Raw genomic sequence first — 114,118 nt, 5'->3', positions numbered from 1 at the left:
CTCGTATCGAACCCTCCTGTGCTTTCAGAGGACGAGCCAGAGCCCCGGCGTAGTGGAGTTTTGTCCTGTTTCCGGATCACGCGAGGTTGAGGACGGCGAGAGCGCGGGTGGCGTCGCGGGAGGTGTAGCGGATGGCTTGGGCGATGTTGCCGGCGCCGTTCAGGCGTAGGGCGCCTATGGCCAGGTTGCGCAGGGTGGCCATGGCGCGGGGTGCGTTGCCGGTGCGGACCTGGCTGTGGTCTTCGGCGTAGGTGACGTCGCGGACGTAATGCAGTCGGTTCTCGATGCTCCAGTGGCCGCGGATCCAGGCGGCCAGGTCGGCGGGAGGGGCCTGCCAGGCGGGTAGATCGGTGATCGCGTAGACGGTCACGGTCCGCCATCTGCCCGCGCTGCTGTCCCTGACCTGTCGCTTGATCTGCATCGCCTGGACGGCGTGGGGGAACAGCAGGCCGACCTTGACGGTGACGACTTTGAGGGTGCGGCGTTCTTCGCGTCCGTGCCCGCGGTCACGTTCGCGGTGCTGGATGGGGATCTGTTTCCATGACAGCCGTTTGACCTGCGCGTACAGGCTGGGCTGGTTCTTCTTGACGATCAGTACGTAGTGCGCCCGTTTCTGCTCGATGAGGAAGGTGGCGTGCTCGCGCTGGGTGTGCAGGGCATCGGCGGTGACCACGCAATCGTGCAGGTCGAGACGCTCCAGCAAGGGCTGGAAACGGGTGATCTCGTTGGTCTTTCTGCCCACGTCGGTCTGCGCGAACACCAGGCCGCTGCCGTGGCCGAGGGCGGCCAGCAGATGTACCGGCTCACCATCACGGTTGCGTGCGCCGCGCAGGGCCTTGCCGTCGACGGCCACAGCTCGGCGACGCGCACGAGCCGGGCTCTCCGCAGCGGTGCCGGCAGTGGTGGCCCGGCTAGCCAGCCAGGAGTACACCGCCTCATCCAGGGCGTCAGTATCGAGCTGCTCGAACAGGCGCCGCACGGTGGACTCGTCCGGTGGCTGCCATGCTCGGCTCAGCGGATCCCGCCGGACGCCGAGGACGGCCATCACCTGGGCAGGGGCATCAGCGATCCACTCACCGATCGCGGTGAACGAGCGCGCGCCGGCCAACACGGCAGCCGCAGCACCGGCCAGTAACGATGCCAGCGCATGGCGGACGCCACGCGGATCGCGGGGATCGGGCAGGCGTTGGAAGCATTCCAGCAGGCTGAGGCAGTCGGCGGCGGAGGCGGTCACCGGCCCGTGTTCGGCCAGTTGACCAAGGGCAGCGCTGATCGGCGATGATGAGGGGACAGGCACGGCCTTCTCTGGTGATCATTAGGCGTCGAGAACCTCATGATCTCGAAGGTCGTGCCTGTTCTCGTCCTCAGACGAGTCTCCAGACCCTCTTGCAGCTCCCGAACAGTCACGCCATGAAACGGACACTCAGGCCGTTATCGATACCTCGCCGTGGCCCTGGTTCGACCCCCGACTTGCTGTGGACATACCACTGCTATACCGCCGGTGTTTAGCATTCTTCGCGGTGCTCTGATCACAGGCGGAGCACCGCGAAGTTTTCGTTAACTGACAAGGATCGAATCTCATGCGAAAACTCTCCCCCTCGAAGATGCTCGCCACTGTTGTCGGGGTCTCTGCGGCCTTCGCCGTACTGACGCCGGCCACGACCGCCATGGCCTCCACCACCACCGCCTCCTCGAGCGTCTCTTCGGCCAGCTGCAAGGACAAGTGGAGCAAGCTGAACACGAAGGACGGCTTCGTCAGCTACGTCCTGAAGCTCTGCAGCAACGGCTACGGCGAGGCGCGCGGCGGCGTGACGGACACCAAGAGCGACGCCTGGACGACCGTGGTCGAGGTCTCCTTCAAGAAGAGCAACGGCGACGAAATTTACGGCGGGTACAAGGAGGCCGGCCGGAACAAGGGCAACAAGAGCTTCAAATGGTCCACGACCCGCACCAACCTCGACCGGATTACGATCAGGGCCAAGCGCTGCCTCCCGGGCACGATCGTGTGCAACAACACCAAGACCTACACGCTCTACCCCTGATCTGAGGCGTGGCAGTCGGGTCGCCAATGGTGGCTGGATTCCGAGAATCGAATTCGAGGACGGCATCGAGGAGCTGGCGGGCAAGCCAGAAGGCGTCAGCCGCTTACCTTGAGGACTCCGACTACCCTCCGGGAAACCCTGCCACTCACGAACAGAGGCGTCCATGAGACTCACAGGTCAATCGTTTGGACTGGCTCAGCTGACACGGCAACGAGGGTGACGCCTTTTCATATACGCCGGAATATATGGGAGCTGCCGCAAGTGACAGTATCCGCGTTCAATTCCGCAGAGGCCATATCAAAGAAGGCCCCGGTCTGCCTGCAGAAGTCGGGCCTGGTCTTTTCAGGTACCCCGACCTTTCGCGCATGGGAACTCATCGGCCTGGAACTCCTTCGGGCGGCCAATTCTTCCACCTGGTGGATAGCCGACTGGCTCGCCTATGGGGAATCCGCGTTCCAAGACCGTTACCAGGAGGCCGCGCGAAAGACTTCGCTCAGTTACCAAACCCTGCGCAACTACGCATGGGTGGCCCGACAGTTCGCGCTGCCACGCCGACGGGACCATCTCAGTTTCGGCCACCATGCCGAGGTGGCCGCCCTCGATCCCCCCGAACAGGACTACTGGCTGCGCAGGGCCGAAGAGTTCACTTGGTCACGGAACAAGTTACGCAATGAGGTGCGGGCGAGCCTCCGAGAGCGGCAAGGGCCTAAGTCGATGGCTGGCGCCGACGAAATTCCAGTCGAGGAAGCGCACAACCCCGCGAGCAACAACGGATACCCCTGGGTGGGTACCAAGGGCTTGAGCATCAAGCTCTCACACGAACAGCTCAATCGCTTGACCGCGACAGCAAACTCCCACGGACTCAGTCTTGAGGAATGGGCGGTCCAGGTTCTCGAGTTCGTGTCCAACAATCCCGTCCAAGCCGCGGCAATGCCCTTGGAGAGCATCAACGACTGAGCCTGGGGCCACGGCTTGATTCTTTGTGGTCATCCCTCGGTCCGGCCTGGGCGGGTGCTGCCGGTGATGATCGCCACCGTTAGCGTCCACGGGAGTGGTGTACGGTTTGATCTCGTTCGTCTTTGATCTCGTTCGTCGCCTTGATGCCCGTAGGGGAAGATCGATGTGACATGAGGGCGGCCACTCCGCGATCCATCACAGCTGTCGAAGGCATACGGGATCAGCACCACCTGACGGAACGGGGGCACAGTGCGACCGCTTTGGGGTGTTCCCGTTCGTCGTGCCGAGTCAGTGCAGGGCTTCCTCCAGGACTTCTAGATAGGCGTACCCGGCCGAGAGGCTGTCAGTGAGCCCGAGCGCCGCGAATTGGTCGAGCAACTGACGCAGGGCGGCGAGATGGTCTTTCCAATCGCCGTCAGACGCATGGGGGCCGCCGAGGAACTCGATCGTCTGGGCCGTCTCCGGCGAGCGGCGGGCGAGTTGCTTTCCGGCGACCGGGACGAGCGCCAGCCGCATGGCCTTGTGGTCGTGAGGGGTCTTCGGAGTTGACGACTCGTGTTGGCCGCGATTGAGATACTCGGAGAAGGTGGCCGAGGTCCGATCGATGTCGCACCGGTCGAAGAGGACGGTGCTGTCGGAAGGCCAGTTCGCCAGAGAGACCGGGTGAATGTGCCAGTCGATCCAGAGCGGAAGCCCGTCCACGACGTACTGAGCGCTGACCGCTCTGGTGCCGAGAGGGCCGTTGTGGCGGGCGTCGATGGCGAAGGTCAGCTGGCCTGGACCATTGGGAAGGCGGTCAGCCGTCGCGTAGTCATCGAGGTGCGCGTCCTCCGCGATGAAGAGGAGGAGGTCGATGTCGCTCCAGTCGTCGGCACGACCGGCGCCCAGAGAGCCGACCAGAGCGGCGCCGACCATCAACTGATCGTCTTGGAGGGCGTCGGTCACGACGCTGAGCCAGCGGTCCCGGATCCGGGCGAGACGAGGAGCCGGCGGTCCAGTGTTCTTCATACTCATCGCGACCAATCTTAGCGAGGCAAATGCCAGACTTTATCCTTTTGCCACGGTGACGGAACCGGCGCCCTGGGAGCGGCTAGATACGCCCCTCCTCCCACAAGGCCAGGCCGGTTCCTGTGAAGTGACCAAAACCGGTCAAATCAAGCTTCGGAAGATCGAGCGTGTGCCAAAATTCCAGCATATTCCACAGTCGGATATCGTCGAAAAGCAAGGGCGTCCCCGGTCTTATCCCGACCGTGCCGAGGCGGGACATAAGGCAAGGTTCGAACTCCCCATCCTTGGGGCCGTCCAAAAAGATAAGATCAGCCGTTCGTAACAGTTCCGCATGCGCCTCGAACACTTCGAGGCGGCACAGATCGCCGGTGATCGGCGTCAGCCGCCCGTCATCCAGGTCTTGGGCACGGAGCAGGGTCTGACCCACCTGTGACCACGGGACAACGTCGAACGTCACCAGCCGCCCGGTCACCGGCAAGTTCTCCAGGAGGGCCAGTGCGCTGGCTCCGTCGAAGGTGCCTATCTCCACCACCGTCTGCGGTTTCAGCAGTTCGACGATCGAGGCCAGCAGCCGATAATGCTGCCCCGGCCACACGAACACCGAATCCGTCGCACCGCGCTCACGCAGCAGGCGCAAGGGCTGGTCAAGCGCCCGTTCGACAGCGGTGCCCGCCAGCGAGAGAAGCGCACGCAGGCTTGGTTCGTCATGGTGATCGTCTCGCATGATCGCGCTGATGTAGGACTCGGGCGCGCCCATACTGTCGAGCCTCGCGGACGTCCACCGCAGGTCGAGCTCCACAGCACTGGCGAGCCGCCGCAGGAGCGACCGAGCCATGGTCGTCAACTTTCCGCGCGGGTACAAAGACGAGGCCCCGATGGCATTGTGATCGCATACCAGACCCAGCGCTTCGCCACCCCTACTGCTCGGCAACGAATGCGAATCATTTCCGTGTTCTGCCACGCGATACCTCCCGGTTGATCGTTTGAGCGAGCGGCCGGCGGACTGTCATCTGTATGCCTGGACCTGGGTGTTGTAAAGCTCGGCATAATGGCCGCCGAGGGCGAGCAACTCGGCATGACTACCGCTTTCGGCAACCCGTCCATCAGAGAGGACGACGATGACGTCGGCCATGTGGACGGTGGAAAAGCGGTGGGACACCAATATGGTGATCGCACCACGTTGCCGGGCCGTTTGTGCCTGATGAGCGAAGCTTTCGAAAAGGTCGTGCTCCGCCTGAGGATCGAGCGCCGCGGTGGGTTCGTCGAAAATTTGCAGCAACGGAGAAGTGCGCATCATCGCGCGCCCGAGAGCCAACTTCTGCCATTGGCCATGCGAGAGGTCAGTGCCGTCGAAGACGGTCCCGAGCTGGGTGTCCAGGCCGTCGGGGAGGCGCATGACGGTTTGACGGGCTCCGGCACGATCCACGGCGCTCTCGATCGCGTCGCTGTCGTCGATGTGCCGCAGGTCTCCGACACCCACGGCTTCCCTGGCGCGGAGTTGGAGCTTGGCGAAGTCCTGGAAGGCGCCAGCACAGCGGGCCGACCATTGCGCGGGGTCGATGTCGGCCAGACGCCGGCCGTCGATGTCGATCGAACCCTGGTCGGGCCGGTGCATGCCGGTCAGCAACTTGACCAGGGTGGTCTTTCCCGCGCCGTTGACGCCGACGAGGCCGACGGTGGAGCCGGCCGGCAGGTCCAGGTCGATGTCCATGAGGCAGGGTGTCTCGTCGCCGGGGTAGGAGAAGGTGACGCCGCGCAGGCTGATGCCCGTGGTCAACGCATCGGGCGCGGAGGTCATGCCTTTGGGGAGGGCGTCCGCGTAGTCGTGCAGCCACAGGTAATGGTCGGTGATGTGCCCGGCTTGGGCGATCGCACCGGCGCCGGTCACGCTGCCCGAGACCTGTTGGCGGAGCCGCTCGGCCAGCCAGATCACCAGCACCACGTCTCCAGTGCTCGCCCGGTCTGCCACCGCCAGGTACGCCACGATGGCCAGCGCGCCGGCCAGCCCGGCGAAGAAGCAGCTCCAGCCAAGCGCCGTCCATGCCATCCCCTTCAGCAGGGCGATGCGCTGCTGCCTGGTGGCCTGCTCCCACAGCCGCTCGGCCCGGTGGCTGAGCTCGCGTCCGTTGCCGGCGATCAGCACCTCCTTGGCCGACTCGGGTTGCAGGCACAGCGCGTGCATGGCTTCCTCATGCCGGACGGTCTGTGCGACCGCGTCTTGAGCGGTGTGTCTGAGCCGCTGAGCCTTGCCATTGCAGACGAGCACCGGCGTGACGCACAGGGCGAGCAGCGACAAAGCGGGGTGGATCTCGGCCAAGAGAAAGAGGCTCAGGCCCAGGCTCGCCACGGCGGCGAGGGTCTCGACGACCGTCCAGCACAGCGCCGCCAGGGAGAACGTGCCGCGCCGCAGCGTCGTCAGCCGGTCCAGGTACTCGACGCGTTCCAGGTGCTCAATGGTGGGGATGTGGGCGGTGACGCGCAGAACCTCGTGCTGTACGTGCACCGACACCCGGTCGGCCAGGTAGGGTCGCAGATTCATCTGCACCCGCTCAAGCGCCGAGGACATCGTGTACGCCAGCACACCGACGATCACGGCGGCCGCCACGCCGCCGACGTCGCCCAGCCCTGCGGCGTCGACCAGCCAACGCTGGCACACCGCGGTCCCGGCGACCACCCCGGAGGCCAGCACCACCAATAACGTGGCGACAGTCGCCACTCGGGGATCCGCGCGGAAGGCCAGCACCAGCATGTGCCAGGTGGTGCGTATCCTGTGGGTCATCCTGCCACCGTCGAATCGTCGGGATCACCGAGGTCGAAGCGGGCGGCCTGCAGCCCGAACAGGCGGGCGTAGCCGCCGCCGCGGGCGAGCAACTCCTCGTGGGTGCCGGACTCGTGGATACGGCCCTCGGCCAGCAGGACGATGCGGTCGGCATGCCGTACGGTGGAGAGCCGATGTGAGATCAACACCATCGACGCACCCTGGGCGGCGGCCACCACGTTCTGGTAGAAATCCGCCTCAGCCCGTACGTCGAGATGAGCGGTCGGCTCGTCCAGCACGATCAACCGGCGCCCCTGCGCGACGGCATACAGCACACGGGCGATCGCCAGTTTCTGCCACTGGCCGCCCGATAGGTCCTGCCCGCGGTCGCCGCCGCGCCACAGCGGTGTGTCGAGCCCGCGCGGAACCCGATCCACCATCTCGTACGCGCCTGCGCGTAGCAGCGACTGCTCGACCAGGGCGTCATCGACCGGCCGTTCGGGAACCGATAATGCGACGTTGTCGCGCACCGAGGCGGGATAGCGCACGAAGTCCTGAAAAATCACACTCAACCGCCGCCGCCAAGCCGCGAGGTCCAGCCCGGACAGGTCCACACCGTCCACCAGGATCCGCCCGGCCGTCGGCGTGTACAACCCGGCCAGGAGCTTGGTCAGCGTGGTCTTGCCGACACCGTTCACACCCACGACGGCCAGAACCCGGCCGGGTTCGACGCTCAGGTTGAGACCGTTCAACACCGGCCGCTCACTTGCCCGATAACGAAACTCCAAGTCCTCGAACACCACCGACGGCGCATCGGCTTCGAGATCGGTCTCAGGGGCGGGAGCGGCGTTCAGCATGCGGGCCGGTCCGTGGCGTGCGGTCAGCCGCTCAAGGGCACGCATCGCTCGTGTCCCGCGCTCGATGTCGACGGATTCGCTGAAGTCGCTGGCCGTGAAGATCGCTCTGGCGGCCACCACACACGTGGCCAGCGTTCCCACCGTTATCGCGCCGGCGGCGGCGGCCAGCCCCGGCACCAGCAGCGCCGCCAACGCCGATCCTCCCGCGAGCATGATGGGAAGGACCTGGCGGCGCAGGATCCTGCGGTGAGTCGCCCAGACTTCGGACGCCGTGCTCAAGCGGATGGTCCGCCATCCCTGTACCACCCAGTCCGCCAGTCCGAACAGCCGCACTTCCTTGGCCGTCTTCACACCCGCGGCCAGGCTCGTCCAGTACTGCACCCGCCGCCCGTCCCTGGCCAGCGACTCCTCCAAGCGCGCCAGATGCATCCACTGACGACGGATGATCGCGCGTATGAGCAAATTCACCGCCAGGAGCCCTATCGCCAGAATGGGAAAGTACGCGGCGAGCACGGCTGCCGCCATGACCGCACCGATCACACGGCCGGCCAGTTGAATCAGCCCCAGGGCCGCGACACCGGGCGAGCGGATCGACCAATCCCCCGGTGCGCTCGCCCGCGACGCGTCGTCGTGAAACTCTGGCCCTTCCAAATGCGCGATGCCGGAAGGCGCCAAGGCCATGGCGCGCACCTGCGTACGCACCCAGCCCTCGATACGGCGCGACACGGCGAAGTGGAACAACTCCCGCAGCGAATCCATCAGGTTGATCGCCATCAGCACCACGGCCAGTGCCGCGACCAGCACCGCGACCTCACCAACCCCACCAGCGGCACCGACATGCGCCACCACCGCCCCCGTGATCAGCGCGGCCACTGAGGGGCCAGCGGCCTTGGCAGCCAGGACTAGCACCAGTCCGATCAGATCGCGCCTCCGCGCGTGCCGGAGCATTCGCAGTACACACGCCTTCTCCCCTATTTGGTCGCGATATGTCGACCAGTGCAGCGGAGCCAGCGACAGGCCGGAATCATGCTCGTTCAATCTCAAGGGCGTAACTCCATGTCGGAGAGATGACGAATCAGCCGGTGAGAAGAGCCGGCAATAATCATCGAATCTCGTTTCACGTGCCACGTCATTGAATGTTCGGCCCGTGCGATGCCGCGGCTGCCGCGGAGACCTGGCGTCGAGATTAGGGCACCAGGACCATCGCAGGGCAAAGCGCCGTGTGCGTAACCGTGCGCTTACGTATGGCTCGCCAGATGACGGGCCGTGGCCCGCTCCACCCGTGCCGAGTGTCCCGCCGGCGAGACAACGGCTCCCGGTCGCTCATCAACCGTTCTCGATTGTGGCGCGGTGCCGGAGTATTGGCCTCTGCGGTTAAGGGCGGTGAACGTCCTGAGCGGCACAAGCCTGGCCGATCATGGAATGGAAGGGCGGAGAATGACGCCGGAACACCTCAACCGTGGCCGGTCGCATGGGAGCGGGGCGTGAGTGGCAATCGCCGGTCACCGCTGCGTTTGCTGGTTTTCGGCGCTGATGGGTGGGCCGGGGTGTGGCATGAGCATTTCCTGCCCGCCGTGGCCGACCGGGCCAAGGTCGCCGCTCTGGTCGACCAGGACGCGACGAGCTTGTCGGACCGTGCGGCCGCACTGGGCGTGCCCCGGTCCGCCGCCTTCCGCTCGATCGACGAGGCGGCTCGGGCGCTCGGCCAGGGTCTCGACGTCGATGCCGCCGTCGTCGTGCTGCCTCCGGAGTGCCATCGCGACGCGATCTGCGCGGCGGCCGAAAGCGGACTGGACGTTCTCACGGAGAAGCCGCTCGCGAGCGATCCCAAGGCCGCAGCCGACATCGTTCGGGCGGTCCGGTCGTCCGGGGTGAAGGCACAGGTGATGCAGAATTACCGACATTACGGTCCTATCAGGACGGCCAGATCGGTGCTCGCCGACGGCGGTCTCGGCCCGCTCAACCTGCTCGTGGCGCGCTTCCGAGTCGACTACCGGGAGCCGCGGAGTTGGGGCGGCAACCGGCACGACCATCCGCACGCCGCCCTCTTCGAGGCAGGCGCGCACCACTTCGACCAAATTCGTCATCTCACCGGGGAGACCCCCGAGTCGGTGTGGGCGGACGAGTGGCGGCCGAGTCATGCGACCTCGTTCTCAGGGGCGCCATGCGCCCTGGTCGGAGGGGTCTTCCCGTCCTCGGCCCGGTTCCTCTACGAGGCGAGTGCGGTGGCGGCCGGACAGCAGGACAGCTGGAAACGGGAGAGCTACCGGGCCGAGTGCGCAGGGGGGACCCTGCGTGTGGTGGACTCCTCCGTGCTCGTCACCGTTCACGGCCCCGACGGGACCGTGGAGAGCGAGGTACCGGTGACCGCACCGCCTCTCACGGGGCATCGGGCGGTCATCGACGAGTTCGTCACCTGGATCTCCGGCGGCCCCGCGCCCGCCACGCGTCTGGCCGACAATCTCCGAACGATGGCGACGATATTCGCCGCCGTCGAGGCCGCGGAACTGCGGGGAACGGTACCCGTCGCCAGGCACATGGCCGCGCTGACCGGAGTCGGGTGACCAGGCCGAGATGAGAATCCTGCAGATCTCCAGTTGCTGGGCGAGGACTCCACCGGACGGTTTCGGCCCCGCGGAGGAGGTGACGTACGATCTGTCCGTCGAGCTCGCCGCCGCGGGGCACGACGTCACGGTTTTCGCCACCGGCGACTCGGCCGTCGGACTCCCTCTTGCCTTTCATTTCCCCACACCGCCCGCGTACAGCCCGACGAACCCACGCACGCACGTTGAGGCGGCCATCGAATATGCAAATTCACATAAGTTCGACATCGTTCACAACAATGAGTCGAAATATGGCGCTCTGCTGGCCCACACCATTCGGTGGCCCACGATAACCAGGGCCAACTGGTTGTTCGACGCCGACTTCACCGAGCAATTCCATCGCCTGGGCGAGCGGGTGATGCGAGCCACCAAGTTCGTGGCGATCAGCCATCGGATGCGTACGCTCCTGCCGGAGTTGTCATTCGTGGGGACGGTGCACAACGGGATCGACGTCGAAGGGTTTCCCTATGGGGCGGACAAACAGGATTACGTCCTGTTCCTCGGCCGGATCATCCCGGAGAAGGGGGCCGACCTCGCCATCGAGGCCGCGCGGATCGCAAGAGTCCCCCTCGTCATCGCTGGGCAGATGCTCGACAGACATCGAGAGTTCTTCGAGCGGAAGGTGGCACCGGCGCTCGGCGATGATGTGGTCTGGTACGGGCCCGCCTCACGCTCACAGGCGAAACAGCTCCTGCGCCACGCGCGTGCCCTTCTCATGCCGTACCGGTGGGAGGAGCCGTTCGGGAAGGTGCTGGTGGAGGCCCAGGCGTGCGGCACGCCGGTGGTTTCAGTCCCGAGTGGAGCCGTACCGGAGGTGGTGGCCAACGGGGTCACCGGCTGGCTGCGCGCCACCCCTGAGGAGATGGCCGCCGCCCTTCGCCAGGTCGGCAGGCTCAGCTCTCTCGCGTGCCGGGAATGGGCACAGACCCGCTTCTCCCGCGCCAGGATGGCGGCCGACTATGCCCGCCTGTACGCCGAGCTTCTGGCCGGCGATGCATGACCGTACGTGCCCGGCCGGGCACGGAAAGGGAAGCTGACGGATGTGCGGGATCGCCGGGTTCACCGGCCCGAAACGTCCGGACGACGCGGCGCTCCTGGTCACCATGGCCCGGCGGATGGTCCATCGCGGACCCGATTCCGCGGGCACGTACGATTCACCCGCTGGTTCGATGGTCGTACGCCGTCTTGCCGTCCGAGGTGGGCCGACCGCCGACCAGCCATTGCTGAGCGAGGACGGATCCATCGCCGTATGCGGCAACGGCGAAATCTACAACTACCCCGAACTACGCCGTGACCTGCTGGGCCGAGGCCATCGTTTCCGCAGCACCTCAGATCTCGAGGTGATTGTTCACTTGTACGAGGAATGCGGCACCGGCCTGTGGAAAGAGCTGGTCGGCGATTTCGCCGTCGCCGTCATCGACAACCGTTCGCGGTCCGTCGTGCTCGCCAGGGACAGGCTGGGCATCCGCCCGCTGTACGTCACCGAGATCTGCGGACGGCTCGCCTACTCATCCGAAATCCGGCCGCTGCTGGCGGTCGGCCCCGAGCCGACCACCGCGAGCACTGCCGGCATCGCCCTCTATCTTCAGCACCAGTTCGTTCCCGCGCCGCTGACCGCTTTCCACGGCATTTACAAGGTGAACCCAGGCACTCAGTTGGTGATCCAGGACGGCCGAGTGCGCGAGCACCGGTATTGGAGCCTTCCGGAGCGTCCCGCCGAGGCCGCCCACTCCGGAGCGGAGCTTCCGTGGCTCCTCGGGGAGGCCGTCAGCCGGCAAGGCGGCTCCGTGGACGGGCCGGTGGGCCTGTGCCTGAGCGGCGGGCTGGACTCCGCCGTCATCGCCGCCCTGCACCGCACGTGGGCCGACCGGCCGTTGACCACCTTCACCATCGACTTTCCCATCGCGGGGGACGGCACCCGTTCCGAGGCCGGCGCCGCCGCAGCGCTGGCCGGCCGACTCGGTGTCGAGCATGTCGTCGTGCGCCTGTCCGCCGACAGCTATCTGGAGACGGCTACGCGGGCGGTTGAGACTCTGGAGGAGCCGATCTGTGACCCGACGGCGGCGCTGCTCGACCGCATTTCGGCGGAGGCGGCAGGTCGCGGGATTCGGGTGCTCCTGTCCGGTGAGGGAGCGGACGAATTGTACGGCGGCTACGCGCAGTACCGCCGCTCGATGGCCGGGGAACGGCCGTGGATCGGCGGCCGCCGGCTGCTGAAGTCGCTCGATGACGGCGGCCCGTGGCCGGAATTGCGACTACCCGGCGACGGCCCGGCCGAACTGCCGCTGACGCGAGTGCTGGGACGCAGCGATGCCGAGACGATCGAGGTGCTGCACGCTGCGGCGGTCAACGTCGAGCCCAAGGGTTCGGGGACGGAGCTGCTCTACCGCTACGGCCGGGATGACCTGCGGGGCTTCGTCCCCAGTACGTTGCTGGCCCGGAGCGACAAGATATGCATGGCCAACTCGGTGGAAGGCAGATATCCGTACCTCGATCACCGCGTCGTCGAGCATGGGCTGTCCATGCACGCCAACCGCAAGCTCTCGGCGGAGGCGGACAAAGCGGCACTGCGTTCCCTGGCTCTGGACCTCGGGATCCCCGCCGCCGCCCAGGCCACGAAGAGCCCGTTCTCACTACCCATGGCCGCGTGGCTGGCGGGGCCGCTCCAGGTCGTCGTGGCTGATCTGCGACGGCTGGCGGACAAGGATCAACTCGGGCTTCGGCCCGGCCGATGGCTGCCAAAACTGATCACCCCGGAAGACCGCCTGGCGCCCGGCGCGTTTCCGTCCGATATCTGGAGCATCTATTCGCTGCTGGCATGGGCCAACACATTTCTGCGGTAGAAACCACAGTCATGGCACACACGCCACTATCCGGTCGAGCAGCGGGACCATGTACGATCACCGCGAATCGAGATCGATCCGCTCATTTCAATGTCAGGCATCAAGCTCGGGGGTACAAGAATGAAGCCCGACGTCATCTGCCGGTGGGCGAGCTGGAATCCGACCATCGAGGGCTGCTACATGCTCAGCCACAGCATCGGGTCGTTTCAGCGATTCCTTGGTTCGACCGCGGAATATGTCGTTTACGCGGACGATCCCGAGTTCGTCGCAGCGCATCTGCTGGTCGAGGCCGAGGTGCGGCAGCTGGACGGTTCGCCGCGATCCCGCTACCTCCGGCCGGAGGCGACGTGGCGTAAATGGGCGCCCATGCCCCGGGTCGATGCCGGCAGGACCGAGTTGCGTATTGACTCTGACATATTTCTGCTGGCCGAGCCGGTCGAACTGCGGCGTTTCCTGGCCCGTGGTGGCCCTTCCTATCTGGTGTCAAGTGAAGAGTTCGTGGCATTGTGGCCGTACGGGAACTTCGGCGGGAAACTGCCGTCCCGCTTTCTGCCCATCAACGCCGGCCTGGTGGGCCAGGCTCCGGGTTGCGATCTCACGCCCCTGCTCGATGCCGAATTCGATTGGTGGGAAGAGTCGATCGCCCCTGACGAGGTGAAGTATCACGATGAGCAGGGGGCGGTCGCAGTGGTCATGCAGGCGCTGGCGGAGGAAGGCGAGGTGACGGTCCTCGACCCTGCCCGTTACCGAATCGTCTGCCCACTCAATCGACCACCAGTGCGAGATGTGACCGGTCTCGTCATGCTTCACGCGACGTACCCGGAACATCCGGCGTTCTGGCAGTTCCTACCAGAGATCGCGCAAATGAGCGGTATCACAGCCGATCCGGCCGAGGTCGGCCTGACAATGAGGAGACATGTCTCATGAGTGACCGGTCCCGTTCGGCTCTGAGGAGCACAGAGGCCATTCCGACGGCCCTGGCGATCGAGGACGTCCTGCTCGTGCCGCGGCGCAGCCCCGTGCGAAGCAGGCGCGACGTCGATTTGAGCTCGACGGTTGTCGGCGACCTGCGCCTGTCGATCCCGATCCTCTCCTCGAACGTGCCCTGGTGCACGGAGACGGCGATGGCCGTGGCCATGGCCCGGCTGGGCGGGATGGGCTGCGTTCACCGGATGCAGACCATCGACGATCAGGCGAATCAGGTCCGGCAAGTGAAGCGGGCTTCCACTGATGGGAGCGGCTCGCTCGGCGTACCGCCGTCTGTCGACGGTGATGGCAGGCTACTCGTCGCCGCCGCGGTTGGGGTGGCCGACGATTTCGTCAAGCGGGCGGAGGCGCTGGTGGACGCCGAGACGGACGTGCTGCTCGTGGACGCCGCGCATGGGCACCTGGAGCTTTCGCTCAACGCGGTCCACCTGTTGCGCGAGCGCTACCCCGACCTGCCGATCATGGCTGGCAACGTCGCCACCGCCGAGGGGGTGGAAGACCTCGTCGCGGCCGGCGCGGGAGCGGTGAAGGTCGGCATCGGCCCCGGCGGGGTTTGCACGACCCGAGCCGTCGCCGGGGTTGGCGTGCCCCAGTTCACGGCGGTGCTGGAGTGCGCCGCGGCCGGCCGGGAGCTCGGCGTGCCGATCGTGGCGGACGGCGGCATCCGCAAGGCTGGGGACATTACCAAGGTGCTCGCCGCCGGAGCGGCATCGGTGATGCTCGGCTCAGCGCTCGCGGGTACGGAGGAGAGCGCGGCCGTACCGGGCGAGGACGATGGCCACAGTGTCCGGTCGTCCACCGGTTATGTCTCGCTCGGTATGCGTCTCACGCTCCGCCGGGCGGAGGGGCTGGCGGTGTCCCGCGAGGACTTCGATGACTACGTACCCGAAGGCGTGGAGGTGGCCTTCCCGGCGACCGGCCCGCTGCGTAACGTCTTGCGGCAACTCACCGGCGGGGTGCAATCAGGGCTCAGCTACTGCGGCGCTCCCGACGTACCGACGTTGCAGGCGGTGGCCCGGTTCGTCAGGGTCACGCCGGGCGGGATGCAGGAGAGCCGGCCCCATGCGGGGGAGGGCGACGGCCGCCTCATCGGCAGGTTCGGTGCGTCATGAAAGTGGCCGTTTTCTCACTTGGCCCGGTGTTCCCCCGCCATGTTCACGGCGGCTCGCAGCGAACGTTGATCTCCGTCGTCCGTCATCTGGCCGACCAGGGGCATGAGTGCGACATTTACTGCACCCTGCGGGACGACAACGCGCAGTCCTTCGAACTGGCCCCCGGCGCGCGGGTGCGCCCGTCGCTCCGTTTCAAGCAGACCTTCCCTGAGCCGTACTACACCGCGCCTTATCACCTCGCCTCCATCGCGGAGACGCTGCGTACGGCGGCGAGCGACTCGGACGTCTTCTACATCCATGACTCGGAGCTGGTGTTCAGCCAGATATACGACGACGTGCCGGTGGTTTCGGGGGTTCAGGATTTCGTCTACCCGACGACGTTGGAAGGCGTCTTCTCCTTCCGCGGGCGACAGTTCATCGCCATTTCTGAATATGTCAAGCAATGCATGTCCGCCACGCTCTCCCGGCTCTCGGACAAGCACTCGGCCTCCGTCCAAGTCGTCCCAAACGGCTTCGACCTGTCGGTGTTTCGTCCAGTCGACTCCTCTCGCATGGCATCCGAACTGGGCATACGTCCCGACTGGGTGCCGATTCTCTTTCCGCATCGCCCGGACCCGCGCAAGGGCCTGTTCCAGGCCATCTCCGTGATCGCCGCCGCCCGTGAGCACCTGCCACCCGAGATCTTCGCCCGGCTACGCCTGCTCGTGCCGCGCTGGATGGACTCGGAGCTCGTAGGAGAGGAATCCGGCCACGAATATCAAACTCTCTACCGGGAGGCGGAGAAGTACGCGATCGAGAACGACCTCGGGCGGCTTCTCCACGTACATCCGTGGATATCGGCGGACCGCATGCCGGAGTACTTCTCGCTCGGGCGATTGACGTTGTGCATCGGTAACTTCGTCGAGGCGTTCGGCAACGTCTCGGTGGAATCCCAGCTGTGCGGGACACCGACCATCGTCAGCCGCGTCGGCGCCCAGCGGACCGTTCTCCCGGACGAACTGGTCGCCAAGGTCGACTACGGCGACATCAGCGGATGCGCGGAGCTGCTGGCGGCCCTGCTGCTCGATGAGAAGTCCTTCGATACCCAGCGCTTTCGCGAGTTCGTCGACGCCACCTACAGCGAGCGGGCCACGGTCGCCGGGTATCACGAGGTGTTCGCCGGCTCGGCGGCTGGACGGCGTACCGGGACGCCTTTGACGCAAGGGGGCAGCGGTTATGGCATCCCGCCTTGGTGCGCACTGACGGCGCACGGTTACTACAGCGATTACCTGCACGCCTACGCCGAAGACCGGGAATTGTTGTCGCTGCTGTCGGCCACGCCTGACGGAAATCTGTCGGCCAAACAGGGGATAGCACCGGACAAGCTGACCCGATGGGAGGCGGAAGGGCTGCTCATGAGACAGCGACCGCCAGGCGGCCGCCCTTCCCGTTAGAACCCACCAAATCCTGTGGCGCACTCGTGCGAGAGTGCCATGGCGAGACCTACCTTCGCGTTTCGGGTCATGGGAGACCGTCCATGGACGCCATCCCGCCGATCAAGGGATGGGCGTGGGAGTCGAGGGCGCGAAGTAGACGACGAGCGTGTGACCATCGACATGCCGCGAGGCAGCATGACCACCAAGATTCACGTGATGGCGGATCGGCGCTGCCGACCTATCGCCCGTCCCTTTCGGCTTCGTCCACCAAAGTAGCTTCGATGAGCTGGACCGTGGCTTTTATCTGCTCAGGCGGAAAGTAACTGGTGTCCCCGATCACTTGGTATGAGAGCCCGCCGAACACGCTCAGGAACAATCGGATCCTCTCGTTCTCGAACCGGCGCCGCCACGTGAACGAGCTGTCCTGGAGGAGGTCCCGCGGCCCTGCTCCATCTGGGCATCCCGGGTCGCCGTCAATGGCCGCGCCCTGGGAGACCACGTTCAGGGTGATCAGATCCGAAATGACGCTCGGGTGGTGCATCTCATCCAGCATGGCTTTGACATGGTCCGGGTCGTACTGGCTGCATTGATAGGCCCTCAACGCCGCCAGGTGCACTGAGCGGACCAGCTTCGGAAACGGAGCCCCCCCGTTTTCCAACAGTACTGGGATGTTCTGGCACAGGTAGAGGACAGACCGTTTGACCTCGGGAGCGAACCGGTTGCTCACCCGGAGCAGAACCGGAAGCGTGTCACGGCCGGCGTACACGGTCAGGACACGTGATGCCGCAGCCAGGAATACCGACGCCTGGCTCACCCCGTGCCGGGCGGCCAGCATCTGGGACGCGCGTAGGGACGCCTTGGACAAGTAGTCGCCTTGCCAGAACCGTGGCGCCATCGGCTCAGCCCTTGGGGTGAAGGCGTCAGCCGGCGGTGGACATGAGCTCAGCACCTTGTGCCAGTAGGCCGCCACACGATCGCCCAAACGAGGTGCGAGCACTTCCCGCTCGTAGCGGGCCTGCTCGATGGGTTGCCTGGTCACCGGCGGCAACTCACGCGCGCCGGTCAGCAGTGCCGCGAGCTCGTCCAGTAGCAGTTGGTTTGCCCAGCCGTCGACGACCAGATGCGAGAGGCACAGGACTACGGTCCGCACCCTGTCACCTACCATCACCAGGCCCACGCGTAACGGCAGGTCCACCGCCAGGTCGAAGCGTCTGGCGCCGAGACCCGACTGCGCATCGCACAGCCGGCGCGCTGCCTCGGGTCCTCCGGCCAGGGTGACTGGTATCACGCCCTGCCCTCCGATCGTCTGGAGCGGCCGGTCATCGTCGCCGGTACGGAATGTGGTACGCAGTGCGTCGTGCCTGGCGACCAAGGTGCGGAGCGCCGTCAGCACCCGGTCGACCGAGGAGCCGCCATCAGGCACGTCCAAAGTCAGCGTCACGTTGAGATGCTGATCATCAGGGGCGATGGCACGAATGTTGTTCCACATGCCCTTCTGCGCCCAGGCGAGCGGGCCGCTATCGACACGACGGGCCGAGAACTCAAGCGACAGTGAGCCCATCTGCTCCGGCAGATCCACTGACTTCACCTATCTCTCGTTCTGTGGTTTGTGCAGACAGGGCGAGGTGCTCCATGCTCAGACGGGCGTGGAACTGCCCTGGACCGGGCGTCCGCTCTGCCTTTCCTCGCCTTGAAAGGTCAGCGATTCGGCGAGGGGAATTCACCGTTCACAGGGACGATCGCGTCTCGCCATCATCTCGGATGGAGTGCGCGAGTGGACCTGCGATTTGGAGCTCACGTCCGCTGGGCTGAGGCGTTTCGAAGACGGCGTAGCCCGTGATGATCTTCGCAGTCTTGTCGCTACTGCTTCTGCTCCATGATGAACGTGCCCAGGGCCAGGTTCACGGCGGGCTGCCTTGTGCCCTCTGCGACGCGGGCAAGTTGGAGGTCGCGCCAGCACCGCTCCAGCGGATTGCCTGTCACGAGCACCGACCCGCCGAGCAGTTCGACCAGCCGGGAGACGCACGAATAGGCCATAGACGCCACCGTGCTCAGGATGGCCGCGTGCCAGGGGCGGGAGGCTTCCCGCTGCTCCGTGCCTGCCAGCGCGGCCTGCTCCAGTCCTTGTACGCGATTGTAGAAAAGGCTCCGGGCCTGCAGAAACTCCGCCGTGGACAGCCCGATCGCCAGATCGCCGGAAAATCGCTTGGCGGGGTCGGCGGCCGAGCGCCTGCGGGTCAGTTGGTCGTGGGCGTAAGAGAGCGCGCAGCGAGCTATGCCGAGGAAGACCGCGCCCTGCATGAGTATGGATTGCCATGCGCCGTAGTATCGGCAGGACTGAGGCCGATTCGCCGAATCACCGAGGTCAGAGAACCAGTACACGCGTTCCCAGGGAACGCGGACATTCGTCAAGCGCACGATTCCGGTGAGAGAGCCGCGCATGGAGTGAAGGTAGGAGGCCGGTTCGCAGGTGATGCCCGGCTGCCGCGCGTCGATCATCATCGTGCAGCCCCTGGCCTCGCCCGACACCGGGATCTTGGCTGTGCAGGTCAGCCAGGTCGCGAGGGGAGCTCCTGAGCAGTACTGGAGGATGCCATCCAGCTCGACGCCGTCTGCCGCCTCTCTGATGGCCAGGCCGGACCTGCTGTGCGACCCGGCGAAGAGAGCCCCCTGCCGCACCACATCGGTGAAGTACTCCCCGCATCTGCCATGGGTGGCGGTGGGCAATAAGAAATGCAGCCCCTGTTGGATGGTGAAGAGCCAGCCGAGCGATCCGTTCTTGGCACCCAGCATTTCCAGGAAGCGCGCCGCGTAACTGACGGAGGCGTCGCGGCCACCATGTTCCGCCGGCACGGTGTCCATCAAGAATCCCTCGCCGACCAGCGACTTCAGCGCCCCGGCCGCCCCGTCGTCATCATCGGGACAATCGGTGAGGAGTTCCCGCGCCATCGCCAGTCGCGCGGCCTCGGCGTCATCGAGTACGGGAATCGCGCTCTCGTAGGATTCGTCCCAGGTCATTTCGTCCAAAGCCTGCGGCATGGAGATCAGTGCCTTTCGTCAGTTTTCCCGGTCTCGGGAGAAGGGCTGTGGGCCAAATAGGGTCCGAGGCACAGGACGTCGGCGCCACTGCGCAGAAAGGTACGGACGGCGTCCTCCGGTGAACAAACGATTGGCTCGCGTTCGTCGTTGAACGAGGTGTTGATCACTGCGGGCAACCCTGTACGCCGCTGGAAATGATCAATCATCGACCAGTACGCGGGTTGCACCGCACGATCCACGGTGTGCGGCCGTGCGCTCCCATCGGCATGCACCACGCCGGGAACCCGCTCTCGCCAGTCGGCCGCGATGCGGTCGGCCACGATCATGAACGGTGTGTCACCGCCGCGTTCCAGCAGCGCGCCCGCATCCTCCCGCCGGAGGCTCGGGGCCAGTGGCCTCCATCGGGCCCGCCGTTTGATGTCGTTGACCCTGTCCCTGGTCGCGGCCGACGCGGGTGAGGCCACGATGCTGCGCTGGCCCAGTGCTCGCGGACCGCCCTCCATACGTCCCTCGAACCAGCACACGACCTCGTTCCGGCTGAGGTGCTCCCCCGCCGCCTCCGTGATGTCGCCAGGTTCCCGATAGGCCAGCCCGGCGTCCGACAGCGCCTTGGCGCAGGTGTCCGCACCGAACGAGGGCCCCAACGAAATCGAGGTCAGGCGCTCGTTGACCGGAGGGACGCCGCACATGACGCTGGCGTGCAACGCGGCTCCGATCGGCGCGCCGTCGTCACCAGCCGCCGGCTGCGCGAAGAACCCTTCGAGGCCGGGGAGGTGGGCGAGACGGCCGTTGGCCGAGCAGTTCAGGGCGACACCACCGGCTATCACCAGCCGCCGGCTGCCGGAGAGCCGCAACGCGAGCTCCGCGAGATGGACCAGCGCCTCTTCCAGGGCGAACTGCCCAGAGGCCGCGATGTCCCGATCCTGCTGTGTCCAGTCCGCGAGCGCAGTGGGGAGCCCGCGTTCGCGCGCCTCCCGCGGCTCTCCGAACCGCTCGGAGAGCCGCCGTATCCAGGCCTCGATCACAGATCGGTACGTGGTCCCCACCGGGTCCCACCGGGTCAGGCCTGGATCGAGGCGGAGACGGTAACCGTCAGGGTCCAGCTCTATTTCCGGGAACTCGAGGACGGGGCGGCCATAGGGCGCGAGCCCCATCAACTTGCCCTCTCCGAAACTGCCGAGACCGAGAAAACGTGTCAGGCAGGCGTAGAACTGCCCCAGCGAGTCCACCGTCGAGAATTGCCGCAGCACGGATATCCGCCCGCCATCACCGTGGGCCAGAGTGGTGGAGACCCTGTCCCCTTCCCCGTCGACCACGAGAATCGCCGTCTCGTCGAAGCCGGAGCACCAGTACGCGCTCGCCGCGTGTGCCAGGTGATGAGACACCTGAAAAAGCGGCACCACCCCACTACGACACCCCGCCATTGCGGCGAACTCGCGTATGTTGACCGGCCATCGAGCCCAGTCGGCGCCGAGTTCACGCTCGCCGAAGCTGATGTCCTCGTGATATCCCGGCGGGGCCACCGATCCGAACTCCTCTTCCGCCCAGGGGGTGGCGAGCGCGTCGATGTCCGCCCAGGTGAGGCTGCGGGAGTCCAGGCACCAGCGGACGGCGTTGACCGGCTGCCGGCCGCGTGCGTGCTTGTCCCGTATGAAGCGCTCCTCTTCAGCGAAAGCCACCACGCGGCCGTCCTCGATGAGGCAGACGGACGCGTCGTGGTGCCCGATGGCGTTTATCCCCAGAACTCTCATATGACCATCCCGACTTTGCGACAGGTGTCGATCGCGCGTTCAGCGCTGCGAATGGGCCGGCTCAAGCAGCTCGCGATGGTGCAGCGCCACCTTCCAGAAGGCAGCGGCGATCTCGCCGACCAGGGCGGACTGATCGCCGATGGCGTTGGCGCCGAGGAAGACGCTGATGTCGGTGCGAGCGCACCGGTCCTCCGTCACCGGGCAGTCGCCGGCGGCGTAGTGCACGTCACGGGATCCGAGGTTCCACGGGAAGCCGGGCGCGAGGTATTTGCGTTCGCGCATCTCCTTCCGGAGGTGCAACGGAGTACGCACATATCCGATGCGGACCGGCGCTCCCTCGGCGATCAACGCCTCGACGTACCTGTCGCGGGAGAGGCCGGGCAGCTCCTCGGGGACGAAGGTCGGGCAGTACAGATGATAGACGTGCCTGCCGAATGTGGATTCGGCCGCCGGACGGATACCGGGACAGCCCTCCAGTGCGAGGCTGAGAGCCCGCAGATTCGCGATTCGCTCGTCGTTCCACCTGCGCAGCTTCGGCAACTGCGCGGCGCAGATGGAGGCGGCGACGGGGTGCATCCGGTACGTGGGCAGGAAACCGTCCGGCGCGGCGTACCCGCCCGGGAGGTCGACACGATGGCGCTGCGGATGTTGTGACATCGCGATGGCCCGATGTCTGACCTCTTCCGACGAGGTCAGGAGGAAGCCGCCCTCGCCGCCGACGATCTGTTTGCCGCTGCCGATCGAGAAGCAGCCCACGGTACCGATCGTGCCGACATGTCGATCGCGGTGCATCGCCCCGGCGGCCTGCGCGCAGTCCTCGATCACGGCCAGTCCATGGGCCTCGGCAAAAGCCATCATACGGGTCATGTCCGCCGGCTGGCCGTACAAATGCACCACCACGATCGCCTTGGTGGCTGGGCTCAGACACTTTTCCGCCGTTTCTGCGGTCAGCGTGTACGTCTCGGGGTCGATGTCGGCGAAAACAGGTATGGCGCCTTGTTGCAGTACGCAGGACACCGACTGGGGCCAGGTGTACGCGGGTACGATGACCTCGTCCCCAGGACGCACGCCGACTGCCACCAAGGCGGTGTGCAGGGCAGCCCACCCGGAGTTGGTCGAGACGGCATAGGGGGCGCCGAAGTAATCGGCGACGGCGCGCTCAAATTCCACGACCGGCCCGCTGCCGAAGATCGAGGTCAAATAGGTGGAATCGGTTCTGGCACGGCGGAGGTGTTCGCCCAGTGCCGCGACCTCGTCATCACTCAGTACGGGCCAGGTCGGAAGCGGGGTGCGAACGGTCGGGTCGCCGCCCAGCAATGCCAGGCGATGCGTTTCCGGTGAATTCATCTCGGTGCGACCTGTCTTTCCTTGCATAAGGCAATGAGCCGGAAACCACCACCGGAATCGTGCCGGCCAACGCGATTCCCTATCGGATTCCGACGATCTTGTGCGTCTGCAGGCTGAGCCGCCATCGCGGATTGGTCAGGCAGTATTCGAGTGCCAGGCGGGTGTTGGCCGCCGCATCCGGGCCGTCCATCGGCTGCAGCGAGAACCGGGCGAAGTCGAGCTCCTCGTAGCGCTCCGGCCGGGCGTCGTGCTGCGGGAAGACCAGCTTGAGCTCGTCACCGGAGGTGAGCACGAGTTCCGCGGTGCTCTTCGGACTGACGCATATCCAGTCGATCCCGGGCGGCGCCGCGCGCGTTCCGTTGGTTTCCACGGCCACCGTGAAGCCCGACTCGTGCAGTGCTTCCACGGCGGCGCGATCGAGCTGAAGTAGGGGCTCACCTCCGGTGCAGACCACGTACCGCTCACCGCCGACCACGTCCGCCGGCCAGAAGGCGGCGACCGCGGCGGCGAGATCGGCCGCTGTCCTGAATCGGCCGCCGCCGCTACCGTCGGTCCCCACGAAGTCGGTATCGCAGAACTTACATATCGCCCTTACGCGGTGCTCTTCGTGGCCGGTCCACAGATTGCAGCCGGTGAAACGGCAGAACACGGCCGGTCGGCCGGCATGGGCGCCTTCCCCTTGCAGGGTGTAGAAGATCTCCTTCACTCGGTACATGGCTCAGGCCCTGCCGGTGAGGGCCGGGTCCGGCAACCCGGCCTCCGCGAAGCCGCGGCCACGCAGAAGGCAGGAGTCGCAGCTGCCGCAAGGGCGGCCCTCGGAGTCGGGGTCGTAACAACTGTGAGTGAGGGAGTAGTCCACCCCCAGGGCCAGCCCGCGCTCGATGATCTGCGCCTTGGTCAGCTCGATCAGCGGCGTGTGGATCCGCAGCCGCTGGGTGCCCTCGACGCCTGCTTTGGTGGCCAGCGCGGCCATGCGTTCGAAGGCCGCGATGTACTCCGGGCGGCAGTCGGGGTAGCCCGAATAGTCGAGGGCGTTCACCCCGATGAACACGTCGTTCCCGCCCAGTGACTCGGCCCAGGCGAGCGCGAACGACAGGAAGATCGTGTTACGGGCCGGCACATAGGTCACCGGGATGGAGTCGTCCAGCTCGTCGACGTGGCCGTGCCGCGGCACGGCGATGTCCGCGGTCAGGGCCGAGCCCCCGAACAGACGTAGATCGATGTCTGCCACGACATGCCGCTCCACGCCGAACTGTTCGGCGACGCGGCGGGCGGCGGCCAGTTCGACGCTGTGACGCTGACCGTAGCGGAAGCTCAGCGCATGGAGGCGGTATCCCTCGTGCTTGGCGATGGCGAGAACGGTCGCCGAATCGAGTCCTCCGCTCAGCAGCACTACCGCAGGCTCATTGGCCATGTCACCTCCAGGAAATTCAATGGAAAGTTGCCTGCACGGCGGCGCGGGCAGCCATTTCAGTTTTGCCACTGGCCCGATCCGCGTCAATTATCCGACCGGCACCGCACCCGACGGGACGACTATTAGGCGGCGCGCCAGTCGATGCTCGACGCAATATCCCGCCCGTGGCGGATCCGCATTACCTTGACGGCGTGCGGCGCCAAGGCGGCCGCGGTCATACGGCGGTCGGTGGCCCCGTCGTCATGCTCTCGATTCGGATCTCCACCGAGTCCCAGATAATACCTTCGCGTGCTCCAGAGAAAGCGAAGGAGCAGGCGAATGCCCTTCCACTCGTTTTCGCCGCGGAGCGACTTCCGCAGGTGCCTTCCGGTGATGCGCCAGGTCGCCTGCCACCAGGGAATGTCCAGCCACACGATGAGGTCGGCCCCCGCGAACAACGGCTCGGTCCAGCCCAGATAGATGCCTTCCGTCACCCATCGGGGCCGTTCGGCGATCTCGGCTGCCGCGGCTCGGCGCTCTGGCCACGGCACCGGAGCCACCTGCCTCCCATCTCCGTTCCTGCGTATCGCCACCCGGTCCAGTTCATGATGGTCAGCGGTCAACGCCGCAGCGATCGCCGCAGCGAGGTACGTCTTGCCGCTCCCGGCGGCTCCCACTACGTGGATGCGATGGGCCATCTCATGCCGACGCCGCGGGGATGGCCACAGTGCCCCTCCGGTCGATCGTGGCGCGCACGTCCGGGCCGGTGCTCAGCAGGCCGGCGGGGCGTTGCAGGACGTCTTCGACCTCGTCCACGAAACGCCGCACAGCCGAGGGCAGTCGCTGAAACGGCACCCCTGCCGCAGCTGGATCGAGACGGTCGAGACAGGTGAGCGCGATGTAGGCGGGATCGTTGAGCATGACCGCCGCCTTCGCCGACTGCATGTCGAACGCCCCCACCCGCCGGGGACGACCGGTCACGGTGGCTTCCTCCTGCCATCCCCGCTCCCGGATCTCCCCGGGTGACAGCTCGCGCGGCAGGTCACCCGGCCCGACCCTGGTGGCGTACGCCTTGAACACCAGCACCACCTCAGTGACCCGCGTCGGCGCCAGACCGACGTCCGCTGCGGCCGTGGCGGCGGTGCTGTCCTTGGAGACGGTGTGCGGATACGTGCCGTAGAGCACCGACAGCCCAAAGCCGTTCGTGCCTTCCACGAGGACGCGTTCACCCCGGTCGAGCGCCTCGTTCGCCAGCGCGGCCACGTCGGCCGTGAAGGGGGCGAGTTGCGGAGTGTCCCGCACCAACGTGGCCGTGCGCATGGCCCGATCGGCGAGGCTCGGGCCGTGCCCGCTACCGGTGCTCCCCACCACCGTACTGAGGAACCGATTGCTCACATCGGCCTGCCGGTGACGTTCCTCGATGACCGTCGCCCTGCCGTCGATCTTGATCCGCCCAGCCAGGCCCAGACGCTCGATCTCGTCCAGGAAGACGTCAGGTGAGATCAGGGTGCCGGCGCCCAGTGCCAGCCGGCAGTCGGGGTGCACAAACGCGGCGGGCGTCTGCCGGAGACGGAATTCGTGCCCGTCCCGCACCACTGTGTGGCCGGCCCCTGGACCGAGCCCTGCTCTAATACTCAAGCTGAATTGATCATGGGTGGCAAGATAACTGCACACCTTGCCCTTGGCTTCGTCACCCCATTGTCCGCCGACGACGATGGTGCTCGGCATCAGTCGCTCCCTTCGCTTTCATCCTTTTAAACTCGGTGGCCGGTCTCCGGCATCGAATTGGAGTACGTCACACCATGGACAGGGAATTCTCCGTCGGACCCGATGTGGTCCTGCCTCTCGATGAGGGGCGTTATGGCAGTCCCCGGATGCGGGAAATCTTCTCAAAAGCGAATCGCTATCGACTATGGCTGACAGTGGAGCGCGAAGTCGCCCGGGTTCAGGGCGAACTCGGTGTGATCCCCCGGGATGCCGCCGCCGCCATCGACGCCATGGGGCGTGACGGTATCGATCCGGCGGCGATCAGTGCGGCCGAGACGTGGACAGGCCACGAACTGGCGGCGTTCGTCCATGTTCTGTCGGTGTCGGCGGGAGCGCACGGTCGGTGGGTTCATTTCGGTCTCACCAGCAGTGACGTCATCGACACTGGGGCGGCGCTACAGCTTGCGCAGGCCATCGCCCTCCTCGGCCAGGAGCTGCGGACGCTCACCGACTCGTGCCGGCGCCACACCACGAAGTACGCCGACCTCACCATGACCGGCCGAACACACGGCCAGTACGCGGAGCCGATTACGCTCGGCGGCAAGTTCGCCGTCTACCTCGACGCCCTGCTGCGCACCTTGGACCGGCTCGCCGAACTCTCGCCCAGGGTCCTGGTCGGCAAGGTGGGCGGAGCGGTGGGCACCGGCGCCGCCTTCGGCCACCTCGGCGCGGAGCTGGAACGCCGGGTGCTCGATCGGCTGGGCCTGGGAGTGGCGCGGCTGAACTCCCAAGCGGTCGCCCGCGACCGCATCGCCGAGTTCGTCAGCTGGGCGGCCCTGTCCGGAGCGGTGGTCGAGAACATCGCCACCGAGATCCGCAATCTGCAGCGGACCGAGATCGCCGAGCTGCGCGAGCCGATGGCCACCCGGCAGATCGGCAGCTCCGCCATGCCGCACAAGCGCAATCCCGTCCTCTGCGAGAACGTGTGCAGCCTGGCCCGCCTGCTGCGCTCGCTGATCCACCCCGCGCTGGAGAACGTGGTGTCCTGGCACGAGCGCGACCTTGCCAACTCGGCCAACGAGCGGTTTGTCATCCCGCAGGCGTGCGTCCTGCTGGAGGAGGTGGTGCGGAAGATGACGACCGTGCTGGCCGGTCTCGAGGTCGACACGGCCGCGATCGCCCGCAACCTCGACCGGGCCGCCACTGTCTGGATGAGCGGCGCGCTGCTGCGTCTGCTGGTCGGCAACGGGCTCGCCCGCGCGGAGTCGTACCGCGTGGTGCAGGAGTGCGTGCGCTCCGGTCAGCGTGGCGAGCGACTGGTCGATGAGCTGCTCGCGCACGACATGGTGGCGGCCGTTGTCTCGCGCGATGACCTGGCGGCGGTGGTCGAGACGGATCTCGGCGCCGGCTGGTACGCCGCTCGGGCACGAGCCGTGGCGGACATCGCCTCATCCCACACGAAAGGAATGGTGTGAAATGACCGCTTCCGCAGTGTTGCTGCTCGACCGGGACGGCACCCTTGTGTCCTGGGACGAGATGTTCATCGCCTGTGTGGCGGACGCCTGCCGCCAGGCGGGGGTGGCGGCCCCGACGCCGGAAGTGGTGCTGGCGTACGAATTCTGGGAGCAGTTGCTCGCCGACCGGCTGGTGGTGGAGGGCTGCCGCATCAGTGTCGACTCCGATGCGATCCCCCGTCGTTATCTGAGCGCGTACGGACGTCCGATTCCTGGCGCCGTACCCACCATGGCCGAACTGGCCTCGACCGGTGTGGTGACAGCCCTGGTGAGTTCCTGGACTGGCACGGAGGCCACACGTGCGCTGGTCGATACCTGGGGCATCGGCGACGCCTTCACCCTGGTGCTGACCTCCGACGACCTGGCGGTCACGAGCCGGCTCAGTGCCGTCGAGCGCAAGCGACTGCTCTTCGAACTGGCGCTGCGTGAGCTGGACCCCGGTCTGCCAAGGTGGATGGTGGGCGACTCGGCCAGCGACATCGAGGCCGGCAAACAGGTCGGCGCCACCACGGTCGCCGTGCTGACGGGCAACGGCGCCCGGGACTTCTCCCACGTCGGCATGGTCAGGCCCGATCACATCGTGGCGAGCCTCGGCGACGTACCTGAGCTGATCCGCCGGAGCCGAGCCGGCCTCTGACCCGGACCGCACAATGGGCTATACGCCGCGAGGAGAGCTCCAGGTGATCGCGGCGTATGCCGCGTGGTTGTGAATGCTCTCGTCATTCACAGCTCGTACGCGATAGGCGGCGATGCGGTCGCAATCAGACAGAACCTGGCACACATTACGCACCATGTCCTCGACGAAGACCGGATTGTCGTAGCCGGCCATGGTCACGTGACGCTCGTCCGGCCGCTTGAGCAGAGCGTAGACCGGAGACGAGGCCGCCGCCTCAGCGATGTCGATCAACTCGTCGAACCACGGGCCGCTCGTGTGGTCGGCGCCCTTGACCTCGATCGTGATGTGGCCGCGCTGGTTGTGCGCACCGCGATCGCTGATGGCCTTGCTGCAGGGGCACACGCTCGTCACCGGCACTTCGACGCTCCACGCCAACTGCGTACCGGCCACACTGCTACGTGCCGTGATGGAACAGGTGTACTCAACGAAGGCGCGGGCCCGCGTCACAGGCGCTTCCCGTTCCAGGAAGTACGGAAAGGTCAGGTGGACCCGTGCTCTGTCGCTTCCCATGTGCAGCCGCAGTTCGTCCGCCAAACCCGCCGCGGTGGCGGGCGTCAACTGCTCCCTCGAACCATGGAGTACTTCGATGAAGCGGCTCAGGTGCGCGCCCTTGGCCTCCGGGCCGAGGTCAACCGCCATGGTGGCCGTGGCGACGGTCTCTCGCTTCGCGCCCTGTCCGTCGGCCACGAGGACGGGATACCGCAGACCTTCGATCCCGACCTCGTCCAACGGCACGCCCCGGCTGTCATGCGCCGCCTGCACATCGGTGAGCATCAGCTCTCCCCCCGATAGACACATCCAGAAGTGCACGTCTCTCGAACGTGAATGGCCGAGATCGGCAGGGACCCGACCAGGCGGTCCCAGATCCACTTGGCCAGGTTTTCGCTGGTGGGATTCTCGAGCCCCTCGACCTCATTGAGGTAGTAGTGGTCGAGCCGCTCCTCCAGGGGCTTGACCACCTTCTTGATCTCCCCGAAATCGATTAACCACCCTGCGGAGGGATCGACCTCACCGCTGACGTGCACCTCCACGCGATAGCTATGGCCATGCAGCCTGCCGCACTTGTGGTTCTCCGGTACGTTCGGCAATCTGTGGGCCGCTTCAAAGGTGAACTCACGAAAAATCTCGATCACTCGATTCCCCAAATCTGTGACTTTTGACGTTCACGTGAAGCCGATTTGATCTGTCGAGAACAGGGTCGCGCAATGCTTTTCGGCGATTCCTCGCGATCGGGAGCGCGCTGAGTATGAGCGGACGCGGGAACGCCCACGGTCAACCCGGAGCATCCGCACGCGTCTCCGACCGTGCGCCGAGAGCCGTCCAGACATGCCACTGATGCGGCAGACGACTGAGCGACGTCTCGACCTGACACAGAAATGCCCGCGCATCCCCTGAATAGCGATGGCAGACAATGTTCAGCTCCGGGCGCCAGCCGTTCACCACTTCCGCGCACATGAAACTGACGAGCGCCGCGTCGTCGCCGAGAATTCGGAATATGCGCTCTGTCCCGTCCGGAAGCCGGGCATATTTGGCACGGAAAGCCGGTGTTCCCGGCTCACCGATCGAATCGATGGGCAGGATGAAATCCCAGCCGTTGTTCAGCCCCCGGCGCGCGCTGAGCATTGCCTGCCACGAAGGAAAGGCCAGCGGAGTGATGAGGCCGCGTTGACGGTGTCCGACCTTCGGCAGGACCAACCGCCGGCTGTGCTCAGGATGAGCACTGCTGAAGGCCACGTTGTGGCCGCGCACCGCGAGCATCGCGGCGATGGCGCCCAGCATGCCGGTCCTGGCCGTCAGAATGAGGTTGCCTCCCGGCGCGATCGGGTGATCACAGGAAAGGCCCAGCGCGCGGACGGTGTCGGCGGCGCCGAATCGCCGGAGGGTGTCGTCGAACGCTCGTCCCGACGCCGATACGAGCACATGTCTTTCGAAGATGAGCAGCCGTTCCCGCAGGCTGGGAAAGGGGCCATCGCGTATGCCGAGCGTCAGGTCCCGTCGCCACCAGCGGGAGCGCGGCCGCAATCTCGACTGCGCATATCTGGATAGGAACCGCCTTCGATAGAAGGCCTTGGCCTCATCCATGTCCCTGCCCGAGAAGCAAGGGCTCGACGACACCGTGATGGTCGACAGGCGGCCGTTCCCAGGGAAAGACCACCCAGTCGTCGGCCGAGAACACCGAGTAATCCGGTCGCTCCGTACAACCGTCATTCACCACGATGACGGCCGCGCGCACCTCCGTCGCCCCTGCCTGGCCTGCGCGCTCCCGGACCCCCCGCAGTGTGCCACCATCTCCCGCGATATCATCGACAAGCAAGACCCGGGCACCCTCCAGAGACTCCGGAACCAGCCAGGAGATCTCGACCTCGTCCCGTTCGGCGTAGCGATCGTCCGAGGAGTTACGGGTCACCCCGATCGCTCCGACGTGGCCGGAAAGCAGGTGCCCGAGCACGGTCGCCAACGGGAGGCCGCCCCGCGCGATTCCCATGATGACGTTCGGCTGGAAGCCGCTGTCTGTCACCTGTCTTGCGAGTTCTTCCGCGGCATCGCCGAACGCGGGCCAGTCGAGGCGCAGCAGCCGCTTGCGCTCCCAGCGCGGGGTCATGACGCCTGCCCTTGTGCGGGAATGCCGCTACCGAAGGCATTTCGGCATGGACGCGACATCGAGTTCTCCTTGTCATTTGCGGGTGCAACACATTTCCAGCACGGTCGTCCCGCCGGCGGTGTCCCGCCGGCGGGACACCGCCATGAAGGGCATCTCAATTGATAGGCTCTCACCGCGTGTTCCCTACAGCACCACTTCGCCCGATCCGGCCGGTACAAATGATGCCGCCGACTCAGGGCCGCGTGCTACCGGCGGTCGCCACCGGCTAATAGGGTGTCCCAAGTCATTCTTTCTTAACGGGGCACCCCGTCGTGGGGAGATAACTTATGACGACTCATGCCACGAGCTGGAATTTCCGCCGGGCGGTTGTGACGGGTGGTGCGGGCTTTCTCGGGTCACATCTGTGTGAGTGGCTGTTGTCCCTGGGCACACAGGTCGTGTGCCTGGACAACTTCCTCACCGGGATCCCAGCCAATGTCGCACACCTGACGGACGATCCCGGATTTCGGCTCGCTCGCTGCGACATCACGGATTTCATCCACGTTTCCGGAGAGGTGGATCTTGTCCTGCATTTCGCCTCGCCCGCCTCCCCCGCGGACTATCTCCGGCTGCCGATCCAGACCCTGAAAGTCGGCAGCACGGGCACCTTGCATTCCCTCGGACTCGCCCGGGAGAAGAAGGCCAGATTCGTACTCGCCTCGACATCGGAGGTCTATGGCGACCCCCTTGAGCACCCGCAGCGCGAAGTGTATTGGGGGAACGTCAATCCTTTGGGGCCGCGCGGAGTCTATGACGAGGCCAAACGCTATGCGGAGGCGCTGACGACCGCGTACCGGGCGAACTGCGGCGTGGACGCCGTCATCGTACGGATCTTCAACACCTACGGCCCGCGAATGCGTCCGGACGATGGCCGGGCCATTCCCACCTTCATCCGCCAAGCTCTTGTCGGGGAACCGATCACGGTCACCGGGGACGGCAGCCAGACCCGCTCCGTCTGTTATGTCGACGATACTGTGCAGGGCATTCTCGCGCTCGCCGCGAGCGGCCACCCGGGTCCGGTGAACATCGGCAGTCCCGACGAGACCACCATCCTCCACCTGGCCGAGACGATACGGGACATGGTCGATGCCCAGGCCCCGATACGGCTCATCAACCGGCCGGTGGACGACCCCAGCGTGCGAAGGCCCGACACCACGCTGGCCGAGACCTTGCTGGGCTGGAAAGCCACGACTTCGCGCGAGCAAGGACTGCACAAGACCATCGAGTGGTTCCGCTCGGCATTGGCCGGCCAGGAGGATCTGCCTTCCTTCACACGCTGATCACGAAGAGCAACCGAGAGATCGATCATGGCACTTGATGGGTGGCTCCGACGGGCCGCGGATCAGCATCCCGATCGACCTGCGATCATCGAGCGCAACCGCGGGACCGTCCGGAGCATCACCTGGTCGCAGTTGGACCGCATGACCGCGCCCGCGGCGAGCCCGCTGGGCCAGGGGCACAGGCCGATCCTGTGCGTCGACCTGCCCAACACGCTCGACGGCGTGACGACGTTGCTCGCCTCCCTGCGAACAGGGCTGCCCGTTCTCCCGCTCAATCCCATGACTCCACCGCGGGAGCGCGCCGAGCTCATGGACCGATTGGCCGCCACCTACGGCCCGGTGTACGAGCACAACCGGCTCGTAGCGGCTGGAACTGGCCACAAGAGGTCGTGCCGGGGCGATTACCTCCTGCTCACGGGCGGCTCCACGGGACGGCCCGTCCCCATCGAGGGCAGCCTCGGCTTGGGCGGCTTCCCGACGCTCCTGCGCCGAACGGGCTGGAAGAAGGGGCAGCGCCAGCTGATCGTCGGCCCCCTCTATCACACCGCACCTTTCATGCACCTGGTCGCGGGCATCCTGGACGGGCACACCATCGTGGTCCAGGGCGTGTTCGAGGCGGGCAAGACCATTGACGTGCTGCACCGCCAGGCCATCGAATGGATGCAGGTCACACCGTCGCACATGCGCAAGCTGCTCGCCGAGCCGGGCCTGTCCCCGGACCGGCTGGCCTCGCTCAGGTCGCTCGTCCACACGGCAGGCCCCTGCGACGACAAGACCAAACGGGCCTGGATCGACCTGCTCGGTGCCGATCGGATCTTCGAGTTCTACGGCGCCACCGAGCAGATCGGGATGACCGTCGCGCGTGGCGACGAGTGGCTGGCACGGCCCGGCACCGTGGGCAAGGGCTTCATGACGCGCATCCGGATCCTCGACGAAGACCGGCGCCCGCTTCCGCCCGGGGCGGTGGGCCGCGTCTTCATGCGCAACGGCCGGCCTGTCTCCAAGGCAATCGAGCACACCGTGGACGGTTACCTCAGCCTCGGCGACCTCGGCCATCTCGACGAGGACGGCTATCTCTATCTCACGGGACGTCGCCAAGGCCTCATCATCGTCGGTGGCTCGAACGTGAACTCATCCGAAATAGAAGAGGTGGTCCTGCGGCTCGCGGACGTGGCGGACGTCGCCGTCGTCCCGATGCCCGATCCCAGCCTCGGCCAGATTCCCGTCGCCCTCGTGGTCAGGCGTGCCGGCAGCGGACTTACGGTCAAGGAGATCGCTCGGCACTGCCGCGGATTGTTGTCTCCGTACAAACGGCCTCGTCGTATCGAATTCGTGGACGACCTTCCCAGAACCGAGACAGGCAAATTGCAAAGCTGGCGCCTGGAAAACCTGCGAACTTGAGAGGTAAAAGCACGCATGAGCGCATCGTCTGCTGCACGTCATGAGCACGCGATTACGATCGACCACCCCGATGTACGGGCAGCCGCCGTCTACGAGGAAAATGGCGAGCTCATCGTCGCCGTGGTCCCCAAATCGTACGCGAGCGCGACGGGCATCAGGGAACACCTCTGGAAACGGCACGCCTTGCAGGTCCTCGTGGTCGTGGTGGACGAGCTGCCCGCCATGACCGACGGAGCCGTGGACCTCACGAGATTGGGCGAGGAGGTGGCCACTCTGACCGCATCTCAGAAGTCACGCTACGTTGCGGCGTCGGGAGACCTGGAAAGGCAACTGGCCGGGTTGCTCGGGGAGATTTTGGAAATCGAGCGGGTCGGCGTCCTCGACGACTTCATGGACCTGGGTGGAAACTCCATGGACATGGTTCAGCTGAGCACCCTCATTATGGAACGTTTTGGCGTGGACCTGTCGCTGGAGATTGTTTTCGAGGCGGCTACGGTCCGAAACCTAGCCAAGATCGTGCGGCAGCGGAGCTGACCCATGTCTTTCCCGCAGGGTACGGCGAGCGCTCCTGCTCTCATGGTCCCTGACGGCACATGCCTGCGTTACGGCGACCTCAGGCGTGCGATGAGTCCATGGCAAAAGGCCACCGCGACGCTGAGGGACAAAGGGCTGGTGCTGCTGTTCGCCGACAACTCCCTCTCCACCGTTTTGTGCTACCTGGCCTGTCTGGAATCCAGGCACACGATCATGCTCGCCGACCCCGCGCTGAACGAGCGCGCCGTCTCCCGCGCCCTGTCCGCGTTCCAGCCCGAACTGGTAGTGCGGCCACCGCGAACGCTACGGCTTCCGGACGGTTATCTGCCCGCCGATGAAGCGATCTGGCGATGTTCGCGGATCGACACGAGCCCCGTTCACGACGAGCCCGCCCTGCTGCTGATGACATCGGGCAGCACCGGCGCCCCGCGCGTGGTGTGCCTTTCGCGGGACAACCTGTTCAGCAACGCCGACAGCATCGTGCGGGCCCTCGGCATCACCGAGACCGATCGTGCGATCACCTCCCTGCCTCTTCATTACTGCTACGGCCTGTCGGTGCTCAACAGCCACCTCGCTCGCGGCGCGAGCGTCGTCCTGACCCACCAATCTCCGACCAGCCGGGGGTTCTTGCGGCAATTGGCAGAAACGGGCACGACGGCACTGGCCGGGGTTCCGCTCACTTATCAGGCTCTGTGGCCGATCCTGAGCAGGCAATGGCCATCCACGCTGCGCACGCTCACCCAGTCCGGCGGGGTCCTCAACAACGTCAGCGCCTACACCCGGCTGGCCGTGGAGCGGAACAGCCGCTTTTTCGTGATGTACGGGCAAACCGAGGCAACGGCGAGAATGGCCGTACTGGACACCGCAGCACACCCCGAGGCCATCGGATCGGTGGGAAGAGCGGTGCCGGGTGGCAAGTTCGAACTCCTCGACTCCGGCGAGATCGTTTACCGGGGCCCGAACGTCATGCTCGGATACGCCGACAGGCGGGCGGATCTGATGGCAGGCGACCGCATGAACGGTGTCCTGCGAACCGGCGACCTCGGTTCCCTCCGCGACGGCAATCTTTTCCTGCGCGGCAGGCTCAAGCGCATCGCCAAGGTCGCCGGGAAGAGGATCAGCCTCGATGAGGTCGAGAGCGCCTTTCGCGCCCTGGACACGACCGCCGTGGTCGAGTCGGAAGGCGTGGTCATGGTCTTCTGCATGGCGGAGGTGGACGCGGCTCACGAACTGGGCCGCGAAATCTGTACCGACCTTGGCATCTCCCCCGCTTACCTGCGGATCAGGCAGGTGGACAACCTGCCCTATAGCGCGGCCGGAAAGATCGACTACCAGGCGCTGAAGTAATCGTCACGTGTTTACATCATCCAGCGCCTCCGAATGGGCGGCGTTAGCCGGACGGCTCGGGCACCGGCGCTGATCCCAAGACCGTGAAGCGCCATGTCGACTACGGGGGCTCAACCCGTATGAGCGGGCGCAGGTGGCGCAAGGCTCAGGTGGGCGGGCCGGGTGGGGCGGGCCGGGTGCGCGGGCGGCCGGACTTGAGCCGGGGAATGCCTTCGCGATGCTGGGCGCGGCGACTCACCAGCGCCAGTGGCGACATACCGCTGTTCCCTGGTGTTCCACCGTGCAGAGCCCCTGGATGGGACGGACAGTGAGGAATTCATGAGGCGGATGCGATTCGGCACAGGGACGGCGTTTCGCCGGCGGCTGCTCGTCGCCGGCATGAGCGCCGCCCTGGTCACGGCCTCGATGTGCCTTTCGCAGCCGGTAGCGGCGAGTTCCGGGGCCTGAGCGCCTACGACAAGCTGGTCCTCTCGGACCGCCCGGTCGCCTACTTGCGGCTGTCGCACCCCTCCCAAGGTACAGAGGCCGACCGCACCGGCAACGACCACATGGGGACCTTCCACGGTGTCACCAGCACAGTCCGGCTGCCCAACCAGGACGGGGCATCCGTCTTCAACGGCTCCTCGGGATATTTCGAGGTTCCCACCGCCAAGCAGGTCCACATCTCCACCACGGGCAAGTTCACCGTGGAGGCGTGGATCCGGCCGCACACCCTCCAGTTCCCCGATGAGGAACAGACCGGCTACGTCTACTTCATGGGTAAGGGCACGAAGTCGGGCAGCGGCCGCGATCGCGAGTGGGCGGGGCGGATGTACTCCAAGGACAACGACGAGGACCGCCCCAACCGCATCTCCGGCTACGCCTGGAACCTCGACGGCGGCTACGGCGCCGGGGCATACTTCCAGGTGCCGGTGAAGGTCAACGAGTGGATCCACTACGCGGTCACGTTCAACACCACCGAAGGCACGTACGGGAAGGTGCGCATCTACCGCAACGGCGTGCTGGCGGGCACGGATAACCTGGCCTACCGCCCCGGGTACGGTGGACGAGGTCATCGTCAGACCCAGGCCGGGGTCCGCGCCGGTCAGGGTTGGCACCCGCGACGGGAAGTCGTATTTCAAGGGGGCGGTCGGAAAGTTCGCGATCTATGACCGCGCGCTCTCGGGCGCGGAGCTCCGGTCGCACCACGCCGCGATGACCGGATCGGCCGGGCCGGACTTCAACGCCGACGGCGTGGCGGACCTCTTCTCGGCCGCCACCGGGACACTGACCATATGGAACGGCGATGGCTCCAACACGTTCGCCCCCGGGCAGGAGATCGGGCTCGGGTGGACGGCCTTCAGCAGGCCGATCGCCGGTGACTTCAACGGCGACGGCATCGGTGACCTGGCGGCGGTCAAGAAGGACGGCAATACGCTGCACGTCTGGAACGGTAAGGGCTCCAACAACTTCACCGGCGCCATCGAACTCGGGCCCGGCTGGGCACCGTACGCCGCCACGCTGATGTCGCTGGGAGACATCGACGGGGACGGCTACACCGACACAGGCGCCGTGCACAGCGAGTTGCCGAGGGTGGCGGCGCAGAGGGACTCGTAGAAGCGCCCGACCGACCGAGCGCTGGCCCACAGGCCGGCGCCTGGGTCGGCGGATCTGTGGAACGAACCGCTGGCCAGCACGGCCTGGATCGCGGCCGCGGCGGCGCCGAACAGGATGGGGCCTGTTGCCGTGCCGTTGGAAATGGCCTAGGGCGTACAGGAAGAGGAGCGGCTTTTGCGGTGCGCGCTCGCCACCTCTGGTCCAGCGCCAGGTCTCGGCGACCCGCTCGATCCAGTTCCCGGTCGGCCAGTTTAGGACGATCTTTCGACCTCGGCACACGGTATTTCGCGGTGGTCGGCTACACCCTAGAGTCGCCGGGCGAATGATCTTCAGCCAGGCGCTTACCAGCATTTGATCAGCGCGAGCTGGACGGCCTGCTGCGTACGGTGTCCGATCGCGAGCTGATCGACCGGCGGTCGTGGGACCTCGCCGACTCCCACGAGGCCCTGGCCCGGCATCTGGGCGCACTCACCCGCCGGGCGCTGCGCTCCGTACGGGGCGAGACCGACGCGGTACAGCTGACTGCAACAGCACCACTCCTGTGAAGACACCCGCATCTGTAGAGCGGGGATGCCTTTGTACACCTCCCACCACGGATATCGTCCCGACCAGGCCAAACAGCAGTTAAGTGATGGGCGTCGGAAGGTCATCATTGACGAGAATACGCACATCGAGCGGCAGCTACATATCCCCCATTACAAGACATATTGGACCCCAAACGGCTCCAGCTCTCCTAAAGCGGGTGCCGCAGGTTCGAATCCTGCCGGGGGCACTTATCTCCACCAGGCATTTTGGCTTCTGACCTGCGGTTTTCCTGCCGCAGGTCTTTTGCTCTCCAGACCCTCGGTAGGCCACCAGGAGTTGTCGAATGCAGCCGCAGGACAGCGTTCTGGGGACATGTGGGGGATGATCTTGAAGGCATTCCCCGAGGTCGGCGCTGTAGTTCGGGGGTCAAGCTGTCGCTATCGAGTCACTCGTCTCAGATTGGCGACGTGCAGCGCCTTGCCCTCTTTGACCTTGACCGAACGCTCATTGACCTCGATGCCGCGTTCTGCCGGTGGGCCGAAGAGTTCGCGGAGCGACAGCACTTGGGGCCCGAGGGGCTCGCGTGGCTTGTCTCCCAAGATCGGGATGCGCGCCCACATCGTGAGGTGTTCTTCAGTAAGGCCCGCGAACGCTTCCGTCAGGTGACATCCAATCTGGCCATTGATCATGGCGTGACCTCGCCTTGGCCAGTTCACCTGTCACGGACTGCGAGGTATCTGTGTCATTTAAAGTGGCCATTTTCCGGCGAAGGGAGCAGCTGCCGTGTCTGACGCTGCTCGGTCAGCTGGCGTCGTCGGCGGTTGCGGTGCTTATGCCGCAGCTGTTCGACTGACGACCTCCGGTTAGGAGCGTCTCGTTCCGAGGAGGCGCCTGCGGATCGCGGGTGTTCCGAACAGCACGCCCATGACGACGATCCACGCCAGCAGCACGGGCATTGGGTCCCCACCCACCGGCAGTGTGAACAGGAGCACAGCCCAGGCCACGTAGGCGGCGATGAGCACAGTGACAACTATGCGGAGGGCACGCATACATTTCAGCCTACCGCGCAGGGCCTCTGCTACCGGCGATGCTGCGGCACCCGCGACAGCACCCGTACGGTTGTCGGCACGTCGGTCCTCGCGGACTGAGGTGCCGTCAATCGACGGACCCATTCCGGGACTGGCCGGACGTGGGCCGTCGTGCACCTGGACGACGGCACCGACACTTTGGAAGCCAAGGTCCCGCCGATGGTGTACAAGCGGTGCGCCACCCACATGGTGGAGGGTGTCGAGGTCCGCGTCACCTGGAAGCACCGCCCGCCCAGCGAGGGCCAGCCGGCCCTCATGTGGGTGAAGTCTCTCCGCAAGGCGGGCATCTCGGTCACACTCGGCGAACTATGCGCACGCCCCGACGAGGATCTCGGAGAGTTGTTCGTCGTGGAGGCCGACGTCGTCGCGGCCGTCGAGAACCACCATGGCAAGCGGGGCGTGGTCCTGTCGCTGGACGACGGCACGCTGGGCGCGGAAGGGGTCATGGTGGACTCGTTCCTGCCGTCCTTTCACTCGCGTGGATGGCTCGGGAATCTGCGTGCGGGGCTCGGCTCAGCTCCTGGGCCAGACAGTCGTCCAGACGGCGAACGGCCTCAGCGCCGGGCATGCCTTCGTCGACACCTTGCCCACCCCCACGAAAGCGCCGTAGTACCGAACTTCGCTCGAAGGCTTGTCAGGGTGTGTCCTGCAGTCGACCACCACCCTTTGGGTGCCCGTCCCAGACGTGCACTTCCCCCAAGCCACGTTGGGGCCACTGGGCCAGACCCCATGAGTACAGTTGCGAGGCACCGCCTGCGCGGGGACGGCGTTCAGGCTCAGGGCCAACACACCCGAACAGAGCGCCACGATGGCCGGGAGTTTCCTCATGTCATTCCTTTCGTGGGACGTTCTCGTGAACGTCAGCCTGTCAGGCCGGGGTATAGCCGGGGTATGCCGTAGCACGATGGCAGCGCGCGAGCGGAGGCGACGCACACCCCTCCCAACGCGCCACCTCAGTGGCTCCCCCACACCGGCCGGGAAAACCTACAGCCAGGAAGGCAGCCGAGGTCGGCGGAGGACGCCGAGGTGAAAGCGCCCGCGCTCACCATGGACCTGCTGGCCACCTTGTCAGAGGTGGATGACGGCCATGGAAGGGCGTGAACTCCGGCGCGCCGCGCGTGGACAGGAAAGGGGACATCAACGCATGTCAGGTACCGGATATCAGACGCTTCTCGACTGCCGCCGCCCCAGCCGATACCTACGCCAGCACGGCTTCGCCGTCTGACCAGCGGCTCCTTCACCGTCGACCCCGGCGACTACGAAGTGCTGGTGGGCCGTTCCGCCGGCGAGCTGGCTCTCGGGGCGACCATCACCACGGGCGGTCCCGTCCCCGGACCGCGCGCCGTCGTCGACCTGCGTACCTAGGCTGCTGGCTTCGACGACTACACGGGCATCCCTCTGGTCGACGCCAGCCGTACCATCGGAGATGTGATCGCCCCCAGCGGCCGGCCCGCGACCCTCCTCTTCCGCTCCGCGGACCTGTCCGGCGCGGCCGAGGCCGAGGTAGCCGGCGAGGGGCGCCTGGCCTTCGCGGCGGGCGATCGGCTGCTCGCCGAGATCGCGGTGCCCGACACCGGGGGCGCTACGCGTGGACGACCGTCGCCGCGGATCTGGACGCGGCACTGGAAGGCGCTCACGACCTGCGGATCAGCCTGCGCGGGGACGCCAGGCTCGCCGCGTTCCACTTCGGCTCCTGAACTTCGCCTCAGCCGTAAGACCGGCTCGTCACTACGATCAGCCTCAGAGCGGACCTGAGGACGGCGATGGCGAAGCGTGTGACGATCAACGATGTGGCCCAGGCTGCAGGGGTTTCCCGGCAGACCGTGACCCGCGCGATCAACGGAATGGGAGAGATCAACGAGCAGACGAAACAGCGTGTCCTGGAGGCGTGCGAGCGCCTCGGCTACCGGCCGAGCCGGTTCGCCCGCAATCTCGTCGCCAGGAAGAAGACCCGCGCGATCGGCTATCTGGTCGCCTCGTTCCGCAATCCGTACTACACCGAGATCGCCGGGGACCTGCTCAACGCAGCCGCGGCTCGGGGCTGGCACGTGCTGATGGCCTCGACGGAGACGGAGGAGGAGTCGGCGGCCATGGAGATGCTGGCGGGACAGGTGGACTTGTTCATGGGCCACTTCTTCCTGCCGGACGACGACCTCGCGCAGGTCTGCCGGGGAGTTCCGCTGGTCATGGTGGATCGCCTGATGGACCGGTCCGGCATGCACTCGGTGGAGATCGATCTGCGTGAGGGTGTACGGCATGCGATCGAGGCGCTGCGAGCCAGGGGCGTACGGCACCTCGGGATGATCGATTCCGACTTCACCATGCGGGACTCGCCGACCTACCATCCCTCGCTCCGGCGGGAGTGGTTCGAGGAGTTGGCGGGCGCCGAGTCGGCACGAATGATCACGGTCGGGGAGGAGTCGCTGGCCGGTGGCGGGAAGGCCTTCGCCGAGCTCGTGGCCGCCCATCCGGAGGTGGATGCCGTGCTCGTCTACAACGACCTCATGGCCATCGGCGCCGTGCAGGCCTCGCACGCGCTGGGCATCGAGGTGCCCGGGCGGGTCAGGATCTGCGGTATAGACGGGCTGAGCCTGGGCGAGGCGGTGCTCCCGCGGCTGACGACGTTGTCGATGGGGCGTGAGGCCGTGGTGAACGCCGCGCTGGACATCGCCGAAGAGCTCGCCGCGGCCGACTTCGCCCCGCTTCCGCCTATGCGACGGGTTGTCAACCCGTGTCTGATCTGGCGCGAATCCGCCTGACGAAGTTCCCCATTGACATGGAGCCACCCCGCTCCGTAGCGTGACGTTTCCAACAGATGTCGTGATCGTTCACGGCCGTTTCGGGAACGTTCACGTCCCCTTCTCTTCGAGAGCGCGCCATCGTGCCTTCCACCTGCAAGAGTCTGATCAACCGGTCATGGAAGTTCACCTACGGAGACCCGTCCGGCGCCACCGAGCCCGGCTATGACGACAGCGACTGGTACGACGTCGGCCTGCCGCACTCCTTCGGCCAGCCGTACTTCATGGAAGCCGGCTTTTATGTGGGTCGTGGCGTCTACCGGCGGGACTTCGTCGTCGAGCACCCGGACAAGCGCGTCGCCCTGGAGTTCCAGGGCGTGTTCCAGGACGCCGAGGTCTACGTCAACGGCCATCACGTCGGCCGGCACCTGGGCGGTTACACCGCTTTCGTGATGGACGTCTCCGAGGCGATCCGGCCCGGGATCAACCAGCTCACCGTGCGGGTGAGCAACGAGTGGAACCCGCGCCTGGCGCCGCGGGCGGGAGAGCACGTCTTCAACGGCGGGATCTACCGCGATGTGTCGCTGATCGTCAGTGAGAAGGTCCGCTTCGCCTGGCACGGCACAGCGGTCACCACCGACGGCAACCGCGTCGAGATCGCCACCGAACTCGTCAACGACGGGGACACCCCCTTCGAGGGGCAGCTCGACGCCGTGGTGAGCCTGGACGGCGTCGAGCTAGCTGATGTTAGCGCTCACATCAGCCTGGAAGCGGGCGAGACCACTACCCACCGGACGCAGCTGCTGCTCGACGAAGTCCGGCAGTGGCACCCTGCCACCCCGGTCCTCTACCAGCTCGACCAGCGGCTGAGCAACGGTGAGCAGGCGAGCGCGACCTTCGGGTTCAGGACCGTCGAGTTCACCACCGACGGCGGCTTCTTCCTCAACGGCGAGCACTACCTCATCAACGGCGCCAACGTCCACCAGGACCACGCCGGCTGGAGCGACGCGGTGAGCCACGCCGGTATCCGCCGCGACGTCGCGATGATCAAGGAGTGCGGCATGAACTTCATCCGCGGCTCTCACTACCCCCACCATGAGCAGTTCGCCGCCGAATGCGACCGGCAGGGCCTGCTGTTCTGGTCGGAGCTGCACTTCTGGGGCGTCGGCGGCCACGACGCGGAGGGCTACTGGAACGCCAGCGCCTACCCGCCGCACGAGGAGGACCGCGCCGAGTTCGAGGAGAGCTGCCTGCGCGCGCTCACCGAGATGATCCGTGTCAACCGCAACCACCCCAGCATCATCGTCTGGAGCGTCAGCAACGAGCCCTTCTTCACCGACGCGGAGGTGATGCCGGAGGCCAAGAAGCTCATCACCCGCCTGGTGGACCTGGCTCACCAGCTTGACCCGACCAGGCCCGCCGCGGTCGGCGGCGCGCAGCGGGGCGGCTTCGACGAGCTCGGCGACCTGGCCGGCTACAACGGCGACGGCGCGGCCCTCTTCCACCAGCCGCCCTGGCCCAGCCTGGTCTCCGAGTACGGCAGCACCATCGAGGACCGGCCGGGCGTCTACGGCCCGCGCTACACCGACGGCGTCGAGATCGAGCACGCCTGGCGGGCCGGGATCGCGCTGTGGTGCGCCTTCCACCACGGCAGCATCATCACCGACATGAGCCGGATGGGCTTCATCGACTACTTCCGCGTGCCGCTGCGCTCCTACTACTGGTACCGCAACAAGCTGCGCGGCATCGAGCCCCCCGTCTGGCCGAGCGAGGGCACCGCGCGAGCCTTACGGCTGAGCTCCGACACCGAGACGATCGGCACGGACGGCACCGACGACGCCTACCTCCGGGTCGAACTCGTCGACGAGAGCGGCGCGGTCATCTCCGACGAACGCACGGTGACCATCGAGGTCTTGGAGGGCGGCGGCCTCTTCCCGACCGGCACCTCGATCGAGCTGCCCGTCGTAGACGGGATCGGGGCGATCGAGTTCCGCTCCCACTATGCCGGGGTCAACGTCCTGCGCGCGAGCGCCGAGGGTCTGGAGCCCGCCGCCCTCACGATCCTGGCGACCGGTGGCCCCGAGTGGACCGGTCAGCCGCGCAAACTGCCCTCTGGGCCGCCGAGCCTGCGCTACCGGCCCGGCAGCGAGCGGCTGCTGTCGGCCAACCGGCCGGTGTTCAGCAGCGGATCACCCGCTCATAACGTCACCGACTACAGCACCGAGCACGGCTGGAGCGGCGGGTGGGTCCGCGTCGACCTGGAGGGCGCGTGGCGGCTACGGCGGATCGAAGTCCGGTTCGGTGAGGGGGCCGACGTGCCGTTCGTCATCGAAACCGACGACGGCGCCCAGGTGGCGGCCGGTCTGACCGGAGGCGGCCCGGCCCGCGTGGAGCTGGACGCCCTGCTCGCCCACGAGGTTTGGGTGCGCTTCCCCGCCGGGCCGGCGGAACTGATCGAGGTGAGGGTGTATGGCCACTAGCACGCGCCTGCGGCGCATTCGCCGGAACTGGCAGCTCTACCTGCTCGTCGCGGTGCCGGTGGCCTATTTCGCGATCTTCAAGTACATCCCGATGGCCAACGCGGTCATCGCCTTCAAGGACTACAGCGTTCTGGACGGCATCTGGGGCAGCGAGTGGGTCGGCTTCCGGCACTTCCGCGCCTTCTTCGACAACCCGGTCTTCTGGACGCTGGTCAGCAACACCTTCATCCTGTCGGCCTACTTCCTCCTCGCCAGCTTCCCGATCCCGATCATCCTGGCGCTGGCGCTCAACGAGGTCCGGCGCGGGTTCTTCCAGCGGACCGTGCAGCTGGTCACCTACGCGCCGTACTTCATCTCGACGGTCGTGGTCGTCTCCATGACGATCCTCATCCTGTCGCCCAGTGTCGGGCTCGCCAATGACGCGCTGGGGCTGTTCGGCATCCCCTCGATCGACTTCCTCGGCAATCCTGACTACTTCCGGCACATCTACGTGTGGAGCGACATCTGGCAGACCGCCGGATACTCCGCCGTCGTCTACATGGCCGCGCTGGCCGGCGTCGATCCCGGGCTGTACGAGGCCGCCCGGGTGGACGGGGCCACCCGTCTGCAGAAAATCATCCACGTCGACCTGCCGGGCATCATGCCGACCGCGGCCATCATCCTGATCCTCGGCGTCGGCAACATCATGGCCGTCGGCTTCGAGAAGGCGTTCCTTCTGCAGAACCCGCTGAACCTGAGCCAGTCGGAGATCATCGCCACCTATACCTACAAGGTCGGCCTGCTCAACGCCGACTTCAGCCAGGCCACCGCGGTCGGCCTGTTCAACTCCGCCGTCAACCTCGTCCTGCTCATCGTCGTGAACAGGGTCGCCAAGCGCGTCACCGGATCGGGGCTCTGGTAACCATGATCAGGCAATCGCGGACGGACTGGCTGTTCATGGTCGGCGTCTACGTGCTGCTCGCCACCTTCCTGGCGGTCGTGCTGCTGCCGCTGCTCTACATCGTGGCCAGTTCCCTCAGCGATCCGAACGCGGTCAGCTCCGGCCGGGTCACCTTCTGGCCGGTGGACTTCACCCTGCGCGGCTTCCAGGTGGCACTGTCCGATCCGCAGATCCTCGTCGGTTTCGGCAACTCGCTCTTCTACACGGCCGTGGGAACGTTCGTCAGCGTCAGCCTCACGCTCATGCTGGCCTATCCGCTGTCCCGCAGGGATTTCGTCGGAGGCGGGCTCCTCACCCGGCTGATCGTCTTCACGATGCTGTTCGGCGGCGGCCTCATCCCCACCTACCTGGTCGTCAAGTCTCTCGGCATGATCGACACGCGGTGGGCGCTGATCGTCCCCAACGCGATCGCCGTCTGGCAGGTGATCATCGCGCGCACCTACCTGCGGCACTCCATCCCGCGCGAGCTGTTCGAGGCCGCCGAGATCGACGGCGCCAGCCACTTCAGGGTCCTCTGGTCGATCGTGCTGCCGCTGGCCAAGCCCATGATCGCGGTGATCGCCCTGGTCTACGCGATCAGCAACTGGAACTCCTACTTCGACGCCCTGCTCTATCTCAAGAGCGACGACCTCTATCCGTTGCAGCTCGTGCTCCGCAACATCCTCATCCTCAACACCCAGAGCAACGGCATGGACGTCGCCACCGCCATGGAGCGCCAGCAACTCGCCGATCTGCTCAAGTACTCGCTCATCGTGATCTCGACCGTACCCGTGCTCCTCATCTACCCCTTTGTCGCCCGGCACTTCACCAAGGGCCTCATGATCGGCTCCGTCAAGGGCTGACACACCCCCCACCTACAGACATCGAGGTATCACCGTGTCCGTCAGAGTCGTCGCAGCACTCACCGCCGGTTTCCTGGCCCTGGCCGCCTGCTCCGCTGAGGAGCCCAAGCAGGAGCAGAAGGCCGGCACCATCAGGATCTTCGCCCAGCAGAACGCCGACCAGCACCTGAGCAAAAGCCCGTTCACCAAGCGCCTTCAGCAGAAGCTCGGGGTGACCCTCACCTTCGAGACCACCACCTGGGACAGCGCCTCGGCCAAGGAGAAGCGCCAGATCTCGCTGGCCAGCGGCGATCTCCCCGACGTCTACGTGCTCATCCCGTGGGTCGACGGGTTCACCCAGTCCGAGCTGATCCGCCTGGGCAAGCAGGGCGTGGTCGTGCCGCTCAACGACCTGATCGACAAACACGCACCCAACGTCAAGAAGACGCTGGACTCGATTCCCGACTTCAAGCGGCTGGCGACCGCGCCCGACGGGAAGATCTACGGCATGCCGCAGTGGAACGACTGTTTCCACTGCTCCTATGCCGCCAAGCTCTGGATGAACTCGGCCTGGCTGAAGAAGCTCGGACTCAAGCAGCCCACCACCCCCGACGAGCTGCGCGAGGTGCTGCAGGCGTTCAAGACCAAGGATCCCAACGGCAACGGCAAGGCCGATGAGATCCCGATGAGCGCGAGCACCGCCAACCCGCTCCTGCCGTACCTCATGAACGCCTTCATCTACGACCCGCAGGGCAGCCCCGACTACGGCTCCACGCTGGCGGTCAACGCCGGCAAGGTGCAACTGCAGCCCATGCAGCCCGGCTGGCGCGAGGGCCTGCGCTACATCGCGGGGCTGTACAAGGACGGCCTGATCGACCAGGCGGCCTTCACCCAGAACGGGGACGCGATGAAGGCCAAGGGCGACAAGGCAGGGGCGAGCATCGTCGGCTCGGCGACGGTTATGCATCCGGCCCAGCTGGTCACCATCGGCCAGAAGGACCGCCGCGACAGGGACTACGACGCCGTGGCCCCGCTCACCGGCCCGTCAGGCACGCAGTACGCCACCTACACGCTGCCCAGCCTGCCCGGCGGCACCTTCGTCCTCACCTCCAAGGCGAGCGAGGCGACCCAGATCGCCGCGATCAAGATGCTGGACTACATCTTCACCGAGGAGGGACACCGGTATGGCGAGTTCGGCGAGGAGGGTGTCGGCTGGGAGAAGGCGGGCCCCGGCGACGTCGCGCTCGACGAGAGCCTCAAGCCGTCGTTCAAGACACTGACGCAGCCCGAGGGGGTGGAGGGCGGCTGGGGGCCGGCGGCGCAGTACAACAGCACCAAGGAGTTCCGCAACGCCCAGGTGGCATCGACGCACATCTACGACCAGGCGGGCTACGAGCGCCGCCTCTTCAAGGCCACCGAGCTGTACGCGGGCAAGGAACCCAAGGACCAGATCTTCCCGGTCTGGCACATCAAGATCGCACCGGAGCAGGCAGGCGAACTGGCCACCCTGCAGACCAACATCGACAACTACGTCAACCAGTCCAGCCTGCAGTTCGTCACGGGCCAGAAGAACATCAACGACGACGCCGCCTGGCAGGCTTTCCTCGACGGGCTCAACGGCCTGGGCGTGACCCGCTACCTCCAGATCCAGCAGAAGGCCTACGACGCGCTGTGACGACACGACATCTCCTCCGGCTGCACGAACCCGCCGCCGATTTTCACGACGGATTCCCGCTCGGCAACGGCCGGCTCGGCGCGATGGCGTACGGCAGGCCGGAGGTGGAGCGTTTCGACCTCAATCTCGACACCTTCTGGTCGGGCGGCCCCCTGCCGCCCGAGCAGGGCCCCTCGCCCGCCGCTCTGCTGCCGGAACTGCGTGCGGCGATCGCCGCGGGCGACTTCGAGCGCGCGGACCAGCTCGGCCGCCGCATGCAGTCAAGCGGCTGGACCCAGGCCTACCAGCCGCTGGGGTTCATCGAATGGCGCCACACCTCCGGCGGGGAGCCCTCCGGCTACCGCCGCGAGCTCGATCTCGCCCGGGCGGTGACCACCGTCAGCCACGACGGCGGGCAGCTGATCAGCTTCGTCTCCGCTCCTGCCGGCGTGCTGGTCGCCTCGGCTCGCGAGCCGCTTGAACTGCCCGCATTCACCTCACCCCACCCGGTCGAGGTGATCCGTGACGGCGAGTGGCTCACGATCACCGGCCGGGCGCCCGCGAACGTGCTGCCCGATTACGTCGACCGGGAGCCCGCCGTCGTCTACGGCGCCGACGCACCCGACCGCGACGGCACGGTGGCCGCCGGCATGGGCTTCGCCGTCGTCATCGCCGTCCAGAGCACCGGATCCGGCGAGGTGCGGATGGTCGCCGCGGCCGCCGACGGTTTCCGCGGCCATGCCGTACGGCCCAGCGCCGACACCGCCGAGCTGGCCCGGCAGGCGCGCCGGCAGGTCGAGGCCGCACTGGCCAGGAGCACGGCGGAGTTGCTCGCTGAGCACGAGGCCGACCACCGCGGCTACTTCGACCGGGTCGATCTGTCGGTGCCCGACGAGCGCGCCGAGCTCTACTACCACTTCGGCCGCTACCTGCTGATCTCCAGTTCCCGTCCCGGCACCCAGCCCGCCAACCTGCAGGGCATCTGGAACGCCGACGTGCGGCCCGGCTGGAGCAGCAACTACACCACCAACATCAACCTCCCGATGAACTACTGGCCCGCCGAGCCCGCCGGCCTGCCCGAGCTGCACCAACCGCTGTTCGAGCTGATCGGCGGCCTGCTCGATACCGGCCAGGACTCGGCCCGGCACTACTACGGCGCCGCCGGAGCCACCACTCACCACAACACCGACCTGTGGCGCTTCAGCGCCCCGGTCAACGGCGATCCGCAGTGGGCCAACTGGTCCTCCGGCCTGCTCTGGCTCACCGCCCACCTCTGGGACCACCTCGAGTACGGCGGAGCACCCGAGCTGCTCCTGCCCGCTCTGCGCAGCGTCACCTCCTTCGCGCTGGACTTGCTGGTTCCCGACGCCCACGGCAAGCTGGTGATGAGCCCGTCGACCTCGCCGGAACACCATTTCCTCACCGAGGCAGGCAATCCGGCGGCCATCTCGGCGGGCGCGGCCATGGACCAGGAGCTCGTCCGCGAGGTCCTGACCCGTTACTGCTCGCTGGCCGACGACGAGCTCGCCGAACGCGCGGGGAAGGCGCTGTCGCAGCTGCGTCCGGTCGCGATCGACGGCGAACTGCTGGAGTGGTATGACCGGCGGCCCTCCCAGGAGCCCGGCCACCGCCACCTGTCCCACCTCTACGGCCTCTACCCCGGCACCCGGATCACCGAGTCGGGGACGCCGGACGACTTCGAGGCGGTACGGCAGGCGCTGGCCACCCGGCTGCACCACGGCAGTGGACACACCGGCTGGAGCCAGGCGTGGATCCTGTGCCTGGCCGCCCGGTTGCGCGACCCGGAACTGGCCGAGCGCTCGATCGCGATCCTGCTCGACGAGCTGGGCTCCGTCTCGCTGCTGGACCTGCATCCCCACGGCGGCCGGCCGTCGGGCTACATCTTCCAGATCGACGGCAACTTCGGCGCTGTCGCGGGGATGACCGAGTTGCTCGTGCAGAGCCACGAAGGCACGGTCAGCCTGCTGAAGACGCTGCCGGGGAGCTGGGACACGGGGTCGGTGCGCGGCATCCGCTGCCGCGGCGGCCACACCGCCTCCGTGGCTTGGTCGGCTGGTGTGCCCACCTGGGCATCGATCACCGCGGGGGCGGACGGCCGGCTCATCGTCGAGGTGCCCCGCGACACCCCGCCGCTGACCGTCACCTGCGGCGAGCGACACGTCCCGGCCCGGGAGATCCCCGGCGCGCTCGCGGGGCGCCGCTGCATGGCCTGGGACGCGACCGCGCTCACCCACTACACGCTCGTCCCCAGGGGTTCCCTGTGAACGCTCGCGCGACCGGCCACTGAAGACGCCGCTGCCCAGGTTCGCAGCCTGGAACGGCGACGATGCGTTCTGGTGGCCCTCACTCCGCACCGAGGCAGGACGCGCGCGTGTAAGACACCCGCCGGCCTGCCGCCGGTGAGCTCGGCACACGATCAAGGTGCTGGACGTGATCCTGGCACTGACCGGAGGCGGCACGGCCAACGCCAGCCAGACGATCGCGACGCAGTCGTACCAGCTGTCGTTCACGCGGTTCGACTTCGGTCAGGGCGCCGCGCTCGGCAACATCCTGATCGCGATCTCCCTGGTGTTCGCCGTCTTGTACTTGCGCGCCAACCAGCGTGCCATGGAGGGGTGAGGTCGGCATGGCACGTCGTGACAAGCGCGGCTGGGGCAGCACCGTCGCCGGGATCGCCATCCTCGCCGTGCTGCTGTTCCCGCTCTACTGGATGGTCAACGTCTCACTGCAGCCGGGCGGGCCTCCAATCTTCAGTGGCACGGGACAGCGGCCTGGTGGAGCCGTCCCAGCGAAGACCGGCGATCTTGTCGGTGAGGTCTGGCAACGTTTCGTGGCATGACGACCGACCTCCTCGCTCCCTACCGGTGGTTGCAAGGCCCTGATGGGAGTCCGCAGAACCCCCTGGGTGACATCTACTGCGTGTCATTCTTTGGCGAGCTCGACCCCGTGGAGGTGCTGCGCAGGTTCGGCTCCAAAGAGGCGTCCGGGCGGGAAATGACCTTCCGGGAGCTGGACGAGGAGGTGTTCGAGTTCGTCGAGGAGACCGGCGGCGGGCAGGGTGGTGGTTACGTCGGGGTGGTCAAGGCCGGTACCTGGAGCGTGGCCATCGAGCTATGGGGCTGGTGCGCGACATCGTGGGAGACCGCGACCATGCTGTCCCGCGGGTGCGAGATGGTGGCTGTCGGGCGGCACGACTACGCCGAGGATTCATTCATCTATGCCGTCGACGGCACGGTCGTCACCAGCTTCACCCCGAGCCGGCCATGCGATCGGCACGGCGGTGACGCCAATCGGCTCAACGAGCTGATGCATGCGGTCGGGCTGCCGCCGCAGGAGCCTGAAGACGACGCGAAAGGGGAGGAGTTGTGGGATGACTTGTCAGAACACGGCCTGGCCCGGGTGTTCGCGCTGGCGGCCAGAATCACCGATGTGTCGCTGACCCCGAATCTACTCGACGGTCCCCTACTCGTCGGCGCCATCGACGAGGGCCTCAGCTAGAGCTAATAGTCGGATTTCAGGGCGGATATCGCATCAAGGCTCGTTGCGCGGCCCTTGCCGTTGAGCGCTATCCGAGGATGGAGTGACAGGCCCAGTTACGGATTCAAAACTCGGGACGGGAAGGCGGGAACCGTTCGTCACACTTCGCGGCGATCCACGGCACCGCTGGCTTCCTGTCTCTGGCTCGTGGGTCGTTGTTTCCGCTCTTCCTCGCGCAGTCCGCGGGAACCGCGGTCTTCGTTGGCGGAGCCAGCGGCTCATTTCGATGGCGCTGGCGCGGCACAGCCGGGAGCGCTGATCGGCGATGGGGCCTTGGCGATTTCACCTTGCTCCTCGACGCGTTGGGGGTTGGCCGGGGGCGTGGTCGAGGGCAGCGCTCGCGCCGAGGGCGTCAGCGGCGGACTGGCCGGACCTGCTGGCGTACTTCAAAGGCTTCTACGGCAACGACTTCTTCGACTGGGAGAACGACGTGATCTATTACCGGCTGCATCCGCACTGGATGACCGTCTACGCCCCCGATCTCGCGAAGCTCACTACGGCGTCCCGGTCCTGATCCGCAGCGCCCCTTGCGCATGCCCGCCCAGCTTGAACTGATCGTGAACAGAATTGCTGAACACTTGTTTTCGGGCGCGCCCTTCCAGCATGATCATGGTGTATCGCTTCCCGGGTTTCAAAGGAGGAACGAATGCGTCTACGTGCAGGGCTCCTGGTAGCCGGCATGGCCGCCGCGATCGTCAGCGCACTCGGCGTCCCTGCTTCTGCTCAGACGGCCGCCTGGACGTACATCGGCGTGTACACCAGCAAGTACAAGTGCGTCGACGCCGGCCAGATGTGGGTCCGTGAGGGTTGGAACGAGTACGAGTGCTCGGGGAGCGGCACCTACTGGGAACTCTGGGTCCGGTAGGCACTTGACGCCATCGCTCGCTTGACCCATGCACGCGGCCCGCACCGGCTGGAGGACGCGGCGCCCGGGCCGGCCTCCGCCGCGACGGGCTCACCCGGCCGGGCAACCGTCGGGTAACGGCCGTCAGGCCCCTGGATTGAGTCCTGCCGGATGGCCTGGCCCGCCGCGCGGTGCTCGGCGGCGGCGGCCGGGTCCGTCTCGTCGGACACGGCCGCGCCCCGAACCGTCGACGGCGGACGGCCCAGACCGGCGGCGATCCGCCGATGCCCCACGCCCCTGGCCTTCGCCTCCAACGCGGCCCCGACCACCTCGACCCCGTCAGCCCGCCGCAGCAACCCCGTGACCGGCAGCAACACCTGCGTCCGGGCGCACGAGCTGCATCGCGTCCGCCGAGGCTGCGCCTCGATCAGCGCCTCGCCCATGCCCCGCAGCCGGCGTCGACGCCCGCCGCAGCCCCACCCGGTCAGCGCTCCCGCGCACGACGGGCATGTGATCTCGCCTGCTCGTAATCGCCGCTCGACCTCAGCCGCGTCGACCTCTACCGTGATCAAGGTGCCTCCGGGCACACTCGCACGGCGCTCACGAAGTCGCCGCCAATCGATACCGGGAGGGCCGTTGCCATGTGACTCACGTCACTCAGAACACGGCCACCGTGACGGCCGACCTCTCGATGATCAACCAGGACGATCCGATTGATCTCCTAGGGGTCCCGGTAGTTATCGCCGAAAGTCCAACGGACATAGGTCTGACCTGCATGGATAGATCTTGGCTCGCCGTCCAGTGATCGTGTTCTCAGAAAGTGTCACCAGCCTCGTTGGTTTGCCGCCATTACTGCCGGGACCCCGACGCGTCATGAGAAGGTCGACTCCTTCGGCGCTGGGTCGTCGGTCCAGCCCAGCCGCTTGATCACATACGCCGAGGACCCGTCACCCTCCTGTATGGCGAGCAGTTGCCCGCTGTCCCGATCGATGATGATCTGCTGACGGGTGGGCGCTTCGCCGTAGGTCAGTGCGACCCCGATGCGGCCGTCGATGTCGGTGACGTCGTTCTCAACCCGCACACCCGGCAGGCCGGCGAGCACGCGGTAGAGCGCGGCCCTGGTGGCAGGGGTGCTCTCGACGTCGAGAAGGAGCCATTTGCTCGCCCCCCACAGCCACGCCTCTGGGGTCTCCTTGTCGTTGGCCCGCAGCATCTCGGTCTTGAGCGCCTCGGGTTCGGTGGGCAGTTCCGTCACTGGCTTGATCGTCATCTTCAGCGGGGTGAAGTAGGTCTTTCCCGACAGGCAGCCGTCGCACAGGTCGGGCGAGCCCGCGTCCTTCCACGCCTGTGCGTCAGCGGGCGTGAGCGGTTTGGCGGAGACGGTTCCGCGCTGTGTCCGATACCCGCGTTGCCGGCTCGCCCACAGCACGTCCCTGACCCGCTCCTCGACGGTGTAGGTCGCGGTCTTCATTCGCGCCACTTGCACCATCTCCCGCCGCCACCACGCCCCGGTTCCCGGGGGCTGGGCGGCCAGCCGGTCGGCCGCTGCGGCAAGCACCGCGTCCGCCTCCGGCACCGCAGCCGTCTGGACGTCCGCCCCGCCCAGGAGAGGCACCGCCACGAAGCCCCCGGCTATCACCGCGCTGACCGCCACCGCCGCGAGCATCACCTTGGGCCAGACCGGCCGGTGCCGCCGCCGGGCGGCGCCCAGCATCCGGGCGCGGGCGGCGATCACCGTGGCGTGGTCGGCGGGCGGCACCTGCGGCATCATCTCGTCGATGAGCTGGAATTCCTTCATCACACCTCAACTCCCAATGCGTCACGAAGCTTGGTTCTGGCCCGGCTGAGCCGGGAGGCGACGGTGCCGTAGGCGATGCCGAGCGCCGCCGCCACCTCGTCGTAGGTCAGTTCGCCGTAGGCAACGAGCAGCACCACGTCGCGCTCACCGCGCGACAGCCCGGCCAGTGCGGCCGAGAGTTGCCGTACGGTCACCCGCGCCGCGACCCGATCCACCACCCGCTGGTCATGGCTGTCCTCGTCGGCAGGCGGCCCCGACCTGGCCAGTGCCCGGTATCGCCGCAGCTCGGCACGACGGTGCCGGCCGATGAGTTTGGTGGCGACGCCGTACAGCCAAGGCCTGATGCCGCCTTTGGCGGCGTCGAAGCCGTCACGCTGGCGGAAGGCGATCAGGAAGGTCTCGGCGGCGAGGTCCTCGGCGACGTCGAGGTCGAGGCGGCGGCCGATGTAGCTGCGAATCTCCTCGTAGTGGGCATCGAAGACGGCAGAGAATCGCTCGGGATCGGCGACCGCTCCGTCGAGGAACGTGGTCATGCATGGGTCTCTCTCGCCGGGAATGTCGAACACTAGTGATTGCCCGGTCGCCGCCAACCCTTCCATGTGAGTTTCACAGCCGCTCGGCGAGTCCCGCATCGAGATCTCATGCTCACGGCGGCGCCGCACACGAAACCGGACACGCCCAACCCACCCATCGGTCAAAGATCAACGCCATCAACGACCGACAACCCTGCTATGTCCTCATGCAGAGTGGCGCGGAACAATCGCTGAGGCGTCCGGTACAACACACCTTGGGGACAGTGAACGTGCCGGCACCGCCACCGGGGAGTAGTCCCGCGGTCGCCATCGACTCCTACCGCTCGACTTCGGGCAGGTGCGTCTTGGCGTCGTCGTAGGAGGCATCGGCGGTGACCTTGGCGGGCCGCCCTGAAAGGGATCCCGATGCCCGTACAGAGATCCCACTTGCGCGGCCCCCACGCGAACGCCTCGAAGTCGAGCAGGATCACCCGTCCATCCGCTGCACGGCGCAGCAGGTTGCTCTTGTGGCCATCGCCGTGAACATGCCCGGCGGGCAGGGCGAAGTTGATGCTGCTGTACTCGGCGTACAGGTCCTTGACCCGCTGGCGGAGGAACTCGAGATCCTCGTCCGCGACGTTGCCGGCGCTGTTCAAGCGGTCCTCTACGCGCGCCAGTGGGTCGAACAGCGGCAGGACCAGATCCACCGGCTTGGGCACATCGTGCAGCTGTCTGAGAATCACCGCCAGGTCGACGAACCCCGGAGTCGGTCCGGATCCGTCCACGTGGCGCCAGAACGTCACTACCCGGCTTTCGTGAACGGTTGTCTGGGAACTCGCCGGCCTTGATGGCGACGCGCAGTTGGTTGGCCACGTCCTCGTAGCGCGTGGCAGGCTTCGCACCCTCTGCGGGCTGCCCCTGCACTCTCCGACCGCGGCCCATCTGACTTACGACGAGGCCCTCGCGTTCCAGTTTCGTGAGTGCTTGCCGCACGGTGCCGCGAGCAACGCCGTACGTCCGCATGAGCGCCGTCTCAGACGGGGATCATCCCGCCTGGCGGATGTTCACCACTGGCGAGCCGCTGGCGGAGGTCGCTGGCCAACGTGGCGTAGGCGGGCTGAGCCTATCGCCTGCCGCAACTGAGACGCCTCACCGCCCGCGCGGCCGAGCGCCCGGCAGCCTGAAGCATCGCAACCGGCGGGTTATCCACCCTGCGCTTGACGTGCGGCCTGCGCGGCGACGCGCTCGATGGCCTGGACGGCGACATCGGGCTGGTCGAGGTAGATGTAGTGGCCGCTGTTCTCGGCCGTGCTCAGCTTGCTACTGCTGGACAGCGCGAGCCACTTGCGCTGGCCCGCGGTCCACGCCTGCTCCAGTCGCGGCCCGTACTCGGGGACCGCCGCGAGGTACGGCTTGCCGTGCTGGATCACCTCCACCGGGATGTTCCCGGCTGAGGTGACCTTGCTGTCGGTGATGACGAGCTCCTCCGGGTTATGGCCCTTGAATATCGCGAGGTTCTGCGCGCGCAATTCGGCCGCCGGTCCCCTGGCGGATTCGGGGATCGACTTGGTGATATCGGCCAGCATCGTGGGCGGTGTGGCGTCCATCAGGACCAGCCCCTTGACCCGGTCCTGGTGGTCGGGTGTGTACCTGGCTGCGATGAGCCCGCCCAGGGAGTGCCCGGCCAGGACGACCGGACCGTCATCGGCGACGCGGGCGAGCACGCCGGTCAGGATCTTGCCCGTGCTGGAGAAGTCCTGTGGGCCGTCCGGCTGGTCGCTCGCGCCCGCTCCGAGCCGGTCGTAGGAGCAGACCCGGTTCTTCTTGCTCAGCGTCTGCTGGAGGGCGGCCAGCTTGTCCAGCCCATCGCCTGCTCCGTGCATCAGGATGATGACCGGCTGGCCTTTCTCCGGGTCGCCGGAACAGGACACGTTCACCGATCGGCCCGCGACATCGATCTTTTCGGTCCCGGAGATCGGGGCGGCATCGGCTGTCCGTGTGGCGGGGGCGAGGGGGTCCCAGTTCTCCATCGCGTCACCGTCGCAGCCGGCGACCCCCATGCCGAGCGCGGTGCAGCACAGCGCGGCCGCGACGGATGTCTTGATCTTGCGGAGCATGAGGTCCTCCAGTGAGGGAGTCGACGCCGGGATGATGCGCACGGCGGTGTAGCGGGAAACGCAGATGGAGCGTCGTGGCCGCGCTGTAACGCTACGGATCGGGCGGTCCGAGATCGTCCCCGCGCGGTGGACATTCGCCGGTAGCTCGTGCGAGGGACAAGTGCGGTCTGCCGGGCAGGGCCGCGATCGCCGCGCTCTAACGTCCGGTGCGGACGTCGCGGCGGCGTCGTACGACGAATCGCATGCGCGCCTGTCCCCCGTGCGAGCTACTCGCGAATGTCCACCGCGCGGGGACGATTTCAGACCGCCGGATCTCTAACGTTTCCCGGCGTGGCGGCGGCGCTCCGCCGCGGAGTCCTCCACGTAAGAGAGTCGTCATGCGGTTGTTGAAACAGCTCGTCCCCGTCGCGGTAGTCGCCTTCGCCGGCGGCATGATCGTGGGCGCGGTGCAGGGAAGCCCGCTCCTCACCCTGCTCCTCGGCGTCGCGACGGCCGTGCTCGCCGTATTCGTGTACGTCCGGATGGTGCGCTGGTCTGAGCGCCGCGCACCGGTCGAGGTGGTCGCGAAGGGCGCCGTCGCCGCTATCGTCCGCGGGATGCTGATCGGTGTCGGGATGTTCGCGGCCGTCATCGTGAACATCGCCTTCCTGGGCGGCTACCGGATCGACGGTATGGGCTCGGTGCCGGGCGCGGTCGGGCTGGTCGGGTTCATGGCCGCCGCCGCGGTGACGGAGGAACTGCTGTTTCGCGGCATCCTGTTCAGGATCGTCGAGGAGCGCACCGGGACGTGGATCGCGCTGGCGCTGACCGGCCTGCTGTTCGGCCTGTCGCACCTGTTCAACCCGCACGCCGACCTGTGGGGCGCGATTGCCATTGCGATCGAGGCGGGCGGCATGCTCGCCGCCGCCTACGCCGCCACCCGCACCCTGTGGGTGCCGATCGGTGTGCACTTCGGCTGGAACTTCGCCGCGGCCGGCATCTTCGGCACCGAGGTCTCGGGCAACGGCGCGTCGCAGGGCCTGCTGCACGGTGTGACGTCGGGCCCCGCCCTGCTCACCGGCGGCGAGTTCGGACCGGAGGCGAGTCCGTACGCGGTGGTGTTCGGCCTGCTGCTGACGGTCGGGTTCATGTGGCTGGCCCGCCGGCGCGGCAACGTGGTCCCTCTCCGGCGCGGCGCGACCGTTACGCTCGCCCAATGATCGAGCGACGACGAGTCACCGACCTGTGGCGGCGGTCCGACGTCACGGTCCGGGATTTACCGTTCGGGCTGCTGATGGCCGCCGTATCGCTCCTGCCGGCGCTCCACGGCAAGGGGACGCAGGTCGGCGACCTGCCGGCCCGCCCCTTCGACGCGCTGGCCATCGTGGTGATTGCCCTGGAGTGCCTTCCGCTCGCTGTGCGGCGGCGGTGGCCGGCAGTCTGCCTCGTCCTGGTGTCGCTCGGCTTCGCCCTCGACCAGATCCGCGCCTACCACGTGTTCGCGAGCAACGCGATGCCCATTGCGCTCATCAGCGCGGGCGCCCACCTGGAGCACGGCCGACGCGTCACCGTGGTCCTCCTTTCCATGGCGTACGTGCCGCTGGCGCTCGCGCTCGGCCGGCTCGGCGCGACCGAGAGGCCGGAAGGGTACGTGGTGTTCTACCTGGCACTGGCTCTCGCGTGGGGCATCGGGGCCTGGCTGCGCTCCACCCGCGCCGCCGAGGCCGAACGCCGCCGCCACGTCGCCGAGGCCACTCGCGCCGCCGAACGCACCCGCATCGCCCGCGAGCTCCACGACGTCGTGACCCACCACGTCACGGCGATGGTCGTACAGGCCGAGGCCGCACGCTACCTGACGGCCGCGCCCGATCGCCTCGACGCGACGTTGAGCGCCGTCACCGACACCGGCCGGCGGGCCATCACCGATCTGCGGCACATGCTCGACCTGCTCAAAGCCGATCACGACACCGACGTCAGCATGCCCTCCGCGGGTGAGCTCCACACGCTCGTGGAGCAGACCCGACGAGCCGGGCAGCCGGTGGAGCTCACCGAGGAGGGCAGGCCGGCGGAATCGGCGGGCAGCGCCGAGTTCGTGACCTATAGGGTCGTGCAGGAATCCCTGACGAACACCCTTAAATACGCCTACGGCAGCCCCACCGCGGTCCGGGTGCGCTACGGCGAGAAGGAAATCAGCGTGGAGGTCAGCACCGACGGCCCCGGCTCCCGGGCCGCCTCTCCCGGCGGGAGCGGACGCGGCCTGGCCGGGCTCCGCGACCGGGTCGAGGCCCTCGGTGGCGAGTTCAGCGCCGACCGGCAGGCGGGCGGCGGCTTCCTCGTCCGGGCCCGCATCCCCGCCGAGAACCCGTCGTGACGACACCGATCCGGGTCCTGATCTCCGACGACCAGGCGCTGATTCGCACCGGCTTCGCCACCATTATCGACGCCCAGCCCGACCTGGAGGTGGTGGGCGAGTGCGGCGACGGCCGCGCCGCGGTCGACCTCGCCCGCCGGCTCGACCCCGACATCGTCGTCATGGATGTGCGCATGCCGATCCTCGACGGCATCGAGGCGACCCGCCTGCTGGCCGGCGCCGGGGTGACGGACCCCGTCAAGGTGCTCGTGGTGACAACGTTCAACCTGGACGAGTACGTCTACGAGGCGCTGCGCGCGGGGGCGAGCGGCTTCCTGCTCAAGGACGCCCCACCGGCGCAGCTCCTGCACGGCATCCGCACCGTCGCCTCGGGCGCCGCGCTGCTGGCGCCCGAGGTGACGCGGCAGCTCGTCGGCCGGTACGCCTCCCGGATCCGCCCCGCCGAGGCCACGCCGGACGACGTCCCGCTGACCCCGCGCGAGCTGGAGGTGCTGCGCCTCATCGCCGACGGCCAGTCCAACAGCGAGATCGCCGCCACGCTGGTGATCAGCCAGGAGACCGTCAAGACGTACGTGTCACGCATCCTCACCAAGCTCGACCTGCGCGACCGCGTGCAGGCCGTGGTCTACGCCTACCGCCGAGGCCTGGCGACCTGAGGCACACCGCCCGGAAACTTCGATGGGGCGAACGCCGCAGACGTCAGGAACGGTCCGTGGCCCTGCTCGACCATCAGCGCGCGGCCGTCGGCCCGGTCCGGCGTGTACACGCGACCAGCGGGCCGAGCCGACGTCGAGCAGGTTGAAGAGCTGATCGAGCTGCTCGCGGCGTCCCGACCGGCGAGCCCCGGTTCCTGCGCCCCGGCTTTGGCCAGGCCGCTGGTCGGCTGAAGTTCCTCAGAGCGCGACCGAGCGCAGCAGTTGCTCCAGGCGCCGCTCGCCGTCGCGGGTCTGAGCGCCGGCCGCAAGCGCGCCACGCAGCAGCTTCTCCGCGGCGGGCCGGACGAACTGACTCGCCCACGCCTCGTGCTCGCGCAGCATCCCGGTGGCCAGGTCCTGCGGCGGCAGAGCGCTCTTGACGGCCGCGATCGAGCCGTCCGGCAGGTCGGCGATGTTGCGAGCGAGCCGGTCGACGAACGCGTCGATCTCGTCGGCCGGCAGCGCGCGATTGACCCAGCCGTAACGTTCGGCCGTCTGCGCGTCGAACAGCTCCGCGCCCAGGACGATCTCCAGAGCGCGGTTGCGGCCGGCCCGGTTCAGCAGGTACTGCGTGCCGCCGCCACCGGGCACGATGCCGCCCAGAACCTCCATCTGGCCGAGCCCGGCCCGGCCGATCGCCGCGAAACTCATGTCGGCCGCCGCGACGAACTCGGCCCCTCCACCACGAGCCATCCCGGTCAGCTTGACGATCGTCACCTGGGGCTGGGTGCGCAGAGCCTCGCCGAGTGCCTGGAAGACGTTGAGCCCGGCCGGCGCCCCGGCTGTCGGGTCGGCGGCGGCGTCCTCGTCGTCCACGAGCGTCATGTCGACGTGGGCGATGAAGAATTCCGGGTCGGCGCTCTCGAACACGATGACCTTGGCCGTCTCATCTTTCCGCAACGTGGTCAGCAGCGTCATCAGGTCGGCCATCATCGCCAGGCTGAGAACGTTCACGGGAGGGTTGTCGATGACGACCTTGACGACACCACGGTCGCGCGTCATGTGCAGGGTGGGGAAGGTCGGCTGGCTCACGCCGGGGGACTCCTATCCGGAGGCAGCGACGGCGATGCGACAGTGGCCACCGCGCCGCTAGGTATCTGATGTATACCTATGGTTGGGTGATCGCCTAGGTGCGTCAATAACGCACTTTTGGCATCTCAAGCATCGCGGAGGATACCTAGGTGACCGATAGCAGCGAGCCGAAGCAGGTCTTCCGCGCCGACTGCCCGACACGACCGATCCTCGACCAGATCGCGGACAAGTGGTCGATGATGACGATGGCGGTGCTGGCCGAGCCGAAACGGTTCAACCAGATCAAGCGCCAGCTCGAAGGAGTCACCCAGCGCGTGCTCACCCAGACCTTGCGCCGCCTGGAACGCAACGGCATGATCGAACGCCGCGTCCTGCCGACCTCGCCCGTAGGGGTGGAGTACTCGCTGACGCCACTCGGCGAGTCGCTGCGCGAGCCGTTCTCCCACCTCTACACCTGGGCGGTCGAACACGCCGACGACATCGTCGCCCGGCAGCGGGCCTACGACGCACGCTCCACACCTGCCCACCCACCCCAGTGACGGCTGAGCGCTCATCGTCCGTGATCGGCACGTCGGGCAGTTTGCGATCGCGGGCTGTCGGGGCTTCACCCAAGGCCAGGTAGTTAAGGGGATTTGGTTCTTGTCAATCGGCTGAGACGGGCAACGGGACTCCTGTAGATCAGATGTTCGGCGAAGATCATCTGAAGAGTGGAGTCCCGTTGCGGGATCAGTCTGTCATTTCCCGGGTGGTGCGGGTGGCCGCGGGGGTGTTCGCACCGGGGCATCTGGGAGAGCTCACGCAGGTCGTGCCGTTCGAGTTGGTGGATGCGGTGCTGGCGGAGACCGGCCGGGTGCAGCGCCGGATCCGGGAGCTTCCCTCGCGGGTCGGGGTGTATTTCCTGCTGGCGATGTGCCTGTTTCCGGAGGTCGGCTACCTGCTTGTCTGGGACAAGATGACCGGCGCTCTGGCCGGGCTGCCCGCTGTTGTCTCACCGACCGCAAAAGCGTTACGCGACCTGCGCCGCCGGGTGGGCGGTGCGCCGATGCAGGTGCTGTTCGAGGTTTTGTGCGGCCCGCTGGCGCGGCCGACGATCCCTGGGGTGCGGTTCGGCCGCTACCGGACGGTCTCCTTCGACGGCGGCAGCTCGCTCCAAGGTCCCCGATACCAGCCGCAACCGGGCCTGGCTCGATCGGCTGGCCCATGGCGGTTATCCCCAGCTGGAGCTGATGACCCTGGTGGAGACCGGCAACCGGGCGATGATCGGCGCGGTCTTCGGGCCAACCGCCACGGGCGAGACCGCATACGCCAAGCGGCTGCTGCACCTGCTGAGGCCGGACATGCTCGTGCTGTGGGACAAGGGATTCGATGGCAACGACTTCCTCGCCGCGGTGACGGGCACCGGAGCTCAGGTCGTCGGCCGCCTGCGCAGCAACCGCCGCGTCCCGGTCCTGTCCCGCCTGGCAGACGGCTCCTACCTGTCGATGATCGGCTCGGTCCCGGTGCGGATCGTCGACGCGCAGATCACCGTGACCTGCGCTGACGGCACCGTCTTCGACGCCCCCTACCGGCTGGTCACCACGCTGACCAACGCCCGCCGCCACCCGGCCGGCGCCCTGGTCTCCTTGTATCACCAGCGCTGGGAACACGAATCGGCTTACTACGCGCTCCGGCACACGATCCTGCGCGGCCGCGTGCTGAGGTCGGGCGACCCGCTCGGCGTCGAGCAGGAGATGTGGGCGCTGCTCACGCTCTACCAACTGCTGCGCACCGTCATGGTCGACGCAGCGACGACCTCGCCGCTGTGGGGGCATCCGTACCGTCAGCGTGCCGGTGGGGGTGGTGTCCGAGAGTCAGCCGGTCTGATCACCGGATCGGACCAATCGGCGTTCCCAGGCCAGGGCCGCGACCACACCGATGGCATAGGCGACCAGGTCCCATGGGTCGGGGAACGCGCCGACCAGGACACCGCCGATCCCCGGCGGGGTCATGCCGAGTATTTGGTAGAACTCGACGGCGGCGGCGATCGCGGCCGTGGCCAGGGTGCGGCGTGCGGCGGTGGTGCGCCACAGGAGCCCCAAGAACGCGTAGACCAGCATGGTGGCGACGACGTCGCTCACGTAACCGCGGATGAACGGTTGTCCCGGGCCCCGGTAGAAGAGGACAAACGCGCCGACGGCGAGGGCGACGCCACCCAGAAGGACCATGGCGCGGCGCATGAGATTGACATCTTCTCCGAATCTCAACGATCAGGACGAACTGATCATAGAGCTCGTCCCTCATGGCGGCATGCTGATTGCGTCAGGTCAGCGACCGCGCGGTGGAGTGCCATGGCGACGGCATGCCAGCACGCTGGGACGATCTCAAGGCCGCCAGCCCGGATCATGCTGGCCGCCCACCTGGAGAAATTCCTGACCGTGCACAAGCCCCCCGATCTCCCGTCCGCTCCCGCTCAAGCTCGGATCGGCAGACTCCAGTCATGGCCGTGACACAGCGGTTCGTCCGAGTCTCAGATGTGCGCCTACGGAGATCTGTCAGGTCTGGAGGAGCTCGAGCGCGCCCGCCACGTCTGAATACGCCTCACCCAGGGGAACGGCTGCCCGATGGCAGCAGGCGGTCGCGCCGGTACTGCTCGGCGGCCTGCGGAGTCGGACGATGTTGCGAAGGCGGCGGTCGCCCGCGTTCTGGCAGGCCGAAGCCACTCAGCGCAGTACGGCCGTCAGCAGGTCGGCGCCCAGCGCCGTCAGCTCGGGGAGATTGAGGGTGTAACGGACGTAACGACCGTGCCGCCGGGCCGTGAGCAGGCCCGCGCGGCGCAGGACAGCGAGGTGGCGGGAAACCTCCGGGGGTGAAAGTTCCCACGCGTGGGCCAGCTCACCGGTGGTGTGCGGGCCGCGGGCCAGGGTGCGCAGCAGCCGCAGTCGTACCGGATGCGCGAGTGCCTCCAGCCGTAGTGTGACCGTTTCCAGCGATACCGGCTTCGATGGACTTGCCTCGGCCACGGGGTACTGCACCACCGGCTGCCACCCGGGCGCGTGGACCACCACCAGGTGCGGGCGGCCGAAGACGCTGGGGAGGAAGGTGACCCCGGTACCGTGGGCGGCGGTCGTATTGTCCTGCAGCTTGTCCACGATGATGCAGTTGCCGTCCGGCGCCAGGGTGACGGCGCTGGAGATTGACGCGAGTGCCGCCCCGATGCCCTGGCGCTTCAGCAGGTCGTTCTTCAGGCGCAGGTCGGTGGCGAGTTGCACGGCGACGCCCGTCCAGGCGGCGTCGAAGAAGGACTCGGCGCACTGTTCGAGGGTGTGACGCACCCGCGCCCGCACGGCTGCGGGGTCCGCGAGCAGCCGTTCCGCGAAGGCCTCTTGGAGCGCGCCGCGGGCCTGGGCGAGGTCCAGGGCCCGTTCGCGCGCCGTCGCGTCGGCGAGCGGCGACGGCGCGGCGAAGTGGACCCGGTTGCTGCCGCACGTGGTGATGAGCGCGGCGGTCACATAGGTTTCATCGTCGATCCGGTCTACATCGTCCAGCTCCTCGGCGAGGGTCGGCCGGGGACGAGCGGGGACCAGGAAGTCGGCTCGTGAGGAACGCCAGAGGAACTCCGCCTCCCTGAGCCGCTCGGCCAGCTCCGGCCGCAGCCCAGCCCAGACGTCCCCGGCCCAGCCGGCGAGCTGCGGGTGATGCCCGGGTTCGGCCAGCACGTGCAGCATCGCGGTCAGCTCGGCCAGCGGGGAGGCAGCGAACCGCACTCGCCCGGACGGCAAACCGCCGATGTCGATCCTCAACGTCATCCCCTCATCATCGCTGGTCGGATGGCCGACGACCGCGTCGATTGACGGTGTCCGTCAACCGACACAGTCGGCCGGGCGGCCGAACGCATCGTTGACGCCATGGCAACCACCACCAAGATCCGGCCCCGCGCCCTCGTCCGTGCCTCCGGAGGCCCCCGATATGCCGTCGCCCTGGCCGTGGACGCGCTCGGCACCGGCCTGCTGCGGCCCTTCCTGCTGCTCTACGGGGTGATGGTGCTGAGGCTGTCCGCGCCGGCCACCGGCATCGCCATGACGGTCGGCGTCGTCGTGGGTCTGGTGTGCATGCCCGCGGTCGGCCGATGGCTGGACCGGGGCGCACGCAGCACGGTCGTGGCAGCGTCGATGCTGGTGCGGGTGCTGGGCGTGGCGCTGCTGCTGGCCACCCCGGCGGGGAACGTCTGGCTGTTCGCGACGGCGGCACTCTTCCTCGGCATCGGCAACCAGGCATGGCCGGCCGCCCATGCAGCCCTCGTGGCCACGGTCGCCCACGGCCGCGAACGTGACGCCGCTCTCGCGGCAGGCCGCGCCCTGCGCAACGCCGGCCTGGGCGCGGGCGCCCTCCTCGCCACCGCATGCCTGGCGGGCGGCACCACCGCATTGCAGGCGTTGGCAGCCGTCACCGGGCTCGCCTATCTCGCCGCGGCGGCCTTGGCCTGGTCGGTCCACCTGCACGCGCATCCGGCCGCTACTCCGGCCACGGACGGGGCCGGCGGGCCCGCACCTCGGATGCGCGCGCTGCTGGCCGCCAACGTTGTCTACGTCTTCTGCCTCAACGTCCCCGAAATCGCGCTCCCCCTTGTCCTGGTGACACAGTTGCACGCATCCCCGGTGTGGTCGGCAATCATCTTCGTGGCGAACACTGTGCTGGTGGTCACCCTGCAGGTTCCGGTCACCGTCCTGATGTCCCGCTTCTCCCGGCGGACCGTGCTGGCTCTCGCCGGCGTGGTACTCGCCGCGTCCTACCTCGGCTTCCTCGCGGCCACCTCACTGGGACACGGATGGGGTGCCCCGGCGGTCGCCACGGTGTCCGTGGTCTGCACCATCGGCGAGATCATCTATGCCGGCAGCGCCACCGCGCTCGTCACCGCCCTCGCCCCGGCCCATCTCCTGGGACGCGCCCTCGCCCGCTTCCAGCTCTCCACGGGTTTCGGCCTCGCCGTCTCCCCGTCGGTCATCACCGCTCTCGCCTCCCACGGCTCGTCCGCCCTCTGGGGCAGCCTCGCCGCTGCGACGCTCCTCTCCGCCTCCGCCGTCGCCACCGAGAAGGATCAAGGAACGCGGCTCAGCGGTTGTTGCCGCCGGGCGCGAGCAGGCTCGTGAGCTCGCCGATCGTCTCAGGGACGGCTTGAAGTCGCGGCGGACGTTCTCCGGCTTCTTGGGCGGGTCGTGCTGCTGTCCTCATCGACCGTCGCCTTCTCCATACCTGGGTGAGTGGATCGGGCCGGCTGACGGACACCGTCGATGATGCTCATCGAGCACCTCATGGACCGTCTCGCGCATCGGCACACCATCACAGGCCGCTGACCGCCTCCTCTGTGGTTCCGGCGATGGCGTAGGCGCGCTCGAGGAGGACCGATTCGGTGGCGACGTCGATGCCGTAGACCTTCACCCGCACCAGCTTGAACCCGACCTTCCTGACCATCCGCAACGTGGAGTCGCCCGTCCAGTCGAGCCGGACGTCCGTGTCGACCTCCGCGATCCTGTCCTCCGCAGGGTCCCGCTCCACCTTCTGGCCCGACGCCGGCACGGAGAACGTGGCGGTGACCTGCCTGCTCTCCAGGTCGTACAGGGCGATCTTGGGTTTGCGGCCGGTGACGTAGACGGCCACGGTGCGCCCGTCGGCGTTCAGCGCGGCGGTGGCTGCGTTGTCTCCGATGAGCCGAGGCGGCACGACTCTGGTGGTGCGCTTGCCGTTCAGGTCGTGGACGCTGAGCTTGCCGGACTTGTCGTCGTCCGTCCTCACGAGGATCTGGTCGCCGTCGCCGCTGAAGCTCAAGGCATCTTCATGCACCGACACCCCCGGCACCTTGCCCAGCAGAGCGCCGGTGGCGGCGTCGTACACCCGCGCGGGATGGTCGGTGAAGCCGGCCCAGCAGCAGTTCACCGCCACGAGGGAGCCGTCATACGACATCGTCACGCGAGTGACGTCAAGCTCCTCCTTCGACGGCCACGCCTTGGCCCGCGAGACCCGCGTCCGGCCGTCGAGGTCACGGACGACGAGCCGGGCATCCTTGGCCCCGATGTAGGCGAGGCGGCGGCCGTCACCGCTGACGGTGACCGCCCCCGACCACCGGCCCGCCCCGCTGAGCGGGTGGCGCTTGCCGTCGGTCGTCCGGTACCACCAAGGACCACACCACGCGGCGTTACGCGGGTCCTTGTCGCAGTCGGAGGCGGCGGCGTACCGGATCGGGGCGGACATCTCGCCTGCGGGAACGACCGCGCGGGCGGTACCCGGGACGGCCACGAGGGCCGAGAAGACAGCGAGCGCCCCACAAAGGATCTTCACACGGGGTTGGACCTCTCATCGCCGCGCAAGGTTGATTGCGATCCAATAACGGACTCCGGCTCTTCAGGCTGGCGTGCACCGGGACGACCCGCCCAGAGCCAGCGCCACCGCCCGCAGCATGGACATCAGCCCTGCTACGCGCCGGCCGTGTCTGCTGGTCAGGCCGGGAACCTGCTCGGCGAAGATCTGCTTGTCACAGCAGGGCGGCTCCGGCAAGTAGATGGGGTGACGGCGCGTCAGGATTCGCTCGACAGCGGGGCGATGATTACCTGGAGTGACACAGTGCTTACGGTGCGACATGCGAGGAGGGCCGGCGATGGCCGTCGGAGAACTGTGCATCGGTGCCGTCATCCCCCACACCGGCAGGTTGTCCCGGCTCGGTGATCCACTGTCCTTCGTCCTGGATCTCCTGGCACCGACCGTGACCCATGTCGTCAACGACGGCCGACGACACAACCTCCGCCTGGCCGGCCGGGACAGCCGCTCCGACCCAGCCGTGGCCCGCCGGGCGGTGCACGAGCTCGTGGAGCAGGAGCGGGCACAGGTCGTGCTCACCCTGGGCGGCACCCAGGTACTGCCCGCGGTCGCCGACACCTGCGAAGAGCTCGGCGTGCCCTGTGTGTCCACGACGTTTCCCTGGCAGGCCTACGTGTACGGGCGCGGCGGGGACCCTTCGCGCCCCTTCGCCTGGACGTACCACTTCGCCTGGGGCCTGGACGACATCGCCGACGTCTTCACCGAGATGTGGCAGCTGTGCGCGCCGCATTCCGCTCCGGTCGGCTGCCTGTGGAACAACCAACTGCCGGGTCGCCTGCTGCGCCACCCCCAGCATGGTTTCCTGCCCCAGGCCGCCGAACGAGGACACCGGCTGGTGGACCCCGGCGGCTACCGGGAACCCGCCACGACCTTCACCCCGTACATCGACCACTTCCGGAACGCGGGCACCGAGATCATCACCACCGCCGCGACCGAGGACGACCTGGCCCTGTTCCACCGTCAGGCCATCGAGCACGGGCTGCGTCCCCGCCTCATCACCTCCTCCCGCTGGCTGGCCTATCCGTGCACCTCGGCGGCCGGCGACCTGAGCGGCGCGGGCATCGCCACCCTCGTCTACTGGTCACCGCGCCACCCGTTCCGCTCCAGTCTGGACGGGACCACACCCGCCCTGCTGGCCGAGACCTACGAGCAACGCACCGGCAACCAGTGGCTGCAGCCGCTGGGCCTCGCCTACGCCCTGGTGGAGGTGGCCGTCCACGCCCTGTCAACCGCCGACGACCTCGCCGACCGGCGTTCGGTGGCCCAGGCGATCAGTCGCACCCGGCTGGACACCATCGCGGGCCCGCTGGATTGGACCAGCGGGCCGACCCCCAACGTGGCCCTGATCCCGCTGGTGGGCGGCCAGTGGCGGCCGGGCGGGAGACATCCGGCCGAGCTGGCGATCGTGACGAGCACCCGCCTGCCGGAGGTACGCCCCAACGCCGATCTCATCTTCGCCCTTTGAGGTTGGAGCCACTATGAGCGGGCCTGCCAGGAGCGCGGGACGAGGGCGCCCTCCGTGATGGCCAGGTGGGCGACCGCAGGCAACCAGGCTCTCGCGTACCGCTCGAAACCGTTGAACCGTAGGTGCAGGCGCGCCTTCTCCCCGACTTCCACTACGACCGCCGATCGGCCGACATGCCAACCACCTGCCCCTCGGGACGTTCCGCCTCGGCTTCCGCGGTGGATGACGATTGTTGTTCCACCGGTGTTCGCCTGCGCAGCAGGAGTGCGGTCAGGCCGCCCGCGACCAGGCCCCAGAACGCCGCGCCGATGCCCAGGATCGTCATCCCCGAGGCGGTGACCACGAAAGTGACCACCGCGGTCTCCCGTCCCTCCGGCTCGGTCACCGCGCCGGCCAGCGACGAGCCGAGCGCCGACAACAACGCGAGGCCGGCCACCGCGATGACCAGCACAGGTGGGGACAACAGCACCAGAGCCATGGCCAGGCCGGCGCCGAGGCCGAGCGTCAGCTGCCCGGCGCCGAGTGCCACCGTCGCGATCCACCGGCGGCGGGGGTCAGGGTGGGTGTCCGGGCCGGCGGTCAGCGCTGCGGTGATCGCGGCCAGGTTGACGGCGTGACCGCCGAACGGCGCCGCTGCCGCGCTCGCCAGGCCGGTCGCGACGAGGACCGGGCGCAGGGGCGGCATGTACCCGTATGTCGCCATGACCGCCATACCGGGGACGTTCTGCGCAGCCATGGTGACGAGGAACAGCGGGATGGCGATGCTCACCACTACGGACGGGTTCAGCGTCGGGGTGGTCAGCTCGACCGCGGGCCGCAGCGCCGCGCCGGACAGGCCGTTGCCGGGCCCGTGCACCGCGATGGCGATGACCGCCGCGACGAGCGCGCCAGGAACGGCCCACTGCCGCAGGTACCGCTGTAACACCGCCCAGGTCAGGACGACGGGCACGGCCAACAGCGGGATGTCGACGACGGCGCGGACCGGTGCGGTGCACAGGCTGAGGATGACGCCCGCCAGCATGGCACCGGCGATCGGACGCGGGATGGCGGCGATCACCCGGGCCGGCCAGGGCGACAGGCCGGCGAGGACGATGAGCCCGGCGCAGACGATGAACGCGCCGACCGCGGCCGGGAAGCCGCCGGGCACGGGACCGGTCGCCACCAGCAGCGCCGCGCCGGGGGTGGACCAGGCGATGCTGATCGGCATGCGGTATCGCAGCCCGAGGAAGATCGCCGCCGCCCCGATGCCGCAGCAGAGGGCGAGCAGCCCGGACGCGGCTTGCCCCGGCGTCGCCCCGACGGCACGCAGTCCGGCGAGCACGACGGTGAACGAACTGGCGTAGCCGACCACCGCACTGACCAGCCCCGCCATGACGGCCTGCACCCGCACGCCCACCCCTCAGTGTCGCCAGACTCCCAATCGTTCCGTTTACGGAACGAACCATAACCACGTGGCCACCACGGGACAAGCCCGGCGGCGGAATGCAAGGATTGCCGGGTGGACGGCCGTGACACGGATATCGGGAGCCGGCTGCGGCGATTGCGCGAGGCCCGCGGCATCTCCCTGTCTGCGCTGGCCCGCAGCGCCGGCATCGGCAAGGCCACCCTGTCCGGCCTGGAGCTGGGCACCCGCAACCCGACGCTGGAGACGCTCTACGCGGTGGCAGGAGCCTTGGGCGTACCGTTGACGGCCCTGGTTCTGGAGCCCGGCGCACCGCCCGCAGAGGCCGTACACGTGCCCGGCGCCGCCGTAACGGCCACACTGCTGGAGGTCTTCGAGGAGCCGACCGCAACGTTCGAGTTGCTGCGCATGCGCGTCCGGCCCGGCATCGTGCAACACTCGCCACCCCACGCCCCCGGCGTGACCGAACACGTCACGGTCTACGCGGGCGTGCTGCGCGCCGGCCCGGCCGACGCCCCCCTGGTGGCTGCGCCAGGCGAGCACATCTCCTGGCGGGCCGACGTCCCACACATCTACAGCACTGTCGGCCCGGACGAAGCACTGGCCACCCTGCTGATCCGCTCCCCCCGACAGGCCTGAGCCACCGCGGCCCTCATCGCATCCTGGCCACCGGCGAGGCCTACCTACGCCCCAACCACCACAAAAAGGAAGCAACCGCTCACCAAATCCCGTTTGCGGCATACGCGAAGCTCAGAGGTTAAAAGACAAGGTCAGTGCCTGTTCCAGAACCTCTGAGCTTGGTGGCAGTAACTCTCGCCCATGGCCGATCAATATGGTGAAATAGCGATCAAGCGGCATCCCGCGCAGTGGCACGCTACTCAGGCCACAGCCACGGTGCGCGGACGACGGTGGTCACGGCCAGAAAGGCAGTGTCAATGTCCGGCGCGCAGTTGTACGACACCATCGGAGCCACCTACACCGTGACACGGCGCACCGAGCCGCGCATCGCTGCGCAGATCTGGGCTGCGCTCGGCGATGCCCGGACCATACTGAACGTCGGGGCGGGCACCGGGTCCTACGAGCCCCCCGACCGCCACGTACTCGCGGTGGAACCGTCGGCGCTCATGCGTTCGCAGCGCCTCCCGGACGCGGCGCCGTGCCTGGTTGGCTCTGCCGAGCACCTGCCGTTCGATGACCAGTCCTTCGACGCCGCGATGGCTGTTTCCTCCGTTCATCACTGGCAGGACCCGATTGCCGGCCTGCGCGAGATGCGGCGGGTCGCTCGCCGCGTGGTGGTGTTCACGCACGACACCAGCGACACCGGATGGCGTCAGCGGTTCTGGCTTACCCGCGACTACCTGCCTGAGGTCGCGGACCTCCTGGTCGGCCGGCCTTCGGTGACCGAGCAGGCCGGCGCGATCGGAGCCCGGACGGAACCGGTGCCCATACCGTGGGACTGCGCTGACGGCTTCTTCGAGGCCTACTGGCGTCGGCCGGAGGCATACCTGGACGAGACTGTCCGTCGCGGGGTATCGGTTTGGGCCAGAGTCGGGCCGGACGCCGAGCAGCGCGCAGTGCACAGCCTCCGTAGCGACCTCGCATCCGGTCGGTGGGCCGAACGCAACCGAGACCTCGTCGATCTCGATGCGGCAGAGCTTGGCCTTCGCCTGCTGATCGCCTGAACCCCCGCCGCAGCTGGGCACCACTTGTCGGCGCGCCCCTGATCGGGCTCTGTACGAAATCTCGGCGAGGGTGTGGACGAGCGTTTCGGCGTTGCCGGCCGCGGCGCCTGCTCAGATCGTGACGGCGAGCTTGCCGACAGTCCCGGCGGTGAAGTCGGCGATCGCGCGCGGCGCCTCGGCCAGCGGGTAGGAGCGGGCCACCGGCACCCGCAGACGTCCTTCGGCCGCCTCGGTGGCGAGCCGGGTCAGGGTGGCCGGGGTCGGGTCGGCCATCACCGCCGTGGCCTTGATGTCCCGGCCAGGCTCGTCGGGCATGTAGTGCAGGGTGGACGCCAGCCGCCCGCCGTCGGCCAGCAGGGCGGCGACGGCTGGGCCGTCGCCCGCCAGGTGCAGCGCGGCCGCCACCCCGCGGGGCGTGATCGCGCGTACCTGCGCCTGCAGATCGGTGTGGTCGACGGCCCAGGTGGCGCCCAGGCCGGTGACGAAGGCGGCTTCGGCCCCGGGGCGGGCGGTCGCGATCACCCGGGCGCCGCGCGCGGCGGCCAGTTGGATGGCGAACGCGCCCACGCCGCCGGTCGCACCCGAGATCAGTACGGTCTCCCCGTGTGCCGGAGCGACAGCGTCGATGGCGTTGAGCGCGGCGGTCCCGGCCAGTCCCAGCACGCCCGCGCGGGTGTGGCCGAGCCCGTCGGGGATCTTGGCCAGGCCGTACTGCTCGCTCACCACCACGTAGTCGGCGAAGCCGCCCTGGCCCAGGGTCGGGCGCATGACCACGCCGAACACGTCCTCACCTGGCGTCAGACCGGTCACGCCCGCGCCGACGGCCGCCACGGTGCCGGCGAAGTCCTTGCCGAGCACGACGGGGAACTCGTAGTCGTACACGCCCTTGAGATAGCCGCTCAGCACGCCGAGGTCGAAGCCGTTGACCGAGGAGGTCAGCACTCGAACCAGCACCTCGCCGGGACCCGGCTCCGGCACGGGCAGGTCGGCGGCCCGCAGGTCGGCGCCGAAGTCGGTGAAAGCCATGGCACGCATAATGATCACTCCGTTTCCGTGGAAGATCCGGTGGCCTGCAGCCAGGAGGCGCGCAGGACGGCGCGGGCGACGGACAGTTCGGCCTCGTCGCGGGGGGCGTACAGCATCACGATCGTGTCCGGCCATTCAGGGCGCCGGCTGATCGGATGCGGCTCGATCCATCCGGCCCGCTCCAGCGGCTCGATGAGCCGCACTGGCACGGTGAGGTGGAGGAAGCCCGAGCGGTGGATGTGCCCGAACTCGTCACGGCTGGGGTGCAGGAACGCCGCCCACGGCCCGGCGGGTTCGTGCAGCCGCAGCGCCAGCGACGCGGGCTCGGACACCTGGCTGGCGCCGGTGAACACGCCCGCCAGCGCCTGCGCCTCCCCCACCAGGGCGGCCCTGATGCGCGGCGGGGAGAACTGGTCGAGCTGGTCGTGCGGGATCTCCAGACCCGTGGTCCGCGGGCGGGGTCCCCGTCTGGGCGGGGGATCGGTCAAGTCGATGCTCATCGCAACAGCACTTTCTGTACGCTGGTTACTTCTTGTGCGCGCATCGAGTCTGGTCCACAATGCCGCCATGACGGAAGAAGGCACTTTGACCCGCGCAAGGCACACCGATGTGCGCGAAACAGTCGGCGAGGACCACCCGACCTGCCAACTGCGCGACATCCTCGACCGCGTCGGGGACAAGTGGAGCGTGCTGGTGATGAACCTGCTCGGCGACGGACCCAAGCGCTACTCCGAGCTGCGGCGCTCCATCGAGGGCATCTCCCAGCGGATGCTCACTCTCACCCTGCGCAGCCTGGAGCGCGACGGCCTGGTCGAGCGCACCGTCACCCCCACCTCGCCACCCCGGGTGGACTACGCCCTGACCCCGGTCGGGGAGACGCTCTCGGCACAGGTCTCCGGACTCATCACATGGGCCGAGCAGCACCGCGCGTACGTGGCCGCCTCCCGCCTGCGCTACGACGCGTCCTGACCGGCGTCGGACTGGACGCGGGGCGGACCAGACCGACATCTGCGGGTGTTCTGGTCTCGATCGCTGCTCCACGCCGTCCGGTCAGAACATGCCGTGGGGAACCTGGGCGGCTTCCGGCACCGGCTGGACGACATCCCAGTGCTCGACGATCTGCCCGTCGGTCATCCGCCAGATGTCGACGACGGCGACGCCGCGCGGGTCGTCGTCCGTGGCCATGTGGTAGTGCATCACCACATGCTCATCGTCGGCGATGACCCGTTTGAGGCCGAGCCGGGCGCGGGCCACCGGGGCCTCGGCGATGAACGCGATGAACGCGTCCCGCCCGGACGGGTTTCCCGTGGCCCTGTCGATTACATGGCATGTAATCGAGATCCTCGACGAGGCGGGGCGATGATCGCCGCAGGCCATGCTCGGCGCGCGACGGCCACTTTGCTATTCCGCGGCCAACCCGATGTCGCGCAGGCCCAGCAGGGTTTCGGTCGCGCGTATCGCAGCCACGTTGCTTTTCACGTCGTGCACCCGGATCAGCCGCGCACCGTTGAACACGCACATCGCGTTCGCGGCGACAGTTCCGCTCGCCAATTCCTTCGCGCCCCGCTCGACCCCCAGCGATTCCCGGATGAAATGCTTGTTGCTCGTGGCGCACATCGCGGGGTAGCCGAGCCTCGCGATGTCCGCGAACTGGCGGGTGACCTCCAACGAATGGAAAGTGTTCTTGTTGAGATCATGCCCCGGATCGATATAGATCCGGTTCGGGTTGATGCCGTATTCCAGCGCGTAGGCGACCCGTTCCCGGAGGAACGCCACGACCTCCGCCGTCACGCCGTCGCCATAACCCGGCCTCGACAGGCGGATGCCCGGACCTGTGAGGCTGTGCGTGATGATCACGCTCATACCGGTCTCACGGATGACCTCCACCATTCCTGGAGTCTGCAGCCCGTACGTGTCATTCACGACGTGCGCTCCCGCCTGGAACGCCGCCAACGCGACCTCGGGCAGATGCGTATCCACAGAAATGATGGCATCCGTTTTCTCTCGGATGGCCTCGATGGCGGGCACCACGCGGTCGATCTCGTCCCGCACCGGCAACTGTTCTTGCACACCGACGAAGGCTCGTCCGCCGATGTCGATCCAATCAGCCCCGTCCGCCATGACCTGCTCGGCCCGGGAGACGATCGCCTCCAGGTCCATGGACTTGTTCGGATCCAGGTTGGAGTTCGGCGTTCGATTCAAGATCGCCATCACGACCACTTGCCGAGAGAAGTCGAATTCTTTTCCGCCGATCGCCCGGACGGGCTCGATCAGATCTGGAAAGAACGGCGATAGTGCAAGGCTCATCACTTGGTCCTGCCATCAATCTCGTGATCTCAACATGGCGAAACCGCCGCCGGCTACGAACGCCGACAACGTTACAAAGAGTCCCGGTGTCTCTACGACTTTCAGCCGCCCGTCCCCCGCGGATCTTGATAAGTCGCATTGTTACCCGCCGGCAGCACAACTATCGCCCTACAGACATCATCCAGTGCCTTTTCTGTCTGTCCCAGGCGCGAGAACGCTCTGGTCCTACGGAAATACAGATTACCATCGCCCCCACCTCGGCCGATCATGTAACCCGACAAGTTCGCTTGCTCGGGGAGGTGCTGTGCCATCCACAGGCCGTCCAGACACACGTGGCGACTCATCTGGCCGGCCTCCGATGCCGCAGCCGAACGCAGCAAATTCGGCCGTGAATACTCTTCCGCTCCCTTGCCCGCCGATGAGGTGCGCCGACACCTGACACTCCAGTCACCACGCCATAAGAGGCCACCAGTCTTACGGTTGCTCTTAAAATGCAGTGTCGTCGTTTCGACGTAAGCGGCTGTCACCCTCCCGCTGAGTATGGGCGGCTGATCGGGTACGTCGCCGGTATTCGGTGGGTGTCAGCCCGACCAGCGTCCGGAAGCGGCGGGCGAAGTACGTCGGGTCGTCCCAGCCGACGGCGGCGCCGACCCGGGCAGTCGGCAGGGTCGAGTGTGCCAGTAACGTGGCGGCGCGCTCGGCCCGCAGCCGGGCCAGGAGGCCCAGGGGCGTCAACCCGACGTATTGCCTGAACAGCCGGCCGAGATAGGCGGGATCCAGGTTGACCGCTTGGGCGAGGTCATCCAGCCGCCACGGATGGGCAGGCGCGGCCTCGAGCCGGGCGATGGTGGCGGCGACGGCGGGGTGGATGGTGGGCTCGAGCGTCCGCCGTTCGGGGTCGCGGCCGTCGGACAGGACGCCGAGCACGGTGATCAGCCGGCCCAGCACCCGGCCAGGTCGGCGCTGATCGGCTCCGAGGTCTCGTTCGAGCAGGCCGATCTCCGCGATGGCCTCTTCGGCGGCGGCCGGATCGACGGTCGTGACCGCCACGCCGTGCGTGCCGGATGCCACCGGATCGGTCCACAACATCCGGCGGAGCATCGGGATGTCGTACAGGGCCGCCAGTTCGGACCGTAGCGCCTGGGCGGACAGGCAGCAGTTGGCGACGGTCAGGTCGGCGCAGTCCCGGAACCCGTGCCAGGCGCCGGGGCGGAGCACGATGACCTGCCCGCACCGTAGCGGGTGCTCGCCCTGGCTGGTCACGTGCCGGCCGCGACCGGTTCCGATCACGGCGATCTCGAGGAAGTCGTGCGCGTGCGGCTCGACGTCGGGGTTCGGGTGGTGGACACCTGCCAAGACCGGGCTCCCGGCGAACAGCGCGTGCTCGTGCAGCGTGGCAGGCATGTCGGGATCGTACGAGCACTCGCCGGGATCGGCCTAGCCCATGGCGGCACACCACGACGACGCTTGCAGTATCCCGACGGCAAGAACCTTGGAGGTCAGAGATGGCAACGACCACGACCGGACAGCACGGCAGCGACGTCGGCGCCGACGGCCGGGTGCCGGAGGACCTTGTGGCGGCGTACCGCGAACACGGTTTCGTCCGGGTGCGAGGCGTTCTCGAGCCCGGCCAGGTCGAGCGCTTCCGGGCTAGCGCCGAGGCGTTCCTTGAGGCGCATCGCGCGGAGAGCCTGGAGAAGCAGGGCGTCTTCAGCCAGCTGGTCAACGTCTGGCAACGCGACCAGACGCTGAGAGAGCTCACGTTCGACCGGCGGCTCGGCCGGATCGCCGAACAACTCGCCGGGTTCTCGCTGCGGCTCTGGCACGACCAGATGCTGGTCAAGGAGCCGCACAACAACGCCGCCACGGAGTTCCACCAGGACCGTCCGTACTGGCCGCACGCAGGCGACCGGCTCCCGCTGTCGGCGTGGATAGCGCTGGTCGACGTCCCTCCGGAGCGGGGCTGCATGACCTTCCTGCCCGGCACCCAGCATCGCACCGGCCTGCGCCCGCAGGACCTCCACCACGAGGAAGACCTGTTCGAGATGGATCCGTCCCTTCGCTGGATCCCCCGGGTCACCGTGCCGCTCCGCGCCGGCGACTGCACCTTCCACAGCGGCTACACCGGCCACATGGCGCTGCCCAACCGCACCGCCCAGGCCCGGCTCGCGCACGTCACCATCTACATGGACGCGGCGACCCGCTACAGCGGGGCCGGGCACATCGTGACCGATCCTCTCGGACTCACCGTGGGCGAGCGGTTGGACGGCGACGCCTTCCCCCGCCCCTGGGCTTAGACGGCTGCCGCCGGGCAGCATGAGCCGCGCCAGACACAGGCCTTCTCACTCTGTGGTCGCTGCCGGAGCGTCGAGTAGTCGCTGGAGGTCGCCGAGCAGTTTGGCGTCGGCCGCCAGATGTGCCTCGGCGTTGCCGAACAGGGCGTCTGCCAGCGGTGACAGTCCTGCCTTCGCCTCGCGACCGGCGGCCAGGGCCGTGCTCCTGGCCGCCAGTTCCCGGGCGGAGGCGGCGATCAGGTCCCGGGCCTCGCCTGACTCCAGCAGGGTGTGCCAGCGCAATGCGAGTGCGAAGTCGGAGCGGGTGGAGTGGGGCGGCGCGGCCAGGGCCTTGCGCAGCAGGTCGTGCAGCGTGCGGCGCCCTTCGGCGGTGATGGCGTAGACGCGCCTGAGCCGGTCACCCGTGCGCTCCTCCGCATGGGTCTGCGCCAGCCCTTCGTGCTCCAGCTTCGCCAACGCGTGATAGATCGAGCCAGGTTTGACGTCGGTCCACTGCTCCAGCGCCCCGGCGGTCACGAGCTGGTTGATCTCGTAGCCGTGCCGCGGCCCCTCATGGAGCAGGCCCAGGACGAGCAGTCGGGTCGACGACACGCAACACCTCCGCTGGATAGTCAAGCTTGACCATATCAGCGACCCCATGCTCTGATAGTCAAACTTGAATAAGCAAACTGGAGTATCAATGATCCTCTTACGACGCCGGATGCACGCGCTGGTCAGCGCGTACACGAAACTCGGCAGGTTCAGCGGCGCGGTGCTGGTCGCGCGCGGCGAGCGGGTCCTGTTCACCAAGGGGTACGGCCTCGCCAGCCACGAGCACGACGTGCCCAACACGCCGGCCACGGCGTTCCGCATCGGCTCACAGACCAAGACGTTCACCGCGATCGCGATCCTGCAGCTCCAGGAACGGGGCAGCCTGCGCGTGCACGACCCGATCGAGCGGCACCTGCCCGGCTACCCGCGCGGCGACCGGATCACCCTGCATCACCTGCTCACCAACACCTCCGGCATCCCCGACTACGTCACCACGGAGGGCTTCACCCGCGTCATGGGAACACCGCACACCAGGCGGCAGCTCATCGACGAGTTCAGGGACCGGCCGCCGCTGTTCGAGCCGGGCGAACGCATGAGCTACAGCAACTCCGGCTGGGTCCTGCTCGGCGAGGTGATCGAGCGGCTCTCCGGCCTGACCTACGACCAGTACCTACGCCGGCACCTCTTCACCCCCCTCGCCATGCACCACACCGGCCTGGACGACGGCCGGCAACTCGTCAAGGACCAGGCCCGCGGCTACATGTCCGCCGACGGCCGGATCATCCCCACCCCGCACCTCGACAACTCCAACCAGGACGCCGCGGGCGCGCTCCACTCCACCGTCGAGGACCTGCACCGCTGCAACCGCGGTCGCCACCGCCTGCTGCACCCCGACTCGCTCGCCCAGCTCGTCAAGCCACACGTCGAGGCCGACGGCACCGCCTACGGCTACGGCTGCGCGGTGAGCCCCGGCCGCTTCGAAAGCTCCGGCGGCACCATCGGCTTCGTCAGCATCTCGACCCGCTACGAGAGCGACGGCCTCTTCGTGTCCATGCTGTCGAACATCGAGAACGCCGCCTTCACCGACATCGAGCGAGGCCTGGCGGCCATCGCCCGCAGCGAGCCGTACGAACTGCCCAGCCGGCGCGTCTTCGTCACCGTCGATCCCGCCGTCCTCGATCGGCACGCCGGCCGCTACACCATGCGGTACGCGGGACGCACCTCCACCATGGACATCACCCGAGAGGGCGACCGGCTCATGGCCGAAGTCCACGGACTGGCCAAGACCGAGCTGCGCCCCATGTCCGAATCACGGTACTTCGCCAGGATGAAGGGCGAAGTGGAACTGGACTTCCACCCGAGCGGGAAGGCGACGCTCAACTGGGCAGGGCGCGACGTCACCGCCGAGCGAGAGCTGCCGAAGAATACCCGCATATAGCGTAAATTGTTGCCCGCCGGTCTCACTATCCGCCGACGACGACTCCTTTGAGTAGAGCTCGACAGGATGACAGGAGCCCAGCGAGAGGAGCCTGTATGGCGACTGATCTTGCGGCTGAAGCCGGCGACTCTGCTGTCATCCCGGGCGCGGCGGAAGCAGCGGCGGGCCGATACGGCGTGGCCCTGCGCCTGCTCGAAGGGGTTCCAGCGGCCGACCCCAGGCATCGCGACGCCCTTCTCCTCCGGCTCAAGGTCCTTCTCAAAATGGGCCGATACAGAGCTGCCGAGGGAGTCGTCGAGCAGTGCGTCACGCCGCCCTCCCCTGCGCGCCTGCTGGAAGTGGCCGAGATCTGCTCGCTGGAGGACGCGGATCTGCTCGCCGCACGGCTCGCAGGACGTGCGGTCGCTCTCGATCCCTCGTCCTGGGAGGCGTACCACGAGCAGATTCGCTACCTGGGCTATGCGGGCCGTCCACTGGAGGCGCTTCGCCTGGCCAGGCTCGCTGTCCGGCGCTGCGCTGGGAGCGTGGAGCTCTGGAGAGATCTTGCCCGATTCGCGGAGCAGGCCGAGCTTCGCGGCGAGGCGCTGCGCGCGCTGGACGCCGCCCTGGCGCATGCCCCTGATGACGTGGCACTGCACCGCGCCCGGGGTGACCTGCTCCTGGACCTGCTGCGCCTCCCGGAAGCGGCGCAGGCTTTCGAGGCTCTCCCTGACGACGCTCGGGCGGACATCGCCGTCGAGTACCACCGTCAAGGGTTTCATGACGTCGCGCTGGACTTCGTCGATCGAGCGCTGGCGGACGACCCCGAAGACGTCCGCCTCCGCCTCACCCGCATCGACTACCTTCGCGATGCCGCACGCTTCGACGAGGCCGAAAGGGAGTGGCAGCTGCTCCGGGAACACCACGCCGGCGCCCCACAGGTGGTCGGGCGCCTCATCGAGCAGGGGCTCCTGGATGATGCTGATCGCGTCGCCGGCACTCCTGATCTGCTTGTGCGACTCGCCCACTCCTACGGCGAGCGAGAACGTGACCTGGATGCGCTGGCTGCCGCCGAGCGAGCATCGGCCATCGCCCCGGACGATGATCTCGTTCGCCGATCGGTTGCGACGTGTCTACTCAAGCTGCACAGGGATGGCGAAGCTCACGCTCTCATCGATGGATGGGCTCCTGAGGACGTCGCCTCGCTGTACGAGTCGGTGGACAGGACCGAAGACGCGATCACGCACTGGCGCGCGGCTGTCGAACGAGCCCCCTGGGACCGAATCCACGCGGAACGTCTGGTGGATGCCCTCACCGACGCAGGGCGGCACAGAGAGGCGGCGCGCGAATTACGCCAGGCGATCGGCCGCAGGCCGGAGGACCCCGACGGCTACCTGCTGAAGCAGAGCATCCTGGAGGAAAAAGGCAGGCGCCGCCGGGCACTCGGCGCGGCCCGTCGAGCGGCCGCTCTCGCCCCTGACGACCTGCGGGTCCAGTCCGCGTATGTCGGCCAGTTGCTCAGGCTGCGTCGCTTCCGGCGCGCCGAGCAGACAGCGAGGGCCGTGGCCTCCCGCACGCCCGACGGCGCGGACTTGCTCTGCCAGGTCGCGGACGAGCTGATCAGCCTGGTCCGTTACGAGGACGCGCTGCGGATCGCAAGGGAGGCCGCACGCATTGATCCCACCGGCCGCCGGCCGATGGAGGTGAGCGCGCACGCGCTGTACGAGCTGGGCAGGATAGCCGAGGCCGATCGGATCGCCAACCATCTGACAGCACTGGCTGGAGGCGGGCCACGCGGGCTGCTCGACGTCGCCGGATGGTTGTCACGCATCGAAGAGGACACCAGGGCGGTCGCCTATGCCGAGCGGGCGCTGGCCGAGGTGCCCGGCAACGCCGAAGCGACTGCGGCGGTGGCCGCGTACCTCTACTACTCCGGCCAGAAAGCGGAAGGCATGCGAGTGGCCCGGCAGGGCTTGGCCGGACATCCGGGGGATGTCGATCTGTGGTTGTGGTTGATCCGCAACGCCGACGCACGTGACGCGCCGACCTTGGCGGCCGAAGCTCTTGCCGCCTTTCCGGAGAATCAGCACGGGGATCTGCTGATACGGCTGGCTTCGTCCCTCGAGTACTGGGTGCGGGCGCCCGAGGCGGCCCTGGACTACTACGAACGGGCGCGCAACACCGAACCCGACGCGTTCCTGGGCGTTTCGCGCATGCTCCAAGAACTCGACCGGCCCTTCGCCGTGCTGGAGCTGTTCAATGTGGCCAGCCATCCGCAGGCCGCGCAGGGACTCGCCGACTACTTCCGGCACCTGGGTCTACCGGCGCTCGCGGCCGGTGTGCTGGACGGGCGGGCCTTGCCGCGCCGAGCGTGGTGGCGCAGCGGTGGCCCGATTCGGCCACTGCGGCGTCTTCTGCACTCCACCGAGTGGACCATCATCTCCCGAGCCATGCAGCGATGGCACGGCCCTCTGCGGATTCTGGACTCGATCGACGGGGTAGCCGCCGGCGATCTCGCGGACGCGCGGAAAGAAGCCGAACATTACTTCCTTCGCCATGTTCGGGTCGACACGTGGTGGTGGTGGGTGCTCTTCCACCTGAGGACCGTGGCGGGCATGGCTGGAGCGTGGGTCATGTGGCCGGTAATCGCGACCTTTGCCCCCACGGCGAGCACGGCCGCGACGGTGGCCGGGCTGATCACCGCGTGCACGCTGGTCGGGACACTCTTCCGCAAACCATTCGGATACCTCACCGGCGCCTCGATCTGCGGATCTTTCGCCATCGGGGGTGCGGCGCTGCTTCGCATGTCTCCCACCACCGGAGCGGGCGTCGCAGGCGTGGCCCTGCTGGGCTTGGCGGCCGCGATCGCGATCCGCGGCAGCTACGTCAGGCTGGGCTCCCTGGTCAGCATTCTCTTGATCAGCCGCATCCGCGGTCTGCATGGCAGGGGCGCCACCCTCGACGCGCTCTGCGACGCGCTCGACGAGGAAGAGCGGCGCAATCTCGGCCGCCGCATCGAGCAGGTCGCGCAGCGGATGGAACGCTACCTGCCGCGCTGGTTCAAAGGGGCGGGAGCGGGACCTGACGCCCAGCTCGACGGAACCCTTCGAGGAGCCGCTCGCGCTGTACGAGAGCTCCGCAAACAGGCGCTCGGCCCGGGCAGGGAACGGGTGCGCGAGGAACTGCGCGACGTCGTACGAGCTGTCGCCTCAGGAGACCTCGCCACCCTGCGCCAGTGCCCTGAGCCACCGGTACCGGCCGAACAGCGGGGCTGGAAGGAGCGCCTGCTGCTGATCAGCCGGACCGTCGCCGTGATGGGGCTGCCCATTCTGGCGGTCACCGCGCTGAAGCCCGTCATAGGACTGGAAGGCGACGTCTACCGGTCGGCGCTGCTCATCAGCATCGCTTGGGCGGTGTTCTGCCTGCTCCTGGCCATCGATCCGGCCCTGCGCGACAAGATCGACACGGCTCGTGAGTTGCTCTCGTCGGTCGGGATAACGTCTAACGCAGAGTCATCATCAGAGGCCAGAGCCAAGCCTGGGCACGAGGACCCGGGCAAAGAGCCGGGACCGGCGAAGCCGTGACACCGCGTCTCACGCGGCATGATCGCCCGGCCCTGAGTCCTCCTCCAGCACCTCGACCGCGTCGATCAGGCCCCGCAGGCCGATCTCCTCCCGCTCGACGTCCGTCGGGTCGAACAGCCAGTCGGTGACCGGCAGGTCGAGCTCCTCCTGCGGCCGGCTCGCCTCGGCCGCGGTCAGTTCGATCTCGACCTCGGCCTTGAGCTCGTACAGGAAGTCGTCCTCGCCGTTCGGGGAGCTCATCTTTCCTCCATGCGGGGCTTGAGTGGATGTGCGGCGGGCCGTCGATCGCGGCTCGTCCGGGCGCCTTCGATGAGGACGTGTTACTTCGCGGCGGCGTCCCGGTCGAGCCAGTCGCGGTAGCGGATCTGGCCGAGGGTGGCGCCGTCGTCCGGCACCAGCGACCGCTCGAGCAGCTCGCCTCCGAAGTACAGCGCGTGCGGGTCGGTGACCACCTCGCGCGGGTCGCCCCAGGCGGCCAGCGCGTCGCGGAAGAACTCGTCCATCCTGACCTGCTCGGGCCCGCCCACCTCGACCATGCCGTTCAACGGGGTCCCCACCGCGACCCTGCCGACCGCCTGCGCGACATCGTCGCCCGCCATGGGCTGGAAGAGCACGGGCGGCATCCGCACCGTGTTGCCCTCCGTGGCATTGTCGGCGATGCCCCGGACGAACTCGAAGAACTGGGTGGCGTGCACGATCGAGAACGGGATCGACGACTTCTCGATCAGCTGCTCCTGAGCGACCTTCGCCCGGAAGTAGGCGTTCCCGGGCGGCCGCTCCGTACCCACGATCGACAGCGCGACGTGGTGGCCGACGCCGGCCGCGGCCTCCGCGGCGAGCAGGTTGCGGGTGGAGGTCTCGAAGAACTCCCGTACGGCGGTCTCCTCCCAGGACGGCGAGTTCGACACGTCGACAACCACCTGCGCGCCCGCCAGCACCTCGGCCAGCCCTTCGCCGGTGATGGTGTTCACGCCGGTGTTCGGGGCCGCCGCCACCGCCTCGTGACCGTGCTCACCCAGCTTCGCCACCAGCTTCGACCCGATCAGGCCGGTCCCGCCGATTACCACGATCTTCATGGCGCACCCTTTCTGTCTGCCGGGGCACCCATGTGCCAACCGATCGCCAGCTAAGACAGGGCAGCCTCCGGGCTTGTGACAGCTGCCGCGAAATTCTTTCCGGACTGCGGTCGAAGTCGTCGTCGGCCGCCCTGGTGATTGATCGCCGCGCTGAAGGCCGCCGAGGGCGGGCGGCGGTCTCCTTCACGACTCGCCGGAGCCGGCCGGTTGCAGGCCCTGACGACGCGCTCCGGCCGCTGCGGTCGTGATCGTGACGGCGACCAGCAGGACGCAGAGGGCCGTGATCGCCGCGACCACGGCGGCCACGCCGATCACGGGCGTCGCGAGTGGCAGCAACAGGACGAGGGTGACACAGCCCAGGACCGCGGGGGGATAGATGACGTTCTCCGCGACGACAAGCGCGTGCACCGCCCACAGCAGGGCGAGATACACACCGACCGGGATGGCGACCGCGTAACCGAGTGCCAACGACGACGCCTCCACCTCGTTCCCGCTCTGCTCCACCGCCACTTCGAGCCCGGCGCCGAGGGCCGCCAGGGCCGCGAAGATGCCGTAGTGGCCGTATCCCCACAGGTACGACCGATGACGGCGGTCACTGAGACCTTCCCCCGCTTGGATGAGGAAGTAGAGCCACCAAAGAGCGAACAGCAGGACGAGGCCGCAGCCGGCGATGACGACGAAGGGCACCCTGATCTGGCCCGCCTCGAGCGCTCCTTCCACTCCCCTGCTCGCGGCCAGGACGCTCTCACCGAGCAGAATGATCGTGAACAGGCCGTAGCGCTCGGCGATGTGGTGCGGGTGCCAGTTGGTGGGCCTGGCGCGTTCCGCCCACCGTGGCACCGCGAGCTCCAGGACATCCAGGCAGACGAAGAGCAGCAGTCCGGCGAATGCCGGCAGGATGCCTGTTTCCGCGAGCAGGTAGCGAAGCACCCAGGCCACCGTCACGAGGCTGATGCCGGTGGCGTAGCGCAGCGCGGTGCGGCGGCGGGCCGGGTCTTCGAGACCGGCTCGCAGCCATTGGGCGACGAGGCCGATCCTCATGATGACGTACCCGAGGTGGACGATCCCGTAGTCGCCGTGCCCGGCAGCGGCGGGCACACCGGCGGCGAGGACCAGCACGCCGGCCATCTGCACCATGGTCAGCAGCCGGTAGGCGACATCGTCGGTGTCGTAGGACGAGGCGAACCACGTGAAGTTCATCCACGCCCACCAGATCGCGAAGAACACCTGAAGGAACGAGACCAGTCCGGTGAAGCCATGGCCGTCGGCGATACTGTGCGCGAGCTGAGCGGTGGCGCTGGCTACCGCGACCACGAAGGTGAGGTCGAACAGCAGCTCGAGCGGGCTCGAAACGCGGTGCGGCTCGTCGATGGCACGAGCGCTCATCCGGACCCGGATCCGGACGGTGGTACCGGGTGGTGGCAAGGTCCGTGGCAAGGTCTCGCTCCTGTCGCTCCGCAAACGTCGGGTTCGCCGGAAAGACAGGGCAGCACGGCGATCTGTGACAACGCAGCACCGCGGTACCTGTCACAGCCGGCAACGCCGCGTTGTCTTAGCTGGTCAGCGAACTGCGGCGGATGTCGGCGCGCCTGTGCCGTCAGGCCGCTCCCGGGGCGAACGGCCTGACGTCGATCCGGCCGTTGTCACAGACTGTCGCCCTGAACGGGATCTCCAGGTGGGCCGCCGCCTCGTCCGGAGGAATGATCATCAGTCGTGCCGGCGCCGGGCATCGTTTCTCGGCTCCGGTCTCCACCATCCCCCAGTGCAGCCGGGCGTGAGCGGAGGCGTTCGGCTTCAGCACGACCCGGCGAGGCCGGAGGTTCTCCCTGCGCACCCGGGTACGCAGCGCGTCGCCGTTGCCGTCGATCATGATCAGCCCGGGGAAGCCGTACACCCAGCAGGTCTGGGCGGAGGTGTTGGTCAGCACCAGCGGCGCGTACACGTTGCCCGCCCCCGGGTCCTGCCGCCCGAGGCGCGCCGTGAGGGCGTCGGTACGGCAGCGCTCGGCCGCCGCCGCTTCTCCGCGGAAACCTGCGGAGATCGCGGAACCCGTGGCCGCCGACCGCGCGGCGGCGGCGTCGGATGTGAAGAGGCCGGACGCGGTCGATGTCAGCAGTACGCCCGCCACCATCGCCGATCCGGCACGCTTGAATCGCTTCATGCATCGTTGGATGCGCCGTATGCCCGTTTTGTTGGATCTTCATTCTCGGCGGAACAGGTTCAGGCACGGCTCCGCCCGCAGCTCCTCGTCCAGCTGGTGGTCTCGCCACTCCTGCGGCGGGTCGGCCAGCCAGTCGTGGCCGAAGATCGTGTACGGATGGTCCGCGTGGCCGCGTTCCAGCTCGTACTGGCCCAGATACTCCATCAACGGCCGCCACCACTGCCCGTCCGCGACGACCAGGTACGAGGCCGCCAACCCCGGTTCGTGCAGCCAGCCGCGCATCATCCGCGCCTGGAACACGTCCGTGATAGGAGACGGCGTGGACTCGGAGTGCGGGCAGATCAGGTGCCGGGCGATCGCGATGTGCGCGTCGGGGGGCAGCGCCGTCCGCCGGCTCACGTCGTGCCAGATGTCCCCCACGACGGGGTCGGCCTCCAGTTCTTCCCGTTCCGGTGTCCGCAGGGTCAGCCAGCTCATGAAAGCACGCACACGGTTGCTCTCGCGGCACCGGAGCAGGGAGAACGCCCCTGGCTGACGGCCCAGCCAGAACCGGACGGACGCGGCCGTGAGCTCGCCGTGGGTCTCGCGCGCCATGGTGACGAGTTCGTCGTGGTCGGCGGGGGTCACCCCAGATACCCGCACATCCGCCTCGCCCGCCCTCGAGACGTACCGGCTCACGACCCCGCCGCGCCGGCGCAGATGGCTGATCGTCCGCATGACCGCCACGCAGGCGTACGGGTCGCGGGCGTCGCGCAGGAGCTCGTCCATGACGTAACGGCGAATCCGCCGGTGCATCCGCTCGTAGCCGACGGGGTCCCGCCACCGCAGGTCGTGGTCGAGGGCTTCACGTAGCACGCCGTTGATCTCCAGGCCATGGCCGGCCGTCTCGACGAAGGGCCGGGTCCTGAGCCAGTCGAACAGCTCCGCCGCCCGGTCGCCCGCCACCACCGCCCTGAGGAGGTCTTCGGTGGTGTGGCGGGCGTGCGCGCACACCTGCAGCGCCCACCGGTGCATGTCCGTCGGCACGCGGCCGGCCAGGAGCGCGAGCACGTTGTCGACCACGTACCTGACGGCGGCACGCCGCGACGGTTGTCCCGTGGCCGACATGCTCCTGCCGACCTCGGCGGCGAGCGACAGGGCGAAGGGGTGGCCGGCGGCGAAGTCCACGATGGAGCTCCGGAGGCCGGGATCGACGCCGCGGGCCTCGACCAGCGCGGTGGACTCCGTGACGGTGAGGGCTTCGAGGTGGCGGATCACGATCGTGCCGGACCAGGCCGGATCGGTGAGCCAGGCGGCACTCGGACCGGTCCGGCCCGCCACCACGATGATCGCGTCGCCGGGCAGCTGCCGGAGGTATTCGTCGCGCAACCACGGTTCGAGGTCGCCCAGTTCCTCGAAGGAGTCGATGAGCAGCACCGGGCCGGAAACGCTGGAGAGCTCCTCCGCGAATCGTCCGAGGCGTTCGCGCGCTCCTTCGGTCGCTGAGCCGTGGAGGTGCCAGACCTGCCGGCCCTCGGCAACGGCGTCGTCGGCGAACTTTCGCAGCAGCGTCGACTTGCCGATGCCGGCGGGTCCGCGGACGAAGAGCAGATCAAGGCCTTCACCGCTCTTCTTCAGCAGGTCCTGGAAGGCGGCACGGTCCGCGGCCCTCCCGACGAACTGCCGATCGAGCGGCCGCTCCGGCTTCGTACCTGCTACCGGCTCGGGCGAAGCCGCCGGCGCCGCTGGAAAGCGCGCGGCGGGGGCGAGCTCGTCGCCGGGGTCTGCGTCGGCCCGGAGGATCCTGTCGTGGATCGCCCGCAGCCGCGGCCCCGGACTGATGCCGAGCTCCTTGCCCAGCAGGTCGTAGACCATCCGGTAGACCTCGAGCGCCTCTGCCCGCCTGCCGCTGCGGTACAGGGCGAGGAGGTAGATCTCGTACAACGGCTCTTCGAGCCGGTTGAGCTGGATGAGCAGCGGGACCTCGGCCACCACCTCGGCGTGCTCCCCCCGCTCGAGGCGGAGTTGCAGCAGTTCCTGGGTGGCGATCAGCCTCAGGCGTTCCAGCCGGAACCGCTCCCGTTCGGCGGCCTCGCCCGGGACCCCGGCCAGCGCCGTGCCTGTCCAGAGGCCGAGCGCCTGCTCCAGGAGCTTCGCGGCCACCGAGACGTCCCCGCTCGCGCGCTCCAGCCGCGCGGTTTCGAGCAGCTCGGCGAACTCGGTGGCGTCCACCGCGAACAGCGCAGGGTCGAGCATGTAGCCCCTGGACTGGGAGCTGATCGCCGAGCCCAGTCCGTGCTGGGACAGCAGCCGCCGGATGCGGGAGATGTAGGTCCTGATGACGGCTTCGCCGGTGGCCGGCGCCTGCTCGCCCCACAGGCCGTCGATCAGCTCACCGACCCGTACGAAGCGGCCGCTGTTGGCCAGCAGCAGCATCAGGACGGCTTGTTGCTGGGGCGAGCCGAGATCCAGGCGCGTGTCACCGCAATCGAGGCCGGGCGGCCCGAGAACGGTGAACCTGCAGGACACGCGAAGAATGTAGATTCGCCCGGACCGCCCTCGCGAGCGTCACATGACGCTGTACGTGTACGTCATTCCCGGCCGGCACGGCCGGTGTTACGGGAAACGTACAGTTCGCCGACAAGGTCGGGGATGCGGCAAAAGTCCCGACGCAGCGTCAGTAAGGTCGGTCAGAGACGCCCGGGCACGGCTTCGGGGCATGGGCGGCGGATGGCGCTATCGCAAGAGGGTGGGGGAACCCGATGGGCGGTGTGAGCTTCGGGCTGCTGGGTCCGATCAGGGTCTGGAGCGGCGGGGACGAGCTGGAAGTGGGGTCCCCGCAGCAGCGGGGAGTGCTCGCCCTGCTGCTCCTGAGCGAGGGGCGTCAGGTCACGCTCGACGAGATCGTGAGCGCGTTGTGGGATCGAGAGGCGCCGCGCAGCGCCGTCGTGAGCACCCGCGGCTACGTCTCCCGCCTGCGCCGAGTGCTGGCCGACGGCGGTGCGGCCGGGCTGGGCACCGAAGCGGAGATCAGGTCGGCGGGCCGCGGCTACCAGCTGGTCGTCGACCCTGGTGCGCTCGACGTGACGGTGTTCCGCCAGACCACCGCCGCCGCCCGGCAGGCCCGCGAGCAAGGGGAGATCGCGGAGGCCTCCCGGCTGCTGCGTGGCGCGCTGGCGCTGTGGCGGGGGCGGGCGCTCGACGGGTTGAGCGGAGCCTACTTCGAGGGCCGCCGCGCCTGGCTCGAACAGCTGCGCGCGTCGGCCATGGAGGAGCGCTGGGCGCTCGACATCGAGCAGGGCGACTGTGGCGAGGCGATCGCCGAACTGACGCTCGCGACGGCGGCGGAGCCTTATCGCGAGCGGTTGTGGGAACTGCTCATGTGGGCCTTCGACCGCGACGGCCGCCGCGGGGAGGCTCTGTCGGCCTACCGCCGGATCGCCCGGTTGCTGGACGACGATCTGGGCCTGGAGCCCGGCCCCGGCCTGCGGAGGATGTACGCCCGGATCAGGACGGCGGCCGACGCCTCACTCGTCTGAGTCACTCCCCGGCCTTCACTCCAGAGCCTTGAGCATCCGCGCGAGCTCGGCCCGGGAGCTCACCCCCAGCTTGGGGAAGATCCGGTGCAGGTGGGTGCCGACGGTCCGGTGCGAAAGGTACAGCCGTTGTCCGATCTCCCGGTTCGTCAGCCCCTCGGCGGCCAGCTGCGCGATGTTCAGCTCGTGCGGGGTGAGCTTGTCCCGCGCGTCCGGGTCCCGGTTCGGGCTCGACTCCCCCGCGCCGCGCAGCTCCCGTCGTGCGCGCTCGCCCCATGCGGCCATGCCGAGCGCGTCGAAGGTCTCCCTGGCCGTACGCAGGTGCGTCCGGGACTCCGCGGCGCGGCGCTGCCGCCGCAACCACTCGCCGAACGCCAGATGGAGGCGTCCGCGTTCGGCCGGCCACCCGGTCAGGTCAGCCCGCAGCGCGGCCGTGAACAGCTTTTCCGCCTCCTCGTTCGGGGCGAGCACGGCACGCGCGTAGCGCAACCCGATGTGCAGCGCCGGTGACGGCGTCGACGCGGCCAGCGGCTCCAGCTCATGCAGGATGTCCCGCATGGAGTCGCTCCGCCCGGCACGTACGGCGGCCTCGGTGAGCTCCGCGAGGCAGTAAGCGCGGATGGCCAGCTGGTAGGCGGGGTCCGCGGGATCGAGAATCCTGCTCAGGGCGGCGAACGCGTCGTCGTAGCGCCCCTCGCTCAAGGCCGCGAGCCCGCGCGTGAGCTGGACGGTGACCAGGACGGGCCGGGCGCCGGCGGGGAGCGCCACCCGTTCGGCCTCGTCGGCGAGCGTTCTGGCCTGCCCGTGGTCGCCTCTCAGCGCGGCGATCTCGGCCTGGACGGCCGTGGCCAGCCCGTACATGAACGGCTGGCCGGTCTCCTGGGCGAACATGGCGGCCTCCGCCGCGGCCGGCGCGGCCGCGGCCAGGTCACCGAGCCGGGCCTGACTCCATGACTGAACGGCCAGCGCCCGGGGCAGCAGGCCGAGCCGGCCCTGGGCGCGCAGGCCGGGCGCGGCCGCCGCGGCGAAGCGGGCGGCCAGGTCGAACGCCCCCACCTGCAGCGACGCGCTGCCCAGGTAGCGATCGACCTCCGGCTCCGCACCGGCCACAGCGGCCAGCTCGCGCAGCCTGTCGAACACGGTGTCGCCCCGCTCGAACGGCGCGGCGTACGCGGCGACCGCGACCATGCGCGGATCGCCGGCGGGAACGGGCAGCCGGTCGGCCACGTCCATCAGCGAACGGCGGGCGGCCGGGCCCGGCTCGGACCAGAAGCAGCGCATGGCGGCACCCCACAGGATCCGGACAGCCGGCTCGACGTGCCCGTCGGCGGCGACCGAAGCGGCCAGCCCGGCCAGCTCCGGCACGCGGGAGAGGTCCTCGCGCACACCGTCCTCGAAGCCGCTGAGCAACTGGGCGGCGGTGGCACGCCGGCGCGGCGAGAGTCCGAGGCCCTGTGCCTCGCGGACCAGACGCTCGGCCGTGTCGCGGCTGCCGGCCTCGACGGCGAGCTCGGCCGCTCTCAGCAACCTGAGCGCCTTCCGGCCCTGCCCCTCGCTCAGCCGGGCCGCCTGCTCCAACGCCGCGAGCGCGGCGGCGACCCCGCCTCGGTGCCGGGCCCGGTCGGCGGTGCGGTCCAGCTCGGCCGCCACTCCCTCGTCGGCTCCTGACGTCGCGGCGGCCCGGTGCCACGCCCGCCGGTCCGGCTGGTCGTGCAGCGTCTCGGCGAGCGCCAGGTGAGCCTGCCGGCGCTCGGCGGGCGCGGAAGCCGCCGGGATGGCCGAACGCATCAGGGGATGGCGGAACCTCACCGTGCCGATGCCGAGCTCGATCAACCGGGCCTCGACGGCCGGTGCGAGGATCTCCAGCTCGGCCGCCGAACCCAGGATGAGGCCCGTGGCCGCGAGCGTTTCGGAGATCGAATCGCTCTGGTTGAGCGCCGCGACCAGCAGCGCGGTGCGGGCCGGCGCCGGCAGAGCGGCGACCCGGGCGGTGAACGCGCGCTCAAGCCGCTCGCTCAGCGACAGCACCGGACCCAGCCCGCCGAGGCGATCGCTCAATGGCGGCACGGGGCCAGGCCCGCCGTGGTCACCCACGGCCGCCGGCAGCTCGGTCAGCGCCAGTGGGTTCCCGGCGGCCTCCTCCAGCAACCACGCCCGCACCGCCGAGGGGATGCGGGGGGCGATCGAGTCCAGAAGCTCGGCGGCGACCTCGTCGGAGAGGCGGTCGACGGGCATCGGGGACAGCCCGGCGTCCTGCACGTGCGAGCGCTCGCCCTCACGGAGCGTCGCGACCATGACGATCGGCTCGGACTCGATCCGGCGCGCCACGAAGGCGAGGACGTCCGCGCTGGCGCGGTCGAGCCAGTGCACGTCCTCGGCGACGACCAGCAACGGCCGGGCGGCGGCCGTTTCGGCCAGCAGGGTGAGCGTGGCCAGGCCGACGAGGTAGGCGCTGGGTTCGGCCCCGCCGGCGAGGCCCAGCGCGCAGCGCAGGGCGTCACGCTGCGGGGCCGGCAGCGCGTCCACGCCTGCCAGGACCGGGTACAGCAGCTGGTGCAACCCGGCGCAGGCGAGGTTCCGCTCGGCCTCCACGCCGGTCATCGTCAGCACGCGCAGGCCCGCCGCCGACGCCGCAGAGACGGCCTCCGCGACGAGCGCGGACTTCCCGATGCCGGCCTCTCCCCGGATGAGAACGCCGCTGCGCTCTCCGGGGTGGTCGATGAGCTCGGCCAGGGCCCTCAGCTCGGCCTCCCGCCCGAAAAGCGGCATGGTTCGGCACTCCTGACCTCGGTGTCCCCGGCTGTCTCCCCCAGCCGTGGGCGAGTCCTGCGGCGACCCTACCGAAAGTGTCGGAGTGGGCGGTTCCGTCCGGCGTATACGGGATGTATATCGAGGCTCGTGTGCTGGTTGTCAGCCGGTGATGAGGGTGTTGAGCATGAGGGTCTCCTCGCCGGACGGGCCGGCCAGGCGGATGGACAGCTCCCATACGCCGGTCATGAAGAACAGCTCGCCCTCGGCGACGAAGTGGCCGGGGGCGGTCTTCCTCGCGGTGACCTCGGGGATCGCGTGGCCCATGGTGGTCATCGCGGCGGCGATGGTGACCGTGTCGGCCTCGCCTCTGTCCAGCCGTACGTCGATCGTGTTCCGCTCGGCGGTGACGGTGACGGCGTAGCGGGTTCCCGTCGTGGTCACCGGGTCCACGCCCGAGGTGCGGGCGACCACGAACGCGGCCACCACGACCGCCACGAGCCCGGCGAGCACCAGCAGGCGCCTCATGCTCTTGATCCGCGTCATCGGGGTACCTCCACGGTGAAGGGCACGGTGGTGATGCCGCGGTCGGTGGCGTACTGCGCCCAGGCGAAGTAGCGGCCCGGCGCGGGGAAGCTGAACGTGAAGCGCAACCGGCTGCCGGGTGTTCCCATCTCGTGGACGTGGCCGAGGAACTCGCCGTGCTCGGCGCGCACGATGAGGTGGCCCGCCATCCCGAGCCACGGCCGCGGCGTCCCGCTCGTGGCCACCTCGACGGTGGCCGGCCGCCCCGCCTGCGGCACGGCGGGCGTCACCGTGACCGGCCCGGCGGCGGCGTCCTTGGTCGCCGGCTCGGCCGAGGCGGTGGGCTCCGCCGGGTCGGACGAGGCCGTGGACTTCGCCGGGTCGGACGAGGCCGTGGGCTCCGCCGGGCCGGTGACCGTGAAAGCGCCGGTGAGGAGCTGGCCGCCGGAGTCGGTGCGTTCGAGCTCGACATGGGTGAGATAGCGACCGGGGCGGTCGGCGCGCAGCCGTACCTCCAGGCGGCCGGGCGCGGTGCGCAGCGGATGGACGTGGCGGAAGTAGCGGCCGTCCTCGCTGGTGACCACCACGTGAGCCATGGCCTCGTGGTGGACGGTGAGGTCGTCGACCGGTCGCCCGGTGGCCCCGTCGAACAGTTCCACCCGCGCCACGAACTCCTCGCCCGCAGCCGGGCGGGCGGGGACGGTGGTGACCGCCCCCTGCACATACGGCCGGCCGATCGCCGAGTCCGTGGGACGGGGCTCGGCGCCGTCGGGCGACCGGGCGGGCAGCCAGGGTTCGAGGATCACGATCAATGCGGCCACCGCGACCCCCGTGGCGGCGACCGCGGTCACCACGAACGCCGACCGGCCGCGCCGGTTGAACGCCCCGGTGAGCAGGCCGCCCACCAGGAGCAGGCCGGCCACGAACAGGCCACCGTAGATCAGGAACTCCCACCCGGACCCGCGGTCCACCAGGACCCGGAACGGGATCACCGCGCTCTCGCCCCCGGAGCCGACGGTCAGCTCGTGCGGCCCGGTCTCCTCCACCCGCAGCTGGGCGGGGCGACCCGGCGCCGCCGTGCCCTGCACGACCCGCCCGTCGGTCACCGACCGGAGCCGCAGGTCCAGCGCCGGGGCGGACGGGAACCCGAGCACCTCGACGCGCAGCGGTCCCGGCACCCGGGTCGTGGCCTTGATCACAAGGGTCAGCTCGGCGCCCGCGATCGTCTGCGCGATCCGCAGGTCCGCCCCCGCCTTGACGTCGTGCGCCGCCGCGGGCGACGCCAGCGCCACCACCAGCAGGCCGACCAGGCAGAGAAGCCGGATCATGCCCGCCGGGCGCCGGACTCGTCTGCCTGCGCGGGCACCGCGTTCGGGAGGAACAGGGCGCCGAGGGCGAGACCGATGAGACCGGCCACGACCGGGGCGCCGGTCCACAGTTCGGGCACGACGGGCAGCTGCCCGGCGACCACGGAGGCGACCGCGATGTACAAAGACCAGGTGGCGAACGCCGACAGGCCGGCGAAGGCCCAGTAGGCGGCCCGGCGCTCCCGCGAGGGACGCAGCCACCGGATCAGCAGGTCGCTCACCAGCCCGGCGGCCACGAACGCCAGCAGGATCGGCAGGTTGCGGAAGGCCGTCTGCGCGCCCGGCATGAGGACGCCCACCACGGACAGCACGGTCACGCTCCCGAACGGCAGACGCCACCGCCGCAGGAGGAACAGCACCGGAGCGAGCAGCACCACGTTCGTGATGATCATCGATGCGGCCAGGCGGTCGGTGCCTTGGCCATCCAGGTCGGAGAAGGCCCGGACCACGCCGTCCGCGCTCCACTGCATGGCGTCGCCGTACGACAGGAACAGCGACACCAGCGTGGCGCCGAAGCCGAGCCCCACCAGCGCGGGCAGCAGCCGCGACAGGCGGGGCCGGTCCCCGATGTCCGGGGCGTTCCAGGCCGAGCGGAGCGGGGTCGTGATGATGAGCATCATCGTCACGATCAGCCCCAGGTGGGAGGGGCTGAACAGGATGTCGATGGTCTGCTCGATGCCCAGCAACTCGTGCCACATCATGTCGACGAACCCGAACGCGGCGAACCCCGGGATGGCGAGCAACCCCGCGAGGTACCCGTTCGGCACCGCGGCCAGCCCGCTCCGCCCGGCGCGCACGTTGCGGTAGACCTGCCAGATGATCCACCCCGACACCGCCGCGAAACCCGAGTAGAACGCCGCGTGCCAGGGCGTGAAGAACGTCTCCAGCTCGGCCAGGTTGCTGTGCGCCCAGGCGTCGATCATCAGCCCGACACCGAACCAGACGCCGAGCAACGCCATGACCAGGTCTGTCCGGGGGCTCACCCACGTGCGCGCCTCCCCGGAGTCCGCGAGCAACCGCCGCACCCCAGCATCCACCGCCGCCATCGGCACGCTCCTTCCCGTCGGTCCGATCCTTCGCGACGGCCGCCGGAAGCGGAACCCGGCTGGCACCCCCTGAAAGGTGCGGTTACCCGCACCCCCTCACGCCTTCAGGTACGCCGTCACGCGTTCAGGTACCGCAGCACCGCGAGCACCCGCCGGTGGTCGTGCGGGCTCGCCTCCAGGCCCAGCTTGGCGAAGATGCTCGTGCAGTGCTTCTCCACGGTGCGCTCGGCGATGGACAGCCGCTCGGCGATCGCCATGTTCGTGCGCCCCTCGGCCATCAGCCGCAGCACCGCGCGCTCTCGCTCGGTGAGCAGGCGCAGCGGATCACCGGGCTGCCGGTGGCGGCCGACGAGCTGCTCGACGACGACCGGGTCCAGCGCGGACCCGCCCGACCCCACCCGGCGGATGGCCGCGGCGAACTCCGCCAGGTCCGACACCCGGTCCTTCAGCAGGTAGCCCACGCCCTCGGTGCGGCCGCCGAGCAGCTCGACCGCGTAGCTGACCCGGACGTACTGCGACAACACCAGCACCCCCACCTGCGGATGCCGTTCCCGCAGCTCAACCGCGGCGCGCAGCCCCTCGTCGGTGTGCGTGGGCGGCAGCCGGATGTCGAGCATGGCCACATCGGGCGGGTCCTTGGCCACGTGGGCGAGCAGGTCCTCGGCGTGGTCGACGGACGCCGCCACCTCGAACCCGGACTCGGCCAGCAGCCGGGCCAGGCCCTCGCGGAACAACGTGGAGTCCTCGCAGATCGCTACGCGCACGGCAGGACCACCTTCAGCACGGTTCCCTTCCCCGGTGGGCTGTCGATCATGAGTTTGCCGCCGTTGGCCTCGGCGCGGTCGGCGAGCCCGGCGAGCCCCGAGCCGCGCGCGAGATCGGCCCCGCCCACGCCGTCGTCGCCCACCTCGACCACGAGGCGGCCACCCTCGCGGGCGAGCCGTACCCACGCCTTCGACGCGGAGGCATGCTTGGTCACGTTGGCCAGGGCCTCGTTGACGATGTAGTAGGCCGCGCTCTCCACGGACTGCGGCAGCGGCTCGTCGAGTGCCAGGTTGCAGGTGACGGCCATGGGGGCGACCACGGCCAGCTCCTTGACCGCGCCCGACAGGCCACGCTCGGTCAGCACCGGCGGGTGGATGCCGTGGCCGACCGCGCGCAGGTCGTCCAGCGCGGCCAGCACCGCCGTCTTGGCCTCGCCGATCAGCGGTACGGTCCGCGCGGGATCGCTGCCGGCCTCGGCCAGCCCGAGCGTCATCGCCACCGACAGCAGCCGCTGCTGCACGCCGTCGTGCAGGTCGCGTTCGATCTTGCGGCGCTCGGCCTCGCCCCACTGCAACATCCGCCGCCGCGAGGCCGCGAGCTGCCGCAGCCGGGCCCGCAGGTCCGCCGTGAGCCGCTCGTTCTCCAGGGCGAGCGCCGCGGCGGCGCACGCGGCCTCGACGAGCAGCGGCTGCTCGAGGAGTGCGGCGTCATGCACGAGTACGGCGAGCGGCGCCTCGCCCTGGTCGACACGGGTGACGACCCTGCCAGGCCCCGGGTCCAGGTCGACCGGGCGGCCGTCGGCGTCCACGTATCGGTCCTGGTTCGCCGTCCAGTAGCCCACGGCCAGCCCTGGGTCCCGCAAGGTGGCGGCCAGCTCGTCGCGCAGCGTGTCCGGCTGCTCGCGCCTGCTCAGGCGTACCACGAGGTCGGCCACGCGGCCGTGGTCCATCCGGCTCCGCATGAGTCCGGCCAGGTACGCCAGCGGAACCGCCACGAAAGCTCCCAGCATGACGAGCGTGAGCAGGACCTCCAGCGGGTTCGGGCCGAAGAGGCCGGCCATGCGGTTCCCGGCGAAGGTGAGCGTGGCGACCACCGAGGCGCCGGTGACCGGCGCGACCGCACGGCGCGCCGCCACGCTCGCCTGGCGCCAGCGTTTGACCGTGATGGCGAGCACCACGCCGCAGATGAGGACGGTCACCTGCCAGGAGGATTCGTCGAGGGCGACGGCGAAGTGCAGGAGCGGCGCGGGCAGGCGAAGGTGTGTGCCGGCCTGGGCCGAGGTCAGTACGAAGGCCGCGACGTACGCCAGGCCGGTCACCACCCGGTAGGAAACCAGGCGCAGCCTGCCGGTGGGGAAGGCGAGGAAAAGGTGGCAGGCGACCCCCGCCCACATGCCGCACAACGCCACCGCCCACAGCGGGTTTCCAGGCAGGAACAGCAGCTGCTGGGGGATCCAGGCGACTCCGAGCGCCACCATGAGCGGGCCGACCCGGTTACGCGGGTGCTCCCGCCACGCCACGATCCCGGCCGTGAGGAAGGAGACGCCGACCAGCGCGCCGAGCATCCAGATCGAGCCGTGCCGCCAGATGGGACCCTGACCGGTCCCGAGAACGTCGACGACCAGCAGCCAAATCCCTGCCGCCGCGACGGCGAGTAAAACGGTGGTGCCCCTGGAACGCGTCGCCATCGCCCACCCCCGATGGGGATTGTACGGGCGAACCGCCCGAAAGCGACCACGGCAGGAGGAGGGGCGTTTAGCTTTCGTCAATGATCTGTCGGCGCACTGGTCCTACCTTGGTGCGCCATGTCCACACACGAGATCCCGATAGATCCTGCCTATATACCCGGGCACCCCGAGAGCGACGCCCGGACTTCCGAAAGCGCCACTTCCTCGGAAGAAGAGAGCGATGGCGGCGTTCTCGGACTGCTCGAGCGCATCGGGTCCGTCATCGTCCCGATCGGCGTGGCGCTCTACGCGGTGCTCTACCTCGGCGTCGAGGAGATGTACGGCGTCTTCGGCATCAGCCCGCAACAGGCGGGCATAGACCAGTCCGTCCTTTTCGGCCGGCTCATGGGCACCCTGGTCCTGATGCTGCTGATCGGCATTCCGACGCTCGGCCTCATCATCGGATTCTGCTGGATGGCCGACAAGCTGACCCGCGGCGCGCTCAGCAGGCTGATCCAGGCCGTCCGGCGGCGGCCCTGGATCTCCGCCCTGATCGCCGCACTGTGGTCCGGCGCGACCTACTGGGGACTGTTCAACCTTTTCGGCAACCTCGACCTCGCCATCATGGTCGTCGTCGCCGTGGGGCTGGGCATCCTGACGTTCCTGGTCCCGTTCCGGCTGCTGCGCCGCAAACCGGTCGGCCGCGCCGGGATGAAGATCCTGGTCGGCGGCCTCACCGGCGTCGGCCTGGGCTTCCTGCTGATCCTGGCGATGATCAAGGGCGCGGTCGACGTCCAGCTGACCGGGCAGGCCAACGAGCTGCTCGGTTATGTCGGCTTCCAGGACCAGTGGGCGATCGTCAAGAACGCCGAGGATGACAAACCTCTCTACGACGGCCGCTGGATGATGCTGCTCGGCGAGAGCGACGGCACCTACGTCTTCTACGACTGCGACAAGGAAGAGACCTTCCGCCGGCCCATGGAGACCACCAACCTCAGCGGCATCCAGCTCGACCCGGAACGCGAGAAGGGCTTCACCTGCGGCAGCCTCGCCCAAGACGGGACCTCCTCGACCGGGAAGGGCTGAGCCACCCCGAGCCGGCCGGTTCAGCGCAGGGTGGCGGTGAAGGTGCGGCCGTGGGCGTGGCGGGTCGTCGCCTGGACCAGGGTGCCGCCCGGCACGCGCCGTACCGTCACCCCCTCGTCGGCCGCGCCGAGGCGGAGAGACGTGCCGAGCAGCACGACGGAGACGCGGTCGCGTTTCATCGTGGGGTCGGACAGGGCGACGACCGTGCGCTCGCCGTGCTGGACGATGACCGAGGCGGGGCCGTCAATGAGCAGGCGTTCGGCGTGGCGCGGGCCGTCGCTGAAGACGTTGGCGGCGACGATCCCGAGGGTCTTGTGCTTGATCGCCTGTACGTGCCGGTCGTTGGCCAGGACGGTCAGCGGGCCGTCCGCGTAGCCGCGCAGACGGGTCTCGGTCGCGTTCGGGACCAGGGCGTAGGCGAGGGCGGGGACGTCGCCGGCGGCGGGGTGGGCGATCGATGCGGTGAAGACGTTCTTGGTCACGCTGGTGTCGGGGTTGGACGTGCGCACGACCCTGCGGCTGCGGGTCACCGTCTCCAGCCCGGCCGCGACGGGTTGCCGGGTGAGGAAGACGTAGCCGATCGCGGTACGGCGGGTGTCGTTGGCGTAGCGCAGCCAGCGCGGCGGCCTGGTGTCGCCCGCCTGCCAGGCCCCGCCGCTCCAGCCCTCGCCGGTGAGCGCGACCGTGTCGCCGGGGGCGGCGATGCGGCTGTCCACGGTGGTCACCGCGTCGCGGCCGCCCTGTCCGGAGACGCCCGCGGCCAGCACCACGATCTCGTCGTCGAGCATGAACCAGGACTTGGTCGAGCGGGCGTTCTGGTATGCGACGAAGTCGTCGGGCAGGATGCCCGCCTGCTTGGCGGTGTAGGCGGCGTCGTCGGACTGGACCATGCCGGCCGCGCCGTACGCGCCGAGCGTCGCGCCGCCGGAGAAGGAGTTCCCGGCGCGGGGGAAGTACACGTAGGTGTTCTGGGACTGCGAGGAGGAGGTGAAGTTGAGCGGGTGTCCCGGGTTCTCGTACCAGAGGCGGCCGTACAGCTCGGGCACCGTCCGCCGCGCCGCCACCGGCGCGGTGATCCCGGCCAGCCGGTACGGCGAGACGGCGGTGTAGTAGTCGACGCCGAAGACCTCGCGCTGGTCCTCGCCCGCGAGGTAGAGGTAGTACGCGCCGTCGCCCTGGAACCAGGGCATGAGGTTCTCGCCGCTCATGTACTCGTACTTGCTGATCCGGTCGGAGCTGCGCGCCAGGGCGAAGGCGTAGCCGGGGCGCCGGTGGACGGTCCTGTCCATGGCGTTGAACGCGACGCAGCGCGCGGGCGGGTTCAGGTCGGCCGCAGGGACGGCGGAGTCGGCGCGGATGGCCGCGTAGCGGGCGATGCTGACCGGGGAGACGAAGGCGGCCGTGTCAGCGGCGGGCAGGAACTTGACGTACTTCTTCAGGGCGAGAGCCTCGGCGCCCGCGACGTGGCCGGCCAGGTCGGTGATGGCCTCCACGACCACGCCGACGTCGGCGTAGCCGGTGGTGGTGCGCGAGACCGCCCGCCCCTTGACGATCTCCATCATCCACCCCTCGAAGATCAGCGGGGCGAAGCCGTCGGCGACCCAGCGGTACACCACGCCGGCCAGGTCCTCGGAGGTGCCGCCGCTCGTCGCGCCCTCGAGCGTCTTGAGGGTCTGTACGACTCGGGTGAGCAGGCCCTTCCCGTACGAGCCCGTGTAGGCGACCGAGTGGTGCTGGATGAAGGAGCCGTCGCGGTAGTAGCCGTCGGTGTTCCCGTGCTGGAGGTTGTAGGGGTCGATCGTGGCGAAAACGGTGGCCTGGTCGGAGATGGCCTTGCCGACGCGGGCGTCGTCGCCGGCGAGCGCGCCCTGCAGGATCCGGTTGGCGGTGATGTCGGCCAGGTTCGCCCCGGTGTGGAAGCGCGAGTCGAGGTCGACGTCGCCGTCCTTGCCGTTGCGCAGGAAGGCGTCCATCGAGGCGATGTACGCCGCCGTCAGGTCGGGTCGTTCCGCCCGCACCCGTTCGGCCAGCAGGGCCAGCGTCCTGCTCGCGTGGGTGGGGATGCCGATCTCCCAGTTGTGCCAGTTGCCGTAGTAGCCCGTGGCCTGGTCACCGTAGTAGCGCTCGTGCAGCCACACCAGACCGTCCACGACCCGCCGTTGGGCGGCGGCGTCACCGTCGAGCTCGCCGCCCGGCGTGCGGGTCGCGAGCGCGATCTCGTACAGGTACTGGAAGGCCAGTCGCAGGTTGACGTCGTCGGTGCCGAGCTTGAGACCCGAGAACAGCTCGCCGGCGCCCGCCTTGTCCATGGCGGCCAGCCGCTGCCTGGCGGTCCCGGCGATCGCCGCGAGCTTGCCGGCGACCTCGGGCCGGGCGTTGACGTCCGGGGTCCCCGCCAACACCGCCACGGTGTTGGCGACCAGCCGCGCGTGATCGACCCCCGCCGCGGCACGCGAGGGGGAGGCTGCGGCGAGCAGACCGGCGGCGGGGAGCAGAGAGAGAACCTGGCGACGAGACAGCTGCGGCACGGCGGGCTCCAGGCCGTTGGGGGGATATGCCGCGCTCACCTTACATGATCTGTTTTGGCCGGCCTAGGAAGTGCGACGGCGGCCGGTCCGCGGCGTCGCTTGAGCGCTCTCAGGACGCCTGCTTGCCCGACCGCCACTCCGGCGCGAGCACCGACCAGATCTCCATGTCGTGCCGCTTGCCCCGGTACGGGTAGCTCTCCCGAAGCACGCCCTCTTTCGTCATCCCGAGCCGCCGGGCCACCGCGATGCTGGCCTCGTTCGCCGCCGCGACCTGCCACTCCACGCGGTGGATGCCCCGTTCCTCGACAGCCCAATCGATGATCACACGCGCGGCCCTCGTCACCAGGCCCTTGCCCACCGCCGCGGGCTCCAGCCAGCAGCCCGCTTCAGCGATGCCGAGCGCCACGTCCATCGTCCGGAAGAGCACTCCGCCGACCAGCGTGCCGTCCGTCCAGATGCCGTAGATCCGCCCGGTGTCGGCCGCGGCCTTGTCCGCGTACGACTGGAGGTACGACCGGCTCGACTCCACGTCCTTGACCACGTCCGGCAGCGCGATGTACTGGCCGATGAACTCCCGGCCCCGCTCCATGTGGGCCAGGAACTCCTCGGCCCGCCACGGCTCCAGCGGGCGCAACTCGGCGCCGTCTTCGCCCAGGGATGTTACGTACATCTCCCCACCCAACGCTCGAAACCATGCCATATCGCCAGGAGATCCTCTCACCCTGTTCAGCCGAGTCTGTAGAGGGCCTGGCCGCTGCTGTCAGTGCCGCCGTAGGCCGAGGCGTCCACCAGGGTGCCGTTGGCCTTCACCCACTCCGTCACCGAGGAGTCGGTGCCTCGCGGGCCGTTTCCGCTGGTGATCAGGAGGTACTTCAGCTGGCCGCTGGAGACGTACTCCTTCAGCTTGGCGACGGTCATGGCCGGGTCGCTGCCGGTGAAGCCGCCCATGGAGATGACCGCCTTGCCGCTGGAGAGGATGATCGAGGACGCGCTCTGCGCGCTGTTGACGGCCACGAGCCAGGTGGCGTCGCCCTGGTTGGCCTCCAGGTACTCGATCAGTTGGGTGCTCACCTGGCCGCCGTCGGGACCTCCGGGCCGGGCGGTCCGGCCGCTTTCCGACTGGCCAGTGGGAGGGGCCTGGCGGGCGCCGCCGAAGCCGCCGCTGCCGGCCGGGCCCGCGGTCGGGTTGGTGCCCTGGACGGCGGAGCTGAGCGGGGTCAGCGCGTACGCCGTGGGCCCGGCCAGGCTGCCGGACAGCCCGGCGACCAGGGCCACGGCGGCCAGCCGCCGAACTCCGAAGGCCGCCACGAGAAGGCCCACGACTCCCACCGCGGTCGCGCCGGCGACCACCCAGGGCAGCCACGGCACGAAGTCGCCGGTACGGCTGAGCACCACGAACGACCAGCCACCGGTGACGGCGACGCCGAGCGGCAGTGCCGGCCTCCAGACGGAGGAGCCCCGGTAGGCCCGCCACAGCAGCACCCCGCCGATCCCAGTGAGCGCGGCGATCGCCGGGGCCATGGCGGTGCTGTAGTAGGGGTGGAAGGTGCCCTCCGAGAAGCTGAACACCATGAAGTGGATGGCCAGCCAGCCGCCCCACAGCAGCAGGGAGGCCCGAACCGGCTCGGTCCGCGGCCGGCGGCCGATCAGCGCGATCCCCACGACCAGCGCGAGGGCCGCGAACGGGATCAGCCAGGAGATCTGGCCGGCCATCGTGTCGTTGAAGAGCCGCGTGGCCCCGGCCTCGCCGCCGAAGCTGGCGCCGCCGCCGTTCCCACTGGCGCCGAAGACGCGGCCCAGGCCGTTGTAGCCGATGACCAGGTCCCAGACGGTGTTGTCCTCGCTGCCGCCGATGTACGGCCGGCTGTCCGACGGCCACAGATCGACGATCACCATCCACCAGGCGCTGGCCGCGACGAGGGTCGCTCCGGCGGCGAGCAGGTGGCCGAGCCGCCGCAGCGGCCTGCCGGGTGCGGCGATCAGGTAGACGGCCGCGAAGGCGGGCACCACCAGGTACGCCTGGAGCATCTTGGTGTTGAACGCCAGGCCGACCAGCAGCGCCGTGACCAGCAGCGCGCGCATCCGCCCCGTGCGGACGGCCTCCAGGCAGAACCAGGCCGCCGCGACGAGCAGCAGGACCAGGATCGTGTCGGGGTTGTTGTCCCTGTTGATCGCCACGGTGATCGGCGTGAGCGCCAGCACGGTGGCCGCGACCAGCGCTCCCACGTGGGCGATCGGCCTGGTCCCGAGCGCCCGCCGTACCGCTGAATGGACCAGCCCCACGGCGGCGACCCCCGCGACCGCCTGGGGAAGCAGCATGCTCCACGTGCCGAACCCGAAGACGCGAGCCGACAGGCCCATCACCCACAGGGCCAGCGGCGGCTTGTCGACGGTGATGAACGAGCCGCTGTCCAGGGCGCCGAAGAAGAACGCCTTCCAGCTCTGGGTGCCGGAGTAGATGGCGGCGGCGTAGTAGGTGTTGGCGTAGCCGTTCTGGCCGAGCGCCCACGTGTAGAGGAAGGCGGCCAGGGCCAGCACCCCCCACATCGCGGGGCGGGCCCACCGCGGGTCCTGCGGCGGGCCGAGGAACAGCCGTCCCAGGGGTCCCCGCCGCGGGGCGCCGCGATGGCCGGCCACGGCGTGATCGACCGGACGTCCCAGCAGCTGCGCGGTCATCGGGCCCTCCGGGGGTTGAAGACCCACGCACGCAGCAGGACGAAGCGGACGAGGGTGGCGAACGCGTTGGCGAGGGTGACGGCGACCAACTGCGCCGCGTGCGAGGCCGTACCGGGAAGCAGGGCGAGGCTCGCGGTGGTCAGCCCGAGTCCGACGAAGAAGACGATCAGACCTTCCAGATGATTGCGTACGGCCCGCGTCCGGCCCGCCACCCCGAAGGTGAACCTGCGGTTGGCGGCCGTGTTCGCGACGGCGGTGACCAGCAGGGCGACCGCGTTGGCGGCCATCGACGGCATCAGCGCGCCGAGCATCGAGAACAGCAGCAGGTAGGCCAGCGTGCTGATGACGCCGATGACCGCGAACACGGGCAGCTGGCGGGCCATGCCCGCGGGCAGTTGCGCCCGCCCGGGGGTCGCGGCGCCCGACAGGGTCGTCCGTGCGACCCGCCACATCCCCTTGAGGTCGTCCGTGGCGGTCTTGACGATGTCGACCCGGCTGTCGGGATCGTCCACCCAGTCCACGGGTACCTCGTGGATCCGCAGCCCGTGGCTCTCGGCCAGCAGGAGCAGCTCGGTGTCGAAGAACCACTCCTGGTCCTCCACGACGGGCAGCAGCGCCTGCGCGACCTCGGTCCGCGCCGCCTTGAACCCGCACTGGGCGTCGGAGAACCGGGCGCCCATCACGGAGCGGAGCAGCAGGTTGTAGCCGCGCGAGATGAGCTCCCGCTTGGGCCCGCGGACCACGTTCGATCCCCTGGACAGCCGGGTGCCGATCGCCAGATCGCTGTGTCCGGACAGCAGCGGCGCCACCAGCGGCAGGAACGCGTCCAGATCGGTGGAGAGGTCGACGTCCATGTAGCTGACGACGTCGGCGTCGCTCTCGGACCAGACCTTCCGCAGCGCCCTGCCCCGGCCCTTCTGATCGAGGCGCACCGCCCGGACGTACGGCAGGTCCCGCTCCAGCTCGGTCGCGATCTGCCAGGTGTCGTCGGTGCTCGCGTTGTCCGCGATCGTGACGCGGAAACCGTAGGGGAAGGTGCGGACCAGGTAGGAGTGCAACCTGCGGACGCTCTCCGCCAGGACCCGCTGCTCGTTGTAGACGGGAACCACCACCTCGACCAGGCGGGTTCCCCGTGCCGCCGCGACCCGAGGCGCTGCAATCGTCATCGTGCTCATGGCAGGAACGATCGACGGCAGCCATGGGACGGGGCTGAGGCGACCATTAAGCCTTACTGAGAAGCCAGCCGTCAGGTCTGGCGGTGGAAATGCTCCACGAGTTGCTGGACTCGCAGGCCGGCGGCGAAGTCGGCCAGGGTGGTGTCCTCGCCCCGCATCGCACGGGCGAACTCGCCGAGCCTGGTGTGCTCGCTGCCGCGCGGCCCGTCGAGGTCCACCGGGGTCCATTCTCGGTGGTCGCCGCACCACAGGCGCGCCCAGTCGGTGATCCGGTACGACCGGTCGGTTCCGTACAGGGTCCACTCGTACGTCTCCGGCCCCGCGGCCACCTGGCCGGAGAGGGTGACGGGCACGTCGCCCGCCAGGAACAGGCCGTAGGCGGCGTCCTCCGCGGCCGCGCCGTAGGTGACGTGAGTGTGGACTGGTGACAGCGGCCCCAGCAACCGATCGGTCAGGAACAGGTAGTGCGAGGCGACCTCACGCAGGAAACCGCCCTGCGCCTGCCCTGCCACCCACCGGGCGTCCTCCTGGAAGGCCCGTGGCCACTGGGGGAAGGTGAACCGCATCTCGATCCGGCGTACCGTGCCGACCTGGCCGGTACGCAGCGCCTTGTCGATGGCCAGTGCGGCGCCGCGGTCGGACATGACGAAATTCAGGGCGTTCACCGTTCCCGTCGCCGCGGCCACGGTCACCATCTCCTGGCCCTCGGCCAGGTCGACGGCGAGCGGCTTCTCGGCGAAGACCGCCAGCCCTGCCTTCATGGCGCGTACGGCATAGCGCGCGTGCGTGGCGGGCGGTGAAGCGATGTAGACGGCGTCGAGCGCGTGCCGGCCGAGCAGTTCATCGGCATCCTGGACGCAGGCCAGTCCTGGGTGAGCCGCCCGGACCCGGTCGAGCACCCGCGCGCTGGGATCCGCGGCCACGACCACCTCGAACCGTGGGTGCCGCTGCGCGACATCGAGCATTTCAGTGCCCATCACACCCAGGCCGATGATCCCGAGGCGGATCTTGCTTGCCACTTCCATGCACAGATCCTCTGCTGTACTTATATTTCAGCACAAGCGATGATTTCTTAACTATTGTGAAGTGTGACTGTATGATTCGGTCGTGCTCGACGTTCACCGCCTGGCCGTGCTGCGTGCCGTTGTCGAGACCGGCTCGATCCAGGCGGCCGCCACCAACCTCGGCTACACGCCCTCCGCGATCAGCCAGCACGTCGCCGCGCTGCAGCGGGAGACCGGCACGCCGCTCGTGGAGCGCCACGGCCGTGGCATCCGCCCCACCGAGGCCGGCCGGCTCCTGGCGAGCCACGCCGGGCAGATCCAGACCCAGATCGCCCGCGCCGAGACCGCCCTCGCCGACCTGCGCGCCGGTAAGACCAGCCGGCTGACCGTCCGCTACTTCGCCACCGCCGGAGCCGTCCTGATCCCGCCCGTCATCGCGCAGTTCAACCGCCGGTTCCCGGAGGTCAGGGTGGAACTACGGCTTGGCAAGGGACTGGCCGGCGAGGCCGCCGACGCGGACATCATGGTGCTGGACGACACTGCTCGGGTGCCCACCGGACTGCGGGCCATCCACTTGCTCGATGACCCCTTCCTGGCGATCTTGCCGCCGGGGCACGCTCTTGCCGCCGCGGAGGTCATCGAGCTGGGCAGGCTGCGCGGCGAACCATGGATCGACAACGAGTGGCCCACCAGCATCTGCCGGCAGACCATGCTCGACGCTTGCGGCGCGGCCGGCTTCAACCCCAACTTCGTGGTGGAGGCCCACGACTACGCCACCGCGGTCGCCTTCGTCGCCACCGGACTGGGCGTGACGATGATTCCCCGGCTCGCGCTGAGCGCCTTGCCCGCCGGCTCGTTCACCGGCGTGCCGGTCACCCGGCCCACCCCGGTCCGCTCCATCTTCGTCGTCGTCAAGGAAACGACCGAGAGCCATCCACCGCTGTCGGCGTTCCTCGACCTGCTCCGCGAAGCCGCCGCCGCGCGTCGTTGACCCGCCTGCCCCGCCGGGGCCGGGCAATGCCGCACGTCACAGCCCGTCGGCCACCTGGTCCAGGTAGTCGGCCAGCTCGCGTGGGCGCGACAGCATCACCATGTGGCTGCCGGGCAGCTCGTCCGGGACGATGCCCAGCCGCTCCTCGACGTGGCGGCGGACGAAGTCCGGGGTGAAGAAGCGGTCGTCGCGGCAGAGCAGGTATCTCGTCGGCACGTCCGGCCAGGCGGTCAACGGCCATGGCTCGTGTACCGCCCGGTCCATGCTCATCTTCTCGGCGAGCGCGCGGTCGTGGGCCAGCACCCGGTCGGCCAGCTCGCGCGGGACGTCGTGCAGGAAGAGCTCGTACTCGTCCTCGATGTCCGAGGAGGTCCGGCCGCTGCGCTCCCACCAGTCGTCCGGCGCCTCGCCCGGGCTCGGGATCATGGCGGTTACCAGCACCAGCGCGGCGGCCTTGACCCGCGCGCAGACGAGCGGGCCCACGAAGCCGCCCCACGAATGGGCCACCACGACCAGGTCAGGGCGCTCGCCGGCGGCCTGGACGACGGCGTCCGCGTAGTCCCAGAGCCGCGCCTGCGGGTCGGACATCGGGAGGTCCACCGCGACCGTGTCGTGCCCCAGGCGGCGCAGCTCGGCTTCGACCAGGTGCCAGTCGAAGGCGCTTCCACCGCCGCCGTGGATCAGAGCGAAGGTTGTCATGACTGTGATGACCTGTGGCGGGGCGGAAACTCATCGGGGACGGCGCCCTGGGCCCAGGACCGTCGCAGGGCGTCGGACAGGTCGCCGGCTCGGGGATGGCGCAGGACCAGCGTGGGTTTGACGCTCTGCCCGGTACGGCGTTCCAGCTCGGCGGCGAGCCGGGCGGCCAGGAGGGAGTGTCCGCCCAGCCGGAAGAAGTCGCTGTCCCGCCGGATCGGCTCCACGGCCAGGGTGTCGCGGAAGGCCGCGAAGACCATCCGCTCCACCTCGTCGCCGAGGGGCTCCGCCGCCGCCGCTGCGGCAACTTGGTGTGTGTGCACGTACTGCTCGGTCAGCAGCCGCTTGCGGACCTTGCCGTTGGGCGTGACGGGCAGTTCCTCGACCACCACGACGTCCACCGGCACGTGGTCGCGCGGCAACCGCTCTGCGCAGTGTTCGCGCAGGCCGGCCGCCGTGGCGGGGGCCGTCAGGACGACCGCCGCGGCGACGGCCCGGCCGAGCGCGGCGTGCGGCACCCCGAACACGGCCACATCCTTGACGGCCGCATGGGTTCGCAGTGCGGCCTCGACCGTCGCCGAGGCGATGTTCAGCCCGCCGGAGACGATGACGTCGTCGGCGCGCTCCACGAAGTGCACCAGGCCGTCGTCGTCGAGCCGGCACAGGTCGCCGGTCGCGATCCAGCCGTCCGCCAGGTAACGCGTACCCGTCGCGGCGGCGTCCCCCGGCTCCGGGGCGGGCTCCAGATAGCTCAGCGCCGGGCCGGTGTGGCGGAGCCAGAGCTCCCCGACCTCTCCGGGGGCCACGTCCCGGCCCGCGTCGTCCACCACGCGCGCGTCCTGGCCCAGCGCGCCGAGTGCCGGGGGACGGCCGGGGAGACACCGGTGCTGCAGCCCGGCGCCGCCCTCGGCCACCGTGTAGACGTTGAAGATCTCCGCCTGCGGGAACACCTCGGCGAGGCCGTCCACGGTGGGCTGATCCAGCGGGGCCGAGGACGACACCACCGAACGGACCCGCGCCGGTGCGTGACCCTGCCTGCGCAGCGCGGCCACCGCGAGTCGCGCCGTGGTCGGCACCACGCTCAGCGCGCTCACCCGGTGCTCCTCGATCAGCCCGGCCAGCCGTTCTGGCGCCAACGGCTGGCCGAGCACCACGTGCACGCCGTTGAGCAGGCAGCTCTTCAGCACGGACTGCGCCGCGTTCGTGCCGATCGCCACGGAGGTGAACAGGGCGTTGTCCTGTGGAGGCGGTACGTCGTCGCCCTCCGGCCAGTCGTCGGTGAGTGAGGCGTGGCTGCTCAGCACGGCCTTGGCCGCGCCGGTGGTGCCGGAGGTGAGGATCACCGCGGCGGGATCCGTCCCGGCGCGACGCACCACGCCGGTCGGAGCCGCGCCGGTCGGAGCCGCGCCAGTCGAGGCCGCGCCGGTGGGAGCCGTCAGGTCGGTGGCGTGCGCCAGCCATCCGCCGGACGCGGTCCCGTCCGCTTCCGTGGCAGCCTCCCACCACCGGCCCCCGACGACCAGGCCGGCCGCGCCCACCCGGGCGGCGGTGGACAGCAGGTGCGGCGCGGGGACGGGAGCGCGTACCGGCACGGCCACCCCGCCCGCCGCCAGCACGCCCATGAAGCAGGTGGCGAAGGAGAGCCAGTCGCCGTCCTCGAAGGCGAGGACCACCCGCTCCCCCGGACGCGCTCCGCGAGCGGCCAGCCCCGCCGCGACCCGCAGCGCGCCCAGGTGCCAGCTCAGGTAGTCGAGCGTGCCCACCCCATCGACGGTGAACGCCGGCGCCGCCGGGTGGGCGGCCGCCCTCCGGGCGAGGACGTCATGCAGTAACCCGGGCAACAGCGGTCCCTCCCCGCGCATGGCGTACAGAGCAACTTTCTCACCATACGCACCGCAGGTCGCCATGATCAGTCCGCTCAATGCGGATAAATGTTCATCGTTGACGCTATTGCCGACATTTCTAAGAATCGTGCCCAAATTCGCACCCGATAGGAGGTACGAAATGGGGCACAGCGACCTACCACGTGACAGCTGTGGTGGCGTTCGCCGGTGCGGCGGCAATCTCCTCGTCGCCAACGCCGTCCAGCCGAGCGAGTCGGCGGTCCGCCGCAATGTCCGGGCAGTCTCTGAGTTCTGGGCCACGTTCCGGGCATCCCGCAAGATGCTGAACAAGAAGCGGTAACCGTTCCTTGCGATCAGAATTCAGCACGTCTGGAGGGGTTTCGGACATCCTGTCCGAGCCCCTCTACTCGCGAACGGAGGACGGCGCGCTCGACCACGATCCGCTGCGCCTGGTCACGTCCGCGAAGCGGTTCTCGCTGGAGCGGCTGGCGCTGCTGCTGGACGGGCTGCCGTTCGAGGCGGAGTTCCCGCCCGAGTGCCCCTGGGAGGGCGTGGTACGGCACCGCCCGCCCCTCGATCTGCCTCCACTCGGCTCCTCCGACGAGTCGGCACTGGGCGAGGAGTTCGCCGCGGCCGTCTCCCGCTGCCTGGGCGACGCGGAGTCCGCCGTGGTGCTGCTCTCGGGCGGCATGGACTCGTGGGCCGTCTTCGTGCACGCCTGGCGGCAGGCCCAGCGGGAGGGACGGCGGCTGAGCGCGGTCGTGTGGAACCTGCGCGACCAGTTCGGCAAGGCCACCGCCGCCCTGGTCCACCGGCAGCTCCAGGCCGTGGACATCTCCTGCGGCCTGCACGTCCTGCCCGCCGAGTGGCAGGCGCTGCCCGAGCCGCGATGGTCGCCGCTCGGCCCCCGGCACGACTACTACACGCGCCTGCACCAGGCCACCGTGGACCACGCCGAGTCGATCGGGGCGACCGTCCTGCTCAGCGGCCAGGGCGGCGACGAGGTGCTCGGCGCCTGGAACCACCTGTCCGCCTCCTTGGCACGCGGGCGCAAATGGCGCGACCTGCGCAGTTACCTCGCGGCCTTCGGCAAGGGCGACTCCCTGGTGGAGGTGGCGGGCGAGGCGGCCGCGATCGTGGCGCGACGGCTGCCGCCGCAGCTCTCCTTCCAGCTGTACGTGGCGACCGCGCTGCGCGACGTCGTCAACAGCGGACGCCCCTCGGTGCTCGCCGACGTATACCGGGAGTCGGTGAGGGCATGGACCGAGCACTGGCTGGCGGGCAGGTTCGAGTCGTTCCAGCAGGCCGGCGGGGACTGGGCGACGGCCAGCCTGCACGACTCCATCTTCCCCTGGGCGTACGACGCGCATCCGCTCGGGGCGCCGATCCGGCAGCGCTCGCCGTTCGTGGATGAGCTGTTCGTCCGGTACGCCTTCGGGCTGCCGCCCGCCTCCCGGTTCCAGGCCGTGGGGCCGTACCCGTACCAGTGGTACAAGGCGCTGCACCTGCGTCTGCTGCCGCCCGCGCTGCGTCCGCTGCTGCCGGGCTACAAGCAGAGTTACTCCGACGCCTTCCGGCGATACGTGCTCGACGTGCTGCCCGAGGGGCCGCTCCTGGTCGAGGAGCTGGGGCTGATCCAGCCGATGGACCGGCTCGACCTGGAGCGGGTCCATCCGCGGCTGCCCATCGTGGTGCGCAACGTGGAGCGGTGGGTGGCAGGTGCGCTGGAAGCCGGCGCCGAGCCGGTGGCCGCCCGTTAGCATGCGCGGCGCGGCACGCAGGTGGTTCGGCGCAGAACCGGCCGTCAACCTCGCCCTGTCACCCGACGGCCGGGCGGTGAGCTGGCAGAGTGAGCGGGAGCCGGGCCTGTTCGTCTGGCGGCGGGAGCACGGCGTGCGCAGGCTTCCGCTCGGGCGCGTCCAAGTCGCGGATCACGCCTGGTGGCCCGGGGGCGGCGCGCTGGTCGCGGTCGTGGCCGGCCACACCGACCGGGTGATCGTGTACGACGAGGCCACCGGACGGACGACCGACGTCACGCCGGAGGGAGCCGACCGGATCCACGTCGTGGACCGCGACCAGCCGCGGCTGCGGAGCCTGCTGCTGAGCGGCGCCGACGCGGACGGGCGAGCGGCGTGGCACATCCTGTCCTCGCCCCGCGGACCGGCCCGCCGCGTGCCGGGGGCCGGCACGGCAGGCCGCCTGTTCAGCGACGCCGGCGACCGGCCGTGCGCGGCCACCGCCCGGGCCGACGACGGTTCCCTCGTGGTGTACGCGGCGGAGGCGGACACCTGGTGCGAGGTGTGGCGCTCGCGGCCACCCGCCTCCCTGGTCACCCACCCGGTCGACGTCACGGCGGACGGTCAGGGCCTCTACCTGTCCGGTCCCTGCCGTGGCGGTTTCCTCGGCGTGCGCCTGCTGGACCTCCGTACCGGCAAGGTGCGGACCGTGCTCGAGGACGGCGAGCACGACCTCGACGTCGTGCTGCATCCGGTGACGCGGGTCCCGCAACTCGCGCTGGTGTCGGGAGCCCGACAGGGCCACCGCGCGCTCGACCCCGAGCTGGCCGCGGACCTGGCCGAGCTCATCGCTCGCCATCCGGGCGAGCTCGAGCTCGTGGGCCTGACGCGGGACAACACCACCTGGCTCGTGCAGCTCGATTCCCGGCACCTGCTGTGGGACCGCAGGGCGGGCACCGCACATCCCTTCACCCCGGAGCGGCCGAAACCCGGCCTGGCCGCGCGGATCACCCGCACGGCGAGCCGGCGGGTGATCGCGCCCACCGCCACCGTGGCCGTCCCGGCACGCGACGGCCTCGTGCTCGACGGCTACCTGGTCACCCCGAACGGGCTCGCGCCGCCGTACCCCACCGTGCTGCTGGTGCACGGAGGCCCGTGGTCGCGGGACTCATGCGGCCTGTCGCCGCAGGCCCAGTGGCTGGCCGAGCTCGGGTACGCGTCCCTGCGCGTCAACTTCCGCGGCTCGGAGGGGTACGGCACCCGCTTCCTGGACCTCGGCCGCGCCGACTGGGGCGGCAGGATGCAGGACGACCTGGAGGACACGCTGCGCTGGGCGGTCGCGCAAGGGCACACGCACCCGGACCGGGTGGCCATCATGGGGCAGTCGTACGGCGGGTACGCGGCGCTCATGGCCGCGACCGCCCGGCCGAAGGCCTTCGCGCTGGCCGTGGCCGTCTGCGCACCCACCGACCTGGTGGCGTTCCTGCGGCACGTGAAGCAGTCGTCGCACCACGAGCGGGCGCACTTCCTGTACCGCGTGGGCGACCCGGAAGGCGACGCCGACCGGCTGCGCGCCCGCTCGCCCCTCACCCACGCCGCCGGCTGTCACACGCCGGTGCTGCTGGTGCACGGCAGGGACGACCCGCTGGTCCCCTGGACCCACTCCACCGCCATGGCCGCCGCGCTCGCCGAGCACCGCCATCCCCACCACTGCCTGGTGCTCTCCGGCGAGGGCCACGGCATCACCCGCCCCGCCAACCGGATCCGGCTCGCCCGGGTGGTTGGCCGCCAGCTCGCGTTCCACCTCGCAGAGAGGCGCACATGACCAGCCCTCAGCACGCGCACCTGACTCCGCCGCGGGTTGCCGCCGCGGAGCGCCCGTCCTTCCGCTACACCGCGGCCCCCGACCGGCTCTCGCCGTTCGTGAGCAGCCCTGCCTACCAGGAGACCGGCTCGGGGCGTGCCGCCGCTCCGCCGGGCGCCGGTGGCGCCTACTCCCTGGCCGCGCTGGCCACCTGGTTCACCTGGCCGGCGCTGAGCACCGATCTGTTCCCGGCCGCGCCGTGGGCCGGTCTCGAGCGCGTACGGCACGCACCGCCCAGGCCCCGCGGCCACGCCCGCCCCGGCGAGCTGCGCGACCGGCTCGAAGCCGCGGTCGAGCGGGCGATCGGCGACCGGGAGCACGTGGCGGTCGCCACCTCGGGCGGGCTCGACTCCGCCGCCCTGCTCGCCGTCACCGCCCGGGTCTGCCGCCGTACCGATCGGCGGCTGCTGACCGTCACCATGGACATCCCGGACGACCGGGGGCGCCGGCCCAAGACAGTGGTGGACCGGCTGCTGGAGTTCCTCGGGCTGCGCTGCCCCCACCTGCGCGTGGACGCGGCTCCCCGGCGCTGGCCGGAGCCCGACTGGTGCGAGCACGGCCCACGCTTCGACGGCTTCCCCCGGCTGCACCGCGGCATGGCCGAGCTCGCCGCCGACGCGGGAGCGCAGGTCCTGCTCCATGGCAGCGGCGCCGACCAGCTGCTGGAGGCGCCCGGCTACATGGCCGCGCGGCTGCTCGGGCGGGGCTCCCTCGGCAACCTCGCCGCGTACCTCAGGGACGCCTCGGCCGGCGGCGGGCCTCCCCTGCGGGAGCTGACGGCGGTGCTGGCCGGACGGCTGAACCGCGGGATCTCCTCCGCGCTCTACTGGCCGACCGCGTGGCCGCAGCGCACGCGGGAGCCCGGCTCGGCGCTGCTGACCGAGGAGGTCCACGAACAGGCGTGCGCGTGGGAGCAGGACTACCGGCGCGAGTCGGCGAGGGTCGCCGCCGAGGCGGGCGCGTCGTGGGCGGAGGCGCTGATGATCCACCGGACGTTCCCGTACGACGTCGTGGTGCCGGCCACCGAGCTGCCCGAGGCCGCTCCGTACTATGACCCCGCCTTCGCCGAGTACGCACTCCACCTGCCGCCGGCCTCCCGCTACTCGGCGGCGTACGAGAACGAGTACCTGCGCAGGAAACGGCTGGTCGCCGACCTGCTCCCGGAGGGGATCGGCTCCGTGCTGCCGCCGTACCGGCAGCGCGGCTCGCAGTCGTACGCCCGGTACTGGCGGCTGACGCGGGTGGAACCGTCTCTGGCCGTCGAGCGGGGGCTGCTGCGGCTGGACTGGCGGACGCGGTGCCGGGACACGTTCGAGGTCGCCACGGCCAGCGCGGTGGAGCTCTGGCTGCGCGGCGCGGAGGCGCGCGGAGCACGCGTGGCCGGCATCGGGGCGACGGCATGAGCCGGCCCGTCTCGGACTTCCCCGTGAGCGGGGAGGCTCTGGGGAGGATCGACGTGGCCGCGTTGGCGCTGTACCTGTCGCGCCCGTCACTGGCGTTGGGGGTGTACCCCGCCTCTCCGTGGCAGGACGCCACCGGCAGCCAAGGCACAGCGCATGGCGGCGAGACCGGCACGGCCGATCCCCGCGAGCTGGGCGAGCGGCTGGCGGACGCCGTCCGCCGGGTCGTCGGG

At 68.7% G+C, this 114,118-nt stretch carries 103 protein-coding genes and 3 pseudogenes (2 of these 106 running past the window's edge); 52 read left to right on the top strand and 54 right to left on the bottom strand.

From position 1 onward, the window contains the following. A protein-coding gene (locus ACIBVN_RS13465; protein ID WP_397135917.1) for a hypothetical protein crosses the window boundary here: on the top strand, positions 1-90 show its 3' end. 2,451 nt of this gene lie to the left of the window's left edge; only the last 90 of its 2,541 coding nucleotides appear in the window; its start codon lies beyond the left edge, outside the window; its stop codon occupies positions 88-90. Here ACIBVN_RS13465 and ACIBVN_RS13460 read toward each other — a convergent pair. Beyond that, positions 77-1,234 (bottom strand): ISAs1 family transposase, encoded by a 1,158-nt coding sequence (locus ACIBVN_RS13460; protein ID WP_397135915.1) that lies wholly within the window; start codon positions 1,232-1,234, stop codon positions 77-79. The two genes, ACIBVN_RS13465 and ACIBVN_RS13460, sit on opposite strands and share 14 nt — an antisense overlap. Positions 1,235-1,580: 346 nt before the next feature. Here ACIBVN_RS13460 and ACIBVN_RS13455 point away from each other — a divergent pair, with 346 nt between their 5' ends. Together ACIBVN_RS13455 and ACIBVN_RS13450 are read left to right on the top strand one after the other, a co-directional pair. Next, positions 1,581-2,042 carry a hypothetical protein gene (locus ACIBVN_RS13455; RefSeq protein WP_397135913.1) on the top strand — a complete coding sequence of 154 codons (462 nt, stop codon included), beginning with the start codon at positions 1,581-1,583 and terminating at the stop codon, positions 2,040-2,042. A 261-nt stretch (positions 2,043-2,303) separates the two neighbouring features. Then, the gene (locus tag ACIBVN_RS13450; RefSeq protein WP_397135911.1) at positions 2,304-2,999 is read left to right on the top strand and encodes an LmbU family transcriptional regulator; all 696 of its coding nucleotides are present in this window, start codon (positions 2,304-2,306) and stop codon (positions 2,997-2,999) included. Positions 3,000-3,287: 288 nt separating this feature from the next. On the opposite strand, the gene ACIBVN_RS13445 is transcribed toward ACIBVN_RS13450, so the two are convergent. The 4 genes from ACIBVN_RS13445 to ACIBVN_RS13430 form a co-directional block, all read right to left on the bottom strand. After that, the gene (locus tag ACIBVN_RS13445) at positions 3,288-3,944 is read right to left on the bottom strand and encodes a hypothetical protein (RefSeq protein ID WP_397135909.1); all 657 of its coding nucleotides are present in this window, start codon (positions 3,942-3,944) and stop codon (positions 3,288-3,290) included. A gap of 145 nt (positions 3,945-4,089) precedes the next feature. Continuing rightward, positions 4,090-4,764, bottom strand: coding sequence for an O-methyltransferase (locus ACIBVN_RS13440; RefSeq protein ID WP_397135907.1), 675 nt, complete (start codon positions 4,762-4,764; stop codon positions 4,090-4,092). A gap of 249 nt (positions 4,765-5,013) precedes the next feature. Then, complete coding sequence (locus ACIBVN_RS13435) at positions 5,014-6,756, bottom strand: ABC transporter ATP-binding protein (protein WP_397135905.1); 1,743 nt, start codon at positions 6,754-6,756, stop codon at positions 5,014-5,016. A 26-nt stretch (positions 6,757-6,782) separates the two neighbouring features. Further along, positions 6,783-8,666 (bottom strand): ABC transporter ATP-binding protein, encoded by a 1,884-nt coding sequence (locus ACIBVN_RS13430; RefSeq protein ID WP_397135903.1) that lies wholly within the window; start codon positions 8,664-8,666, stop codon positions 6,783-6,785. Positions 8,667-9,106: 440 nt separating this feature from the next. Here ACIBVN_RS13430 and ACIBVN_RS13425 point away from each other — a divergent pair, with 440 nt between their 5' ends. From ACIBVN_RS13425 to ACIBVN_RS13395, 7 genes are all read left to right on the top strand, one after another. Beyond that, the gene (locus ACIBVN_RS13425) at positions 9,107-10,186 is read left to right on the top strand and encodes a Gfo/Idh/MocA family protein (protein WP_397135901.1); all 1,080 of its coding nucleotides are present in this window, start codon (positions 9,107-9,109) and stop codon (positions 10,184-10,186) included. A 10-nt stretch (positions 10,187-10,196) separates the two neighbouring features. Then, positions 10,197-11,225, top strand: coding sequence for a glycosyltransferase family 4 protein (locus ACIBVN_RS13420; protein ID WP_397135899.1), 1,029 nt, complete (start codon positions 10,197-10,199; stop codon positions 11,223-11,225). A 40-nt stretch (positions 11,226-11,265) separates the two neighbouring features. Then, a complete protein-coding gene (asnB, locus tag ACIBVN_RS13415; protein WP_397135897.1) occupies positions 11,266-13,068 on the top strand; it encodes an asparagine synthase (glutamine-hydrolyzing) in 1,803 nt (600 codons plus the stop codon). Positions 13,069-13,188: 120 nt separating this feature from the next. Beyond that, on the top strand, positions 13,189-13,995 hold the full coding sequence (locus tag ACIBVN_RS13410; protein WP_397135895.1) for a hypothetical protein: 807 nt from the start codon (positions 13,189-13,191) through the stop codon (positions 13,993-13,995). Continuing rightward, positions 13,992-15,167 (top strand): IMP dehydrogenase, encoded by a 1,176-nt coding sequence (locus tag ACIBVN_RS13405; protein ID WP_397135893.1) that lies wholly within the window; start codon positions 13,992-13,994, stop codon positions 15,165-15,167. The genes ACIBVN_RS13410 and ACIBVN_RS13405 overlap by 4 nt, the downstream gene beginning before the upstream one ends. Beyond that, positions 15,164-16,600: a glycosyltransferase family 4 protein gene (locus ACIBVN_RS13400; protein WP_397135891.1), complete on the top strand. Its 1,437-nt coding sequence runs from the start codon at positions 15,164-15,166 to the stop codon at positions 16,598-16,600. The genes ACIBVN_RS13405 and ACIBVN_RS13400 overlap by 4 nt, the downstream gene beginning before the upstream one ends. A 10-nt stretch (positions 16,601-16,610) precedes the next feature. Then, positions 16,611-16,739: a transposase gene (locus tag ACIBVN_RS13395; RefSeq protein ID WP_397135978.1), complete on the top strand. Its 129-nt coding sequence runs from the start codon at positions 16,611-16,613 to the stop codon at positions 16,737-16,739. An 81-nt stretch (positions 16,740-16,820) separates the two neighbouring features. On the opposite strand, the gene ACIBVN_RS13390 is transcribed toward ACIBVN_RS13395, so the two are convergent. The 8 genes from ACIBVN_RS13390 to ACIBVN_RS13355 all read right to left on the bottom strand — a co-directional run bounded on the left by ACIBVN_RS13390 (position 16,821) and on the right by ACIBVN_RS13355 (position 25,840). After that, positions 16,821-18,161 carry a condensation domain-containing protein gene (locus ACIBVN_RS13390; RefSeq protein ID WP_397135889.1) on the bottom strand — a complete coding sequence of 447 codons (1,341 nt, stop codon included), beginning with the start codon at positions 18,159-18,161 and terminating at the stop codon, positions 16,821-16,823. Positions 18,162-18,442: 281 nt separating this feature from the next. Next, entirely contained in the window at positions 18,443-19,621 is a 1,179-nt protein-coding gene (locus ACIBVN_RS13385; RefSeq protein WP_397135887.1) for an acyl-CoA dehydrogenase family protein, read from the bottom strand. Positions 19,622-19,626: 5 nt separating this feature from the next. Then, on the bottom strand, positions 19,627-21,372 hold the full coding sequence (locus ACIBVN_RS13380) for a carbamoyltransferase (RefSeq protein ID WP_397135884.1): 1,746 nt from the start codon (positions 21,370-21,372) through the stop codon (positions 19,627-19,629). Between the two features lie 39 nt (positions 21,373-21,411). After that, positions 21,412-22,746 (bottom strand): DegT/DnrJ/EryC1/StrS family aminotransferase, encoded by a 1,335-nt coding sequence (locus tag ACIBVN_RS13375; RefSeq protein WP_397135882.1) that lies wholly within the window; start codon positions 22,744-22,746, stop codon positions 21,412-21,414. A gap of 52 nt (positions 22,747-22,798) precedes the next feature. Then, the gene (gene queE / locus ACIBVN_RS13370; protein WP_397135880.1) at positions 22,799-23,434 is read right to left on the bottom strand and encodes a 7-carboxy-7-deazaguanine synthase; all 636 of its coding nucleotides are present in this window, start codon (positions 23,432-23,434) and stop codon (positions 22,799-22,801) included. 3 nt (positions 23,435-23,437) lie between these two features. Continuing rightward, entirely contained in the window at positions 23,438-24,133 is a 696-nt protein-coding gene (queC, locus tag ACIBVN_RS13365; protein ID WP_397135878.1) for a 7-cyano-7-deazaguanine synthase QueC, read from the bottom strand. A gap of 122 nt (positions 24,134-24,255) precedes the next feature. After that, complete coding sequence (locus ACIBVN_RS13360; protein WP_397135876.1) at positions 24,256-24,810, bottom strand: hypothetical protein; 555 nt, start codon at positions 24,808-24,810, stop codon at positions 24,256-24,258. 1 nt (position 24,811) lies between these two features. Then, positions 24,812-25,840 carry an adenylosuccinate synthetase gene (locus ACIBVN_RS13355; RefSeq protein ID WP_397135874.1) on the bottom strand — a complete coding sequence of 343 codons (1,029 nt, stop codon included), beginning with the start codon at positions 25,838-25,840 and terminating at the stop codon, positions 24,812-24,814. A 74-nt stretch (positions 25,841-25,914) separates the two neighbouring features. Here ACIBVN_RS13355 and purB point away from each other — a divergent pair, with 74 nt between their 5' ends. After that, positions 25,915-27,294, top strand: a complete 1,380-nt coding sequence (gene purB / locus ACIBVN_RS13350; RefSeq protein WP_397135872.1) for an adenylosuccinate lyase — start codon at positions 25,915-25,917, stop codon at positions 27,292-27,294. A 1-nt stretch (position 27,295) separates the two neighbouring features. Next, complete coding sequence (locus ACIBVN_RS13345; RefSeq protein WP_397135870.1) at positions 27,296-27,970, top strand: HAD family hydrolase; 675 nt, start codon at positions 27,296-27,298, stop codon at positions 27,968-27,970. Positions 27,971-27,988: 18 nt separating this feature from the next. On the opposite strand, the gene folE2 is transcribed toward ACIBVN_RS13345, so the two are convergent. The 4 genes from folE2 to ACIBVN_RS13325 all read right to left on the bottom strand — a co-directional run bounded on the left by folE2 (position 27,989) and on the right by ACIBVN_RS13325 (position 30,611). Further along, positions 27,989-28,783: a GTP cyclohydrolase FolE2 gene (gene folE2 / locus ACIBVN_RS13340; protein ID WP_397135868.1), complete on the bottom strand. Its 795-nt coding sequence runs from the start codon at positions 28,781-28,783 to the stop codon at positions 27,989-27,991. Further along, positions 28,783-29,139 carry a 6-carboxytetrahydropterin synthase QueD gene (gene queD / locus ACIBVN_RS13335; RefSeq protein ID WP_397135976.1) on the bottom strand — a complete coding sequence of 119 codons (357 nt, stop codon included), beginning with the start codon at positions 29,137-29,139 and terminating at the stop codon, positions 28,783-28,785. Before queD ends, folE2 begins: the two co-directional genes overlap by 1 nt. 142 nt (positions 29,140-29,281) lie before the next feature. Next, positions 29,282-30,091, bottom strand: a complete 810-nt coding sequence (locus ACIBVN_RS13330) for a hypothetical protein (RefSeq protein WP_397135866.1) — start codon at positions 30,089-30,091, stop codon at positions 29,282-29,284. Further along, positions 30,084-30,611 carry a phosphoribosyltransferase gene (locus ACIBVN_RS13325; RefSeq protein WP_397135864.1) on the bottom strand — a complete coding sequence of 176 codons (528 nt, stop codon included), beginning with the start codon at positions 30,609-30,611 and terminating at the stop codon, positions 30,084-30,086. Before ACIBVN_RS13325 ends, ACIBVN_RS13330 begins: the two co-directional genes overlap by 8 nt. 326 nt (positions 30,612-30,937) lie before the next feature. Between ACIBVN_RS13325 and ACIBVN_RS13320 the strand changes: the two genes are divergently transcribed. From ACIBVN_RS13320 to ACIBVN_RS13290, 7 genes are all read left to right on the top strand, one after another. After that, positions 30,938-31,930, top strand: a complete 993-nt coding sequence (locus ACIBVN_RS13320) for an NAD-dependent epimerase/dehydratase family protein (RefSeq protein WP_397135862.1) — start codon at positions 30,938-30,940, stop codon at positions 31,928-31,930. A gap of 27 nt (positions 31,931-31,957) precedes the next feature. Further along, on the top strand, positions 31,958-33,331 hold the full coding sequence (locus tag ACIBVN_RS13315; protein WP_397135860.1) for a class I adenylate-forming enzyme family protein: 1,374 nt from the start codon (positions 31,958-31,960) through the stop codon (positions 33,329-33,331). Positions 33,332-33,346: 15 nt separating this feature from the next. After that, positions 33,347-33,865, top strand: a complete 519-nt coding sequence (locus ACIBVN_RS13310) for a phosphopantetheine-binding protein (protein WP_397135858.1) — start codon at positions 33,347-33,349, stop codon at positions 33,863-33,865. 138 nt (positions 33,866-34,003) lie between these two features. Continuing rightward, the gene (locus tag ACIBVN_RS13305) at positions 34,004-35,212 is read left to right on the top strand and encodes an AMP-binding protein (RefSeq protein ID WP_397135856.1); all 1,209 of its coding nucleotides are present in this window, start codon (positions 34,004-34,006) and stop codon (positions 35,210-35,212) included. Positions 35,213-35,619: 407 nt separating this feature from the next. Next, a complete protein-coding gene (locus tag ACIBVN_RS13300) occupies positions 35,620-36,363 on the top strand; it encodes a LamG-like jellyroll fold domain-containing protein (RefSeq protein ID WP_397135854.1) in 744 nt (247 codons plus the stop codon). 43 nt (positions 36,364-36,406) lie between these two features. After that, entirely contained in the window at positions 36,407-36,808 is a 402-nt protein-coding gene (locus tag ACIBVN_RS13295) for an FG-GAP repeat domain-containing protein (RefSeq protein WP_397135852.1), read from the top strand. A 386-nt stretch (positions 36,809-37,194) separates the two neighbouring features. Next, positions 37,195-37,353, top strand: a complete 159-nt coding sequence (locus ACIBVN_RS13290; protein WP_397135850.1) for a hypothetical protein — start codon at positions 37,195-37,197, stop codon at positions 37,351-37,353. 417 nt (positions 37,354-37,770) lie between these two features. On the opposite strand, the gene ACIBVN_RS13285 is transcribed toward ACIBVN_RS13290, so the two are convergent. Both ACIBVN_RS13285 and ACIBVN_RS13280 read right to left on the bottom strand, forming a co-directional pair. Next, complete coding sequence (locus tag ACIBVN_RS13285) at positions 37,771-38,022, bottom strand: hypothetical protein (protein WP_397135848.1); 252 nt, start codon at positions 38,020-38,022, stop codon at positions 37,771-37,773. Positions 38,023-38,196: 174 nt separating this feature from the next. Beyond that, positions 38,197-38,382: a hypothetical protein gene (locus ACIBVN_RS13280; protein ID WP_397135846.1), complete on the bottom strand. Its 186-nt coding sequence runs from the start codon at positions 38,380-38,382 to the stop codon at positions 38,197-38,199. Positions 38,383-39,849: 1,467 nt separating this feature from the next. Here ACIBVN_RS13280 and ACIBVN_RS13275 point away from each other — a divergent pair. The 12 genes from ACIBVN_RS13275 to ACIBVN_RS13220 all read left to right on the top strand — a co-directional run bounded on the left by ACIBVN_RS13275 (position 39,850) and on the right by ACIBVN_RS13220 (position 51,477). Next, complete coding sequence (locus tag ACIBVN_RS13275) at positions 39,850-40,176, top strand: hypothetical protein (protein ID WP_397135844.1); 327 nt, start codon at positions 39,850-39,852, stop codon at positions 40,174-40,176. Between the two features lie 8 nt (positions 40,177-40,184). Beyond that, positions 40,185-41,180: a LacI family DNA-binding transcriptional regulator gene (locus ACIBVN_RS13270; RefSeq protein ID WP_397135842.1), complete on the top strand. Its 996-nt coding sequence runs from the start codon at positions 40,185-40,187 to the stop codon at positions 41,178-41,180. Positions 41,181-41,302: 122 nt separating this feature from the next. Beyond that, a complete protein-coding gene (locus ACIBVN_RS13265; protein ID WP_397135840.1) occupies positions 41,303-43,639 on the top strand; it encodes a glycoside hydrolase family 2 TIM barrel-domain containing protein in 2,337 nt (778 codons plus the stop codon). Then, positions 43,629-44,540, top strand: coding sequence for an ABC transporter permease (locus ACIBVN_RS13260; protein WP_397135838.1), 912 nt, complete (start codon positions 43,629-43,631; stop codon positions 44,538-44,540). Before ACIBVN_RS13265 ends, ACIBVN_RS13260 begins: the two co-directional genes overlap by 11 nt. 2 nt (positions 44,541-44,542) lie before the next feature. Continuing rightward, the gene (locus ACIBVN_RS13255) at positions 44,543-45,421 is read left to right on the top strand and encodes a carbohydrate ABC transporter permease (protein WP_397135836.1); all 879 of its coding nucleotides are present in this window, start codon (positions 44,543-44,545) and stop codon (positions 45,419-45,421) included. Between the two features lie 34 nt (positions 45,422-45,455). Next, positions 45,456-47,075 carry a hypothetical protein gene (locus ACIBVN_RS13250; protein ID WP_397135834.1) on the top strand — a complete coding sequence of 540 codons (1,620 nt, stop codon included), beginning with the start codon at positions 45,456-45,458 and terminating at the stop codon, positions 47,073-47,075. Next, complete coding sequence (locus ACIBVN_RS13245) at positions 47,072-49,339, top strand: glycosyl hydrolase family 95 catalytic domain-containing protein (protein ID WP_397135832.1); 2,268 nt, start codon at positions 47,072-47,074, stop codon at positions 49,337-49,339. Before ACIBVN_RS13250 ends, ACIBVN_RS13245 begins: the two co-directional genes overlap by 4 nt. A gap of 166 nt (positions 49,340-49,505) precedes the next feature. Continuing rightward, complete coding sequence (locus ACIBVN_RS13240) at positions 49,506-49,694, top strand: hypothetical protein (protein WP_397135830.1); 189 nt, start codon at positions 49,506-49,508, stop codon at positions 49,692-49,694. A 7-nt stretch (positions 49,695-49,701) separates the two neighbouring features. After that, the gene (locus ACIBVN_RS13235) at positions 49,702-49,914 is read left to right on the top strand and encodes a hypothetical protein (protein ID WP_397135828.1); all 213 of its coding nucleotides are present in this window, start codon (positions 49,702-49,704) and stop codon (positions 49,912-49,914) included. After that, on the top strand, positions 49,911-50,573 hold the full coding sequence (locus tag ACIBVN_RS13230; RefSeq protein ID WP_397135826.1) for a DUF6461 domain-containing protein: 663 nt from the start codon (positions 49,911-49,913) through the stop codon (positions 50,571-50,573). The genes ACIBVN_RS13235 and ACIBVN_RS13230 overlap by 4 nt, the downstream gene beginning before the upstream one ends. A 304-nt stretch (positions 50,574-50,877) precedes the next feature. Beyond that, entirely contained in the window at positions 50,878-51,126 is a 249-nt protein-coding gene (locus ACIBVN_RS13225) for a hypothetical protein (RefSeq protein ID WP_397135824.1), read from the top strand. Positions 51,127-51,258: 132 nt separating this feature from the next. Beyond that, entirely contained in the window at positions 51,259-51,477 is a 219-nt protein-coding gene (locus tag ACIBVN_RS13220; RefSeq protein ID WP_397135822.1) for a hypothetical protein, read from the top strand. Here ACIBVN_RS13220 and ACIBVN_RS13215 read toward each other — a convergent pair. The 6 genes and pseudogenes from ACIBVN_RS13215 to ACIBVN_RS13190 form a co-directional block, all read right to left on the bottom strand. After that, a complete protein-coding gene (locus tag ACIBVN_RS13215) occupies positions 51,453-52,028 on the bottom strand; it encodes a hypothetical protein (protein ID WP_397135820.1) in 576 nt (191 codons plus the stop codon). The two genes, ACIBVN_RS13220 and ACIBVN_RS13215, sit on opposite strands and share 25 nt — an antisense overlap. Before the next feature lie 299 nt (positions 52,029-52,327). Further along, positions 52,328-53,254 carry a CU044_5270 family protein gene (locus ACIBVN_RS13210; RefSeq protein WP_397135818.1) on the bottom strand — a complete coding sequence of 309 codons (927 nt, stop codon included), beginning with the start codon at positions 53,252-53,254 and terminating at the stop codon, positions 52,328-52,330. Then, positions 53,254-53,787 (bottom strand): RNA polymerase sigma factor, encoded by a 534-nt coding sequence (locus tag ACIBVN_RS13205; RefSeq protein ID WP_397135816.1) that lies wholly within the window; start codon positions 53,785-53,787, stop codon positions 53,254-53,256. The genes ACIBVN_RS13210 and ACIBVN_RS13205 overlap by 1 nt, the downstream gene beginning before the upstream one ends. A 161-nt stretch (positions 53,788-53,948) precedes the next feature. Further along, positions 53,949-54,569 carry a phosphotransferase family protein gene (locus ACIBVN_RS13200; RefSeq protein WP_397135814.1) on the bottom strand — a complete coding sequence of 207 codons (621 nt, stop codon included), beginning with the start codon at positions 54,567-54,569 and terminating at the stop codon, positions 53,949-53,951. Between the two features lie 130 nt (positions 54,570-54,699). After that, positions 54,700-54,795, bottom strand: a pseudogene (locus ACIBVN_RS13195) (GntR family transcriptional regulator); the annotation flags it as partial. A 173-nt stretch (positions 54,796-54,968) separates the two neighbouring features. Further along, complete coding sequence (locus tag ACIBVN_RS13190) at positions 54,969-55,883, bottom strand: alpha/beta fold hydrolase (RefSeq protein WP_397135812.1); 915 nt, start codon at positions 55,881-55,883, stop codon at positions 54,969-54,971. A gap of 377 nt (positions 55,884-56,260) precedes the next feature. On the opposite strand from ACIBVN_RS13190, the gene ACIBVN_RS13185 reads away from it, so the two are divergent. The 3 genes from ACIBVN_RS13185 to ACIBVN_RS13175 are packed head-to-tail and all read left to right on the top strand — an operon-like array spanning position 56,261 to position 58,889. Next, the gene (locus ACIBVN_RS13185) at positions 56,261-57,082 is read left to right on the top strand and encodes a lysostaphin resistance A-like protein (protein WP_397135810.1); all 822 of its coding nucleotides are present in this window, start codon (positions 56,261-56,263) and stop codon (positions 57,080-57,082) included. Then, positions 57,079-58,233: a sensor histidine kinase gene (locus ACIBVN_RS13180; RefSeq protein WP_397135808.1), complete on the top strand. Its 1,155-nt coding sequence runs from the start codon at positions 57,079-57,081 to the stop codon at positions 58,231-58,233. Before ACIBVN_RS13185 ends, ACIBVN_RS13180 begins: the two co-directional genes overlap by 4 nt. Further along, complete coding sequence (locus ACIBVN_RS13175; protein WP_397135806.1) at positions 58,230-58,889, top strand: response regulator; 660 nt, start codon at positions 58,230-58,232, stop codon at positions 58,887-58,889. Before ACIBVN_RS13180 ends, ACIBVN_RS13175 begins: the two co-directional genes overlap by 4 nt. Positions 58,890-59,126: 237 nt before the next feature. Here the strand turns inward: ACIBVN_RS13175 and ACIBVN_RS13170 are convergent, their stop codons facing one another. Next, on the bottom strand, positions 59,127-59,960 hold the full coding sequence (locus ACIBVN_RS13170; RefSeq protein ID WP_397135804.1) for an enoyl-CoA hydratase/isomerase family protein: 834 nt from the start codon (positions 59,958-59,960) through the stop codon (positions 59,127-59,129). A gap of 149 nt (positions 59,961-60,109) precedes the next feature. Between ACIBVN_RS13170 and ACIBVN_RS13165 the strand changes: the two genes are divergently transcribed. From ACIBVN_RS13165 to ACIBVN_RS13155, 3 genes and pseudogenes are all read left to right on the top strand, one after another. After that, a complete protein-coding gene (locus ACIBVN_RS13165) occupies positions 60,110-60,499 on the top strand; it encodes a winged helix-turn-helix transcriptional regulator (protein ID WP_397135802.1) in 390 nt (129 codons plus the stop codon). A gap of 143 nt (positions 60,500-60,642) precedes the next feature. Further along, a pseudogene (locus ACIBVN_RS13160) lies at positions 60,643-61,008 on the top strand (transposase domain-containing protein); the annotation flags it as partial. Next, positions 60,995-61,705 (top strand): annotated as a pseudogene (locus tag ACIBVN_RS13155) (transposase); the annotation flags it as partial. The pseudogenes ACIBVN_RS13160 and ACIBVN_RS13155, both read left to right, overlap by 14 nt. Before the next feature lie 105 nt (positions 61,706-61,810). On the opposite strand, the gene ACIBVN_RS13150 reads toward ACIBVN_RS13155, so the two are convergent. Then, entirely contained in the window at positions 61,811-62,056 is a 246-nt protein-coding gene (locus ACIBVN_RS13150) for a hypothetical protein (protein ID WP_397135974.1), read from the bottom strand. Positions 62,057-62,659: 603 nt separating this feature from the next. After that, complete coding sequence (locus tag ACIBVN_RS13145) at positions 62,660-63,745, bottom strand: DUF5937 family protein (RefSeq protein WP_397135800.1); 1,086 nt, start codon at positions 63,743-63,745, stop codon at positions 62,660-62,662. 99 nt (positions 63,746-63,844) lie between these two features. Here ACIBVN_RS13145 and ACIBVN_RS13140 point away from each other — a divergent pair, with 99 nt between their 5' ends. Then, a complete protein-coding gene (locus ACIBVN_RS13140) occupies positions 63,845-65,086 on the top strand; it encodes an MFS transporter (protein WP_397135798.1) in 1,242 nt (413 codons plus the stop codon). Positions 65,087-65,276: 190 nt separating this feature from the next. On the opposite strand, the gene ACIBVN_RS13135 is transcribed toward ACIBVN_RS13140, so the two are convergent. Next, positions 65,277-66,272, bottom strand: coding sequence for a WD40 repeat domain-containing protein (locus ACIBVN_RS13135; RefSeq protein WP_397135796.1), 996 nt, complete (start codon positions 66,270-66,272; stop codon positions 65,277-65,279). A gap of 316 nt (positions 66,273-66,588) precedes the next feature. Here ACIBVN_RS13135 and ACIBVN_RS13130 point away from each other — a divergent pair, with 316 nt between their 5' ends. Then, positions 66,589-67,773, top strand: coding sequence for an ABC transporter substrate-binding protein (locus ACIBVN_RS13130; protein WP_397135794.1), 1,185 nt, complete (start codon positions 66,589-66,591; stop codon positions 67,771-67,773). A gap of 151 nt (positions 67,774-67,924) precedes the next feature. Here ACIBVN_RS13130 and ACIBVN_RS13125 read toward each other — a convergent pair whose 3' ends face one another. Further along, positions 67,925-69,163, bottom strand: a complete 1,239-nt coding sequence (locus tag ACIBVN_RS13125; RefSeq protein ID WP_397135792.1) for a benzoate/H(+) symporter BenE family transporter — start codon at positions 69,161-69,163, stop codon at positions 67,925-67,927. Positions 69,164-69,271: 108 nt separating this feature from the next. Between ACIBVN_RS13125 and ACIBVN_RS13120 the strand changes: the two genes are divergently transcribed. Both ACIBVN_RS13120 and ACIBVN_RS13115 read left to right on the top strand, forming a co-directional pair. Beyond that, positions 69,272-69,814, top strand: a complete 543-nt coding sequence (locus tag ACIBVN_RS13120) for a helix-turn-helix domain-containing protein (protein ID WP_397135790.1) — start codon at positions 69,272-69,274, stop codon at positions 69,812-69,814. 296 nt (positions 69,815-70,110) lie between these two features. Then, complete coding sequence (locus ACIBVN_RS13115; RefSeq protein ID WP_397135788.1) at positions 70,111-70,857, top strand: class I SAM-dependent methyltransferase; 747 nt, start codon at positions 70,111-70,113, stop codon at positions 70,855-70,857. 111 nt (positions 70,858-70,968) lie between these two features. Here the strand turns inward: ACIBVN_RS13115 and ACIBVN_RS13110 are convergent, their stop codons facing one another. Together ACIBVN_RS13110 and ACIBVN_RS13105 are read right to left on the bottom strand one after the other, a co-directional pair. Further along, positions 70,969-71,883, bottom strand: coding sequence for an NADP-dependent oxidoreductase (locus ACIBVN_RS13110; protein ID WP_397135786.1), 915 nt, complete (start codon positions 71,881-71,883; stop codon positions 70,969-70,971). A 14-nt stretch (positions 71,884-71,897) separates the two neighbouring features. Then, complete coding sequence (locus ACIBVN_RS13105; protein ID WP_397135784.1) at positions 71,898-72,383, bottom strand: luciferase family protein; 486 nt, start codon at positions 72,381-72,383, stop codon at positions 71,898-71,900. Between the two features lie 67 nt (positions 72,384-72,450). Between ACIBVN_RS13105 and ACIBVN_RS13100 the strand changes: the two genes are divergently transcribed. After that, on the top strand, positions 72,451-72,852 hold the full coding sequence (locus ACIBVN_RS13100) for a winged helix-turn-helix transcriptional regulator (protein ID WP_397135782.1): 402 nt from the start codon (positions 72,451-72,453) through the stop codon (positions 72,850-72,852). Between the two features lie 81 nt (positions 72,853-72,933). Here ACIBVN_RS13100 and ACIBVN_RS13095 read toward each other — a convergent pair whose 3' ends face one another. The 3 genes from ACIBVN_RS13095 to ACIBVN_RS13085 form a co-directional block, all read right to left on the bottom strand. Continuing rightward, entirely contained in the window at positions 72,934-73,260 is a 327-nt protein-coding gene (locus tag ACIBVN_RS13095) for a nuclear transport factor 2 family protein (protein WP_397135780.1), read from the bottom strand. Positions 73,261-73,284: 24 nt separating this feature from the next. After that, on the bottom strand, positions 73,285-74,190 hold the full coding sequence (folP, locus tag ACIBVN_RS13090; RefSeq protein WP_397135778.1) for a dihydropteroate synthase: 906 nt from the start codon (positions 74,188-74,190) through the stop codon (positions 73,285-73,287). 486 nt (positions 74,191-74,676) lie between these two features. Beyond that, positions 74,677-75,594 carry an AraC family transcriptional regulator gene (locus tag ACIBVN_RS13085; protein ID WP_397135776.1) on the bottom strand — a complete coding sequence of 306 codons (918 nt, stop codon included), beginning with the start codon at positions 75,592-75,594 and terminating at the stop codon, positions 74,677-74,679. A 101-nt stretch (positions 75,595-75,695) separates the two neighbouring features. Between ACIBVN_RS13085 and ACIBVN_RS13080 the strand changes: the two genes are divergently transcribed. Further along, positions 75,696-76,487, top strand: coding sequence for a phytanoyl-CoA dioxygenase family protein (locus ACIBVN_RS13080; RefSeq protein ID WP_397135774.1), 792 nt, complete (start codon positions 75,696-75,698; stop codon positions 76,485-76,487). A 45-nt stretch (positions 76,488-76,532) separates the two neighbouring features. Here ACIBVN_RS13080 and ACIBVN_RS13075 read toward each other — a convergent pair whose 3' ends face one another. Further along, positions 76,533-77,075 (bottom strand): PadR family transcriptional regulator, encoded by a 543-nt coding sequence (locus tag ACIBVN_RS13075; RefSeq protein ID WP_397135772.1) that lies wholly within the window; start codon positions 77,073-77,075, stop codon positions 76,533-76,535. 88 nt (positions 77,076-77,163) lie between these two features. Here ACIBVN_RS13075 and ACIBVN_RS13070 point away from each other — a divergent pair, with 88 nt between their 5' ends. Together ACIBVN_RS13070 and ACIBVN_RS13065 are read left to right on the top strand one after the other, a co-directional pair. Continuing rightward, complete coding sequence (locus ACIBVN_RS13070; RefSeq protein ID WP_397135770.1) at positions 77,164-78,453, top strand: serine hydrolase domain-containing protein; 1,290 nt, start codon at positions 77,164-77,166, stop codon at positions 78,451-78,453. A gap of 95 nt (positions 78,454-78,548) precedes the next feature. Next, positions 78,549-82,016: a tetratricopeptide repeat protein gene (locus ACIBVN_RS13065; RefSeq protein ID WP_397135768.1), complete on the top strand. Its 3,468-nt coding sequence runs from the start codon at positions 78,549-78,551 to the stop codon at positions 82,014-82,016. A gap of 9 nt (positions 82,017-82,025) precedes the next feature. On the opposite strand, the gene ACIBVN_RS13060 is transcribed toward ACIBVN_RS13065, so the two are convergent. From ACIBVN_RS13060 to ACIBVN_RS13040, 5 genes are all read right to left on the bottom strand, one after another. Further along, positions 82,026-82,256: a hypothetical protein gene (locus ACIBVN_RS13060; RefSeq protein WP_397135766.1), complete on the bottom strand. Its 231-nt coding sequence runs from the start codon at positions 82,254-82,256 to the stop codon at positions 82,026-82,028. Positions 82,257-82,336: 80 nt separating this feature from the next. Further along, positions 82,337-83,092 (bottom strand): SDR family oxidoreductase, encoded by a 756-nt coding sequence (locus tag ACIBVN_RS13055; protein WP_397135764.1) that lies wholly within the window; start codon positions 83,090-83,092, stop codon positions 82,337-82,339. A 183-nt stretch (positions 83,093-83,275) separates the two neighbouring features. Continuing rightward, complete coding sequence (locus tag ACIBVN_RS13050; protein WP_397135762.1) at positions 83,276-84,478, bottom strand: low temperature requirement protein A; 1,203 nt, start codon at positions 84,476-84,478, stop codon at positions 83,276-83,278. A gap of 211 nt (positions 84,479-84,689) precedes the next feature. Continuing rightward, complete coding sequence (locus tag ACIBVN_RS13045; RefSeq protein WP_397135760.1) at positions 84,690-85,253, bottom strand: DUF4232 domain-containing protein; 564 nt, start codon at positions 85,251-85,253, stop codon at positions 84,690-84,692. Between the two features lie 39 nt (positions 85,254-85,292). After that, the gene (locus ACIBVN_RS13040; protein ID WP_397135758.1) at positions 85,293-87,761 is read right to left on the bottom strand and encodes a BTAD domain-containing putative transcriptional regulator; all 2,469 of its coding nucleotides are present in this window, start codon (positions 87,759-87,761) and stop codon (positions 85,293-85,295) included. 233 nt (positions 87,762-87,994) lie between these two features. Between ACIBVN_RS13040 and ACIBVN_RS13035 the strand changes: the two genes are divergently transcribed. After that, on the top strand, positions 87,995-88,771 hold the full coding sequence (locus ACIBVN_RS13035) for a BTAD domain-containing putative transcriptional regulator (protein WP_397135756.1): 777 nt from the start codon (positions 87,995-87,997) through the stop codon (positions 88,769-88,771). 15 nt (positions 88,772-88,786) lie between these two features. On the opposite strand, the gene ACIBVN_RS13030 is transcribed toward ACIBVN_RS13035, so the two are convergent. From ACIBVN_RS13030 to ACIBVN_RS13005, 6 genes are all read right to left on the bottom strand, one after another. Continuing rightward, positions 88,787-91,537: an ATP-binding protein gene (locus ACIBVN_RS13030; protein WP_397135754.1), complete on the bottom strand. Its 2,751-nt coding sequence runs from the start codon at positions 91,535-91,537 to the stop codon at positions 88,787-88,789. Positions 91,538-91,678: 141 nt separating this feature from the next. Then, positions 91,679-92,062, bottom strand: coding sequence for a hypothetical protein (locus tag ACIBVN_RS13025; protein WP_397135752.1), 384 nt, complete (start codon positions 92,060-92,062; stop codon positions 91,679-91,681). Beyond that, positions 92,059-93,369 (bottom strand): hypothetical protein, encoded by a 1,311-nt coding sequence (locus tag ACIBVN_RS13020; protein ID WP_397135750.1) that lies wholly within the window; start codon positions 93,367-93,369, stop codon positions 92,059-92,061. The genes ACIBVN_RS13025 and ACIBVN_RS13020 overlap by 4 nt, the downstream gene beginning before the upstream one ends. Next, the gene (locus ACIBVN_RS13015) at positions 93,366-94,454 is read right to left on the bottom strand and encodes a hypothetical protein (RefSeq protein ID WP_397135748.1); all 1,089 of its coding nucleotides are present in this window, start codon (positions 94,452-94,454) and stop codon (positions 93,366-93,368) included. Before ACIBVN_RS13015 ends, ACIBVN_RS13020 begins: the two co-directional genes overlap by 4 nt. A 116-nt stretch (positions 94,455-94,570) precedes the next feature. Then, a complete protein-coding gene (locus tag ACIBVN_RS13010) occupies positions 94,571-95,218 on the bottom strand; it encodes a response regulator (protein ID WP_397135746.1) in 648 nt (215 codons plus the stop codon). Next, on the bottom strand, positions 95,209-96,906 hold the full coding sequence (locus ACIBVN_RS13005; RefSeq protein ID WP_397135744.1) for a sensor histidine kinase: 1,698 nt from the start codon (positions 96,904-96,906) through the stop codon (positions 95,209-95,211). The genes ACIBVN_RS13010 and ACIBVN_RS13005 overlap by 10 nt, the downstream gene beginning before the upstream one ends. A 117-nt stretch (positions 96,907-97,023) precedes the next feature. Here ACIBVN_RS13005 and ACIBVN_RS13000 point away from each other — a divergent pair, with 117 nt between their 5' ends. Then, on the top strand, positions 97,024-97,971 hold the full coding sequence (locus tag ACIBVN_RS13000; protein ID WP_397135742.1) for a hypothetical protein: 948 nt from the start codon (positions 97,024-97,026) through the stop codon (positions 97,969-97,971). Positions 97,972-97,991: 20 nt separating this feature from the next. Here ACIBVN_RS13000 and ACIBVN_RS12995 read toward each other — a convergent pair whose 3' ends face one another. From ACIBVN_RS12995 to ACIBVN_RS12975, 5 genes are all read right to left on the bottom strand, one after another. After that, positions 97,992-100,538, bottom strand: coding sequence for a polysaccharide lyase family 8 super-sandwich domain-containing protein (locus ACIBVN_RS12995; RefSeq protein ID WP_397135740.1), 2,547 nt, complete (start codon positions 100,536-100,538; stop codon positions 97,992-97,994). 70 nt (positions 100,539-100,608) lie between these two features. Beyond that, positions 100,609-101,169 (bottom strand): GNAT family N-acetyltransferase, encoded by a 561-nt coding sequence (locus tag ACIBVN_RS12990; RefSeq protein ID WP_397135738.1) that lies wholly within the window; start codon positions 101,167-101,169, stop codon positions 100,609-100,611. A gap of 56 nt (positions 101,170-101,225) precedes the next feature. After that, the gene (locus tag ACIBVN_RS12985) at positions 101,226-103,175 is read right to left on the bottom strand and encodes an ArnT family glycosyltransferase (protein WP_397135736.1); all 1,950 of its coding nucleotides are present in this window, start codon (positions 103,173-103,175) and stop codon (positions 101,226-101,228) included. Further along, a complete protein-coding gene (locus ACIBVN_RS12980) occupies positions 103,172-104,350 on the bottom strand; it encodes a glycosyltransferase (RefSeq protein ID WP_397135734.1) in 1,179 nt (392 codons plus the stop codon). The genes ACIBVN_RS12985 and ACIBVN_RS12980 overlap by 4 nt, the downstream gene beginning before the upstream one ends. 71 nt (positions 104,351-104,421) lie before the next feature. Then, on the bottom strand, positions 104,422-105,375 hold the full coding sequence (locus tag ACIBVN_RS12975; RefSeq protein WP_397135733.1) for a Gfo/Idh/MocA family protein: 954 nt from the start codon (positions 105,373-105,375) through the stop codon (positions 104,422-104,424). Positions 105,376-105,457: 82 nt separating this feature from the next. Between ACIBVN_RS12975 and ACIBVN_RS12970 the strand changes: the two genes are divergently transcribed. After that, complete coding sequence (locus ACIBVN_RS12970; RefSeq protein ID WP_397135732.1) at positions 105,458-106,345, top strand: LysR family transcriptional regulator; 888 nt, start codon at positions 105,458-105,460, stop codon at positions 106,343-106,345. A 36-nt stretch (positions 106,346-106,381) separates the two neighbouring features. Here the strand turns inward: ACIBVN_RS12970 and ACIBVN_RS12965 are convergent, their stop codons facing one another. Next, on the bottom strand, positions 106,382-107,044 hold the full coding sequence (locus ACIBVN_RS12965) for an alpha/beta fold hydrolase (RefSeq protein ID WP_397135731.1): 663 nt from the start codon (positions 107,042-107,044) through the stop codon (positions 106,382-106,384). Beyond that, entirely contained in the window at positions 107,041-108,882 is a 1,842-nt protein-coding gene (locus tag ACIBVN_RS12960) for a class I adenylate-forming enzyme family protein (protein ID WP_397135730.1), read from the bottom strand. The genes ACIBVN_RS12965 and ACIBVN_RS12960 overlap by 4 nt, the downstream gene beginning before the upstream one ends. A gap of 350 nt (positions 108,883-109,232) precedes the next feature. Between ACIBVN_RS12960 and ACIBVN_RS12955 the strand changes: the two genes are divergently transcribed. The 4 genes in view from ACIBVN_RS12955 to ACIBVN_RS12940 are tightly spaced (at most 1 nt apart) and all read left to right on the top strand, a layout consistent with a single transcriptional unit that may run on beyond the window. Beyond that, complete coding sequence (locus ACIBVN_RS12955; RefSeq protein WP_397135729.1) at positions 109,233-110,645, top strand: asparagine synthase-related protein; 1,413 nt, start codon at positions 109,233-109,235, stop codon at positions 110,643-110,645. Position 110,646: 1 nt separating this feature from the next. After that, positions 110,647-112,446 carry an alpha/beta hydrolase family protein gene (locus ACIBVN_RS12950; protein WP_397135728.1) on the top strand — a complete coding sequence of 600 codons (1,800 nt, stop codon included), beginning with the start codon at positions 110,647-110,649 and terminating at the stop codon, positions 112,444-112,446. Next, positions 112,443-113,888, top strand: coding sequence for an asparagine synthase-related protein (locus ACIBVN_RS12945; RefSeq protein WP_397135727.1), 1,446 nt, complete (start codon positions 112,443-112,445; stop codon positions 113,886-113,888). The genes ACIBVN_RS12950 and ACIBVN_RS12945 overlap by 4 nt, the downstream gene beginning before the upstream one ends. Beyond that, a protein-coding gene (locus ACIBVN_RS12940) for a hypothetical protein (RefSeq protein ID WP_397135726.1) crosses the window boundary here: on the top strand, positions 113,885-114,118 show its beginning. 1,122 nt of this gene lie beyond the right edge of the window; only the first 234 of its 1,356 coding nucleotides appear in the window; its start codon is at positions 113,885-113,887; the stop codon falls past the right edge of the window. Before ACIBVN_RS12945 ends, ACIBVN_RS12940 begins: the two co-directional genes overlap by 4 nt.

The organism is Nonomuraea sp. NPDC049400, assembly GCF_044466425.1.
In the GTDB taxonomy this organism is placed as follows: domain Bacteria; phylum Actinomycetota; class Actinomycetes; order Streptosporangiales; family Streptosporangiaceae; genus Nonomuraea.
Note: the sequence above shows the minus strand (reverse complement) of the source record. Positions and strands in the feature narration are given on the sequence as shown.

Excerpts from the sequence above, each read along its gene's own strand:
- ACIBVN_RS13130 (WP_397135794.1), top strand. The coding sequence starts at position 66,589 with ATGGCCGTCGGAGAACTGTGCATCGGTGCCGTCATCCCCCACACCGGC.
- ACIBVN_RS13140 (WP_397135798.1), top strand. The coding sequence starts at position 63,845 with ATGGCAACCACCACCAAGATCCGGCCCCGCGCCCTCGTCCGTGCCTCC.
- ACIBVN_RS13455 (WP_397135913.1), top strand. The coding sequence starts at position 1,581 with ATGCGAAAACTCTCCCCCTCGAAGATGCTCGCCACTGTTGTCGGGGTC.
- ACIBVN_RS13150 (WP_397135974.1), bottom strand. The coding sequence starts at position 62,056 with ATGCTGGTCTACGCGTTCTTGGGGCTCCTGTGGCGCACCACCGCCGCA.
- ACIBVN_RS13055 (WP_397135764.1), bottom strand. The coding sequence starts at position 83,092 with ATGAAGATCGTGGTAATCGGCGGGACCGGCCTGATCGGGTCGAAGCTG.
- ACIBVN_RS13105 (WP_397135784.1), bottom strand. The coding sequence starts at position 72,383 with ATGAGCATCGACTTGACCGATCCCCCGCCCAGACGGGGACCCCGCCCG.
- ACIBVN_RS13230 (WP_397135826.1), top strand. The coding sequence starts at position 49,911 with ATGACGACCGACCTCCTCGCTCCCTACCGGTGGTTGCAAGGCCCTGAT.
- ACIBVN_RS13100 (WP_397135782.1), top strand. The coding sequence starts at position 72,451 with ATGACGGAAGAAGGCACTTTGACCCGCGCAAGGCACACCGATGTGCGC.
- ACIBVN_RS13110 (WP_397135786.1), bottom strand. The coding sequence starts at position 71,883 with ATGGCTTTCACCGACTTCGGCGCCGACCTGCGGGCCGCCGACCTGCCC.
- ACIBVN_RS13000 (WP_397135742.1), top strand. The coding sequence starts at position 97,024 with ATGTCCACACACGAGATCCCGATAGATCCTGCCTATATACCCGGGCAC.
- ACIBVN_RS13145 (WP_397135800.1), bottom strand. The coding sequence starts at position 63,745 with ATGACGTTGAGGATCGACATCGGCGGTTTGCCGTCCGGGCGAGTGCGG.
- ACIBVN_RS13050 (WP_397135762.1), bottom strand. The coding sequence starts at position 84,478 with ATGAGCGCTCGTGCCATCGACGAGCCGCACCGCGTTTCGAGCCCGCTC.
- ACIBVN_RS13235 (WP_397135828.1), top strand. The coding sequence starts at position 49,702 with ATGGCACGTCGTGACAAGCGCGGCTGGGGCAGCACCGTCGCCGGGATC.
- ACIBVN_RS13400 (WP_397135891.1), top strand. The coding sequence starts at position 15,164 with ATGAAAGTGGCCGTTTTCTCACTTGGCCCGGTGTTCCCCCGCCATGTT.
- ACIBVN_RS13005 (WP_397135744.1), bottom strand. The coding sequence starts at position 96,906 with ATGGCGACGCGTTCCAGGGGCACCACCGTTTTACTCGCCGTCGCGGCG.
- ACIBVN_RS12945 (WP_397135727.1), top strand. The coding sequence starts at position 112,443 with ATGACCAGCCCTCAGCACGCGCACCTGACTCCGCCGCGGGTTGCCGCC.
- ACIBVN_RS13060 (WP_397135766.1), bottom strand. The coding sequence starts at position 82,256 with ATGAGCTCCCCGAACGGCGAGGACGACTTCCTGTACGAGCTCAAGGCC.
- ACIBVN_RS13095 (WP_397135780.1), bottom strand. The coding sequence starts at position 73,260 with ATGGCCTGCGGCGATCATCGCCCCGCCTCGTCGAGGATCTCGATTACA.
- ACIBVN_RS13345 (WP_397135870.1), top strand. The coding sequence starts at position 27,296 with ATGACCGCTTCCGCAGTGTTGCTGCTCGACCGGGACGGCACCCTTGTG.
- folE2 (WP_397135868.1), bottom strand. The coding sequence starts at position 28,783 with ATGCTCACCGATGTGCAGGCGGCGCATGACAGCCGGGGCGTGCCGTTG.
- ACIBVN_RS13065 (WP_397135768.1), top strand. The coding sequence starts at position 78,549 with ATGGCGACTGATCTTGCGGCTGAAGCCGGCGACTCTGCTGTCATCCCG.
- ACIBVN_RS12980 (WP_397135734.1), bottom strand. The coding sequence starts at position 104,350 with ATGAGCACGATGACGATTGCAGCGCCTCGGGTCGCGGCGGCACGGGGA.
- ACIBVN_RS13385 (WP_397135887.1), bottom strand. The coding sequence starts at position 19,621 with ATGCCGCAGGCTTTGGACGAAATGACCTGGGACGAATCCTACGAGAGC.
- ACIBVN_RS13085 (WP_397135776.1), bottom strand. The coding sequence starts at position 75,594 with ATGCCTGCCACGCTGCACGAGCACGCGCTGTTCGCCGGGAGCCCGGTC.
- ACIBVN_RS13435 (WP_397135905.1), bottom strand. The coding sequence starts at position 6,756 with ATGCTGGTGCTGGCCTTCCGCGCGGATCCCCGAGTGGCGACTGTCGCC.
- ACIBVN_RS13035 (WP_397135756.1), top strand. The coding sequence starts at position 87,995 with ATGGGCGGTGTGAGCTTCGGGCTGCTGGGTCCGATCAGGGTCTGGAGC.
- ACIBVN_RS13205 (WP_397135816.1), bottom strand. The coding sequence starts at position 53,787 with ATGACCACGTTCCTCGACGGAGCGGTCGCCGATCCCGAGCGATTCTCT.
- ACIBVN_RS13310 (WP_397135858.1), top strand. The coding sequence starts at position 33,347 with ATGAGCGCATCGTCTGCTGCACGTCATGAGCACGCGATTACGATCGAC.
- folP (WP_397135778.1), bottom strand. The coding sequence starts at position 74,190 with ATGAGCCTTGCACTATCGCCGTTCTTTCCAGATCTGATCGAGCCCGTC.
- ACIBVN_RS13440 (WP_397135907.1), bottom strand. The coding sequence starts at position 4,764 with ATGGGCGCGCCCGAGTCCTACATCAGCGCGATCATGCGAGACGATCAC.
- ACIBVN_RS13325 (WP_397135864.1), bottom strand. The coding sequence starts at position 30,611 with ATGACCCCGCGCTGGGAGCGCAAGCGGCTGCTGCGCCTCGACTGGCCC.
- ACIBVN_RS13315 (WP_397135860.1), top strand. The coding sequence starts at position 31,958 with ATGGCACTTGATGGGTGGCTCCGACGGGCCGCGGATCAGCATCCCGAT.
- ACIBVN_RS13420 (WP_397135899.1), top strand. The coding sequence starts at position 10,197 with ATGAGAATCCTGCAGATCTCCAGTTGCTGGGCGAGGACTCCACCGGAC.
- ACIBVN_RS13330 (WP_397135866.1), bottom strand. The coding sequence starts at position 30,091 with ATGGATGAGGCCAAGGCCTTCTATCGAAGGCGGTTCCTATCCAGATAT.
- ACIBVN_RS13185 (WP_397135810.1), top strand. The coding sequence starts at position 56,261 with ATGCGGTTGTTGAAACAGCTCGTCCCCGTCGCGGTAGTCGCCTTCGCC.
- asnB (WP_397135897.1), top strand. The coding sequence starts at position 11,266 with ATGTGCGGGATCGCCGGGTTCACCGGCCCGAAACGTCCGGACGACGCG.
- ACIBVN_RS13080 (WP_397135774.1), top strand. The coding sequence starts at position 75,696 with ATGGCAACGACCACGACCGGACAGCACGGCAGCGACGTCGGCGCCGAC.
- ACIBVN_RS13375 (WP_397135882.1), bottom strand. The coding sequence starts at position 22,746 with ATGCAAGGAAAGACAGGTCGCACCGAGATGAATTCACCGGAAACGCAT.
- ACIBVN_RS13410 (WP_397135895.1), top strand. The coding sequence starts at position 13,189 with ATGAAGCCCGACGTCATCTGCCGGTGGGCGAGCTGGAATCCGACCATC.
- ACIBVN_RS13115 (WP_397135788.1), top strand. The coding sequence starts at position 70,111 with ATGTCCGGCGCGCAGTTGTACGACACCATCGGAGCCACCTACACCGTG.
- ACIBVN_RS13380 (WP_397135884.1), bottom strand. The coding sequence starts at position 21,372 with ATGAGAGTTCTGGGGATAAACGCCATCGGGCACCACGACGCGTCCGTC.
- ACIBVN_RS13020 (WP_397135750.1), bottom strand. The coding sequence starts at position 93,369 with ATGATCCGGCTTCTCTGCCTGGTCGGCCTGCTGGTGGTGGCGCTGGCG.
- ACIBVN_RS13260 (WP_397135838.1), top strand. The coding sequence starts at position 43,629 with ATGGCCACTAGCACGCGCCTGCGGCGCATTCGCCGGAACTGGCAGCTC.
- purB (WP_397135872.1), top strand. The coding sequence starts at position 25,915 with ATGGACAGGGAATTCTCCGTCGGACCCGATGTGGTCCTGCCTCTCGAT.
- ACIBVN_RS12975 (WP_397135733.1), bottom strand. The coding sequence starts at position 105,375 with ATGGAAGTGGCAAGCAAGATCCGCCTCGGGATCATCGGCCTGGGTGTG.
- ACIBVN_RS13405 (WP_397135893.1), top strand. The coding sequence starts at position 13,992 with ATGAGTGACCGGTCCCGTTCGGCTCTGAGGAGCACAGAGGCCATTCCG.
- ACIBVN_RS13025 (WP_397135752.1), bottom strand. The coding sequence starts at position 92,062 with ATGACGCGGATCAAGAGCATGAGGCGCCTGCTGGTGCTCGCCGGGCTC.
- ACIBVN_RS13015 (WP_397135748.1), bottom strand. The coding sequence starts at position 94,454 with ATGGCGGCGGTGGATGCTGGGGTGCGGCGGTTGCTCGCGGACTCCGGG.
- ACIBVN_RS13220 (WP_397135822.1), top strand. The coding sequence starts at position 51,259 with ATGCGTCTACGTGCAGGGCTCCTGGTAGCCGGCATGGCCGCCGCGATC.
- ACIBVN_RS13210 (WP_397135818.1), bottom strand. The coding sequence starts at position 53,254 with ATGAAGGAATTCCAGCTCATCGACGAGATGATGCCGCAGGTGCCGCCC.
- ACIBVN_RS12990 (WP_397135738.1), bottom strand. The coding sequence starts at position 101,169 with ATGTACGTAACATCCCTGGGCGAAGACGGCGCCGAGTTGCGCCCGCTG.
- ACIBVN_RS13045 (WP_397135760.1), bottom strand. The coding sequence starts at position 85,253 with ATGAAGCGATTCAAGCGTGCCGGATCGGCGATGGTGGCGGGCGTACTG.
- ACIBVN_RS13270 (WP_397135842.1), top strand. The coding sequence starts at position 40,185 with ATGGCGAAGCGTGTGACGATCAACGATGTGGCCCAGGCTGCAGGGGTT.
- ACIBVN_RS13070 (WP_397135770.1), top strand. The coding sequence starts at position 77,164 with ATGATCCTCTTACGACGCCGGATGCACGCGCTGGTCAGCGCGTACACG.
- ACIBVN_RS12985 (WP_397135736.1), bottom strand. The coding sequence starts at position 103,175 with ATGACCGCGCAGCTGCTGGGACGTCCGGTCGATCACGCCGTGGCCGGC.
- ACIBVN_RS13030 (WP_397135754.1), bottom strand. The coding sequence starts at position 91,537 with ATGCCGCTTTTCGGGCGGGAGGCCGAGCTGAGGGCCCTGGCCGAGCTC.
- ACIBVN_RS13360 (WP_397135876.1), bottom strand. The coding sequence starts at position 24,810 with ATGGCCCATCGCATCCACGTAGTGGGAGCCGCCGGGAGCGGCAAGACG.
- ACIBVN_RS13190 (WP_397135812.1), bottom strand. The coding sequence starts at position 55,883 with ATGCTCCGCAAGATCAAGACATCCGTCGCGGCCGCGCTGTGCTGCACC.
- queE (WP_397135880.1), bottom strand. The coding sequence starts at position 23,434 with ATGTACCGAGTGAAGGAGATCTTCTACACCCTGCAAGGGGAAGGCGCC.
- ACIBVN_RS13180 (WP_397135808.1), top strand. The coding sequence starts at position 57,079 with ATGATCGAGCGACGACGAGTCACCGACCTGTGGCGGCGGTCCGACGTC.
- ACIBVN_RS13225 (WP_397135824.1), top strand. The coding sequence starts at position 50,878 with ATGGGGCCTTGGCGATTTCACCTTGCTCCTCGACGCGTTGGGGGTTGG.
- ACIBVN_RS12950 (WP_397135728.1), top strand. The coding sequence starts at position 110,647 with ATGCGCGGCGCGGCACGCAGGTGGTTCGGCGCAGAACCGGCCGTCAAC.
- queC (WP_397135878.1), bottom strand. The coding sequence starts at position 24,133 with ATGGCCAATGAGCCTGCGGTAGTGCTGCTGAGCGGAGGACTCGATTCG.
- ACIBVN_RS13255 (WP_397135836.1), top strand. The coding sequence starts at position 44,543 with ATGATCAGGCAATCGCGGACGGACTGGCTGTTCATGGTCGGCGTCTAC.
- ACIBVN_RS12965 (WP_397135731.1), bottom strand. The coding sequence starts at position 107,044 with ATGACAACCTTCGCTCTGATCCACGGCGGCGGTGGAAGCGCCTTCGAC.
- ACIBVN_RS13280 (WP_397135846.1), bottom strand. The coding sequence starts at position 38,382 with ATGCGTGCCCTCCGCATAGTTGTCACTGTGCTCATCGCCGCCTACGTG.
- ACIBVN_RS13320 (WP_397135862.1), top strand. The coding sequence starts at position 30,938 with ATGACGACTCATGCCACGAGCTGGAATTTCCGCCGGGCGGTTGTGACG.
- ACIBVN_RS13355 (WP_397135874.1), bottom strand. The coding sequence starts at position 25,840 with ATGCCGAGCACCATCGTCGTCGGCGGACAATGGGGTGACGAAGCCAAG.
- ACIBVN_RS13285 (WP_397135848.1), bottom strand. The coding sequence starts at position 38,022 with ATGATCAATGGCCAGATTGGATGTCACCTGACGGAAGCGTTCGCGGGC.
- ACIBVN_RS13295 (WP_397135852.1), top strand. The coding sequence starts at position 36,407 with ATGACCGGATCGGCCGGGCCGGACTTCAACGCCGACGGCGTGGCGGAC.